Genomic DNA, 115,343 nt, shown 5'->3' on the forward strand with positions numbered 1-115,343 from the left:
GAGGACTTCAGCAGACGTTCCGCGGTGCGCGCGAGGTCTTCCTGCCGGATGGTCTGCCCGATCTGCTTGGAGGCCCACACGGCGAACGTGCACCAGTTCGCGGACCCGCCGGTGCGGGCGGCCACGGCCCGCGACAGCAGGTGGTAGCAGTGGGTGATCTGAAGGTTGCGGACGACGGGATCGGGGTGCGCCGCGATCCGGTCGACGTCGGCCACGACCGGGACGCCGTCGCTGAGCTCGTGCACGTCCGCGCCGGTCCGGCTCACGGGGCCGGCTTCTCTCTTGCAGTGTTCACACCCTCTTGATCGTCCGTGGAGGGGTGAACGTGACGCGGCGGATCGGAGGTGAGCCCGTGTTTGGTCGTCGCGCCAGTGGGTAGACCTGCCCCGTCAGCACCGGCGAACTCCGCCTGCCCCGACCAGCTGGTCTCGATCGTCTGAGGAGAGGTCATCGGCATGCGCATCAGCCGCAAGCCCACGGGCGCGAAGTTCTTCGAGCTGTTCGCCGAGATCGGCGCGAACATCGGCGCCGGCGTGGAGCTGCTGCGCGAGTTCGTCCAGGCGCCCGAGCAGGACCGCGCCGAGCTGGCGGCACGGATGCACACCCTCGAGAACGCCGCCGACGACGCGACCCACGCCATCATCGAGCACCTCGACCGGTCGTTCGTCACGCCGTTCGACCGGGAGGACATCTACCGCCTCGCGGCCAGGCTGGACGACGTCGTCGACCACATGGACGCCGCGGTCGACCTGGCGACCCTCTACCGCGTGGGCGAGCTGCCCGGCGGCGTCGCGGTGCAGGCCGACCTGCTGTGCCGGGCCGCTCAGCTCACCGCCGCGGCCATGCCCCGCCTCGCCGAACCGCAGGAGCTGACCGCGTTCTGGGTCGAGGTCAACCAGATCGAGAACGAGGCCGACCAGGTCTACCGCAGACTGCTGTCGGAGCTGTTCAACGGTGAGCGCGACGCCCTCGAGGTCATGAAGCTCAAGGACGTCGTGGACGAGCTGGAGGCCGCCGCCGACGCCTTCGAACACGTCGCGAACGCCGTGCACTCGATCGCCGTCAAGGAAGCGTGATGCTGACCGCCGGACTGGTGGTCGTGATCGTCCTCGCGCTCGCGTTCGACTTCACCAACGGCTTCCACGACGCGGCCAACGCCATCGCGACCGCCGTGTCGACCCGTGCGCTGACCCTGCGCGCCGCCCTGACGCTCGCGGCGGTGATGAACCTGATCGGCGCGCTGCTGGGCACCGCCGTCGCCGTGACGATCGCCAAGGGCATCATCGACACCCCCGTCGGCAACGACGCGCTGCACGTGGTGACCGCCGCGCTGGCCGGTGCCATCACGTGGAACCTCATCACCTGGTACTTCGGCCTGCCGTCGTCGTCCTCGCACGCCCTGGTCGGCGGCCTGGTCGGCGCGGCGCTCGCGTCCGCCACCACCGTGCACTGGGCCGGGGTGCTGGAGAAGGTCGTCATCCCGATGGTGGCCTCTCCCCTCATCGGCCTGCTGCTCGGCTACGCGGTGATGACCGTGATCATGTGGTCGTTCCGCAGGGCCAACGCGCACCGGGCGGGCCGCCTGATGCGCCGCGCCCAGGTGTTCTCCGCGGCGAGCCTCGCCCTCGGCCACGGCCTGCAGGACGCCCAGAAGAGCATGGGTGTGATCGTGCTCGGGCTGGTCGTGTCCGGTCACCAGACCGGCTACTCGGTGCCGTTCTGGGTGATCCTGGCGTGCGCGGTGGCCCTGTCGGCCGGCACCTACGCGGGCGGCCTGCGGATCATGCGCACCCTGGGCAGGCGCATCTTCCACCTCACCCCGCCGCACGGCTTCGCCGCCGAACTGTCCGCGTCCTCCGTGCTGTACCTGGCCGCGTTCGTGTTCCACGCCCCGATCTCGACCACGCACGTGATCACGTCAGCGGTGATGGGTGTCGGCGCGACCACACGCCGGTCGGCGGTGCGGTGGTCGGTGGCGGCGGACATCGCCAAGGGGTGGGTGCTGACGCTGCCCGCGTCCGCGCTCGTGGCCGCGGGTGCGTACGGGGTGATCACGTTGCTGTGAGCGCTCAGATCTCGGCGGCACGCCTGCGATCGGCCTGAGCGTCGGCACGGTGCCGAGCGGCCGCGGCGCGACGGGCCGCGGCCCCACTTCCACCGCGTGCCGCCGCCTGCTCGAGGACGTCCGCTGCTCGTTCGTGTGCGGCGGCGGAGTCGTCGAGGCTTTCGCGGAGGCTCTCCCGCGCCTGAGCCGCGTGGTGCAGTGCCTCGATCAGTGCGGCCACCGCCGTTTCGGCGTCCTCCGGCGTCGACGCTCTCCCCGAACGCGTGCTGAGCTGAGCGCGGCGCGACCGCAACTCGCGGATGCGTTCCGCGGTGCTGCACACCCTGGCCTCTGCCCGCTCACCGGACGCCACATGTCAGCGTCTCGCTCCGGGGATCGCGACACAAGTCCCCGGGGACCACTCACCGAACTAGGAGTTCACTTGGTTGCTCGTTGACAGCCCCGGTGCGAACTCGACACGCTGCAGATCCCTGTGATCGAAAGGTGTGCTGTCGTGAAACTCCGCTTCGTCTTACCGGTCGTCGCCCTGCTCCTCACCGCCGGTGTCGCTCCTGCCGCGGCACAGACCGGCCCCTCCGCAGCCGACGCCTGCTACACCTGGGGACGCACGCTCGCGGAAGGAACCTCGGGCGAGGACGTCCGTCAGCTGCAGATCCGCGTGGCCGGATATCCCGGCTACGGCGGCGTTCTCGGCCTCGACGGACAGTTCGGGCCCGCCACCAAGGCGGCCGTGACGCGGTTCCAGCAGGCCTACGGTCTCGGCGCCGACGGCATCGCGGGGTCGGCGACGTTCGCGAAGATCTACGAACTGCAGGACAACGACTGCACGCCGGTCAACTTCACCTACGACGAGCTGAACAACTGCAACTCCGACTGGTCCGGCGGCAACGTCTCCGCTGCCACCGCGCGCGCCAACGCCCTGGTGTCGATGTGGAAGCTGCAGGCCATGCGGCACGCCATGGGTGACAGGCCGATCGACGTCAACGGCGGCTTCCGCAGCGTCTCCTGCAACAACGCCGTCGGCGGTTCCCCCACGAGCCGTCACCTGTACGGCGACGCCGTCGACCTCGGCGCGGGCTCGCAGGGCTTCTGCGCGTTGGCGCGGCAGGCCCGCAACCACGGCTTCAACGAGATCCTCGGGCCCGGCTACACCGGTCACGACGACCACGTGCACGTCGCGCACCGCTCCACCCGCTTCTGGTCCGCGCCGAGCTGCGGCGTGTCCAGCTGACTCAGAGCGCCGACAGGATCGTGGTGTTCCACCACAGGTCGAGGCTGTCGAGCGTCTTGAGGTCACCCGGCCTCTTCACCACGCCGATGGTGAGCGTGCGGGTGTCGACCCACCACACCTGCGCGTTGCCGTCGGCGACGAAGCACGTCGTGAACTCGCCGGGCAACGGGCCGGAGGTGTCGCGGTAGTAGAGCGCGTAGTGAATCGGGTCGGACTCGGGACGGCATCCGCCGCGCTCGTCCATCCGCGGGATGCCCCGGCTCGTCACCAACGCCTGGAAGAACGCGTCCTGGCCGGCGCGGTCGCCGAACAGCCGGAACTCGGACTCGTCCGGCGCGGGGTACCGGGGCGACCACGCTCCCGGCTTGGTGCAGCGGACGACGGCCACGGCGCCGCCGTCCGGAGTGGACGGCACGCACTCGGCGGAGGTCTTGTAGACGTCGGGGAGAGCGGCCAGCAGCTTCTCCACCTCCGGTGACCGCGTCGTGGAGGTGGTCGTGGGCGTGCTGCTGGACGTGGTTGTCGTGGTGCTGGTGGAAGTGGTGCCGGAGCCGCGCGTTCTGTCGCCGTTGGAGAAGACCACCGCGGTCACGATCACCAGCACCGCGACCGCCAGGCCTCCGGCGATGAGGGCCGGAGTCGCGGTGCCGGGCTCGGCGTTGCGCTTCGGCGGGCGCACGATTTCGGTGGCGGCGGTGCGGGGTTGGGGCGGTGGTTGCGGGGCCTGGTGGGCGGCCAGTGGGGTCGTGGGAGTGGCGGGGCCGAACTGTCCCGCCGGTGGCGTCGCGGGTGCGGACGCCAGGGCCTGCGCGGCCGCCCGCGCGAGCTCACCCGCGGTGGCGTAGCGGTCGGCGGGGTTCTTGGCCATGCCTCGGGCGATGACGTCGTCCAGCGCCCGTGGCACGGCCGGGTTCACCAGGGACGCCCTCGGCGGCGGTTCCTTCAGGTGCGCCCAGATCTGGGCCGCGGTGCCGTCCGCGGTGAACGGACGCCGGCCCGTCACGCACGCGAACAGGACACCGGCCAGGGCGTACACGTCCGCGCGGCCGTCCACCGGGCCGCTCTCGAAGCGCTCGGGCGCCATGTAGTCCAGCGTGCCGACCACCGAGCCCGACGCCGTGAGGCCCGTCGCGGTCGGCGAGACGCTGCGGGCGATGCCGAAGTCCACCAGGTACACGAAGTCGCCGGAGGTCACGAGCACGTTCGACGGCTTCACGTCGCGGTGCACGAGGCCGTCGGCGTGCGCGGCGTCCAGGGCGCTCGCCACCTGCTCGACGATGCGCACGGCCCGCGACGGCTCGATCGCCCGCTCGCGGATCACGTCCGACAGGTCGGCCCCCTCCACGAGCCGCATGTCCAGGTAGAGCCGGTCGTCGATCTCGCCGTAGGCGTGGATGGGGATGACGTGCGGCTCCCGCAGCCGCGCCACGATCTGGGCCTCGCGGCGGAAGCGGGCGCGGTACTCCCGGTCGCCGTGGTGGGCGGGCGACAGTCTCTTGAGCGCCACGAACCGGTCGTGCACCGTGTCGTAGGCCCGGTGCACCTCGCCCATCCCACCCCGGCCGAGCAGCTGCTCGATCCGGTACGGCCCGAACGCCTCCTGCGTCATCGTCTCCGTGTCCCGAGAGCCTTGTCCGTTCGCCGCGAGCAGCTTACGGTCGCGCTCGCGCCGCGCGGGCGGACAACGGGAAACCACAGCCGAAGCAGCTCGCGGAGCTACCCTTCGCGGGTGGAGCTTGGTGATCGCGACGCCGGGATCGACCTGGCCGAACTGCTGGCGGCGTTCTCGCTCGCCACGGACCTCGGCCTGGGCCAGCCGATGGAGCACGTGCTCCGGTCGTGGCGGATCGCCGAGCGCCTCGCCGGGCACGTGGGCCTGCCGGAGGACCAGCGGCGGTCGCTGTTCTACGTCTCCATGCTCGGCTGGGTCGGCTGCATCGCGGACTCCCCCGAGGTGGCCGCGTCGTTCGGTGACGACATCGCCTTCCGCGCGGACAGCTACGACGTCGATCTCGCCGGGATGGCGGGGATCGGTTTCTTCCTGCGTCGGGCCGGCCGGGGTGGACCGGTGTGGCACCGGCTCCGGGTCGCGACGACGATGCTGACGACTGGCGGCCAGAACGTCGTGCAGGGCATGCAGTCGCACTGCCTGACGACGTCGACGCTGGCGGAACGGCTCGGGCTCGGCGAGGACGTCGTCACCGCGCTGCGGCAGTTCTTCACCCGCTGGGACGGCCGAGGGGTCCCGCACGGGGTGGGCGGCACGGACATCGCGCCGACAATCCGCCTGCTGCACCTCGCCGACGTCGTCGAGGTGCGGCACCGGACCGGCGGGATCGACGCCGCGCTCGAAGTCGCGAAAGCACGGCGCGGCAGCCAGTTCGCACCCGACGTGGTCGACGCGTTCCTCGCGCACGCGCCAGAAGTGTTGGCCGGCACCGAAATCGGCCCGCTCACCGCCGACCGCCCGCTGACCGAGAACGACCTGGACACGGCACTGGAAGCCTTGGCGGACTTCACCGATCTGCGCTGCGCCTCACGCGCCGGGCACTCCCGCGGCGTCGCAGAGCTCGCCGGTGCCGCGGCCCGGTCGATGGGGCTACCCGTCGGCGACGTCGTGGCCACCCGGCGCGCGGGTCTGTTGCACGACATCGGGTTGCACGGCGTCCCGGTGACGGTCTTGGACCAGCCAGGACCGCTGTCGGCCACCGACTGGGAACGCGTGCGGCTCAGCTCGTACTACACCGAACGCGTCCTGTCCCGCCCGGCCGCGCTGGCCAAGCTGGGCGCGATCGCGGCCACGGCCCACGAACGCGTGGACGGCAGCGGCTACCACCGCGGCCTGTCCGGTGCCGCGGTGCCGATGACCGGTCGCCTGCTCGCCGCGGCCTGCGCGTACCGGGCGATGCTCGAACCCAGGGCGCACCGGCCGGCGTTGACGGACAAGCAGGCCGTCAGCGCCGTGCGGGACGCGATCCGTACCGGCGGCCTCGACGGCGACGCGGCCGAGGCCGTTCTCGCCGCCGCGGGCAACGGCACCCGGCGGCGCGTGTCCGGACCCGCCGGCCTCACTCCGCGCGAGGTCGAGGTGCTGATCCTGATCTCCCGCGGCGCGCAGACCGGCGAGGTCGCCGAGCAGCTGGGGATCTCCCGCAAGACGGCAGGGACGCACATCGAGCGCATCTACACCAAGACCGGGGCGTCGTCCCGCTCGACCGCGACGTTGTTCGCAATGCGCAACGGCCTGCTCGATCCGCTCGATCTGTAGGGAGAACGCCCGACGACACGGGACCTCCCCGCTCCTACCGTCCTGTTCAGACGAAGGGAGCAGATCATGTCGAACAAAGCCGTCATCAGCCTCGCGACGGGACTCGAGGACTCCGAGAAGGTGACCGTCGCGTTCCTGGTCGCGATCGGCGCCGCGGAGACCGGACGCGAGACCATGATGTTCTTGTCCAAGGAGGCGGTGCGCCTCGCGCTGACCGGCACCGCCACGGGCGTCGCGTGCGACGGCTGTCCGCCGCTGGCAGACCTCTTCCAGCGCTACGAGGCGGCGGGCGGCCGGTACTACGTCTGCCCGCTCTGCTTCAACGCAAAGCAACTCGACGCCGGCAACCTCATTCCCGGCGCGGAGATCAACGGCACGATCCCGTTGTGGAAGTGGATCGGCGACGAGCCCGCGACCACGTTCAGCTACTGAAGGAAAGCTGCCGCTCGCACCCCACCGGATTCCTCGGAATCCCGTGGGGTCGCGCCAACGGCGAGCAGGGCCAGCGCAGCCTGCGACGCCGAGCCGGGTGCGGCGGTGGCGACCACGACGTCGGGCCCCGTCCCGTTGCCGAGGGTCTGCTGCGTGACGGTCAGCGGACCGACCAGGGGATGCCTCATCTCGTACTCGGCCGTGGCACAGGCTTTCACGCGGTGGCCCGCCCACAGCGAAGCGAACTCGGAGCTCTTCGCACTCAGCCGCCCCACCAGTTCGTGCAGCGCGGCGTCGTCCGGATGCCGCCCCGCGACCAGGCGCAGGTTCCCCACCACCGCCTCGGCCTTGCCCGGCCAGTCCGCGTAGAGCTCGCGGACGTGCGGGTCGAGGAACACCAGCTCCGCCATGTTCGGACGCCGCGCAACGTCGAGATGTCCCGCGAACAACGCGTGCCCCGGCCGGTTCCACGCCAGCACGTCGCTGCGACGGCCGAGCACGATCGCGGGAACGTCCACCAGCGCGGCGAGCAGCTGACTCGTCGCGTCCGAGACGTGCTCGGGTGGCGACCGGCGCGCCCGCCTCGCGGGCTTGGCGAGTGCGTGCAGGTGTTGTCGTTCGGCGTCGTCCAGTCGCAGGGCGGTCGCGAGCGCGTCCACCACCTCAGCCGAGGCGCCGGAGGAATGCCCCTGTTCGAGCCTCGTGTAGTAGGAGCTGCTCACCCCGGCGAGGCGCGCCAGTTCCTCCCGCCGCAGACCCGGTACTCGTCGCCGCTCGCCGTAGGTCGGCACGCCGACGTCATCAGGGCGAAGCTGCGAGCGCCGCGTCTTGAGGAAGTCCCCCAGCCCCGCAGTTCCGGTCATGACCCCGAGTATCTCGTGGATCCACAAGCGCTACCTGTCCCGGTCAGGGATACGCAGAGCAGGGAATGGCGTGCCCGCGGGACAACCGGTGGAGTCGGTCCTACCGGGACACGCCGAACAAGGGATTCCATTGACCACCAACGAACCTCACGACGGCATCGACCCGTCGGACTTCACCTTCACCCGTCGAGCGTGGGTCGGCGCCGCCCCCGCCGACGTCTACCGCCTCGTCAGCGACGTGTCGTTGATCAGCCTCTGGAGCCCGAACGCGAGCGACGTCGCCTTCGACAACGGCACCGGTCCCGAGGCCGGTGCGTGGTTCAGCGGGCGCAACCGCAGGGACGGCAAGGAGTGGACCACCCGCTCACAGGTGGTGAAAGCCGAACCAGGCGCAGCTTTCGCCTTCGTGGTCGGGGGTGTCGAGAACGGCGTGGTCGAGTGGAGCTGGACCTTCCACGCCCGCGGCCGTGGCACCCTGGCGGAGCAGTCGTGGCGGTTGCTCCGCCACGACCCGGTCCTCGGCACCACCCGAGCCGAGCTGAACGCGCTGCGCGACTACATGGCAACCAGCGCGGAGACCACCCTGGCCTCCCTCGCCGAGTGGGTCGCGACCGACCGCTGATCCTCGCTCGTACGTCGACACCGGTGGGTTCCGCCTCGCAAGGCGAACCCACCGGTGTCCTTCACCCGATCCCCCGCCGGCTCACTGCGCCTGGTCGGACTCGACAGTCGTCGCGGGCTCGCTGCCCGGCTTCCGGCGGTCCTCCAGCTTGATCTCGCACTTGCCCACCAGCGCGACACCGGCACCGATCGTCGTGGCCACCGGAGCGGCCAGCGCAGCGACCAACCCGAGAGCCACGGGCACCTCGAGCACCACGTCGTCCTTGCTGTCACGCACGACCACGTGACGGTTGATGCCCTCGCTGACCAGCCCGCGAACGGCGTCGACCACCGAGTCGACGGCGGTACGGGTGTACTCGGGCTTGGATTCGGTCATGACTCTCCTCGAACTGCGGATCTCCCCTTGACGATCTCCAGCATGCCCGCGCCGCGCCGCCCTGCCATCGGGGTTTCTCCCTGACCCGCACCTGATTTGCCCCCGAGGACGCCGGTACGCCTTATTTCGGTCTGCACTGAAGCTATAAAACAGACAGATCAAGGCGCGCGCCCGCGTGATCACCTGCATCATCTGCACCCATGCGCAGCTCACTGTTCAACCACGAAGAACGGTCCGTCGAGCCGGGAAGCTTCCAACTGCAGAACGAACGGATGCTCAAGGTGGACCTCACCGGCAGCGGCGGTTTCTTCTTCGCCAAGCAGGGGTCGATGGTCGCCTACCAGGGTGACGTCGACTTCGCCTACGAGGGCGCCGGCGGGCTCGGCAAGCTGTTCAAGAAGGCCTTCACCGGGGAAGGCATGTCGTTGATGAAGGTCTCGGGCAGCGGTGACGTGTTCCTCGCCCAGGACGCCGACGAGATCTTCGTGCTGTACCTGGAGGACGAAGCCGTCACCGTCAACGGCAAGAACGTGCTCGCGTTCGACAGCACGCTCAAGTGGGACATCAACCGGACCGAGGGCGCGTCGATGCTCAGCGGCGGCCTGTTCAACACCACGTTCACCGGCACCGGCGCGTTGGCCGTCACCGCCTACGGGACGCCGGTGGTGCTGAACGTGGACGTGCCGACGTACGTCGACATGCAGTCCGCTGTGCTGTGGTCGACCTCGTTGCAGTCCTCGATCCGCAAGACGGCCAAGCTCGGTGCCGTCATCGGGCGCGGCTCGGGTGAGGCGTACCAGCTCGCGTTGTCGGGCAAGGGCATCGTCGTCGTGCAGGCGTCGGAAGGTCACCCCGTCCCGGCCGCGCACGGGTAGCCGGCGATCACGGCCGGTCGGCCTCGTTCACCAGCGCGACGGCGGCCAGCTGGCTGCCGACCTGGAGCTTCATCAGCACCGAGCGGATTTGGGCACGCACGGTCGCCAGCGAGACACCGAACTCGCCGGCGATCGTGACGGCCTGCCTGCCCTCGGCCAGCCGTTCGAGGACCTCGCGTTCCCGCACGCTCAGCCGGTCCAGTTTCGTCGCGAGGTCCTTCTTCCTCGCCGCGTCGTGCCGGTGAAGCCGGACGAGCTCGGCGCGGGCGGCGGAGGACAGGACCTCGCGTCCTTCGGCGGCGGCGACCACGACGTGGAGCAGGTGCTCGAAGGACTCGGTCTTGTGCACCCAGCCGTGTGCGCCGTCGGCCACCGCGCGGGCGACGGCCGGGCCGCCGCGGCCCGCGGTGACGATCAGCACGGACCAGCCCGCGGCGCGCAGCGGGCGCACCAGCTGCTCGCCTCCCGCCACCTCGCGGCCCAGGTCGAGGTCCAGCAGGACCAGGCCCGGCGCGTGTTCGGCCGCCTCCCGCAGAACGTCCTCCTTGCTGGTGGCCGAGACGTGTTGCGCGTCGAAACCCTGTCCGCGCAACGCGAGCACGAGGATGGTGCGCACCAGCTCGTGGTCGTCGACCACGAGCACCGTCCGGCCCCGCATCAGACCTCCTCGGCTGCCCGGTCACGTACCTGCGTCGCCGCCGGCACCAGCACGAGTGCCGAGCAGCCGCGCTCGTGGTGCCGGTTGGTCCCGATGCGGAACGAGCCGCCGTGCTCGGTCAGCAGCCGCGTGGTCACCTCGAGACCTATCCCCCGCCGGGTGCCGTGCGGGAAGCCCGGACCGAGGTCGGACACCTCGATCCAGATGGTGTCGTCGTGCTGGTGCGCCCGCACTTTCACCGGCGAGCCGGGAGCGTGCCTCTCGCAGTTCACCAGCAGGTTGGTGATCACCTGTGCGAGCTCGGCCGCGGGCATCGTCGTGCGCAGGCCCGGATCGACGGTGAGGTCGATCTTCGTGCCTCTCGCGCGGCGCAACGCGACGAGCCTGGTGAGCAGCGGCGCCAGGACGACCTCGTCGTCGTGGGACGCGGCGTGACCCAGCAGGTAGCGCAGGCGGTCCAGCTCGGCCTGGACCGCGGACGTCAGCGGCTCGCGGTCGGCCAGCAGGTACGTGACCCCGGACAGGCCGGTCACCAGGTTGCGGATCTCGTGTTCGCGTTCCGCCGCGTCGGCCGCCAGCTCGTCGGCCGCGCGTTCGGCCGCCAGGGCCCGGTCGGTGAGCTCGCGGTCGCGCTGTCCCCGCTCGCGCAGGGCTCGCACAGCGGGACGCACGAGTGCGTCGAACACGACGAGCAGGCCGACCAGCCGGAGTGCGGCGAAGTCGACGTCGGGGCTCGCCAGGTCCGGCCGCAGGACGAGCTCGTCGAGGTGCGCGAGTGCCACCGCGGCCAGCCCGAAACCCACCCGCCTCGTGAGCTGCTGCCGCCGGCGCGCGCCTGCCACCACGAACGCCGACGCGACAACGAACCAGCCGAGCACGACGACCACCGTCGCCACCGTCGGCACCTGGGGATCCGACGTCCTCGCAACGAGTTGTGCGATCAACCCGGCCCCCACGCTCAGCGCCGCGCAGACCGCCACCGCCACCGGCCAGCGCACGTGCGTCCACGCCAGCAGCCGGGGCCGCAACGCCCAGACCAGCAGGACGAGGAAGGCCGTGCTCGCGACGAGTCCTCCGACGGCCAGCGCGGACTCGAACTCCCCCGGCAGGTGGTAGATCCCGACAGGTGTGATCACCAGGCAGTACAACGAGAGAGGCCCTGCCAGGCGGCGGACCGCGCGGCCGAGGGTGCCGGGAATGATCCGCGTGACGATCGCGGACGCCGTGGCGACGACGGCGGCGGCCAGGGTCAGCAGCACGAAGACGTCGCCCGCGGGCCTCGCCGGCCACAGGTGGTCCAGGCGATCTCCCTGCCACCACAGCAGTGCGAGCACGATCACGGCCACGGCGGACTCGGCGAACGCGTGGGTCACGTGTCGCTCTGCGTTACCGGTCCGGCCGAACACAGACAGTTGCATGTGGCAGCTCATACATCGCCGTAGTTCATCTGGCCCTGAAGTTATCGACAGGACGCCTCACCGCGTTACGCCGCAGGTTAGGGCCTATAGGCCCTATCAAGGTTGACGATGCGGCGGGCCCGTGCGATTCCGCAAGCTACGCCGTGAAGTTCACCGTGCGTTCACCTCCGATTGTCGGCGAGGGAGTTGCCATGGGCCGGTCGATCAGCGTGGTGATTCCGCTCTGCGACGAGTTCGACAGCGGGGTCGCCCTCCTGAGTCATCGCGATGTCGAGGTCGTCACGGCCGGCGACCGCAGTGTCGGAGCCGTGCTCGCGGCGATGCGGAAGGCGACCGGGCGGTGGATCGTCGTGATGGACGGGGTCGCGCAGCCCGGCGACCTGGCGGTGCGGCTCGCCCGGCTCGGCGAGTCCCGCGACGTCGATCTCGTGATCGCGTCGCGGACCGGCGAGACCAACGCCAAGAACGCGCTCGCCAAGGTCGTGTTCCCCCGCAGGCTCGGCCAGCCGGTCGATCCGACGAGCGGCTTCTTCGCCGTTCGCCGCGACGCGGTCGATCTGGACCGCATTCGTCCCGGCGGCTTCCGGGTGCTGATGGAGCTGCTGGTCCGGCACCCCAGGCTGCGCATGGCCGAGGTCGCATACCACAAGTCCGCGGACCAGCGCGGTGGCGTGCTGGGCGTCGTGCGCCGGGGGCTCGTGTTCGCCGGTCACCTGGTGCGGCTGCGGACCTCGCTGCTGGCCCAGCAGGCGACCCGGTCGGCGCGGGCGTCGGTGCGCGGGTGGCTGCTGCGCGCGTTCGCGTTCGGGCTCATCGGGTTGTCCGGGCTGGTCGTCAACACGGCGGTGTTGTGGTTGCTGCACCTGGAGGTTCTGCAGGTGCACTACCTCATCGCCGCGACGCTGGCGACCGAGGTCTCGACGGCCTGGCTGTTCGTGCTCACCGAGACCCTGCTGTACCGCAAGGGCAAGCCGGGCACGGTGCGGTCGCGTGGCGTGCGGTTCTTCCTGTTGAACCACTTCGCACTGGCGGTGCGCCTGCCGTTGCTCGCGTTGCTCGTGGACGGCGTGCACGTCGACGTGCTCGTCGCGAACGCGCTGACGCTCGCGTTGCTCTTCCTCGTGCGGTTCGTCGTGGCCGACTCGGCGATCTACGGCAAAGGCGAGCCCACCTGCGACGAGCCTCCGCGCGAACCGATCAGGGTGCTGGTCGACCTGGACCAGGAGATTCCCTCGCCGCGCAACGGAAGCCGTCCCACCGAGGCGGCCAGGTACCTCCCGTACCGGTACGCGGTGCCGGGGCTCGCGACGATCGGGTCCCAGGTCGAGCTGCCGGAGCTCGACTACTTCCGCTCGCAGTGGCTCGGCCACGACACCGAGATCCAGGTGCGCGTGGGCGTGGTCGGCGACCGCAGGCCGTTGCCGCGGGCGGTGTTCACGCAGTCCGCGCAGGGACTCGGCTACCACGAGCACCTCGGCAGGCTCGGCGCGAACTTCCGGGTGCGGCTCGGCGACCCGATCACCGTGGTCGTCTCCGCGGCGCTCGCCCGGTCACCGCACGTGGTGTACACGAACATCCTCGAAGCGTTGCTGCGCTTCGTCGCCGTCTCCCGCGGCGCGATGCTGCTGCACTCCGCGTGCGTCGAGCTGCACGGCGTGGGCGTGCTCATCTCGGCCCGCACCGACACCGGCAAGACGGGCACCGTGCTGCGTCTCGTCCGCGAGCACAAGGCCAAGTTCCTCTCCGACGACATGACGATCCTCTACCCGGACGGACGCGTCGGCTGCTTCCCGAAGCCGTTGACCATCAGCCACCACACGTTGCGCGCCGTGCGGTCGCACGAGCTCTCGCCGAAGGAGTGGCGGCGGCTGCGGCTGCAGAGCAGGCTGCACTCCAAGGAGGGCAGGGAGTTCGCGCTCCTGCTGAGCCAGCTCAACCTGCCGATCATGGGCGTGAACGCGTTCACGCAGCGCATCGTGCCGCCGCCGAAGTACGCGGTCGACCGGCTGCTGCCGTGCGAGATCGTGCCCGAGAGCAAGATCAGCGACCTGTTCGTCATCGCGCGCGGCGAGCTCGGCAGCGGTGAGCTGGCCGAGGACGAGGCCACCGCGACGCTGCTCGAGAACACCGAGGACGCCTACCAGTTCCCGCCGTTCCGCCAGCTCGCGCCGTCCATCGTGATCGGTGAGGACGACCACCTGGTGCTGCGCGACAAGGAGCGGGCCATCCTGGAGTCGGCGCTGAGCCGCATCCGGGCGCGTTGGCTGTCCACAGCGGACTTCTCGTGGGCCGATCGGATCCCGGATCTCGTCGGCGAAGACGCCACCGCCAAGGGCTGGGCATGACGGCGACGGCCGCCGTCGCGACCACCACGGACCAGAGTTCTCGAAAACGGCCCGCGCGCCGCTCGGTGCGCACGCTCGTCGTGATCCTCACCGCCGGTGCCCTGCTGCGGCTCTGGGCGCTCGGCGCGGTCGGGTTCAACAGCGACGAGGCCGTCTACGCGGGGCAGGCGGCGAGCATCGCGGGTGACGACGTGCTCACCCCGTTGTTCCCCGTCTTCCGCGCGCATCCGCTGCTGTTCCAGACCACGCTGTCGCTGATGTTCCTCGGCGGGGTGTCGGACGTCGCCGCCCGGCTGCTGCCCGTCGCGTTCGGGCTGGGCACGGTCGTGCTGACGTACCTGCTGGGCAAGCGGATGTACGGGCGGCAGGCCGGGCTCGTCGCCGCCGCGCTCCTCGCGGTCATGCCGTACCACGTCGTCGTGACGCGGCAGGTGCTGCTCGACGGGCCGTTGACGTTCTTCGCGGTGCTGACGGCCTACTGCGTGACGCGGTTCTGCCTCGACGGCGAGCGCCGCTGGCTGCACTTCGCCGGCGCCGCGCTCGGGCTCGCGGTGCTGACCAAGGAGATCGCCGTCATCCTCGGCGTCGCGATCCTGGTCTTCTTCCTGCTGCGGCGCGACATCCACGTGCCGTGGCGCACCGCGGCGGTCAGCGGGGCCGTCGCGGCGGCGATCATGATCATGTACCCGCTGTCCCTGCAGTTCGCCGGCCGCAGCGGGACCGGGCAGAACTACCTGTGGTGGCAGCTCTTCCGCAGGCCCAACCACGATCTGGCGTTCTACGTCGAGACGGTTCCGCTCGCGATCGGCCCCGCCGTGCTGCTGCTCGCGGCCGCGGGGCTGTGGTTGTTGCGCCGCAAGGGCACCTGGCGCGAGACGTTCCTGCTGTGCTGGATCCTGGTGCCGCTGTCGTTCTTCGAGCTGTGGCCGACCAAGGGCTACCAGTACCTCGTCGTGATCGCGCCCGCGCTGACCCTCCTCGCGGCGCGCACGGTGGTGCACTCCTTCCCGGTCTGGCCACCGGTGCGCGCGGCCGTGATCGTGACCTCGGTGCTGTCGCTGGCGGTGCCGAGCTGGCTCGCGATCACCGCGCCACCCAGCGCCGCGTTCCTCGCCGGATCCGGTGGCGTGCCGAAGGGACGCGAGGCCGGGGAGTGGATGCGCGCCAACCTGCCCGAGGGCGCGGCGGTGATGACGATCGGCCCGTCGATGGCCAACCTCGTGCGCTTCTACGGCAACCGCAAGTCGTTCGCGCTGTCGGTGAGCACGAACCCGTTGCGGCGCAACCCTTCGTACGTCCCGATCGACAACCCGGACCGGCAGCTGCGCCAGGGTGAACTCAACTACGTCGTGTGGGACGCGTACTCCGCGACCCGGACGACGTTCTACTCGCAGCAGCTGATGACCTACGTCCACCGGTACCGAGGCGTCCTGCTGCACACCGAGGAGCTCGACGTCGCCGGCCGCACCACGCCGGTGATCATGGTCTACGAGGTGCGACCATGACCAGGCTCCTGCTCGTGCTGGGACTGCTGCTGGGGCAGCCGGTCGTCTCGCCGGCGACGCCGATCGACCACTTCGTCGTGCTCATGCAGTCGAACCACTCGTTCGACAACTACTTCGGCACCTACCCCGGCGCCGACGGCATCCCGGCCGACGTGTGCATGCCGCACAACAGCGACGCCCCGAGCTCGGACCGGTGCGTGAAACCGTTCCGCCTGGGCGCCCAGTCCCCGTCCGACCTCGACCACCTCCCCTCGACCCAGCGCGCGCAGTACAACCAGGGCAAGATGGACGGCTTCGTCGAGGCCTACCGCAAACGCGGCCGCGACGGCACCAACGCCATGGGCTACTACGACCGCGCGGAACTGCCGTTCTACTGGAACTTCGCGGACCGCTTCACGCTGTTCGACCGCTTCTTCAGCTCCGCGCGCGGCGGCAACCTCTTCTACTGGGTCACCGGCCAGGGCCCGTCCGGCGACGTCCCGACCATCTTCGACCGCCTCCAGGACAAGGGCGTGTCGTGGCGGTTCTACGTCGAGAACTACGCCAAGGGCGAGAAGGCCCGCGTCCCGCTGCTGAGCTTCCCGCGTTTTTCCGAGAATCCTGAGCTGGCGAGCCACATCGTGGACCTCAGCGAGTACTACCGCGACCTGAGCACCGGCACGTTGCCCTCGGTCGCCTACGTCGTGTCGTCGGGGTCGAGCGAGAACCCGCCCAGCCGCATCCAGGCGGGCCAGGAGCTCGTGCGGTCCATGACGAGCTCGCTCGCCCGCAGCCGGTACTGGTCGAGCTCGGCGTTCATGGTCACCTGGGACGGCCCGGGCGGCTTCTACGACCACGTGTCACCGCCGCAGGTCGACCGCGACGGGTACGGGTTCCGCGTGCCCGCGCTGCTGATGAGCGCCTACGCCCGGCGGGGTCACGTGGATCACACCGAGGCCGATCACACGGCGGTGCTGAGGTTCATCGAGGACAACTGGGGGCTGGCTCCGCTGGGGCCGCGGGACGCGCGTTCTCCGAACCTTTTCAGCGCGTTCGACTTCAGCGCGCCGGCCCGGCCACCGGAGCTGGTGGGGACCCTGGAGTCGGCGGCGCCGGCCGCGTCCAAGTCGGGAGTCGTGTACGTGTCGTACGGGCTCGCGGTGGTGATCGCGGCCGGGTGTCTGGTGGCGCGGCGGGCGCGGAGGTTGAGGCCGGTGGTCGCCCACGGCATCGCCGGGCTGGTGGCGGCTGGACGTGGCGCGGCGCAACGGGTGTGGCGGGCCAAGCCGAACGTGGCTGGGATGGTCGCGGCCGGTCAGGGCCTGGGACTGCGGGTGCGGCGGGCCAAGCCGGCCGACCCGAGCGGCCCTGACGGCACCACCGTCCTGGGTGTCGCCAGTCGCCGCGCCACCCAGCAGATCCGACGAGCGAAGTCGGCCGCCTCCCACCACCTCGCCGCGCTGATCGCGTCCGCCAGGGACACCACCCAACGCATCCGGCGGCGGTGGAAGCCGTGAAAACCCTTGCCGTCCTCGCCGCCGCGGTCCTCGCCCTGGCACCACAACCCGCCACCGCCGCCCCCACCACCCGCACCCTGGAGATCACCACCGTCCCCGCCCTCCCCGACGCGCGCTTCGTCCTCGACGGCCAGCAGCTCGTGCCCGACGAGCGCGGCGTCATCCGGCTCACCCTGCCCCGCAACAACGACGCGCACCGGCTCGAGCTCACCACGCCGAAGCTCGAGCAGGCCGGTGGGTCGATCGACTTCGTGCGCTGGTTCGGGCACGGGGAGAGCGACCAGGGTTTCACGCCGGTGCTCACCGACCTCGCGATGCGGCACAGCCGGAAGTTGCAGGCGGCGTTCCAGTCGACGAAGAAGGTGCGTTACGACTTCGTCGACCAGGCGCGCAACCCGGTGCCCGCGCACAGGATCACCTCGCTCACCCTGCGCAGCGACTCCGGGCAGACGCACACCCTGCGCGGTCCGGCGGAGGTCACGCTCACCGCGCTGCGGCCGGTGCAGCACGGCGGCACGGTGGTCGGCAAGGAGGTCACCTACTACCTGCAGAGCGTGGTGATCGACGGGGCCAACGTCGTGAACGCCGGGGAGCAGCGGGTGGTGCCGAACCACACGTCCGCGGCGACGTTCGTGGTGCTGCTGCGTTCGGTCCGGTTCCAGGTGCGGGACCTGTTGTTCGGCAAGGCGATGCCTGCCGGGGTCGTGCTGACCTACCCGGACGGCCGCACCGAGAACCTGGACGCGGGCGCGGACGGGGATCTCGCCGTGGAGAACCTGGCGCGGGGGAACTACCGCGTCGCGGTATCGGCTGCCGGGTACTCGGCGCCGCAGGAGCTCGCGCTGTCGCGGGGGCAGTACGTCGACCTCCGGATCCTGTCCTATGTGGACATGCTGGTCATCGTCGTGGCGACGGCGCTGGTGTTCGCAGGTCTGTTCCTCTTCGGCAGGCGGAGGGTGGTGCGGCCGTGACGAAGGCGTTCCGAACATTCCTCACGGCGGTGCTGCTGCTGTTCGTGCTGCCGCCGCAGGCACAAGCGCAGGAACCGTACCCGCTCTTCGCGTACTACTACATCTGGTACGAGAAGAGCTCCTGGAACCGCGCCAAGTCCGACCACCCGGCGCTGGGCGACTACTCCAGTGACGACTCGCGGATCATGCGCGAGCACATCACCAAGGCGAAGAGCGCGGGCATCACCGGGTTCATCGTGAGCTGGAAGTCGACGCCCGCGCTCGACCGGCGGCTGGAGACGCTCGCGAACATCGCGCGGGCAGAGGACTTCCGGCTGGCGATCATCTACGAGGGACTGGACTTCTACCGCAACCCGTTGCCGCTGGAGAAGGTGGCGGCGGATTTCGCGTTGTTCCGGACCCGGCACGGCACCGACCCGGCGTTCACGCTGTTCGGCCAGCCGCTCGTGATCTGGTCCGGCAGCTGGAAGTTCTCCGCGGAGCAGATCTCGCAGGCGGCGCAACCGGTGCGTGACAAGGCGCTCGTGCTCGGGTCGGAGAAGAGCGCCGAGGACTACGAGCGCATCGCGAAGGTCGTGGACGGCAACGCCTACTACTGGTCGTCGCTCGACCCGCAACGGGATCCGAAGGCCGCGGACAAGCTCGCCGCGATGAGCGCGGCCGTGCACCGCCACAACGGGTTGTGGATCGCGCCGTTCACGCCGGGGTTCGACTCGCGGCTGCTCGGCGGCGAACGCGTGGTCGAACGCAACGACGGAGCCACGTTGCGGCGCCTCTACGACGTCGCGCTCAGCTCGTCCCCCGACGCGCTCGGCCTGATCAGCTGGAACGAGTTCAGCGAGAACTCGCACGTCGAGCCGAGCGTCAACCACGGTGACCGGTACCTGACCGTGTTGCGCGAGCTGCGGTCCAGCGCCGTGCCGGACCTCGGCCCGCTCGCCGAGGACTCCAGCGCCGCCGGCACGAGCGGCCACGACGGCATGCTCGTGCTCGGCGTCTGCGGCGGGGCGTTGCTCGCCCTGGCCGTGTTCCTCCTGGTGCGCAGGAGCACGCGGGTCGCGTTCGTCGGTCTCGCCGGCGTGGTGACCGCGTCGTGCATGTCCGGCACGCTCGCCTCCGACTCGGCCGGCGGGCAGGACAACCAGGAACGACAGCAGAACGTCCAGCAGACCCTGTACCACCTGGGGAACAAACCGGTGCGCTCGCCGGACGCGGTCACCATCGCGGCCGCGGGCGACATCGCGTGCCCACCGGACGCGGACGGGCTCAGCAAGGAGGAACGCGAGCAGCCCAGGCCGTGCCGCGAACACGTCACGGCCGACCTCGTCGCCTCGCTCGCACCGGACGCCGTGCTGGCGCTGGGCGACCTCCAGTACCCCAACGGCAGCCTCGAACGCTTCCGCAACGGGTACGACCACACCTGGGGCCGGTTCAAGGACATCACCTACCCGGTCCCCGGCAACCACGAGTACGGCACGTCCGGGGCCAAGGGGTACTTCGACTACTTCGGTGCCGCGGCGGGTGACCGCGACGCGGGCTACTACAGCTACGAGCTCGGTGAGTGGCACGTGGTCGCCCTGAACTCCGAGTGCGAACGGATCGGCGGCTGCGGCGGCGGGTCACCGCAGGAGATCTGGCTGCGCGCCGACCTCGCGGCGCACCCGGCGACCTGCACGCTCGCGTACCTGCACCGGCCGAGGTTCTCGTCCGGCACGCACGGCAGCAACTCCGACTACGACGCGTTCTGGCGCGCACTGCACGACGCCGGTGTCGACGTGGTGCTCGCCGGGCACGACCACGACTACGAGCGTTTCGCCCCGCTGTCCCCCGGCGGTACCGCCGACGAACGGGGCGTGCGCCAGTTCGTCGTCGGCACCGGCGGCGACAGCAACTACCGCATCCGCACTCCCGCGGCGAACGGCAGCGAGAGCCGCGTCCAGGGCGTGTACGGGGTGCTCAGCATGACACTGCGACCCGACGGCTACGACTGGCGGTTCGTCGCCGAGCCCGGTGCGCAGGCAGCGGATTCCGGCTCAGGGAGGTGTTCCGCGAGATGACAAGGACCAAGATCGCGGTCGCGGTGCTCACGATCCTGTGCTGCGCCGCCGTCGCCACGGCATCGCGGCCGGCAGGGCAGACCCCCGCGGCCGCGCAGACCATCACGGCCGGTGAGGATCCCGCGGTGCAGCGGTGGTTCCTGAACCGGGAGGCCATGCAGATCGAGCTCAACAACGCGCTCCAGGCCGCCCGCGGCATCACCGGGCCGTCCCGGCAGGCCACGGCGATCTGCACCCGGCTGACCGTCGTGTCCCGGAAGCTGCAGACCTACGAGCGCGTCCCGGTGGCGAGTCTCGACGGTCCGGTGAACGCGGGCATCGAGGAGTTCCAGCGGGCGGGGCGGGCGTGCCTCACCGGTGACCACGCCACCATGCGGCGCCTCATCGACGAGGGCACCACCGCACGCGCCGAGGCACAGCACCACATCGACGAGCTGTTGCACGGGGAGGAATGATGAAACGGCCACTTCCCCTGCTCGCCACGACGGCGCTGGGACTCGCCCTGCTCACGGCCCCTGTCCACGCGGCGACCCTGACGATCACCGCCTCCGCCGACGCGCACGTGCAGGCCGACCAGCCGGGCACCAACTACGGCACCGCGACCGGGTTGCGCGTCGACGGGTCACCGGTGTCCACCGCCTACCTCAGGTTCGACGTCACGAACCTGAGCGCGCCGCCGTTCAACGTGAAGCTGCGCGTGTTCGTGAACACCAGTGGCACCACCGGTGTCACGTTGTCCGCTGTGGACGGTGCGTGGACCGAGAACGGCGTCACCTACGCGAACGCACCCGCCGTCGGCGCCTCGCTGGGCTCGTCCGGTGCGCTCACCGCGGGCACGTGGGTGTCCTACGACGTGACGACACGGGTGAGTGCCAACGGTTCGTACTCGTTCGCGCTGACCACGACGGCCACCTCGTCCCGCACGTTCGACAGCCGCGAGGGCACCAACCCTCCGCAGCTCGTGGTGGAGGAGACCGCTCCCCCACCGGCACCGGGACCGGCGGACTCGTACGTGCAGTCCGACCAGCCCACGACGAACTTCGGCACCGCGGCCGGCCTGAAGGTCGACGGGTCACCGGCCACCAGCGCCTACCTGAGGTTCGACGTCACGGGCCTGAGCGAACCGCCGTTCAAGGCCACGCTGCGGGTGTTCAACCGCACCTCCGGCACCACCGGGCTCGACCTGTACTTCGTGCCCGACAACAACTGGTACGAGAACGCGATCACCTACGCGAACGCACCGCCGACGGGCAACTGGCTCGCGTCCTCCGGCTCGCTCGCGGCGAACGCCTGGGTGTCCTTCGACGTCACGACAGCGGTGCGCGGCAACGGAAAGTTCTCGTTCGCCGTCACGACGACGAGCACGTCCTCGCGGACGATCGACAGCCGGGAGGGCGAGAACCCTCCGGAGCTGGTGTTCGAGGACGCGCCCCCGCCCGTCCCGCCGGGCACGCCGGTCGTGATCGCCGCCGGTGACGCCGCCTGCGCTCCTGACGATCCCAACTACAACGGCGGCATCGGCACCTCGACCAAGTGCCGCATGAAGTTCGTGTCGGACCTGGCCGTCGCCGCGTCGCCCACGTCGGTGTTCATGCTCGGCGACGCCCAGTACAACGGCGGCCAGCTCGCCAACTTCCAGGCGAGCTACGACCCGACGTGGGGCAGGCTCAAGTCCATCACCCGGCCCGTCATCGGCAACCACGAGTACGGCACCAGCGGCGCGGGCGGGTACTTCACCTACTTCGGCAACGCCGCGACACCACGGCAACCGGGCTGCGTGAAGAACTGCGAAGGCTGGTACAGCTTCGACATCGGCACGTGGCACGTCGTCGTGCTGAACTCCGAGTGCGCGACCATCAGCGGTGGCACCGGATGTGCGGTCGGATCGCCCCAGCAGCAGTGGCTCGCCGCGGATCTCGCGGCGCACCCCGCCACCTGCACCGCGGCGCTCCTGCACCGGCCCCGGTGGAGCTCGAACAGCTTCGGTTACGCCGACACCGCACCGCTCGTCGACACGATGTACGCGGCAGGCGTGGATCTCATGCTCGCCGGGCACGCGCACAGCTACGAGCGGTTCGCGGGGCAGACCCCGTCCGGTGCGCTCGACACCGCCACCGGCATCCAGGAGTTCGTCGTGGGCACCGGTGGTTCGTTCTTCACCGGGTTCGCCTCCGCGGTGCCGAACAGCCTGGTGCGCAGGGCGAACGTCTTCGGCGCGCTGAAGCTGACGTTGCTCCCCACCGGCTACAACTGGGAGTTCCTCGCCGATCCGGCCACTCCGTTCACCGACTCCGGGAGCGCCTCCTGCCACTGACCGTCAGCGAGATCGGAGCTCCTGGCGCCACGCGTCGAAAAGCGCGGTCGCCGCGACGACCCAGGCCGCCCCGAGCACGTACCCCGCCAGGACGTCGGACACGTAGTGCACGGAAAGGGCCACGCGAGACAAACCGATGCCCAGCACCACCAACGCCGCAACGGTCACCGCGACCCGGCGCCACCCGGCGCGCATCGCAGACCAGAACAGCAGCAACAGCGTCGTGTACGTGACCACGGCGGCCTGGGCGTGTCCGCTGGGGAAGCTCAGGCCGGTCGCCGTGGCCACGGGGTCGGCGACGGTCGGCCGTGCGCGCTGAACGATCGCCTTGACGAACGCGTTGAGCACGGCGCTGCCCGTCACGGTCACCGCGGCGAACACCGCCGTCCTCGGGCGGTGCCGGTACAGCAGCCACACCACCACCAGCACGAACACCGGCAGGTACACGCGCACGGACCCGATCGTGCTCAACGTCTTCATCGCCGTGGCGAACGCCGGGTGTGTGACGGTGTAGCGGTGCAGGTCGTCGCGCGCACCGATGTCCATCGCCAGCAACGGCGTCCACCGGCTCAGCACCAGGAACGACAGCAGTCCGAACGGGACGGTCGCGATCGCCAGCGCCACCACCGTCAGCACGGACCTCAGTCCGAACCGGGCACCGGGCGACGCGGAGAACCTCACCCCACGACGGTGCGCCCGGCCGATTAGAGGATCGTGAAGATCAGGCCGGGTCGGCCGCCAGCGGGAGGCGGACGTGGAAGGACGCGCCCTCGGCCGAGTCGGCCAGCCACACCTCGCCACCGTGCCGCTCGGTCACCTCCCGCACGATCGCGAGGCCCAGGCCGACACCGCCCGCGTCGCGGTCGCGGGCCCGCTGGGAGCGGAAGAACCGTTCGAACACCTTGCTCCGGTCCGCGTCCGGGATGCCGGGCCCGTCGTCGGCGACGACCAGTTCCGCGCACCGCTCCTGGGCCGACAGCCCGACCGTGATGCGGTGCCGGGCGTGGTGCTCGGCGTTGTCCAGCAGGTTGCGCACCACCCGGCTCAGCTCACCCGCCCGGCCGCGCAGCCTGGCCGCGGAGAACGGGGACAGCTCGACGTCGACGGCACCGCGGGCGCGGACGACGTCGACCTCGGTCAGCACCACCTCGTCCAGGTCGACCCACTCCACCGGCTCGGTGGCCCCGTCCGCCAGTGCCAGCGCGATCAGCTCGTCGGTCAGGTCGCCCAGCCGGACCGTCTCGCGGTGCAGGTCGCTCGCGACGCGCACCCAGTCCGTGCGGGACGGGTGCGCCAGCCCGACCTCGAGCCGGGTGCGCAGGCTCGTCAGCGGGCTGCGCAGCTCGTGCGCGGCGTCGGCGGCGAACCGGCGCTGTCGTTCGTGCACCTCTTCGAGCCGGGACAGCATCTCGTTCATGGTGCGGGCGAGCCGGCCGACCTCGTCGTCGGACGGCGGTTCCGGCACCCGGCGGTCGAGCTGGCTCGCGGTGATCTCGGTGACCCGCTCCCGGATCGCCTCCACCGGGCGCAACGCGCGTCCCACCACCAGCCACGCCGTGCCGCCGACCGCGATCAGCAGGACGGGCACGATGATCGCCAGCGCCGTCGTGGCCGCCTCGACTCCCTCGTCGGCGTGTTCCAGCGACGCGGCCGCGTAGATCGCGACGGGCTGGCCGCGCAATGTCGCCGGCACGCCCGCGACGGCGTGGTGCTCCCCGTCCGGCAACCGCGAAGTTCCTGTGACAGCACCGTTTTCCGGCCACAGCGCGAGCAGCCGGGTGTGTGCCACGTCGGTGCCGGCGGCGAGCACGGTGCCGTCGCGGCCGACCACCTGGACCAGCGGGGGCAGCACCGCGGGGACGTCGTCGGCGATCAGCGAGGCGAACGTCCCGGCCTCGCGGCTCGCCTCCTCCTCGGCCCTGCCGGTGAGCTGGTCGCGGACCAGCGTCAACGCCGCCGCACCGCCCGCGACCAGGCCCAGTCCCACGACCAGCACCGCGAGCGCGGTCAGCCGGACGCGCACACCGGCGGAGCGCCTACCCGCCATCGGGCGCCAGCCGGTAGCCGGTCCCCCGCACGGTCTCGACGGCGTGCCTGCCGAACGGCAGGTCGATCTTGCGCCGCAGGTATGCGACGTAGACCTCCAGCACGTTCGAGTGGACCGGGATGGCCGAGTCCCACACCTCGTCCAGCACGAACCGCTTCGACACCACCTGACCCGGCCGCGACATGAGCAGCTCCAGCAACGCGAACTCGCGCGGCGTCAGCTCGATCACCGACTCGCCGCGACGGCACCGCCGGGCGACTCGATCGAGGGCGAGGTCCCCGGCGGTCAGCACGTCGGCCAGCTGCATGCCGGACCGCCTGAGCAGGGCGTGCAGCCGAGCCAGCAGAACGCGGTAGGAGAACGGTTTGGTGAGGAAGTCGTCCGCGCCGATGCGCAACGCGCGCAGCTGGTCCAGCTCGCCGTTGCGGGCGGTCAGCACGAGCACGGGCACCCTGATCCCCGCACGGCGCAGCTGCGCGCACAGGTCGAGACCGGGCAGGCTCGGCAGCATCAGGTCGAGCACGATCGCGTCGAACGGGCGGGTGAGCCCGGCGTCGAGGCCCAGCAGACCGTCGTTCGCGGTCTCCACCTCGAACCCGTCCTGGCGCAGGCCTTGGGCGAGCGCGTCGGCGAACGACGCCTCGTCCTCGATCACCAGCACCCGTCCGGTTCTGGTCACGTCATCACCTGGCTGGACACGAGTCTGCCTCGCTCCAGTATCAGCACTCCGGTGCAGATCCGCTCGACCTCGGGCGCCGCGTGCGTCGCCAGCAGCACCGTGAGACCACGCGCCTCAGCGATCGTGCGGACGAGGGTCAGCACATCGCGCTGGCCGGACGGATCCAGCCCGATCGTCGGTTCGTCGAGCAGCACCACGGCCGGGTCGTTCACCAGCGCGCGAGCGAGACCGAGCCGTTGCCGCATGCCGCGGCTGTACGTGGCGATGCGCGCGCCGCCGCAGTCGCCGAGCCCGACCTGGGCGAGCAGCCTGGCCGCGCGGTCCCGTGCCTCACCGCGGGAGAGGCCGAAGAGGCGTCCGTGGTAGGCCAGGAACTCCAGTCCTGTCTGGTGGCCGGGACAGCCCGCGTTCTCCGGCAGCACGCCGACGACCCTGCGGACATCGCCCTGCCGCGTACCGATGACGCCCGCGACGCGGAACTCGCCGCGGGTCGGAACGACCACAGTGGACAGCATGCGCAGGGTCGTGGTCTTGCCCGCGCCGTTCGGGCCGAGCAGGCCGAGCACCTCGCCCTTGCGCGCGGTGAAGCTGAGGCCGTTCACCGCCCAGGTGGTGCCGTAGCACTTCGAGAGGTCGCGCACGTCCACGACGACGTCTTCCGAGAACGGTTCGGTGCGCACGAACGACCAGATCTCGTGCGGCAGCTGGGTTCTCGACGGCGAACGGACCAGCGGCGCGTCGAGTGCCGGGTCGGCGCAGAGGATGGCGCGTTGCAGGTCGCTCAGTCTCGACTCGGGTTCGAGCGCCTGCTCGTCGGCGAGCCGGACACGGGCGGCACGGTAGGCGTCGAGCGCGTCGGTCACCCGGCCGCACCGGTACAGCGCGAGCATCAGCAGTGCCTGGAGGCGTTGCCGGTACGGGTGCTCCGCGACGAGGTCGGTCAGTTCGTCCACCACGGACCCGTGCCTGCCGAGCCGCAGTTCGGCGTCGAGGCACTCCTCCAGCGCGGCCAGCCGTGCCTCTTCCAGTCCGTGGCACAGCACGGCGGCGGCGTCGGGAGTCGTCACGTCCGCCAGCGGTGGACCGTGCCACATCGACAGCGCGTGGCGCAGCAGCGACGCCTTCACGGTGTCGTCGGTCTCCTCCCGCGCACCCCTGACCACGGCGCGGAACCGGTGCACGTCGATCGACAGCGGGTTGACCTTGAGCATGTACGCCGATCCGCGCGTGACGATGTCCGCGTCGCACCGACCGGCTCCCGCGTCCGCGATCGCCCGGCGCAGTCGTGACACGCTGACGTGGATGGCGTGGTGGGCGGTGCGCGGTGGGCGGGCCGGCCACGTCAGGTCGACGAGCCGGTCGACGGACACGAGCTGGTTCGCGTGCAGGGCGAGAACCGCGAACGTGAATCGTTGTTTACGCGGGCCGAGATCGAGTTGTGACTTTTGTTCCCAGGCCTCCACGGCGCCCAGCAGCTGAAACTCCACGGCGTCACCCCCTTCCTGGCACCCCGTATTCGTAAATCGGTCGAACCGCACAATCCGTTTCGCACCAATAGCGTGAATCACAGCGCGTGAACACCTCATCGCTGCTGGTTGAGGGCCGTTCGGCCCTAATTCCACGCCGCGCTCTCATCGATCTCTAATCTCCATCGGCTCTCCTTGTGCGTACTTGGTCGAATGAGGAGGGGATGCCATGCCGGGTGTGTCTCTCGAAGCCCGGGAGCTGTCGAAGTGGTTCGGTTCCCGCACGGCTGTCGACTCGGTGAGCTTCACCGCTCACGAGGGAGAGGTGATCGGTCTTCTCGGCCCCAACGGGGCGGGCAAGACCACGACGATCCGGATGCTCTCGACGGTCCTGCCGCCCACGGGTGGCGAGTTCTCCGTCGCGGGCGTGCCGTCGTCCCGGTCGGCGGACATCAGAGCGCGCATCGGCGTCCTGCCCGAGAGCGCCGGCTACCCGGTGCACCAGACGGGGCTCGAGTACCTGACCTACCACGGACGGCTCTTCGGGCTGTCCCGCGAGGAGGCGCGCCAGACCGCCGTGCGGTTGCTCGGCCAGGTGGGGCTGGCCGACCGCGCGCAGTCGCGGATCTCGACATACAGCCGCGGCATGCGGCAGCGCCTGGGGATCGCCAGGGCGTTGGTGAACAACCCGTCCGTCGTGTTCCTCGACGAACCGACGCTGGGACTGGATCCAGCGGGACAGCGGGAGATCCTCGCGCTGGTGCGGGCGATCGCGGAGGCGCGCGGCACGACCGTGGTGCTGTCCACGCACACGCTGCCCGAGGTCGAGCAGGTGTGTTCGTCGGTGCTGATCCTGGACAAGGGCAGGGTGCTGGTGTCCGGCAGCGTCGCGGAGGTGACGAGCACGGAGGCCGCGAGCCGCCAGTCCGGGCACCTGCGCGTCCCGCCGGACCAGGTCGCGCGGGCGTCGGAGGTGCTGCGGGGCGTGCCCGGCGTCTCGGTCGAGGTGGCGAAGGACGTGGTGACGGTGACGTCGTCGGACGGCCTGAACGAGGCGCTGTCGGCCGTGCTCGACGCGAGGATCACCGTGCTGTCGTTCGAGGTCGACGGCGTGCGGCTGAGCGACGCGTTCCTCGCGATGACGCGGGGAGGTGCGTCGTGAGCGCGCGGGTCATCGCCGGCCAGGAGTGCCGCGACCTGTGGCTGAGCGGCCGCGGCCCGGTCCTCACGTTCGCCTACGCGGTGCTGCTGAGCGCGGTCACGTACCTGGCCGCGACCAACCAGGTCCTGAACTTCCTGGAACAGCGGGAGTCCGTGAACCTGGTGCTGCAGATCGCCGTCGCGGTCGGCGTGCTGCTGACGATGGTCGTCGCCGCGGACGCGATCAGCGGTGAACGCGAGCGCGGCACGTTCGAGAGCCTGCTGCTGGCGCCGGTGTCCCGCGGCTCGATCGTGCTGGGCAAGCTGGTGGCCGCGATGTCGTTGTGGGGTGCGGCTTTCGTGGTCGCACTGCCGTACCTGTGGGTGCTCGGCAAGGGCGTCGCCGTGGTGGGCCAGGCCGTGCTGCTCGGGCTGGTCGTCGGGACCGTGCTGGCGCTGTCGATGGCGGCGATCGGACTGCTGATCAGCGCTCGGTCCACCACCAACAAGGTGAGCCTCGCGGCGTCGCTGTTCCTGGTGCTGGCCCTGTTCGCACCGACGCAGCTGCCCGCGATGCCCACGTCCTCCGTGGGTGACGTGCTCGTGCGGATCAACCCGGTCACAGCCGGGTCGCACTACATCCAGCTCGTGCTGCTCAAGGGTCACGCGTGGACGCAGGACCTGTCGTACCTGATCTCGCCGGTGGTGGCCGTGGTGGTCACCGTCGTGGCGCTGGCCGTGGCGGGGCCGCGCATCGTCCGGCTCACGGGAGGGGTTGGTTCCGGATGAGACTCTTGCTCGCCGCACTGGTGCTCGCGCTCTTCCCCGCCACCGCGTCGGCGTCCGTCGACGTGGCGGTGGACCGGTCGCGGATCGACAGCACTGTCGGTCAGTACCTGAACATCTCCTCGACGATCACCAACAGCGGTGCGGAACCGACCGGGAAGCTGATCGCGCACCTGAACGTCGCCTCGCTCAACGACGTGTACGTCGACCTGGAGGACTGGACGGCCGCGCCCACGCAGTCGCTGCCACCGCTGGGTCCCGGTGAGAGCGCCGAGGTGTCGTGGGACATCCAGGCGGTCAACGCCGGGACGTTCACCGTGTACGCCGTCGTGCTGCCGGGCGGTTCGGCGTCGTTGTCCGCCAGCCCGCCCATCCACGTCGAGGTGGCCGGGCGCCGCACCCTCAGCGCGGGTGGCGCCCTGCCGATCGCGCTGGTCGTGCCGCTGCTGCTGGGGGTGGCGGTCTTCGCGGTCCGCCGGCGGTTGCGCACCACGGCCTAACCCCTGGTTTGCACGATGGAGGGACCCTTCATCCACCTGACGTGGATGAAGGGTCCCTCCATCGCCTACGCAGTGGCCGGTTCGGGGGTTGGGTCCGGCTTGGGACGCCGTTCCTTGCGCCGCGCGAACCGCAGGTAGAGCGACGGTGTCACGAACAGGTTCAGCAGCGTCGACGTGAAAAGTCCGCCGATGATGACGATCGCCATCGGGTGCTCGATCTCGTGGCCCGGCAGATCGCCCGCGATCGCCAGCGGCACCAGGGCGAGGCCTGCGGCCAGTGACGTCATCAGGATCGGCGCCAGCCTCTCCTTCGCGCCGCGCAGCACCAGCTCCCTGCCGAACGACTCACCCTCCTCCCGTTCCAGGTGCTGGAAGTGGTTGATCATCAGGATTCCGTTGCGCGCCGCGATGCCGAGGACCGTGAAGAACCCGACCAGCGACCCGAGCGACAGGATCCCTCCGGTCAGCCAGGCCCCGTACACGCCGCCCGCCAACGCCATCGGCAGGGTCAGCAGCACGAGCACCGCGAGACGCCAGCTGTTGAACGCGGTCACGAGGATCAACAGGATCAGCAGGACCGCGATGCCCGCGAAGAGCAGCAGCCGGTTCTGGGCGGCCGTGGCCTCCTTGTACTCGCCGAGCAGCTCGGCGTGCATGCCGGGCGGCATCTGCACCTGCGCCAGCCGTCGCTCGACCTCCTGCGCCACCGCGACCAGTGCCGCGCCCTGCGCCACGTTCGCGCCCACGTCGATCCGGCGCGACCCGTCCTCGCGCAGGATCTGGTTCGGCGCGGACACGATCTTCACCGAGGCGAGCTCACCGATCGGCACCTTGCGGCCGTCCGGCGCGTCCATCAGCAGTCCCTTCACGCTCTCCACGCTGAACCGGGCCTGCGGCTGGCTCCACACGTGCACCTCGGTGTTCTTGCCGTTGCGCCAGATGTCCCCGGCCTCCTCGCTGGAGATGAACGCGGACGCGGTGCGGCGCACCTCACCGGGCGAGATGCCGTACCTGGACGCCTTCTGGAGGTCGACCTCCACGGCGACCTGCGGGATGTTCGTCTGCAGGGTGACGTGTTCGTCGATGATCCCGTCGATCCCGGCGACGAGCTCCTTGACCTCGTTGGCCTTCTCGCGGATGCCGTTCAGGTCGTCGCCGTAGATCCGGACCGTGATCGCGTCGCTGGACCCGGTCAGCACCTCCTTGGTGCGTTCCTTCAGGTACGTCTGCACGTCGCGCTGCAGACCGGGATAGCCGTCGACCACCTTCTGCACCGCGGCGAGGGTCTTGTCGTAGTCGACGTTCGGGTCGATGCTGATCCAGTTCTCGGTGAAGTTCATGCCGACGATCTCGTCGGCCAGCGTGCCCTGCCCGATGTGCGCGCCGAAGTTCCGCACACCCGGAATCGCGCGCAGTTCCTTGCTGGCCTGCTCGGTGATCCGGACCATCTCGGTGCGGGACGTGCCCGGCTGCGCGACCCAGTGCATCAGGAAGTCGCGTTCCTTGAAGGCGGGGAACAGGTTCTGCCCGAGGAACGGCACGATCGCCAGTCCCGCCACCATCACCAGCGCCACGACCGAGTACGCGATGCCCGGCCGCGGCACGATGCGTGCCAGCAACGCCGTGTACCCGCGTTGCAGCCACCGCACGAGGGGCGACTCGCGGCGCTCGATCGGTGCGTTGCGCAGCATGATCAGCGCCAGCGCCGGGATCACCGTCAACGCCACCAGCAGCGACGCGAGGATCGACAGCCCGTAGGAGAACGCGAGCGGACGGAAGAACGAGCCGGTCAGTCCACTGAGGAGGAACACCGGGATCGTCGACACCAGGATGATCATCGTGGCGTGCACGATCGGGCCGCGCACCTCCACCGAGGCCTCCAGGATGACCGACGCGGTCGATCGATCACTGCCTTCCTTGCGATGCTGACGTATTCGCCGCACGATGTTCTCGATGTCGATGATCGCGTCGTCCACCAGGACGCCCAGCGCGATGACCAGGCCGGCCAGGATCATCACGTTGATGGTGGCGCCCGTGGCGTTCAGCACGAGCCCGGCCGCCACCAGCGACAGCGGGATGGTGATCGCGCTGATCAACGCGACCCGCCACTCGAACAGGAAGAAGATCAGGATCAGCACGACCAGGCCGAAACCGATCAGCATCGCGCGGCCCAGGTTGTTCACCGACGTCTCGATGAACGTCGCCGGGCGGAAGATCTCCGTGTCGACCTGAAGCCCCTGCATGCCGGGCTGGAAGTCCCTGATGGCCTCCTCGACGCCCCGCGTGACCTCCAACGTGTTGGCCCACGGCAGCTTCTCGATGATGACCATGATGCCGGGACCGTCGTTGATCACCGCGTCACCGGTGAGCAGGGACGGCGGCATGATGTCGTCGCGGATCTCGGCGACGTCGCGCAGGTAGACCTTCGGCTTGTCCGGGTCGGTCGTGATCGGGATGCCGGCGAGCTCCTGACCGGACAACGCGGGCAGCTGGTGCTGCACCGGGAACCGGTGGTTGGCCGTGTCGATGAAGCCGCCGGTGCCGATCTCGAAGCCGCCCTTGAACTTCAGCTGCCCAACGTCCACCGCGTCACCCGCGGACTCGAGCACCTGCTGCAGGCTCACGTTGTGCTGCTTCATCTTCTCCGGGTCGACCAGTGCCTGCTTGACGTGCCAGCGGTCGCCCCAGATCGCCGCGTTGGCGACGCCCGGCACGCGCATCAGCCTCGGCCGCAGCGTCCAGTACGTCAGCAGCGCCATGTCGACGTGCGCCTGGTCGGACTTGTCGGCCTGGGAGATGCCGATCTTCATCGTCCGGCTCGTCGACGACAGCGGCTGGATCATGAACGGCGAGTTCGCCCAGCGAGGCAGGCGCTGGCTGATCGAGTTGAGCCGTTCCTGGATCAGCAGCCGCGACTTCATCAGGTCCGTGCCCTGCTCGAAGATCATCACGATCGACGACAGCTGCGACACGGACTTCGACCGCATCGCGGTCAGGCCCTCGATGCCGTTGAGACCCTGTTCCATCGGCACGGACACGAGTTCCTCGACGTCCTTCGCGGACAGTCCGATGCAGATGGTCTGGATTTCCACGCGGGGCGGGGCGAACTCGGGGAAGGCGTCGATGGCCATGTCCTTGACCTGGAGGATGCCGAAGAACATCAGCATCGACGCCCCGACGACGACGAGGAACTTGAGCTTCAGGCTCGTCCCGATGATCCAGCGCATCATGGCGGGCTACTTCCCGACGCCGAGTTCGGCTCCGTACAGCTCGATGACGCCCGTCTTCACGATCGTGGTGCCCTCCGCGGGGCCGGAGGACAGGAACGCCTCCGAGCCCGCGGTGCCGCCCACGTTCGCCACGGTGACCTGCTCGCGCACGTACTGGCGCGGACCGGTGACGGTGTAGACCCAGGTGTTGCCGTCCGGTGTGTAGACCACGCACTGGTAGGGCACCACGGTTCCGGTGCCGGACTTGGCGATCTTGGTGGTCTCCACGCCGACGCGCTTCTCCGCCATCTCGGTGAGCTTCACGCTCTTGACGCTCTTGCCCGCGATCGTCTCGATCACGGCAGGTCGTTCCTTCCCACCGCCGTCCGTGGCGGAGGTCGCCACCGAACACCCCGCGGCGCCCAGCACGAGCAGGACCGTTGCGATCAGTCGGCTACGCATCTGCCTTCTCCTTCGGCGCGAGACGCGGGTAGAGCGCGGGCAGGACCAGCAGGTTCACCACCGCGGTGGTGACCAGTCCACCCAGGACGATCAGGGCGAGCGGGGCGACGATCTCCAGGCCGGCGACCGCACCCCAGACGATCAGCGGGACGAGCGCGAGCGCGGTCGCGAGCATGGACGTCACGGCGGGCGTGAACCGTTCACGGCTGCCGCGTGCGACGTCACCGTCCACGAGCTCGTAGTGGTTGAGCTGGACCAGGGCTCCGCGCACGGCGACCGCCAGCACCGCCAGCAACCCGAGCAGTGCCACGACCGACAGGCCGGCGCGTTGCGTGGCCGCGGCGAGCAGGCCGCCGGACAGCGCCACCGGCAGCAGCAGGAACACGGTCGTCGCGAGCCGCCAGCTGCGCAGACCGGCCTGGAGCAGGAAGTACACCAGGATCACCGCGCCGGCGATGTACAGCCAGATCCGCAGATCGGTCGACGCCCGCGCCTGGCTCTCACCGAGCACCTCGAGGTGGTGCTCACGCGGGAAAGAGACACCCTTGACCCGGTCCGACACGTCCCGCGTGACGTCGGCCAGCGAGCGGCCGCTCACGTTCGCCACGACGTCGATGCTGCGCGACACGGAGTCGTGCGTGATCATCGCGGGCTTAGGCGTGACCCTGACCTCCGCCACGTCGCTCAGCTTCACCTGCGCGGGCCCGCCTTCCGGGCCGCCGACGGGTGCGTCGATCAGCAGGTCCCTGATGTTGGCGGGGTTCTGCCTCAGTTCCGGCCTGCCCCACACCACGACCTCGAAGACCTTCGAGTCCTCGAACAGGTTCCCTGCGACGGTCGCGGCGACCAGCGTCGCCGACTGCCGGCGGACGTCACCCGGCTTCAACCCGTACTTCGCGGCCTTCTCGACCGAGACCTCGATCTCCAGCGTCGGCTGCACCTCGGTGGAGTTGATCCGCGGGTCGCTGATCCCGTCGATTCCCCTGAGGATGCCGAGCACCTCGGCGGCCTTGTCGTTGAGGACGGAGTACTCGTGCCCGTAGATGCGGACCACGACGTCCGACGTCGAGCCGCGGCTGATCACGTCCCGCACCTGCCGGTCGGAGTAGGTGATCACGTTGCCGCGGATGCCCGGATAGCCGTCGACGACGTCGCGCACCGCGTTCAGCGTGCTGTCGTAGCCGGCGCGGTCGTCGAGGCTGAGCCAGACCTCGCTCGCGTTGATGTTGACGATCTGGTCGCCCGCCATCGCACGACCGGTGTGCGCACCGACGTTGCGGACGCCGGAGACACCGCGCAGCTCCTTGGTGAGCGCGGAGGTGATCCGGTTCATCTCCGGCCGGGACGTGCCCGGGACGGCCTCCCACGTGACCAGCACGTCGCGTTCCTGCAACGTCGGCGCGAGCGGGTGGCCACCGAGCAGCGGCGTGACGGCGAGGCCCGCGATCAGCAGCACGGCCGCGAACGCCCACGACACCAGCCGCACCCGCAGGAACAGCCCGAGTAGTGCGGCGTAGCCCTTCTCCAGCCACAGCGCGAACGGCGACGCGCGGTGCCCCTTGGTGAGGAGCACGGTCGCCAGCACCGGCGCGACGGTGAGCGCGACGAGCATCGAAACACCGATCGCGACGAGGAACCCGACGGCGACCGGGGTGAGGAACGCGCCCCGCACGCCGTCCAGGATCAGCAGCGGCGCCACCGACACGACCGTCACGCACGTCGCCACGAACAGCGGCCCGCGCATCTCGACCACGGCGTCCGCGATCGCCTCGGACGTCGGTTCGCCGTCGCGCAGCCGTTGCCGCACGTTGTCGACCGCGACCACGGCGTCGTCCACCACCACGGCGAGCGCCATCACCAGCCCGGCGATGGTCATCATGTTGAGCGGTGTGCCGAACCAGTTCAGCACCAGCGCCGTGACGGCGACCGACGCCGCGATGCTCAGCAGCACGGTCAGGGCGGCCCGCCAGTGGAACAGGAACGCGAACACGACCAGCAACAGCAGCAGCGCGCCGACCAGCAGTGTGGTGACGAGGTTCTGCTTCATCGTGTCGATGAACGACGCGGGCCGGTACACCGAGGTGTCCATCCGCACACCGGGCAGGGCCGGCCGCAGGTCGTTGAGCGCGGCCTCGACGTTCGCGGTGACCTCGGACAGGCTCGAACCCGGGAAGCGTTCCACGACCAGCATCAGGCTCGGCGAGTCGTTGACGACCGCGTCACCGATCATGATCTGGTGGTCCTCGGTGATGGTCGCGACGTCGGTCAGCTTGAGGCCGCGGTCCTCGGCGCCCTGCACGGTCACCTGGCCGAGCTGGGCGGCGCTCTTGATCGGCTGGTTGTGCTGGATCTCGATGCGCTGGTTGGCCGTGTCGACGAAGCCGCCGAGCCCCGGCGTGGACGCCTCGACGAACGTCAGCGGCGACACCCACAGCGCGTTCGCGGAGGTCCGCAGCACCTGGTCGAGCGTGACGGCGTTCTGGGCGAGCTTCGACGGGTCGACCTGCACCTGCAGCTGCCGGTCGCGGAAGCCCCAGATCGCGACGTTGGCGACGCCCTTCACGCTCAGCAGCCGCGGCACGACCGTCCACCTGCTCAGCAGCGACATGTCGATCAGCGACTTGTCGGTCGACGACAGCCCGATCATCATCAACCGGCCGGTGCTGCTCAACGGCTGGATCACCAGCGGCGGCCGGGAGCTCGCGGCGGGCAGCGCGGGCACCATGGTGAGGCGCTCCTGCACGACCTGACGGGCCCTGATCGGGTCCGTGCCGGGCTCGAACGTCATCTCCATCGAGCTCAGGCCCGGAATGGTCCGCGACTCCAGCTTCGCGAGCCACGGGATGCCGTTGAAGAACTCGTTCTCCATCGGGTTGGTGATGAGGTTCTCCACCTCTTCCGCGGAGAGCCCCAGCGCCTCGACCTGGACGTCCACCCGCACCGGCCCGAACTCCGGCAGTGCCTCGACGTTGCTGTCGCGCAGCTGCACGAAGCCGAGCGCGATGAGGGCGACCGCGACCGCCAGCACGAGACGGCGGTACCTCTGGCTCGACCCGACGATCCAACGCATCATGGCCGGCGACCCTTCACTCCGGTGACCTTGCGGGCAAAGATGAACTCGCCTGGTCACAGAGCGCTCATAGCCGCCTCACAGTCCTCTCAGACCGTGCTCATCGGGCCTGTTCCGCGATCAGCAGGTCTTGCGGACGTGCCCGCTGGTCCCGGCCGGCAGGACGTACAGGTCGCGCTGCACGATGCTGATCCGATCGCTCCACTCCTCGCAGGCCGCTTTGCGCCCGCTGTCGGTGTACTCGACGTCCAGCACCCGGTTGCCGAACGGCCCGGCGTAGTCGCCGCACTCCTCCCACTCACCGCACTCCTCGACGACGGCGAAGTCGAGCCCGTTGGCGACGCGGTTGGCGGCCAGCTCCGGGGTGTTCTTCTGGGCGATGGCCAGGTTCTTGGAGTGCGCGTAAGCCGACAGGAGCTTGACGTACTCCTGCGCGTGGGTGGTCGTGAGCAGGTTCTTCGACCGCGAGTAGCTGTCGAAGTTGTCCGGCTCGACCGCCTGGTACCCCTTGGCCGCACAGGTGTCGATCCACGCCTTCACCTTGGCCGCCGCACGCGTGCGCTTGTCGGCCGTGCGCAGGTCGAGCAACGTCTCCTTCCAGTCCGGGTCGACCACCTTGTTGCCGTTGGCGTCACGCAGCAGCAGATCGCTCTGCCAGTCGCCGTCGTGCCCCTCCTGGACCTGGAAGGCGTTGACGTAGCAGACGTTGTACTTGCCGGCGGCGGGTGCCGCTTCCCGGTCGCGGATGACGATCTCGACGTTGGACGCCGGCGGGTAGGCGCCGCCGATCTGGTAGTCCAGCCCGGCTCTCGACGGAGGCAGCGTCACGGCGGCTTTCGACGGCTCCGCGGTGATCAGCAGGGTGGTCGCTGCGAGGACGAGGGCGGTGAGCGGGACTGACAGACGCCTCATGAAGTCTCCGATGATGATGTTGGGTAATCGTTTACAGACTGGCAGAGGCGCGGTTGTGCGGTCGACGGGGGTCACGGCGGACAGCGCGAGCAGCGGCCACCACCACACCCCCAGCCGCTGCCACGCCCCACCCACCACGAGCAGCGGCCACCACCAACCACAGCCACGCCCCCGCTTCCAGCCACCACCCGAGCCGCGACCGTCAGCCCGCCAGCCGCGACCGCAACGACGCCATCAGCTCCGCCCGGCTCGACACCGCGAGCTTCTGCCGGATCCGCGCCACGTGCTGTTCCACCGTCTTCGGCGAGATGTACAGCCGCGCGCCGATCTCCTTCTGCGTCAGGCCGTCCAGCAGCAGCTCGCCGACCGACCGCTCCCGCTTCGACAGCCCGTCGGCCGCCTCCTCGGTCGCGAAGCGCGCCCGCAACGCCCGCCCGGTGCTCAGCAGCTGCCGCGCTTCCACCGGGTCGTTGAGCTTGGCCGCGGCGGCGCCACACAGGGCCATGGCCTCCCAGGCGTCGTCCAGACCGGCGGCCACGGCGGCGACCTCGCGGCCGTCGACGGTTCCGCGCACCACGGACGCCCACGCGTGTGCGGCCGCGGCACGTTCCGAAGCCTGCAACGCCGCCGCGGCCTGGGTCGCCGCCTCGGCGTCGCCGGAGCTGACGGCGCGGTGCAGCTTCCACCAGTGGTTCGACTCCAGCGCCCACTGCGGCACGCCGGCCTGAGCGATGGCGCAGGTCATGGCCTCCACCACGGTCTCGCCGTCGAACCGAGACACCGCGGCCGCGCCGACGGACAGCTCGCCCCAGGCGTCCAGCAGCAGGATCTCGACGTCGGCGCCGGCCACCACCGGTGCTACGCGGCGCCACGTGGCACGCAACGCCTCCGCGTCACCCGCGCGCCGGGCCAGGCCGATCGTCACGGCTGCTGCCAGGACGGCGTCGCGGCGCAGCACCTGAGTGTTGCCGGCGGCCACGATCGCGGCGCGGGCCTCGGCCAGGCGTCCTGCGCGCAGGTGGAGCCAGGCGGAGAGCAGGCGGCGGCGCGCGGTGGGCGGGCGGTCTTCGTGCGCGGTCAGGACTTCCTGGGCCGTCCGGTCGTCGCCGCCCGCGATCAGGACGGTCACGGCCAGGTCGTCCCACCGCTCGGCGGCCAGGCCGTCCTGCGGCACGGTCGCGGCCGCGAGGCCGGCGAGCCTGCGGGCCGCGCGGTCGAAACCGCCGCGCACCGCCTCGATCGCGGCGTCGACGCCGTCGAGGAAGACGGTCAGCCCACGCGGTGCGGCGCCCGACAGCTGGTCGCGGGCTCCGGCCAGGTCCCGGTCGGCGGCTTCGACGTCGCCGCCGAGGCACGCGGCCAGGGCTGCCCGTCCCTGCGCGGCGACGGAAGGCGCGCCGGTCAGCGCGGCCGCGATCACCCGCCACCTGGCCGCCGCGTCGAGCAGCGAACCGTCGGCCGCTGCTGCCGCGGCGGCGACTCCCGCGGCGAGGCAGTTCTGGTCCGCCCCCTCGGCGAGGATGCGGTCCGCCGCCTCGATCGCGGCGGCCGTGTTCCCGGCTCTCCACGCCTGTTCGACCTCGGGTGCCTTCATCACTTCTCTCCCCCTCCGAACCACGCGCGTGCGGCGGGCAGGAACGACACGACGACCGCGACGACGGGAATCCCGCTCGCCACCACGAGGTGCACCGGCCCCACGACCGCGGTCACCGCCACGACACCGGCGAGCACCACCGACGCCGCGAGCGCCCACCGCTTCCCCCGGTTCAGCGCGACCACGAGCCCGAGTTCCAGCGCCGCGATCAGCAGCCCGGCACCGAGCAGCAGTGCCAGCACGGCGACCACCACCCGTTCCTGCGCGACCGCGGACTCGGCCGGAAACCGTTGCGCCACTTCGGCAACCACGCCCTGACGCACGTCGATCAAAGCCAGCACGGAACTGGCCAGCTGCACCGCTGCGGCGACGATCCAGAGCCGCACAGCGATCCTGACCACCCGCGGCTTCACGACAGGCTGAAACGGTTGCAGCCGCGGTCTCGGAGGGACGGCAGGTCTTGTCACGGGGCACCGGCTTTCGTCGTGCCGCTCGTGGTGGTGGTCGTCGAGCTCGGCGGCGGCGGAGTGGACTTGGTCGTGGTGACAGTCGTCGAAGGACGCGTGGTCGTGGTGGTGGGCTTGGGTTTCGGCGGCTGAGTCGTCCGCGGCGCCGGAGCCGGAGCGGCTGGCCGGGTCGGCACGTACTCGACGACCGCGGGTTCGTCGACGGTCTGCGTCGTCGTGGGCGCCACGGTCGTGGTGGGAGTTCGGGACTCGGCACCGGCCTTGTTGGTCAGCACGTTGTTCGCGAGCACCCCACCCGCGACGGCCACCGCGAGCACTCCGGCCGTCACGAACGGTGTCAGCTTCGTCCGCTTGCGGCGCAACGACTTCGGCGCTTCCGGCAACGGCGGGCGGGTCCACGTCGCGGTGGCGGCCGCGACCGGTGCGGGTTCGAGACCGCGGGCCTCCAGCGCGGCACCGATGGCCGCGATGCCGGCGGGCGCGGGTGACACGGCCCGCCCGAGCTGCGCGGAAACCTCCTGCGTCACCAACGGAATCCGGGACGAACCGCCGACCAGCAGCACACCGGCGAGATCTGCGGGCCGTGTTCCGGCGGCCCGCAGCGCGCGGTCCAGCACGGCCACCGTCTCCTCGACCGCCGGCCGGATCATCGACTCGAACTCGGGCCGCCCCAGCCGCACCTCCCGCACCGCGATCCCGGGCAGCGCAACGGGAATCAGCACCTCGGTGTCGGCGGACAGCCTCTCCTTGGCCGCGGTGCACGCGCGCCGCAGCTCGGCGACCGCCGTCAGCACCGCGGGGTCCGCGGGGTCCAGCGCGTCCCAGCCCGGCAGCGCCTCGGTGACGTGCCCGAACACCACCTCGTCGAAGTCGAGGCCGCCGACCTCGAGCTCCTCCGGCGGCCCTGCCAGCACGAACCTGTCGGCGGCGAGCTTGCGCACCACCGCGGCGTCGAAAGTCTTGCCGCCCAGGTCGTACACGGCGACGACCGCACCGTCCTGCAGGCGCGCGAGGGCGTCGTGCGCGCGGACGGCGGCCTGGGGTTCGGGCACGAGCAGCACGTCGGCCAGACCGTTCGCGGACAGGGCGGCCCGCAACGACTCCAGCCGGTAGTGGCCCCACCCCGCAGGGTGCGTCATCGCCACCCGCGCGGGCCTTCCGTCAGGCAGGGAACCGAGCAACGTCAACAAGAATCGGGCCGTCACCGCCTCGGCGGTCAACGCGGCGTCACCGATCCGCAACGGAGTGGGGTCGCCGATTCGGTTCTTGAACTGCCGCGCGACGCGACCGGGATCGGCGAGCGCACGGCGTTCGGCGTCGGATCCCACGAGGAACGTCCCGTCAGGACTCTGGAAAACCACTGACGGCACAAGCACTTCAAGCCTCGCGGCCTGATCTGGTCTACAGGTCGACACCGTGGTGAAGGTCGATCCCAGATCCAGTCCAACCTGGTACGACATCGGACTCTCCTATGGCACTTCGCAGCGGACGTACCTACACGTGTGTCTCAGTTGGCCGGTTCACCGCAGTTGACGAAACAAGGAGCAATCCCTTAACGACCCCCTCGATCCCTGTGTTCGTAGCCGCGACGAACAGGGTTTGGTCCCGATGGCAGAGGCCTCACCGGAACCTAGCTTCGTTGTTGTCAGCCGGTCGGAACCGCCGCCGGCGACCAACACCAAGGAGCAGGACATGAGCACCCCCATCGACCTCAACGCGTTCCTCGCCGACCTGACCGCCGACCTGGACCTGGACCTGGACACCACCAACGCCGCCGAGCAGCAGCTGCAGACGGCTCAGGTCAACCCGCAGGCAGCGGAGCAGGACGCCGAGCAGGCCCAGGACACCACCACGGTCACGAACACCGAGGGTGGCGGCGGAGGCGACGGCGGGACGGCCGTCGGTGGCGACAGCGGCAGCGCCGACGGGGGCAACGGCCTCGGGGTGGGCGGCGCCGGCGGCGACATCGACCAGGACGGTCTCGTCAACGTCAACTTCGGCTCCACGTCGGGTGGCAGCGGCATCGGTTTCGGCGGCAACGGCGGCGTGACCGGTGACGGTGGCGACGCCGACGCGTCCGGCGGCAACGGCGGCGCGGCGCAGTCCAACGTCGACGTGGACGCCGACCAGGACCTGGACCAGGACGTCGACCAGGTCTCGGACCAGGACGCCGACCTGACCGCCGTGTCGGACCAGTCCAACGACTTCGACATCGACGTCGAGAACGAGATCGACAACATCGTCGAGGACCTGGACCTGCCCGCTTTCTGATCCCGAGCCGGCCCTGGGCCTCCAGGGCCGGCTCGTTCCACGTGAGGAGCCGGACGTGCTGTCCACCCTGATCGACTTCCTGATGAACCTGCTGAAGGACGACGAGGCGAAGAAGGCGTTCGACGAGAACCCCGACGCCGAGCTGAACAAGGCGGGTCTGAACGGCGTCACCGGACAGGACGTCCGGGACGCGCGGCTGATCATGGCCGACTCCGGCGGGGTGCGCGCCCGCGGTGCGGAGAGATCGTCCTCGCACGACGACGACCCGGTCCGGGAGATCCACCACACCACGCGCGAGTACGTGGTGGAGAAGCCGGTGACGAACATCGAGCAGAACATCAGCATCGACGACCGGGACGTCACGATCATCGACGACTCGTTCAACTCCGACGACGACACCGAGGTCAACTCCGTCGCGATCCAGGACAACGACACGAACGTCGTGCAGGTGAAGGACTCGTTCAACGAGCCGGAGCCGGTCCTGAACGAGGAGGACGACGTGCCGCTCGAGCCGGAGCCGCTGGACGAGGACCCGGAGATCGTGCTGGACGACCCGGTCGTGCTGGACGACCCGGTCGTGCTGGACGACCCGGTCGTGCTGGACGACCCGGTCGTGCTGCCCGAACCGGAGCCCCTTCCGGACGCACTTCCGGTGGATGTCGAGCCGGAGCCCCTGCCCGAACCCGACCCGGTGATCGCGTGACCTCATGACGACCACACCGATCGAGGCCGTCGACCGCGCGCTCGCCGCCATCGCGCGCTACGGACGGCCGGACCTCGAAGCGCGGCTGCGCCAGGCGAGGGCACGACTCGAGGACGACCGCGTGCGGCTGCTGGTCGTCGGTGAGTTCAAGCAGGGCAAGAGCATGCTGGTCAACGGTCTGCTCGGGGCGCCGGTGTGCCCGGTGTTCGACGACGTCGCGACCTCGGTCCCGACCGTCGTCCGGTACGCCGAGCGGCCCGTCGTCACCCTGGTGCGCGGTGACTCGCGCATCGAGGTGCCGGTGGAGGAGCTGGCGGCGTACGCGTCGGAGTCGGGCAACCCCGGCAACGCCGAACGGCTGGACCACGTCGAGGTCGGGATTCCGCGCCCGGTCCTCGCTCCGGGATCGGACTCAGCGGGGCTGGAGCTCGTCGACACCCCCGGTGTCGGCGGGCTCGGCTCGGTCCACGGCGCGGCGACGATGTCCGCGCTGCCGACCGCCGACGCGGTGCTGCTGGTGTCCGACGCGTCCCAGGAGTACACGGCGCCGGAGCTGGAGTTCCTGCGCAACGCCGTGGCCGTGTGCCCGAACGTGGCGTGCGTGGTCACGAAGACCGACCTCTACCCGGACTGGCGTTTCATCGCTTCCCAGAACAAGTCGCACCTGGAAGCCGTCGGGCTGACGCCGTCCTTCTTCACGGTGTCGTCGACGCTGCGCTGGCACGCTCTCCAGACGGGCGACCAGGACGTGAACCGCGAGTCCGGCTACCCGCCACTGGTCACCTACATCCGCAAGAAGGTGCTGGGCGAGGCCGAGTCGCTGGCCCGCCGCTCCACCGCCCACGACGTGCACGCCGTCCTCGACCAGATCATCTCGTCGCTGCGCGCGGAGGAGTCGGCGCAGTCGGATCCCGCGTCCGCCCAGGCGCTGATCGACGAGCTCTCCGCGGCCGAGCAACGCGCCGCCGGGTTGAAGGAACGCTCGGCGCGCTGGCAGCAGACCTTGTCCGACGGTGTCGCGGACCTGAACGCCGATGTCGACTACGACCTGCGCGACCGCATGCGCGAGATCGTCCGCGAGGCCGAGGAGTCCATCATGGACGGTGATCCGACGAAGATCTGGGACCAGTTCACGAAGTGGGTGCAGGACGCCGCCGCGTCGGCCGTCTCGGCGAACTCCGTCTGGGCGACCCAGCGCGCCCGCTGGCTGGCCCGGCGCGTGGCCGAGCACTTCGACTCGGAACGCGAACAGACCTTGCCGTCGCTGCAGACGTCGTCCGGCGACCCGCTGCGGTCGGTGCGTGCGCTCGAGGTCCGTTCCGACGAGAAGTACGGCGTGGGCGGCAGGCTGCTGAGCGGTCTGCGCGGCGGTTACTCGGGTCTGCTGATGTTCGGGCTGCTCGGCTCCGCGATCGGGCTGTCGCTGATCAACCCGATCTCCATCGGCGCCGCGGTGCTGCTGGGCGGCAAGACCATCGGCGACGAGCGGAAACGCATCGTCCAGCGCCGCCAGAACGACGCCAAGACCGCGCTGCGCCGCTACGTCGACGACGTGACGTTCCACGCCGGCAAGGAGTCCCGCGACGTGCTCCGCGCGATGCAACGCGACCTGCGCGACCACTTCACCGCGCTGGCCGAGCAGCTCAAGCGCTCGCTGCAGGAGTCGATCCAGTCGGCGCAGAAGTCCGTGAAGGCCTCCTCGGCGGACCGTTCGGCCCGGCTGAAGGAGATCGCCGCGGAACTGGCGGTGCTGGAGAAGGTCCGTGCGGAGGTGACCTCGTGATCACCGACGAGGTCCGCCGCGTGCTGTCCCTCGCGGTCGACGCCTACCGCGACCAGCCGCGCGCCGCCCACTTCCTGCGCGGCCAGCTGGACCGCCTGGACTCACCGCTGCGCGTCGCGATCGCCGGACGCGTCAAGGCGGGCAAGTCCACCCTGCTCAACGCGCTGGTCGGCGACTCGCTGGCGCCGACCGACGCCGGCGAGTGCACGCGCGTCGTCACCTGGTACCAGGACGGGCGTTCACCGCGCGTCGTGCTGCATCCCGTGGCCGGGAGCCCGGTCTCACTGCCGGTGGTCCGCCGCGACGGTGCCCTGTCGATGGACCTCGGCGGTGCGGCCGTCAACCGGCTGGTCGTCGACTGGCCGTCGCAGAGCCTGCGGCACACCACGTTGATCGACACGCCGGGCATCGCTTCCCTGACGGCCGAGAACTCGGCGCGGGCGGTGCGGTTCCTGACACCGGACGACGAGACGCCCACCGAGGCAGATGCCGTGGTGTACCTGATGAAGCACCTGCACTCGGCGGATGCGTCCTTTTTGGAGTCGTTCCGCGATCAGGGCGTCGCCCGCGCGGCCGCCGTCAACACCGTCGCGGTGATCTCCCGCGCCGACGAGATCGCCGGCGGCAGGGTCGACGCGATGATCTCGGCCCGTGCCATCGCGGCACGCTACCGCTCCGCACCCGAACTGCACGGCCTGGCCCAGAACGTGATCGCCGTCGCGGGCCTGGTCGCGATGGCCGGGCGGACGCTGACGCAGGCCGAGTTCGTGGCTCTGTCGGCACTGGCGGCCGAGCCCAGGGAGTCGCTGGAGTCGTCGCTGCTCTCGGCGGACCGGTTCACCTCCGGTTCGCAGGAGAGGACCGCGCTGCTGCGCCGGTTCGGCGTGTTCGGCATCCGGCTGGCGGTGACGCTGATCCGGCAGGGCGTCCGGTCGCAGGCGGCACTGGCCGACGAACTGGTGACGCGCAGCGGACTCCGGGACCTGCAACGGGTGTTGCAGACGCAGTTCAGCGAGCGCCGTGACCTGTTGAAGGCCCGGTCGGCGTTGCTGGCACTGGACCGGGTCGTGCGCACCTCGGGCGGCGGGCGCCTGGCCGGCGAAGTGGAACGGATCCTCGCCGGGACCCACGAGTTCACCGAACTCCGTTTGCTGTCGGCATTGCGGTCCGGCGTCGTGGCCCTGCCCCGGCCGATGGTCGCGGAGGCGGAACGTCTGCTGGGCGAGGAGGGCATCGCCCCGGCGACCCGGCTGGGCCTGGCGCCGGACGCCGTCGCCGCCGAGGTGCGGCAGACCGCGTTCGCCGCACTGCGCCGCTGGCAGGCACACGCGGAGAACCCGATGCTGGGCCGCAAGTCCGCGGACGCGTGCCGCGTGCTGGTGCGGACGTGCGAAGGCCTGCTGACCCGCGGGCGGTGAGCCACCTACGCCGGTTGGCCGTCGCCACGGCACCGGCCGAGGATCTAGGTTGCTGATGTGGCAGGACAGGGGGAGCCTCACCAACCGCGCTTGTTCACACCGGCCGTCGCCGTCGTCGTCGGCTACGTCCTGCTGATCGGCAACCCCTGGCTGAACCAGGAGCTCACCCTCGCCGTGTCCGACGTGGAGTCGGCCATCCGGCTCACGAACGTGCTGTTCTCCTATCCGAGATGGCACGTGGACGTCGACCGCGTCGGCCCTTTCCTGTTCTGGTTCGCGAACCTGCGGACGGTGCTGTTCGTCGCGCTGGCCGTCGCGGGGCTGCCCAGGGTGTCGCGCTGGGTCAGCGGCAGCGCGGGCGGCCTCGGCCGGTTCGTCACCACCGTGGGCGTGACGACCCTCAGCGCGGCGACCGCCGGGCTGGCCTCCGCGTTGGTGGCGGTGACCGTGCTGACCACGGACGACTCCCTCCCGTTCATCGACGGCGCCCGGCCGGAGGAGTTCTTCCTGGGCCAGCTCGGCTCGTCGGCCACGTTCGGGGTGGTGTTCGGTGTGGTGCTCGCCGCCCTCGCGGCCGGGCAGTCCAGGGCTCCCACCGAGGAGGAACGCCGTGCCACCCCGCCGAAGTCGTTCTGGTGAAGGGGATCCATGAGCCAGCCAACCGCCTTCTCCCCCGACGACACGACGCGGTACCTGTGCGTCGCGACCAGGACCGACGAGCGCTTCGCCGAGCGGATGACCAAGGCGCTGCTGAACGACGACCTGCACGCGGCGGCGCCGTCGATCGGGTTCGCGCTGCGCCCGGTTCTGCTGCACGCGCTGGACGCGGCCCGGCAACGCAGGGTGCGGGACTGGTGCCTCCTCGCGGCCGCCGTGGCGGCGCTCGTCCTGTCCCCACTGTGGACAATCCTCGCGCTGCTGGTGATCGTGCCGGTCGGCGGCAGTCTCGCCCGGCGCGCCGGGACGTCCCGCAGGCTGCGCGACGTCGTGTTCGCCCTGATCGTGCTCGCCGCGATGCTGCTGTTCTCCGTGGCGATCGTGTCGGCACTCGGCACCGCGCCGGAGCCGACGCGGCGAACCCCGCACCCGGAACCGCCGGTCGCCGAGTGGCTCGTCGGCCTGCCGTGGCTCGCGTTGCTGGTGGGCCTCGTGATGTACGCGCTGATGGTGTGGCACGAATGGGAGAACCGCCTGACGTTGCTGAACCTGCTCACCCGAGCCGAGTTCAGCCCGGATGCAGCGCCACCGCTGCCGTCCGGACAGGCGTGGTTGTCCGACCGGCTGGCGGCGATCGACGAAGCCGAAGGCGGCAACGTCACGATCTACGACGGTTTCACCCCGTTCATCGGCCACGGATCACTCGTGTCGACCTGGTCGTTCGCGCTGCCGTCGCTGCGCTGTGACTCCACTGCCGACGACGACAACGTGGTGCCGCTCGACATCGCCGAACTCGTGACCCACGTCCGGGACCGGTTGGCGGCCATCGGCGCGGAGCCCGACGAACTGCCGGGGCTCGTTCTCACCGAGCGGGCGTTCGTCAGCGGCAACGCGCTCACGATGCACCCGGCGCTGCTGCCCGAACGCGACGAGACTCCCCGGCAGCACCTGCCCGCCGACGACCTGGCCCGGCTCGCCGCCCGCCCGCACGGGTCGGCGAGGCACTACCTGTGCGCGCAGGTCCCGTCGTGGGGCGGTGAGGTGGTCGCCAGCACGTTCCTGCACTTCTCCACCGACGGCCGCCTGCTCTACCTGCAGTGCGACCGGACCGTGCTGGGCCCGTTGTGGCAGCAGTACCACGACGTGGACCGGATCAGCCCGTTGCTCACCGCGGGCGCGATCGGCCGGCTGCTGGCCAGAGCGGCGAGCGGGGTGGCGAGCGCGGTGCCGCGCGCACCCGTCCGCGTGGTGCGCGACCTCACCTTCCGGTGGCGCTGGCAACGACGTCGTGCCGTGGAGCGGGCGATCGCCCGGCAGGACCTCGGCTACAACTACGGCGCCCGGTTCAGCGTCCGGGAGGAGGCGACGGATGCCAACTACCACAACTACTTCCAGAAGACCGACGCCGCCAAGCACCTCAAGCTGGTCGAACGGCACGTGCTGGCCGCGTTGCTGGACTTCCTCGACGAGCACGGCGTGGACACGGCGGAGTTCCGCAACCGTCAGATGACGATCCTCAACCAGGGCATCATCCAGACCGGCGGGACCAGCAACGTCGGCAACCAGGCCGTAGGCAGCGAGGCCACCGCCACGGTGCAGGTCCCCGCGCCCGAGCCCGCCGCCGGGAAACCGGCGTGACAGAAGGGAAACCAGTGCCGGAAAGCTCACCGAACTACGGCATCCAGCAGTCCGGCGGGGTCAGCAACGTCGGCAACCAGGCCGTCGGCCCGCACGCCCGCGCGGTCAGCCACGGCCTGACCTTCACCGCCTCGCCGCAGAACAGCGAGCTGATCACCGAGCTGATGACGTTGCTGGAACGCCATCGTGCGGAGATCCCCGACGAGGCCGAGGCGGTCGCCGAGGAACTGCAGGACGAGCTGGACTCGCCAGAACCCGACCGCGGTGTGATCGCGCGGACCCTCGAGCGGCTCACCAACATGGTCAAACCCGTGGCCCCGCTGGTCGAGACGGTCGGCGAGCTGACCAAGGCGGTGGAGGGGTTCGGCGCCTGAGCACGGCGGCTGACTCCGCGTTCGGGCGCCTGACCACAGCGACCCGCACCACGCACGCCTGACCCGGCGGCGACGCCGATCGGGGCGCACACTGTCCTTGTGACCGAGAGTGGTCCAGTCCCGGCCCGTGAGCTGGGACGCACAGGCGTGAAGGTGCCGCCGCTGGGCGTCGGCGTCATGGTGTGGGGAGACATGACGCGAGCGCCCCGGATGAACCCTGCCCGCAACGCCTACGGCCCCACCAGCGGCCTCGGCGACCAGCGCGAGGCGTACCAGGTCAGTCTCGCGGCCGGTGTGAACCTCTTCGACACCGCGGCGATGTACGGCGACGGTGTGTCCGAGCAACGTCTGGGAGAGCTCACCGAAGGCGATGAGCACGTGCTCGTCGCGACCAAGTTCCCCGCCAAGTTCTTCGCCCGCGCCGACAGCCTGCCCGAAACGCTCGACGCGAGCCTCTCCCGGCTGCGGCGCCAGGTGATCGACCTGTACCAGGTCCACTTCCCGGTGCGCTGGATGCCGATCCCCCGGCTCATGGACCTGATGGCCGACGCGGTGGCGGCGGGCAAGGTGCGGGCCGTGGGCGTCAGCAACTTCTCCGCGGAGCAGATGCGGACCGCGCACGCCGCACTGGCCGAGCGTGGCATTCCGCTGGCCTCCAACCAGGTCCAGTACTCGCTGCTGCACCGCGAGCCGGAGACCGACGGCGTGCTGGCCGCGTGCCGGGAGCTCGGAGTCACGCTCATCGCCTACATGCCGCTCGCCTCCGGTGCGCTCACCGGCAAGTACGACGCCGAGCACCGGCCCGCGGGCTGGCGCCGGTACCGGGCGCCGTTCCGCGGCAAGGCGGCGCTGGCCGAGCTCGGCCGGGTCAACGCCGTGCTGCGGCGCCTGGCCGAGACCCACGGCAGAACGCCCGCGCAGATAGCGTTGCGGTGGCTCGTCCAGCAGCCCGGCGTGCTTCCGATTCCCGGTGCGAAGAACGGCAGGCAGGCGGCGGAGAACGCGGGAGCGTTGACGTTCGAGCTGAGCGACCAGGAGATCCGGGAGCTGTCGGGCTGATCGCGCGTTCGGAGCAAGTGCTTGCCCGGCAAAGCTTGTTGCCCGTGCCGCACAACCGCTGGACACTGGAACCTTCGTGGAACGGTTCACCACTGGGGGATTCCATGACACGTCGTATTTCTGAGCCCGGAAAAATATGTGCCGCAACTGTTCTGACCGTGCTTTCGGTGGTGTCCGCCCCTGCGGCGCAGGCCGACACACCTCGCCAGAACGCTGTCATCACCTGGAACGTCCACGCCGAGACCGCGATCTTCGACGTCGCCAGGCAGTCGCCGACCGCGACCGCGCGCAGCTTCGCGATCGTGCAGGGCGCGGTGTACGACGCGGTCAACGCGATCGCCGGCACCCCGTACGAGCCGTACCTCGTCGCCCCGCGCACCCGGCCCGGTGACTCGACTCCGGCAGCCGTCGCCACCGCGGCCTACCGCACGCTCGTCTGGCTCTTCCCCTCCCAGGCCGATTCCCTGCGGGCCCGGTACGACGAGTCGCTCGCCGCGATCCCCGACGGCCCCTCCGAACGCGGCGGGATCGCCGTCGGTGAGGCCGCCGCGACGGCCATGATCAACGCCCGGCGCGACGACGGCGCGTTCTCCGACGCGACCTGGCCCGTCGGCACCGCGCCCGGCCAGTGGCGGCCGACCCCGCCCGGATTCCTCCAGACCGGGGCCTGGTTCGCCACCCTGAAGCCGTTCGTGGTGGACCCGAAGCCGTACCGCGTCCCCGGCCCGCCGGCCCTGAGCAGTTCGGCGTGGGCCCGCGACTTCAGCGAGGTCAAGTCGCTCGGCTCGGCCACCAGCACGACCCGCGCGCCGGACCAGACCGAAGCGGCGATCTGGTGGGACGACCCGCGTCTGGTGGAATGGGCGATCAAACGTCAGCTCGCCACGACCCACCGGCTCGGCACGCTGCAGACGGCCCGCATGTTCGCGATGGTGGACGTGGCCGCCGCCGACACGCTCATCGCCTGCTACCAGGAGAAGAAGCGCTGGCACTTCTGGCGCCCGGTGACCGCGGTCCCGCTCGCCGGCACCGACGGCAACCCCGCCACCGAGCCCGATCCGGCCTGGGCCCCGTTGCGGACCACCGCGCCGTCGCCGGAGTACCCGTCGGGGCACGCCTGCTTCACCGCCGCCACGACGACGGCGCTGCGCACGTTCTTCGGCCGCGACGACCTGTCGTTCAGCGCCCACAGCACCGACTCCGGCACCACCCGCCACTACCGCAGCCTCTCCTCGGCCACGGCCGAACTGGACCAGGCGAGGGTCTGGGCCGGGGTGCACTACCGCTTCGCCACCAGGGACGGGCACCGGCTCGGCAGCAGCGTGTCGCACGCAGTTCTCGGGCACGCGTTCGGTCCCCGTGGCAACTGAATCTCCGGTGGGCTGGAAACCGCCGGCGGCCGCGTTGTGCTCGGGGCTGTTGTACTTCTTCGGCACCGGGTTCACGCCGATCCCCGCGCTGACCTGGCTCGCTCCCCTGCCGGTGCTGCTGCTGGCGCCCGGAGTGTCCGCACGATCGGCCGCGGCCGCCGCGTTCCTGGCGGGAGTGCTGGGGTCCGCGAACAACTGGGCGCATTCCCTGCACTCCACCGACGTTCCGCTGCCGATGGCGCTGGGGATCAGCGCGGGCACGGCGGTGACGCTGACGGCCGCGGTGCTGCTGTTCCGCGCCCTGCTCCTGCGGGGTCAGCCGCTGCTCGCCGCGGTGGCCGCGCCCGCCGTGTGGACCGGAGCCCTGTACCTGGTGGCGTTGACGAACCCGACCGGGGTGATGGGCACTCCGGCCAACAGCATGGGCGACCTGCCGGTGGTGCTGCAGATCGCGTCGGTCACCGGGTTCTGGGGTGTCGAGTTCGTTCTGCTGCTGGTGCCCGCAGGCATCGCGGCGGTGGCCGGCTCGACGGTGCACCGGTGGCGGACCGGCGCGGCGGTGGCCGTGGTCGTCATCGGCGTGCTGGGCTTCGGGATCGTCCGGCTGGCGGGCGAGACCGGGCCGTCGCAACGGGTCGCGCTCATCGCACCCAACCAGGGCCACTGGGCCGTGGAGGTCGGGACGGCGGAGGGTGACCGGCTGATCCAGGCCTACGCAGAGCGGATCTCGGCGTTGCCGCAGGGCGTGCGACTCGTCGTGCTGCCAGAGGGCGAGTTCGGGGTCGACGACGCGAGCCTGCCGTCGTTGGTCAGCCCGCTCACCACCGCGGCACGCGACCGGGGCGCCGACGTCGTGGTCGGGTACGTGCGGCGGTCCGGGAGCGCGAGGCTCAACACCGCGCTGGCCATCCCAGCGAACGGTGGTTCGCCCGTCGCGTACGTCCGGGACCAGGCGCGTGAACTCGTCTACGCGGCGGGCGCGGGGGTGCAGATCTGCGGGGAGGTCAACCTCGCCCGCCCGAGTCGTGACTACGCGGCCGCCGGTGCCCGCACGCTGGCGATCCCGGCCGCGGACGAGAAGGTGAACGGGTGGCAGCACGCGCGGGTCGCGTCCCTGCGCGGCGTGGAGAACGGGCTGGGCGTGGCCTGGTCCGGCCGGTCCGGTGCGCTCATGGTGTCCGACGGGACAGGCCGGATCGTGGCCGAGGCCCACACCGGTGGAGAAGGCACCTTCACCACGGTCGTCGCCGACCTGCCTGCGGGTCCCGGGGCCACGCCGTACACGCGGCTGGGCGACTGGTTCGCCTGGCTGTGCCTGGTGATCACCGTGGCGGGCGTGTGCGTCAGCGTGTTGTCCAGCCGATGGAAGGGTGGCCGGGACGACTCCGCCGGGGTGGAATGAACGACGGAGGTGGGGCATGCGACCACGGTTCGTGATCTCGTTGCTGGCGCTGGTGCTTCTCGCGGGTGGTGCGCCCGCGCTCGCCGCGCCCGGTGTTCCCGGTGACCAGCCGTTGCCCGGCTACACCGTCAGCAACCCGCCGCTGAAACCGGAGATCGTCGACGGGCAGCCGACGAAGGTGCTGCAGGGCATCCACCAGCACTCCGCGTACATCGTCGAGGTGCCCGCGAAGTGGAACGGCCGGCTGGCCATGTGGGCACACGGCTACCGCGGCACCGGCACCGTGCTCACCGTGGACCCGCCCGCGTACGGCCTGCGCACCCGGATGCTCGGCCAGGGATACGCCTGGGCCGCGTCCTCCTACTACGGCAACGGTTACGACGTCCGCGCCGGCGTCCAGGCGACGCACGACCTCGCGAAGCACTTCGGCACGCTGGTCGCGAAGCCGAAGCAGGTCCTCATCGCGGGCGTGTCGATGGGCGGTCACGTCATCGGCCGTTCGCTGGAGCAGTACCCCGGCTTCTACGACGGCGCGCTGCCGATGTGCGGCGTGATGGGCGATCACGAGCTGTTCGACTTCTTCCTCGACTACCAGCTGACGGCGCAGGCGCTCGCCGGGGAACGCGCCTACCCGGTGCCTGCCGACTACCTCACCACCGTCGTGCCGCGCATCCAGGAGAAACTGGGCCTGACCAAGCTCGTCCCCGGCGGCCAGGACACCGTGACGGACCGCGGCGCCCAGTTCCGCTCGGTGGTCGTCGAACGCAGCGGCGGACCACGCCCCGGCGCGACGCCCGCCTTCGCGTTCTGGAAGGACTTCCTCTTCAGCCTCGCCGCACCACCCGACGACAACGCCCCGCTCTCGCGTGATCCCGGCCGGTTGGCGACCAACCTCGGCACCCGCTACCAGCCGAACTCGCCGGTCGACCTCAACCGCGAGGTGCAGCGGGTGGCACCGCGCGACTGGCGGTCCCGCCTCTCCCCCGCACTGACCGAGGTGCCGAGGATCGCGGGCAGGCCGAGGGTCCCGGTGCTGTCGCTGCACGGTCTGGGCGACCTCTTCGTGCCGTTCTCGATGGAACAGGAGTACCGGTCCGACGTCGCCCGAAACGGTCAGTCGAAGTGGCTGGTGCAGCGCGCGATCCGCACGGTGGACCACTGCGAGTTCTCGCCTGCCGAGGTCGGTGCGGCGTGGAACGACCTCGTGACGTGGGTGGACCGCAGGACGAAACCCGCTGGTGACGCGATCGGTGACCGTGCCGCGGTGGCCGCGCCGGCGTTCGGGTGCCGGTTCTCGGACCGTGCCGCGTACACCGGGCCCGGCACCCGGAAGTTGTTCCCGCCCTGTCCCTGACGAGGCCGTGGCCGAGAATGATCGCGTGCCCACCGCGAACACCCGCCTGCTGGTGTCCGGAAGCACCGGCTCCGCCGTCTCGGAGCTGGTGACCCCGGCCCTGCTGCTGCGCTCACCCAGCGCCACGTGGTCGGAGCTCGTCCACGTCTACGTGCCGAACGGTCCCACCGTCGCCTTCAGCGGCCGCGACCTCCGCTCACCGGGGATCGCCGCCGCCACCGAGGTGGCGCGCGCGGCGGGGTTCGAGCCGGTGGTCCGGTCGCCGGGCGGGCGGATGGTCGCCTACGACAGCGGTGCCGTCGTGATCGACCATCTCGACCGCACCACCGGCATCCGGCACGCGGGGAGCGCGACCTTCGCCGCGAACGCCGAGAGCCACGTTCGGGTGCTGCGCGCGTTCGGTGGCGTCGACGCCCGTGTCGGTGAGGTCGACGGCGAGTACTGCCCCGGCGAGTTCAGCATCAACGTCGGCGGCACCGCGAAGGTCGTGGGGTCGGCTCAACGGGTCACCGCCACCGGGTCCCTGTTCAGCACGGTCGTGCAGGTCACCGTCTCGGACCGGGTGCGCGCGGTGATCGTGGACGTGTCCGAGGCGCTCGGCTACGACCTGCGGCACAGTTCCATCGCGGGCCTGGCCGACTACGTGCCGGGGCTGACCGCCGGAGAGGTCGCCGAGGCGTTCTCGGCGGACTACCGCGACCGACTCGGGCTGATCGACGGACCGCTGCCCGCCGAGGTGGTCGTGCACGCGGCGAGCGCGTCCGGCACGTCCCCGTTCCACGTCGACGACTGGACGCGGGCGAACCCCCTTCAGCCGGTGTAGCAGATCATCCAAAAGTCGCGGGCAACCTTCCGGTGCTCTGCGAGCATCAGGTCATCGTGAGAGTGGACGAGCAGGCCGCGTACGTCGAGTACGTGCGGTCACGGATGCCGTGGCTGCGCAAGCTCGCGTACCTGCTGTGCCAGGACTGGCACCGGGCCGACGACGTCGTGCAGACAGCGATCACGCAGTTGTTCGTGCACTGGAACAGGGCGCGCGCCGCCGACAACATCGACGGCTACGCGCGGACGGTGCTGACGCGCGTGTTCCTCAAGGAGCGGCGTTCGGCGTGGTCGCGCAACGTGCGCCTGGACGACGCGGCGGCCGACCGGGCGATCGAGGCGGAGGACTCCGTCACCACTCTCGCGGTGCGGCACGCCCTGCTCGCCGTACCGCCGAAACAACGGGCCGCGCTGGTGCTGCGCTACTACTGCGATCTGTCCGTTGAGGACACTGCGACGGCGTTGCGCTGCACCAAGGGCACGGTGAAGAGCCAGACGAGCAAGGGGCTTCAGGCCCTGCGCAAGGCGTTGGGAGGGAAAGCCGATGAACTACTTGCGAACGTTGCTGGATGACGCCGCGTCGGCACCGGCGCCTCCCGCTCGGGTCGATGTCGAGCTGGCCGTGCGGTCCGGCACGCGGATCGTGCGGCGCCGGCGGACGGCGTGGGCGGTGGGCGCGGCGTCGGCCGTGGTCGCCTGTCTCGTCGCGTCGGCGCTGGTCTTCACGCCCGCCGCGCAGAAGGAACCCGCGGTCCCGCTGCCGGCACCTGGGTTCAGCAAGGTGTTCGAGCCCGACAAGAAGTACGCCTCGTTCGGCTGGCTGCCCGGCGAGGTCACCCAGAGCATCCTCGAGACCACGCCTGAGTGGCACCGGCAGTGGGTCACCAACGGGTCGTGGAAGGTCGAGCTGCGGATGGTGACCGCCGGCCGCGACATGGAACTCTCCGGCAGCGACAGGGACTTCGCGGTCGACGCCGCCCAGGTGGATCACCGGTGGCTCTACCGCACCGATCCGCCCGACGGCCGGGACGTGGAGTGGAACGCGGTGCGCATCACCGCACGGGACTTCGCGCTGCGGTGGCAGTACGCGCCGGGGGCGTTGATCGAGGTCGCGGTGCAGAACGCGGACAACCCCAAGGATCTCCTCCTCGACGTCGTGAACGGTGTCCGCGTCGGCGAGGAGGACGTCCGTGTTCCGTTCCACCTGACCAGCCCGCCGGGCCGGACCACGAGGCTCTACATCGAGGAGATGGGATTCCACTGGAGGGCGGGCCTGGAATATCAGGGTGATGCGAGCGTGACCATCGCGAGCGCCGACGGCGCCCCCGACAGCACGTTCACCACCGAGGTCGACGGCAAGAAAGCGCGTCTGGAAAACAAGTACCTGGCGGTCGTCGAGCCCTCCGGTGTCCGTTCGCAGGTCCATCTGCCCGACGGAGACCCGGTCGAGCTGTACCGGAGGTTGCGGATCGACCGCTGACCTGTTGTCGCTCAACAAACCTGGGGAGATTTGGTGTGAGAAGACGAATCTGGCTGTCGGCTGCCCTCGTCACGGTGGCCGCGTTGAGCGTTGTGACCGTTCCGGCGGTTGCGGCACCGGCACCACCGGGTGCGGGGATCACCCTGCTGACCGGTGATCACGTGTCGGTCGAGGGCGACCGCGCTCGCGTCCGTCCTGGGGGCGGACGCGAGCGGGTCTCCTTCCGGCAGTACCTCGACGAACTGGGTGACCTGCACGTCGTGCCGTCGGACGTGGAACGGCGGCTGTCGTCGCGAGAGCTCGACCCGCGCCTGTTCAACATCACCGAACTCGTGCGGTCCGGTTACGACGACGCGTCCAGCCCGGCGATTCCGCTGATCGTGCAGGGCGTCTCGGCCACGCTGAGCGGCCGGGCGTTGCCGAGCATCGGCGCTGTGGCGGTGAAGGCGGACAAGTCGGCGTCGTTCCTCTCCGGACTGCGGACCGCGGGCGGCGAGCGGATCTGGCTGGACGGCAGGGTGAAGGCCTCGCTCGACAAGAGCGTTCCGCAGATCGGCGCACCGCAGGCGTGGCAGGCCGGGCACACCGGCAACGGCATCACCGTCGCCGTGCTGGACACCGGGATCGACGCCACGCACCCGGACCTCGCGGGGGCCGTGGTCGAGGCGAAGGACTTCACCGGCAGCGATTCCGGCACCGACGACCGCAACGGCCACGGCACGCACGTCGCCGCGACCGTCACCGGCGAGGGCCGGTACCGCGGCGTCGCACCGGACGCGAAGCTGTTGGTGGGCAAGGTTCTTGACGCCAACGGTTACGGGTCCGAGTCCGACGCCATCGCGGCCATGGAATGGGCGGCGGCCGCGAAGGCCGACGTGGTGAACCTCAGCCTCGGTGGCGATCCCACGGATGGCACCGACCCGATGTCGCAGGCGCTCAACCGCATCAGCGCCGACACCGGCACGCTGTTCGTCGTGGCGGCGGGCAACTCCGGCGCCGAGTCGATCGGCACCCCCGGTTCCGCGGACCTCGCGCTCACCGTGGGAGCGGTGGACCGGCAGGACCAGCTCGCCGACTTCTCCTCCCAAGGACCGCGCACGGGCGACAGCGCGGTCAAGCCGGACATCACCGCACCGGGCGTCGACATCGTCGCCGCGCGGGCGGCAGGCGGCTGGATCGGCAGTCCGGTGGGAGACAGGCACATCGCCCTGTCCGGCACGTCGATGGCCACCCCGCACGTCGCGGGCGCGGCGGCGATCCTCGCCGGGCAGCACCCGGACTGGACCGCCGCGCAGCTGAAGTCCGCCCTGATGAACAGTGCTCGCCCGAACGACGCCCTGACGGTGTACCAGCAGGGCGCGGGACGGGTCGACGTCGCCCGCGCGGTCACCCAGCCGGTGACGGCTGCACCCGCGTCGCTGAGCCTCGGCACGGCGACCTGGCCGCACACCGACGACCCGGCGATCGTGAAGACCGTGACCTACCGGAACGACGGACCTGCCGCACGGACGCTCACGCTGACGGCCGCGTTGACCGACCCGTCCGGCAAACCCGCCGTCGCGGGCATGGCCGCCGTGTCGCCGAACACGATCGTGGTGCCCGCGGGCGGTGAGACGACGGCGACCCTCACCGTGACGACGTCGCTGGACTCACCGGACGGCCTCTACAGCGGAACCCTCCTCGCTTCCGACGGCACGGTGTCCGTGCGCACGCCGATCGGCTTCACCAAGGAGATCGAGACCGTCGAGATCGACCTGAGCTTCCTCGGCCGCAACGGCGCACCGACCGACCAGTACCACTACAGGTTCGTCTCCCACGACCGGCCGAAGGCGTACTACAGCTGGGATCCCTCGGGCAGGATCGTGCAGCGGCTGCCCAAGGGCACCTACTACTACGAAGCGACCATCCAGGACGGTCCGTACCCGAAGCTGACGCAGATCGTCGAACCGGCCTTCACGGTCACCGGCAACGGTGTGCTGGTGAACGACGCGAGAGACGGCGCGGAGCCCGGGTTCAAGCTCGACAAACCCAACGCGAAGCCGGGCGTGGCGCAGTTGCAGTTCCTGCTGAACACCAAGTGGGGCGTCACCGGCGTGATCAGGGACCTGCGCGACTTCGACGGGCTCCTGGTGCGACCCGCGAAGACGTCCGCGCCGGGCAAGTTCAACTACACGTCGGTCGCGGTGCTGGCCGAGCCGGACGGCAACGGCACGTTCCTCGGCACCCCGTACCTGTACCACCTGACGCACACGACTCCCGGCACCGTGCCCTCCGACCTGCGCCCGGTGATCTCGGACCGGTCGCTCGCGGTGGTGCACTCGCAGGCGTCCTCCCACGGCAGTCCGACGGCCACGGCCGAACGCGACTGGGTGGCCAGGGGCAAGCAGCCGATGCGGCTGACCGAGTACTACACGCCGAACACGCCGTGGTCGGGCTCGTTCACCGAGTTCGACGGCGCGAACCCGATCCCGCCCGCGACCAGGCAGGACTCGGCGACGCCCCGGTCGTTCACACCGGGCCACCACACGGAGAAGTGGAACGCCGCGGTGTTCGGCCCGGCGTTCCCGGAGATCCCGTCCCACCCCTACCAGTTCGCGGCCCGACGACGCGACTACATGTTCCTCAACGTGCCGATGTTCACCGACCAGAGCTCGACGCACTACGGCACATCGAGCACCACCACTGCCCGCAGTGTGTTGTCCCGCAACGGAACTGTGCTGTCCGACACGCAGTACACGGGAGCCTTCAACGGCACCGTGCCCTCCGGTCCGGCCACGTACGAGTTCCACGCGGAGGCGACCAGGACCGGCCTGTCCGAGCTGTCGACCTCCGTCAGCGCGGACTGGACGTTCAAGTCCGACACGGTGCCGGGCTGGGACAACGCGCCTCTGCCGCTGCTGGCCGTGCGGTTCGCCCCGTCGCTGGACGACCACAACCGCACTGAGGCGGGGCGGCCGTTCACGTTCCCCGTCTACGTGCAGCGCAACGGTTCCACTGATCTCTCGCAACTCCGCAAGCCCGCGGTGCAGGTGTCGTACGACGACGGTGCCACGTGGCAGCCGGTGCACCTGGTCCGTTCTCGGGACCAGTGGCTGGCGGTGGTCGCGCACCCGAAGGACGCGAAGTTCGTGTCGCTCAAGGCACAGGCCCAGGACGCTTCGGGCAACACCGTCGATCAAACGATCATCCGCGCCTACGGGCTGAACCAACGGTGATCGTCCGGCCGCCGTTCGGGTGAGTGAGGTAACCCGGCACGGCCGGACCGCGATGTGATCGGGAGCAGGTACCAGTCGGTACCGCGAACCTCCTGGGGACAGGTCACATGCGGGTTTACGTGTCGTCGACGTTTCTCGATCTGCAGGAGTGCCGGGAGGTCGTGCACCGGACCCTCCGGCGCCTGCAGATCGACGACGTCACGATGGAGTACTACGTCGCCGAGCCCGACCGGCCCGTCGACGTGTGCCTGCGGGACGTTCGTTCGTGCGACGTCTACCTCGGCATCTTCGCCTGGCGCTACGGCCACGTGCCGGAGGGCCACGGTGGTTTGTCGATCACGGAGCTGGAGTACCGGGCCGCGATCGACGCGGACAAGCCGTGCCTGATCTTCATGCTGGACGAGAACGCGTCCTGGCCACGTCCTTTCATGGACCGCGATCCTGAGGCGATCGAGACGCTGCGGGCCGAGCTCGCAGAACGCCACACCCCGAGCCACTTCCGCGTCGCCGCGGACCTCGGCATCGAGGTCGCGACCGCCTTGCACCGCCACATGACCTCCGCGGACGACCCGGCACGGCGCCTCGACCAGCTCGACCCGGCCGTCGTGACGGCGTACTACCGGCGGCTGCAGAAGGAGTACGGCCGCCTCGACCTGGACGCTCTCACCCCGCCGGAACGCGAGGAGTACCTGCAGATCCTGCTGGAGCAGGTGTTCGTCGAGCAGCACGTCCGCGAGGACCCGCCACCGGTGAAGCTGCCACCCGAGCTGCTCCAACGGCTCCAGGCGGAAGGCGAGATCGACGAGGCCGCACTGCCGGAGGGCGTCGACCTGGCGGACCTGCGAGCGGCACAGGAGTCGTACCGCGCCAAGCCACAACGTCCCGTGCTGGACGTGGTCATGGGAGCCGACCGCCACGTCGTGGTGCTGGGCGATCCAGGAGCGGGCAAGTCGACCCTGGCGAGGTTCGCGGTGCTCGACCTCGCCGGCGTGAGCCGCCGCCTCACCCCGCTGGCCGGAACCCTCCCCTTGCTGGTGGAGCTGCGGCAGTACGCGGCGGCACGAGAAGCGGGATCGTGCCGCACGATCCTGGAGTTCCTCGACGAGCTCGCGACCACCCAAACCCTCGGCATCGCCCGCCGGCACCTGGAGCCGTACCTGGAGGCGGGCGGCGCGGCACTCGTCGTCTTCGACGGCCTGGACGAGATCTTCGACCCGGGCCGCAGGGAGGAGGCCACGAAGGAGATCGCGAGCTTCGCCGACCGCTACCCCGGCGTCCGGGTGCTCGTGACGTCCCGCGTGGACGGCTACCACTCCCGCCGCCTCACCGACGCGGGCTTCGTCCACCACACGTTGCAGGACCTCGACGCCGACCAGATCGCCGACTTCCTGGGCAGCTGGTACACGCTCGCCTTGCACGACCGCCCGGGCGAGGCGGCCCAACGACGCGACCGCCTGCTGGAAGCCGTGCGCGAGTCCCGGCCGATCGGGGACCTCGCGGGCAACCCGCTGCTGCTGACCATCCTCGCGATCATCGGCAAGCACCAGACCCTCCCCAGAGAACGGTGGAAGGTCTACGACCACGCCGCCAGAGTCCTTGTGCAGCACTGGGACATCAAACGGCAGCTCCGGGAACGACGCGTCGCGGCCGACTACATCGACGAGGACGACAAGCGCGAGCTGCTGCGCCGGCTGGCCTGGCGAATGCAGACCGGGGCGGACGGCTCGACGGGCAACTACGTGCACCGCGAGGACCTGCAACGGCTCTTCGAGGACTACCTGGTCGAGACCTACGCCCGCAATCCGGCCGACGCGAAGATCGTGGCGACGGTCATCATCGACCAGTTCCAGCACCGGAACTTCATCCTCAGCCGGTTCGGGCCGAACCTGTACAGCTTCGTGCACCGGGCGTTCCTGGAGTTCTTCTGCGCTGATGCGGTGGTGCGGCGGTTCCAGCGCGAGCAGTCGATCACGTTGGACGACGTCGTCGCGCTGTTCGTGGAGCGGTGTGGGGATACGAGCTGGCGTGAGGTGTTGCGGTTGCTCGCCTCCGTGTTGGCTGAGCACCACGTGGGTGAGATCGCCCGGCGGCTGCTGGAGGTGGACCGGCCGTGGCCTGTCAACGAGTTCGCCGCACCGCCGCACGGCCTCATCGTCGCCGTGCAGTGCCTGGGCGAACTGCGTTCTATGAGGGCGGTCGAGGAAGTTGCCAAGGCAGCACTCGTCGAGGTCGTTCTGCTGCTTGAACATTGTGTCGGCATCGAGGACACGTTCACTCATCAGCTCATCGACAGCGACGTTCTGCCGGCACTCCGGGCGATCGGGCCCGCCTGGCCGGGCCGAGACCTGTTCGCCGACTGGTACGTCAGCCGAGGCCGCTGGCTGATCTGGTCACCCGTGACCAGACTGTCGGCAAGCCTGCTGACCATCCTTTTCATCGACCGCCCTGACGTGCTCGTCCGGGTGGTCCATCTCGACGAGGTCAACGACTCCCGGGCGGCCGAGGCCTTGTCCGGCGCCGCCGCAGAACTCGAGCGGTCCCCGGCAACTGAGGGCTCGCAAGGAGCTGGGCCGATGGCGCCTGACACTGCCGTTCTGAGCACTCTGACGACAGCAGTGAGCACCGGCACGGCTTCTGCGGTGCACTGGGCCCTGCAGATGTTGGATCGTCTCGGCTCTGCGGATGTCGTGGACGAGTTGTTGTGGGACCGGTTCCTGCACGACGACGACAAGGACGTCTTCCGTGCAGCTGCAACGGGTCTGTTGCGGCGCCACCCCGGTCACCAACGCGTGCTCGACACCGTCGCCAACCGGATCGAGCACGCCGGCTCATCCCCACTGGCAGGCGTGTGTGCGGATGTTCTCGCAGAACACGACCCCACTCGTCCTCGGCTCGCGTTGCTCACGACCCTCAAGCGGGTTCAGGAGCCACTGTCACCGTTCGACGAGGAAGAAGACCCTGTCGAAACTCAACAGATCAGCACAGCTCGTGACCAAGACATTCTCTGGGCCAGGTTGGGTGAGGTGGCCAAGCAGGCGACCGCCTTTTACCAGGCACGGTACAACGCGCTGGTTGTCCTGGATCGAGTCGCACCCGCGGACTTCGTGGAGGAGTTGCTGTGGGACCGCCTCCTCCACGACGACGACGATGACGTCTTCCGCGTAGCTGTCACGAGTCTGTTGCGGCGCCACCCCGGCGACCAACACGTGCTCAACGCCGTCGCGAACCGCGTCGAACAGGACACTGATACGCCGTTGGCACGCGTGTGTGCGGAGGTTCTGATCGAGCACGGCGCGACTCATCCGCACCTCCCCCTGCTCACGACTCTTGCGCGGATCCTGTACTCGGATTCCTTGTTGTCCGAAGAGGAGGAAGTCTCCGCCGAGGTTCGACGGATCCGCGACGCTCACGGCCGCGACGACATGGTCTTGGCCAGGTTGCGCAATGCGGCTGCGGCAATCACCACCTCCTACCAAGCTCGGCACAACGCGCTGGTTGTCCTGGATCGAGTCGCACCCGCGGACTTCGTGGAGGAGTTGATGTGGGACCGCCTCCTCCGCGACGACGACGATGACGTCTTCCGCGTAGCTGTCACGAGTCTGTTGCGGCGCCACCCCGGCGACCAACACGTGCTCAACGCCGTCGCCGACCGCGTCGAACAGAGGCCGGAGACGGCGTTGGCACGCGTGGGCTTGGAGGTGCTGCCAGAGCACGACCCTGCTCGTCCTCGACTCACGTTGCTCACGACACTGGCGGAGATCCTGGGCTCAGACCCGTTGTTCTTCGACGAGAAGAAAGTCGCTGCCGCAGCTGAACGGGTCCTCGGCGCACACGATGACCACGACGCGGTCGCGGCAGTGCTGGGCGATTTGACCAAGAACAGCCAGGCCTTCTACGACATCCGGTGCAACGCACTGATTGTGCTGGATCGAATCGCACCTGCGGACCTCGTGGAGGAGTTGATGTGGGATCGGCTCCTCCACGACGACGATGATGATGTGATCGCGGTTGCCGTCACGAGCCTGTTGCGGCGCCACCCCGGCGACCAACACGTTCTCGACACGGTCGTCAATCGCCTCGAAGAGAACCCTGATGCGCCGTTGGCACACGCGAGCGTGGAACTTCTCATCGAGCACGACCCCGCGCGTCTCCGACCCTTGCTCGTGGAATCCGACAGGTTCCAGCTCCACTTGGGAACACGATTGGTCATCGCGGGCGATCGTCTCTCCGTTGGTGACCTGCCTGAGCTGGCCGACTTCGGCCCTTCCACGATCCGGCTGCGCTCGGACGAGCCGGCCCCGGACGACAACTGACACCATGACAAGTGGACTCGTGCACGCATGCCCGAGTCCACGGTGGACAAGAGCTACTCCAGCGCCCGCAAGATGTGCGGCTCCGCCTCCGCCTCCGCCCCGAGCAGGTGCCCAGCCAGGGCCCACCCCTCCAGGTCGGTCATCTGGTGCGGAATCAGCAGCTCGAGGTCAGCAACCTCAGGTACTTCGGGTTCCATCGCAAACGTTCCTCCAAGAGTCAGGCCGCCATCGCCTTCTCGCGCAGCTCGCCGCGGATGGCGCGGGCGAAGATCCGGTAGGTCGTCTCGGTCGGTTCCACGTCCAGCTCGTGCTGGAGGCGGCGCAGGCAGATGTCGTACCAGGTCTGCACCTGGCCGAGCTCGCCTTGCCTGCCGTGCACGACCATGAGGGTCTGGTAGAGCTCCTCCTGGTACGGGTCGACGGCCAGGAGGCGCTGGCACATTCGCACGGCGCCGAGGCGGTCTCCCCTGCGCAACGCGTCGGCGCGCAGGTAGTGCAGGGCCTGCAGCACGAGAGCCTTGCTGCACGCTCGTTGCTCGTCGATCCAGTCGCCGGACTCGGTGGCCAGGAAGTCGCCTGGACACAGGTCCACCGCGCGGGTGTAGTGGCGCAGGGCCTTGGGGTGGTCGCCTGCCAGTTCGGCGGCGCGGGCCGTGTCGATGGCCGACGAGAACTCGTCGAGGTCCAGCCAGACGTCGTCCGCCTTGAGGAGGTAACCGTGGTCCCGGTTGACGATTTCCACGGCGGGCTCGTCCGAATCGACCGCGTGCAGCACCTGGCGCACGCCGTGCATGGCGACCTTCAGGGAACTGCCCGTCGGTGACCATTCCTGGTCGGGCCAGAGGACCTGGTACAGCTTGTCCCTCGTCACCACGCGGCCTCGGTTCACCAGGAGGTACTGGAAGAGGCTGCGGGCCTTGCCCGCCCGCCAACGCTCGACCGGGCGACCGCACACGTGCACCGAGAAATCGCCGAAGAATCGCGCCGTGACAGCGGCGTCTGTCGTTTCTCGCAGCATTTGCGTCGCCTTTCCTCCCGATCGGATCACGTGAAATCGACCTTATGACGCCCGTCACCACGCCTCAAGTGGGCTACCACTGGAACGAACACAATGTGCGGATGGTCGTAGTCCGGCTACGACTCTGGTCGTAGTGGTATTTGGCGCATTCTTGACGCGCCGGAGGAGTCACAGCTCGATAGGCTCGGCCACATGTACCTGACAAAACGGTCGAAAGTTGAACAGGCAACGGTCACAAACCTGCGCCTGTGCTGGAAGGAAGCGCGGCCGGTCGTGCAGGGAATCTTCGCACTGCGATTCTGCTGCGCCGCGCTGCTCGCCGACCATCACACAAATGGAGCAGTTTGGCCGCGGGTTGCCGGGGTGCTGGGGTGCTGGGTCGCCGCCACTTGGGCCATCTATCTGCTCAACGGCGTCGCGGACGTCGTGGAGGACCGGGAGAACGGCTCCGTTCGACCTGTCGCACGTGGAATTCTTCCGGTGGACTTCGCGAAATCCGTGGTAGTGGGGCTGTCCGCGGCGGCGATCGGGTTTGCCGCGCTCATCTCGCCGGTCGTGTGCCTGCTGGTCGCGCTGCACCTCGCGGCGGGCATCGCGTACTCGACTGGGCCACGTCCGCTCAAGGGAAACGTGCCCGGGTTTTTCGGCGCCGTGGTGGCGCTGGGAGGGCTGACTTATCTGTGCGGCTGGTACGCGAGCGGTGCGACCGAAATCGGCGCGCCGCTGCTGTTGTTCGGTGGCGCGATGTCGCTCTGGATGGGATTCGGCGGTGCCACCAAGGACCTTTCCGACGTCGCCGGAGATCGCCTCGCCGGGCGGCGCACACTGCCTGTCGTGCTCGGCGATCGCGCGGCTCGCATCGCGATGGCGATTGGCGCGAGCGCGGTCGGGTGGGGATTTCTGCTCACCGCTGTGCGATGGGCGCCGTCGGTCGCGCCGGTCAGCTTCGTGGTGTGCGCGGGTTCGGTCGCACTGGCCGTCGTCGTGTCGAGCAACGTGAGCCGGGGAGAGCGCTTCCGGCGTCGTCGCCCCTACCGAACCTTCATGATTACCCAGTACACCGCGCATCTAACACTTCTTGTCTCACTGATCTTCCAGTAACAGAATGCGGTGTTAGTGTTGCTGAGGTCACACGGGGCGGGCACAACTCAATGTCACGCACGGTAAGAGAGTGGACACGTACCGCTTTTTCGGGGGAGGGACGGCGGTGACCGACGGTCGATTAGCGGGGTTCCGCGACGAAGTGCGCCGAGAAGTCGTGGACGCATTTAGCGCCCGGCTTCGTGAAGATCGCAGTCCACTCATAGATTTTCCTGATGTCCGCGAGCAGCTGGCCCGGCAGGTGGACACCGTGCTCACCGACGTCGAAGCCGCTGTCACGAGCTGCCCAGAGGCAGAACTGCCCCCATTGGCGACCGAAATCGGTGTGAACCGCGCCGTGCACGCCATCCACCCCGTCGAGTCGGTCAAGGCCGCGACCGCGTTGTTCGACGTGGCCCTGCCGGTGGTGGCCGACGAGCTGCGCCGGCACGGTGGCACGGACGCCGACCTGGTCAAGGCGAGCAAGGCGCTGCACCGGTCGATCATGTCCCGGATCGCGCAGGGGTCCATCGCCTACGCGAGCTACCTGCTGAAGAAGGTCACCAGCTCGCACGAGGACGAACGCCACCGCATCGCCCGCGAGCTGCACGACCGCGTCGCGCACTCCGTCGGCAACGCGTTGCAGCACCTCCAGCTGCATGACGCCTACCTCGCCAACGACCCGGCCCGCGCCCAGGCGAAGCTCAAGTTGGGCCAGGACGTGCTGCACGACGCGTTCGACGTCATCCGCCACCTCGCGACCGAACTGCGCGCGTCCGCGGTGATGGCGGGAGGCCTCCAGGTCGCGCTGTCCGACTACCTCGACGCCCACGCACCGTTCGGCGTGGTGCACAACGTGGTGGTGGAGGGCGACGTGCTGAGCCTGCCGGGCGAGGTCGTCGAGGAGCTGTACCTCGTGCTGCGCGAGGCCGCCCGCAACGCGCTGCTGCACGCCGCACCGCAGTCCGTGGACATCCAGATCACCGTCGGCGAGAACCTGGTGCGGGCGCGGGTGCGCGACGACGGCCGCGGGTTCGACCTCGACCAGGCCGCGAGCTCCGGCATGGGGCTCGACTCCATGCGGGAACGGGTAGAGCTGCTCGGCGGCACGTTCGCCGCGGCCAGCAGCATCGGCGTGGGCACGACCGTGATGGTCACACTGCCGTGGCTGGACGCGGCATGACGGTGCGCATCGTCCTGGCCGACGACCACACGTTGTTCCGCGAGGGCCTGCGCGAACTGCTGTCCACCGACCCGGACTTCCAGGTGGTGGGCGAGGGTTCGAGCGGCGACGAGGCGATCGCGCTGGCCGAGGAGCACCGGCCGGACGTGCTGCTGCTCGACGTCGAGATGCCGGGCCCCGGCGCGAAGGCGGTGATCGTCGCCCTGCGCGCCGCGATGCCCGAACTGAACGTGATCATCCTGACCATGCACGACAGCGCCGGCGTCGTCCGCGACCTGCTGCAGAGCGGTGCCGCCGCCTACCTGGTCAAGAACATCGCACGGGACCAGCTGGTGGCCGCCGTGCGCTCGGTGAGCCGCAACAGCGAGAACGTCGTGCTGTCGATCCCCCGCGAGACCATGGACGCGCTGGAACCGCCCGCCGAACAGGCGAGTCCGTTGTCCGCACGCGAGCTCGACGTGCTGCGGCTTGTGGCCAAGGCGATGAGCAACGCGCAGATCGCCGCCGCGTTGTTCATCAGCGAGGGCACGGTGAAGCGCCACCTGACCAACATCTACGGCAAGCTCGACGCCGTCTCGCGCGTCGACGCCATCAAGAAGGCCGCCGCCGCCAACCTGATCACCGGACTCGAGCAGGCGTAGCGGCACGCATCGTCCGCCCCGCCGCGGCACAGGCGTGCCCGAGCCGTTCCATCAACGCGGGCAGCTCCTCCACCGGCAGCGCCTGCGCACCGTCGCACAGCGCGGTGGCCGGATCGTGGTGGCTCTCCAGGATGATCCCGTCGGCACCGGCGGCCGCGGCGGCCAGGGCCAGCGGCACGACGCGTCCCTTCGCACCGGCGGCGTGGCTCGGGTCCACGATCACCGGCAGGTGCGTGCGCTCCTTCAGCACCGGCACGGCCGCGACGTCGAGCGTGAAGCGGTAGCTCGTCTCGAACGTGCGGATTCCGCGTTCGCACAACACGACCTGCTCGTTCCCGCCGTCCAGCAGGTACTCGCACGCGAGCAGCAGCTCGTCCAGCGTCGCGGCCAGCCCCCGCTTGAGCAGCACCGGCACCCGCGTGCGGCCCGCTTCCCGCAACAGCGTGTAGTTCTGCATGTTGCGGGCACCGATCTGGATCATGTCGACGGACGACGCCATCACCTCGATGTCACGCACGTCCACGCACTCGCTGACCACCGGCAGGCCGGTCACCTCCCGCGCCTCGGCGAGCAGCCGCAGCCCCGGCACTCCCAGGCCGTGGAACGAGTACGGCGACGTGCGCGGCTTGAAGGCGCCCGCCCGCAACGCGTCGGCACCGGCGGCGCGCACCGCTTCGGCGGTGGTGAGGAGCTGGCTGCGGTTCTCCACCGAACACGGACCGGCGATCACTGTGAAGGCCGAGCCGCCGATCGAGGTCTCCCCCAACGTCACGGGAGTGCAGTCGGGGCGGCCGCGCAGACGTGCCGAACGGGGATACGCGGCGGGCAGCTTCGCGACGTCGAGCACGCACGGTTCGTCTGACAGCAGCGCACGAATCGCGTCGCGGTCGCCGGACAGCGACAGCAGCTCCGGTGTGTGCACGCGCAGCCCGGTGCCCGCGAACTGCACGAGGTCGATGATGCGACGCCGATCCGCGGGCGTGCACGCCTCGCTCAGCATGATGACGATCATGTGGTCAGACCCTTCAGTAGGCGGGCGTAGTCCCGCAGCACCCCGTGGGGCGCGCCCTTCGGGTGGTGTGCCTCGATCACGTAGCCGCCGCCGTCCGGTTTGACGTTCACCACCAACGAGAACTTCGACGTGCGGTACTCGGGCTCGACCGCGGCCGGGCCGCTCGAGTCGAACACGAACATCACGTCGACCAGCGGCGCCGCGGCCAGGTACTCGGCGGGGAACAACCGTTCCACGAGGTGCTCGAACGGCACGGTGGCGTGCGCGAACGCCTCGACCGCCGTCGTTCTGGCGCGCCGCACGACGTCCGGGATCTCCCCCGCGGTGTTCACGCGCAGCACGAGCCGGTTCACGAAGTAGCCGATGGTGCGTTCGACGTCGGGGCCGCGGCCGGACATCGACGTGCCGATCGCGACGTCCTCGCTGCCGGTGCGCTCGCCGTGCAGCTTCGCGAACAACGCGAACATCGTCATGAACGGCGTGGCCTTCGCCTGCAGCCCCAGCAGGCGCACCTTCTCCGCCACGTCGGCACCGATCCGCACGCGCTCCACTGTGGACTCGCAGGACCTGCCGTTGCGGGGTTCCAGCCCGGCGAGCCTGCGCCGCCAGTAGGCGACCTCCTGTTCGGCGCGGCGCGACGCGAGCCATCCGCGTTGGCGGGCGGCGTGCTCGTGGTGCGGCAGGGACGGTTCAGGCAGCTCCTCGCCGCGGTACGCGCGGGTGAGCTCGTCGACGAAGACGCGCATCGACCAGCCGTCGTTGGCGATGTTGTGGATGTTCACCAGCAGCAGGCCGCCCGGCAGCAGGCTCATCCGCAGCGGTGGTTCTGAGCCGAGGTGGAACGGCCGGAGGTTCTCCTCCCGCAGTGCCGTCTGTACGTCCGTGTCGACGACTTCGAGTCGCGGACGGGAAACCGGGACCTGCCACAGCGTTCCGTCGTCCCAGTCGTAGGCGGACGTGAGGATCTCGTGCCGGTCTAGCACGACGTCCAGCGCGCGCCGCAGCCGGGATTCGTCCACCGGCTCCGGCAGGCGCAGCGCCCACGGCCAGCTGTACGCCGGATCGGCGGGATCGGCCTGGTTGAGCCGCCAGAAGCGCAACTGGCCCGGCGTGGTCGCCTTCCTGGCGGCCAGCAGGGCGAGCAGCTCGCGGCGTTCGTCGGACAGAGTCACACCCACGACGATGGCGTGCGGTGGTTCGGCACCGGTTACGTAACCGCGACGGGATACACCCGCACGATGAACCTGTTGACACCGCAGGAGAACCCGGACGCGCCGGTGCGCGTGGTGTGCTTCCCCAACGCCGGTTCCGGTGCCGCGGGCTACCGCGCGTTCGCACCGCTGCTCGCACCGGCCGCCGAGCTCACCGTCGTGCGGCTGCCCGGCCGGGAGGCCCGAATCGCCGAAGAACCGCACCGCAAGCTGACCGAGCTGGTGCCACGGCTCGCCGAGGAACTCGTGGAGTGCCTGGACGTCGGCACGCGCCGGCTCGCGTTCTTCGGGCACAGCATGGGCGCGCTGGTCGCGTTCGAGCTGGCCCGGCACCTGCGCCGGTCAGGACTCCGGCTGCCGGACCGGATCATCGCGTCGGGCAGGCCCGCGCCGCACGTGCCGTACCCGCCGGGCTACGAGTTCGTGCACAGCCTGCCGGAGGACCGGCTCGTGCAGCGGTTGCGCGGCTACAGCGGCACGCCGGACGAACTGCTCGAGGATCCGGCACTGCTGAGCATGTTCCTGCCCACGCTGCGCGCGGACTTCGAGGTCGTCGAGACCTACGAGTACCAACCGGAACCTCCACTGCCGTGCGCCATCTCCGCGTACGGCGGGATGTCCGACGAGGAGGTGCCGCCCACGACCGTGGCGAGCTGGGCGGAGCACACCACGGGCGCGTTCCGGCTGCGGCTGTTCGACGGCGGCCACTTCTACCTCGACGAGTCGCGGCCCCGCGTGGCGCGTGCGGTTCTCGACGATCTGCGAAGCTTGGGGGCGTGAAGTCGATCTCCTGGAAGCAGGTGGCCGCGTGGCGTGCCCGGCGGCACGGCCTGCACACGTTGCGCCCGGCCGGCGACGCGCTGGCCGTCGTGAGCGAACTGTGCGGGGTGCACGCGCAGCTGATGTCCTCGGCCGGGCTGACGCTGCACGCGCGGCTGGACGGGTTCGCCGCCGAGGACGTCGACCGGTTGTTGTGGCAGGAAAGGACGCTGGTCAAGACGTGGTGCATGCGCGGCACCCTGCACCTGCTGCCCGCCGCCGAGTACTCGCTGTGGCAGGCGGGCCTCGACACGTACGCGCACTACCGCAAACCGGTGTGGCTGCGGAACTTCCACATCACGTTGGAGGAGCAGGACCAGCTGCTCGACGCCGTGCACGCGGCGCTGGACGGCCAGGTCCTCACCCGTGAGCAACTCGCCGACGAGGTCACTCGGGTCAGCGGAGACGCCTCGATCGGTGACAGGCTCAGGGAGAGCTGGGGCGCGCACCTCAAACCCGCGTCGTTCCAGGGAAAGCTCCTCTTCGGCCCCAACGACGGTCAGAAGATCAGCTTTGCCAGGCCGGACCAGTGGCTGCCCGTTTCCCCGAGGCCGCAGGAACCGTTGCCGGAGATCGCCACGAGGTTCCTGAACGTGCACGGCCCCGCGACGCGCGACGACTTCGCTCGGTGGTGGGGAGTCACGCCCGCGGAGGGCGCGAAGATCCTGGCCCGGACTTCGGCGTCGCAGGCAGAGCTCGACGGCCAGACGTGGTGGGTCGCGGACCTGGACGCGGTGCTGGACGCCGAACCCGTGCGCGGTGTGCGGTTGTTGCCCGCGTTCGACCAGTACGTGGTCGCGGCCACCCGACATGCTCAGCACTTCCTGCGCGGAGGGTCGACCGAGCTGATCTACCGGCCGCAGGGCTGGTTGTCCGCAGTGGTCGTCGTGGACGCGGTGTTCGCCGGGATCTGGCGGCACCAGCGCAAGGGCAAGCGGCTCGTGGTGGAGGTCGAGCCGTCAAGGCCCTGACCGCCAAGGCGCGCAAGGGGGTCGAGGCCGAGGTCGAACGGCTCGCGGGCCACCTGGGCGGCACGCCGGAAATCGTGTGGAGCTAGGGCCTCAGGAAGTAGACGTTGAAGTCACGGCCGCCGTCAGTCAGCCGGCTCGCGTACGCGCGAACCTTCCTGTCGCTGGAGTCGGGGTCGGTCATGGTCCAGTGAACCAAGTCCCTGCGGCCGATGGGAATGTCGTTGATCTTCGCGTTCCGCAGCTCGATCCGATCGAACCTCGTCATGGGCTCGTTCTTCGGTCCCTCGACGATCACCTCTGCCGACCTGCCTCGTCCGGTGGTCGCCAGCTCGCCCGAATCGAACTCCGCCGAGTCGTAGTCCATGATGAAGTAGTCGAACTTCCCCGTCCCCATGGTGATCCGGGCGTGGATCGTGTCGCCGGGAGCGACGTCGAACAAGTACACGGGCTTGGCCGGATAGGCCTCGGCGAACGTCCTGTACCTCGGCAAGCCGTCGTCGCACTCGGTGACCGTTCCGGTCTGGTCGACCGTGTTCTCGCCCGACGTCTGGCTGCCCATGCCCACCCACACCGCAACCGCGGAATCCTCGTCGGCATCACAGGTCGCACCGGGAACGGTCCATGTGGCGCTCACGTATTTGAAGCCGTTGGTTCTCAGCGCCATGTACCCGGCCCAGAAGGGCGCGTCACGGCTGTCGTCAGCCCAGGCGGGCGGCGTGATCGCCACCGTGGACACCACGACGGCGAGAAGTGCTGCGATGCGGTGCATGGTCCGTCCCTCTCGTTCGGTCCCGTTTGGACCCGAGTGTCGGGTACATCAGGGCCGGCACCACCGAAAGGCACCCGAAAGAGCAACAGTCACGCTCAGTACTGGATGTACCGCTTGACCTCCGCCGCACGCTCCGGGCTCGCCAGCCGCGACACCAGGTGCAACGCCATGTCGATCCCGGCGGACACGCCGGCCGCGGTGATCACGTCACCGTCGTCCACGAACCGGTCGTCCTCGCGGACCTCGATCGTGGGATCGAGGAACTCCAGGAACTCCACGGTCTCCCAGTGCGAGGTGGCCGGGCGGCCTTCCAGCAGGCCGGCCGCCGCGTACACCAGGGATCCCGTGCACACGCTCGTCATCAGGCCGGTCGTGGCCCGCTGGCCGCGCACCCAGTCGAGGTGCTCCTCGTCCTTCACGAGCACCTCGGTGCCCTCGCCGCCGGGGTGGACCAGCACGTCCCACGCGGGTGCGTCGGCGAACGAGTGCTGCGGGGTCAGCACCATGTCCTTCGCGCACGTCACGGGCTTGCCGTCACGGGAGAAGGTGGCCACCTGGTAGCCGTCTTCGGGATGGCCCCGGGTCCACGCGGCGAGCACCTCCCACGGGCCGACCACGTCCAGTTCCTCCACGCCTTCGAACAGCAGAATGCCGATGTTCATGCGGCCAGCGTGCGCGGTGCCGGTTACGTAACCGGCCGTTCCTAGCCTCGACGCCATGAGCAGCCCGAAGATCGTCGCCATCCACGGTTCCGAGCGCAACCACGGAAACACCGCAGACGTGCTCGAGTACGTCGGCAAGGTGCTCGCGGCACGCGGGGTCGAGCTGGAGGTCGTCCGGCTCGGCGATCTGCGCATGTCGCCGTGCGGTCCCTGTGGGGACTGCAACTCGCGCACCGTGCCCTGTGCGCTGGAGGACGACATCCCCGGTGTCGTGGAACAGATGGCGCGCGCCGACGGGATCCTCTACACCGCTCCGGTGCACGGGTTCGGCACGGGTGCGTTGATGCAGGCATTCATCGAGCGCTCCGGCGTCGGCTTCATGCGGTTCGAGCGGCCGCTCACCAACAAGGTCGGCGGCGTCATCGTCATCGGCCGGCGCTACAGCCACACCGAGGTCTACCACCACCTCACCGCCAACGTGCTGCTCAACCGCATGATCATGATCGGCAGCGGTTTCCCGGCGATCGTCTACGGCAACCAGCCCGGCGACGTGCTGCACGACGACGAGGGCCTGCAGATGGTCGAGCGCATGGTGAACCGGATGGTCGACCTCGTTCACGTGCTGCGCGAGCACCGTGAGCTCACCGGACGCGACGGGCTCGACACCGAGCTGGCCAACGAGCGCGACGACAAGTGGTTCGCCGCGCGCCACTCCCCGATCGGATGAGCCATGGACTACCACGAGCTGTGCCAACGGTACTACGCGGGCGAACTGTCCGAAGAGGACATGCGGGCGTGGCGGCTGGAACGGCTGGACGTCGTGCTGCGGCACGTGCGCGAGAAGTCGGACTTCTACCGCAGGCACCTGCCCGACGACGTGCCGTTCACCGGACTTCCCTTCACCACCAAGGCGGATCTGCGCCGGGAGATGCACGCCGTGCTGAGCGGTGACGTCTCCGAGGCCGCGATCTACTACGAGACCACCGGTACCACCGGCGCGCCGACCCCGTGCCCGCGCAGCGCCAGGGACGTCGAGTGGAGCAACCTGCACGTCGAACGGTCGTGGCGGCACATGTTCGCGCGGCACTTCGGCGACCGCATGCCCGTCGTCGGGTTGATGGGGCCGTCCGAGCTGTACGCGTTCGGTGACACGTTCGGCGAGGTCACGCAGAGCATGGGCGCCTGTCACGCCAAGATCTGGCCGGAGTCGAGCCGGGTCGGGTTCGCCAAGGCGTTGCGGCTCATGAAGGAGCTGAACGTCGAGGTGATCGCGTGCGCGCCGACGTTGTGCCTGAACCTCGCGAAAGCCGCACTGTACCACGGTTATGAGCTCAGCGACTTCAACGTGAAGATGTTCCTGGTGCTCGGGGAGATCTGCACCCCCGAGTTCGCCGCGAACGTCAAGTCGATCTGGGGCGCGGACGTGCTGCCCGGCCTGTACGGCTCGCAGGAGGCGCTGGCGATCGCGACCGGGTGCGTCGAGAACCACCTGCACCTGTCCGACCCCAACTACCTGGCCGAGGTGATCGACCCGGACACCCTCGAACCGTCCGGCGACACGGGCGAGCTGTGCCTGACGATGCTGATCGACGGCATCAAGCCGCTGATCCGCTACCGCACCGGCGATCTCGTGCGGGTCGGCGGCACCTGCGCGTGCGGGTTGCCGGGCACACCGATCGAGGTGATCGGGCGGGTGGACGACCGGATCGCGCTGGGCGGCGGGCAGTTCCAGCCCGCCGAGATCGAGTCCGCGGTCCTGCACGGCGTCACCGGGTGCCTGGGCTACCAGGTCGAGATCGATCCCGGCGACCGCGTCACCGTGCGGCTCGACCTGCTCGACGGTGACGAGAGCGTGGTGCGCCACGGCATCGTCGAGCGGCTGCGGGACAGGTTCGCTGTGGGTGCGGACATCGCGGTCGACGCCGAGCTGGACCCGATCACCAACACCGGTGCGTTAGTGAGCTGGAAAGCCGCGCGCATCAAGGACAACCGCACCGGACCCGACCGCGTCGTCGAGGCCGCCCGCACCGCGGCGGCCCGGCACTCGTACACCACCTGACCAGGAGGCCGCGATGGTGTCGACCGAGCGCCGGGCACTCCCGGCGGCCGACCCGCTGACCACCTACCTCGCCCTCGCCGAACGGTTCGGCACGGACGAGGTCTACCTGCTCGAGTCGCCATCCGGTCCGGAAACCGACTGCCGCCACGCGGTGGTCGGTTTCGGCGTGCTGCTGACGTTGTCCGTGTTCGGGGACGAGGTGCGGCTCACCGGCGTCCCGGCCGTGGTCGAGGCGGTGCGGTCGAGGATCTCGCTGCCCTTCGACGACCTGTGGGAGCTGTTGCGCCAGGCGCAGAGCGCGTTTCCGCCGTTGCCCGACTTCGGCTTCCTGTCGTTCTTCGGCTACGACACCGCGCACTACGTGGAAGAGCTGCCGCGGACCATCGCGCGCAACCACGACGAACCGGACGTGTGCGTGGTGCTGCACCAGGGCCGGATCCGGTTCGACCTCACCACCGGCGAGGCGGAGCTGCTCGTGCACCACAGCTCGCTGTGGCCCGACCTCGAACCGGACGCGGTGCTCGACGCGCTGAGGGGCGCCCCTGAGATTCCCACTCCCCGGCTTCCCCCGGCGGAGTGCGTGGACGAGACGGACGAGCCCTCCTTCCACCGCAACGTGCTGCGGGCGTTGGACCACATCGCGATCGGCGACATCTACCAGGTGCAGATCGGGCACGAGCTGCGCATCACCAGCCAGCTCGCGCCGATCGACGTCTACCGGCGGCTGCGGGAGCGCAACCCGTCGCCGTACATGTACCTCGCGAACTTCGGCGGGCACACCGTGATCGGCGCGAGCCCCGAGCTGTTCGTGCGCTACGACGGCGTCGTCGCGACCATGCGCCCGATCGCGGGCACGATCCCGTTGGACGCGGGCCCGGAGGCGGCGGCACAACTGCGCGCCGACCCCAAGGAGATCGCCGAGCACGTCATGCTGGTCGACCTGTGCCGCAACGACATCGGCCGGGTCTGCGACCGCGACACGCTGGACGTGCCGGACATGCTCGTCGTCGACCGCTACTCGCACGTGGCGCACCTGGTGTCCACGGTGACGGGCCAGGTGTCCGACGCCGACGCCTACGACGTCATACGGGCGCTGTTCCCGTCCGGAACGATGACGGGTGCGCCGAAGATCCGCGCGATGGAGATCATCGAGTCCATCGAGTCGAGCCGCCGCGGCATCTACGCGGGCGCGCTCGGCCTCATCGACTTCGACGGGACGCTGAACCTGGCGCTGTGCATCCGCAGCCTCACCCACACCGGCACCACGTACCGCACCAGGGCCTCGGCCGGTGTGGTCGCGGACTCCGATCCCGGCAAGGAGTGGCGGGAGACGCTGGCCAAGATGAGCGCCGCCTACTGGGCGGTCACCGGAAAGGAGCTCGCCTCGTGAGGACGCTCGTCGTCGACGCCTACGACAGCTTCGTGCACATCATCCGGCAGTACCTCGACTCCGTGGACGCGGGCCCGGTCGTGGTCCGCTCGAACGAGCTGACTCCGGCCGGCGTGGCGGAGATGCGGCCGGACCTCATCGTCCTGGGCCCAGGTCCCGGCCACCCGTCTGCCTCCGGGCACGTCGAGCTGGTGCACCGGTTCGCCGACTCGACGCCGATGCTCGGCGTGTGCCTGGGCCACCAGGCCATCGGGCTCGCGCACGGCGCCGACGTCCGGCCCGCGAACCACCTGGTGCACGGCAAGACCAGCCCGGTCCGGCACGACGGCCGCGGAGTGTTCCGCGGCCTGCCCAGCCCGTTCGACGCGACCCGGTACCACTCGTTGATCGTCGTCGAGGACACCGTGCCGGACGTGCTGGAGGTGACGGCCTGGTCGGAGGACGACGGCTACGTCATGGGGCTGCGGCACCGGACGTTGCCTGTCGAGTCGGTGCAGTTCCACCCGGAGAGCATCACGACCGGGCACGGGCTGCGGCTCTTCGCCAACTTCGTCAGAACGTGGGCCACGGCGAAGTCCGCGTGAAAGAAGGGCGGCTCCCGCGGGAGCCGCCCTTCGTCGTCCGGTCTCACACCACCCGCACCGGCATGTGCTTGGTGCCCAGCATGAAGTTCGACCGCAGCCGCTCGACCGGCCCGTCCAGCGCGAACCGGATCCCGCGGTCGCGCAGCAGCTCGAACAGGATCGTGATCTCCTGCCGAGCCACGGTCTGCCCGATGCAGCGGTGGTTGCCGACACCGAACGCGATGTGGTGGTTGGGCGTGCGCGTGACGTCGAACCGGTCCGCCGCCTCGAACACGTCCTCGTCGCGGTTCGCCGACGCGTTCCACAGGGTCAGCTTGTCGCCCTTGGTGATCGCGACGTCCCGGATGGACGTGTCACGGGTGGCGGTGCGCTGCACGTACGCGTTGGTCGAGGTCCAGCGCAGGATCTCGTCCAGAGCGGTCGGCAGGACCTCCGGATCGGCGTAGAAGCGGTCCGCCTGGTCCGGGAACTCGTCGAAGGCCGCCACGCCGGCGCACGCGGTGTACGGGGTGGTCTCGTTGCCACCCACCACGACGTTGAGGGAGTTGTAGAGGATCTCCGCGTCGGACATCGGGCGGCCGTTGACGCACGAGCTCAGCAGCATGCTGACCAGGTCGTCGCCCGGTGCGTCGCGGCGTTCGTCGGCCAGGTCGCCGAGGAAGTCGAAGAGCTCGACCTGCGCGCTGACCAGGGCCAGCTCGCCGTCCCGGTACTCGCCGTCCTCGGAGCCGATCATGTTGCGGGTCAGCGCCAGCAGGTGGCGCGCGTCCTCTGTGGACAGTCCGAACATGGCCGCGAGCACGCCCGCCGGCAGTTCGGGTGCTACCTCGACCGCGAAGTCGCCGCCGCCAGTCGCCACGATCCGGTCCAGAGCGCGGCCTGCGTACTCCCGCACGCTCGTGCCGATGACCTCGAGCATCTTGGCGGCGAAGCCCTGTTTGACCTGCTGGCGCAGCAGGCGGTGTTCCGGCGGGTCGGCGCAGATCAGCATCTGGCCGGTGGCGCTGTCCTGGGCGCTGCCGAACGAGCCGCCCATCACAGTGCCCTGCTCGGAGCTGAACGTCGACGGGTCCAGGTACACGTCGTGGATGTCGTTGTACTTCGTCAACGACCAGAAGCCGCCGTCCGCAGACGGGTTCCAGTGCACCGGCTCGTGGTGCCGCAGGTACGCCCACACCTCGTGCGGATCACCGTGCACGAACAGGTCGGTGTCGGTGAGATCGATGGTCCTGGCGGTGGTCACGACACCATCACCCCTTCCCTGGTCCGGTCCACGAGTTCCGCCAGCTCGCCGAGCACGCTCGACTCGAAGACCGCGCGCGGCCGCAGCGTCACGCCGAGCTCCTTGCGCACCAGCGAACGCACCCGGACGGCCAGCAGCGAGTGGCCGCCCAGCACGAAGAAGTCGTCGTCGACGCCGACGTGCTCGACGATCAGCAGCTTCTCCCACAGCTCCGCCAGGTACTTCTCCGTCTCGGTGCGCGGGGCGACGTGGTCCGGCCGTTGCCGCAGCCGGCTCGCGGCGGTGTGGCCGAGGTCCTCCCAGTCGCGCTTGCCGTGCGCGTCGGTCGGCATCGCGGGCAGCACGATGAACTCGCTGGGCACCATGAAGTCCGCGACGCGCCCGTCGAGGTCCGCGCGCAGTTCCTTGAGCGACAACGACTCCACCGCGGGAACGAGGAACGCGACGAGTCGCTTGTCCCCCTGTTCACCGGTCGCGATGACGGCCGCCTCGCGCACGTCCGGGTTGGCGCACAACGCTCGTTCGACCTCACCGGGCTCGACCCGGTAGCCGCGGATCTTGACCTGCGTGTCGAACCTGCCCAGGTACTCGAGCACATCGCCGTTCCAGCGGACGCGGTCGCCGGTGCGGTACATCGCGCCGCCGTCGGCCCCGAACGGGTCGGGCACGAACCGTTCCGCGGTCAGGTCCGGCCGGTTCAGGTAGCCGCGGCTCACGCCGACGCCACCCACCCAGAGCTCGCCGGGTTCACCACGCGGCACCGGACGGAAGTCGGCGTCGAGCACGTAGAGCTCGTAGCCCTCCAGCGCGCTGCCGATCGGCACGCTCTCGGCTTCCTCCGGCACGTCGGTGACCTCGAACGCGGTGCACGCGGTGGTCGTCTCGGCCGGGCCGTACAGGTTGAAGAGCCTTCCCTCGAACTTGCCGGCGAGCAGGTCGCGGCACGTCGAGGGCAGCAGCACGTCGCCACCGGAGTGCAGGATCCGCAGCGGTGCGAACGAGTCGCGGTCCACCTTCACCGCGTGGTTGATCGCGATGGCGGGCGCCAGCATCACGGTGATCCGGCGGCGCTTGAGCTCGCGCTGCAGGTCACCGTCGAGCAGCTCCGGGATCGACGGCAGCACCACGAGCTCGGCGCCCGCGGCGAGCGTGTTCCAGAGCTCGAAGTTGGCGGGGTCGAAGGAGATGCTCGCGACCTGCGCGATGCGGTCCTGCGGGGTCATCTCGGGCAACGCCGGGTTGAGCGCGAACGCGACCATCTGCCGGTGCTCCAGCACGATGGCCTTCGGCTGCCCCGTCGATCCCGAGGTGTAGAGGACGCACGCGGCGTCATCGGGCTCGGGGCCGGGCAACGGTCCGGGTGACTCCACCGGCTCGCTGCGCCAGTGCAGGACCTCGACGTCCGGCAGCCCGGCCGCGAGGTCCGGTTCGGTGATCACCAGCCGCACCTCGCCCGCGGTGATCATGTAGTCCCGCCTGCCTCCCTCGTACCGCGTGTCGATCGGCAGGTACGCGGCGCCGGCCTTGAGCACGCCGAGCACGGCCACGACGACGTCCACGCCGCGGTGCAGGTGCACGGCGACGCGGTCCTCCTTCCCGACCCCGATCTCGGCGAGCCGGTGCGCCAGCGCGTCCGAGCGGGCGTCCAGCTCGGCGTAGCTGAGCTGCTGTTCGTCGTCGGCGACCGCGGCCTTCCCGGAGTGGTCCCGCACACTGCGCGCGAACAGTTCCACGAGCGTCTTGCTGGTCACGATTTCCGCCTCATTCCTTGAAGTCCCGTGCGATGACGTCGCGAAGCTCCGCGGGCGCGCTGAGGAAGTCGAAGAAGTCGCCCTTCAGCACGTGCTGCGTCACATCGCCGTACTCGGCCCACTCGCCCATGTCCCCCGGCGGCACGATCGTGTCGTCCGCCCAGCCGATCGTCGTGATCGGACACTTGAGCGGCCGGACCGGCGGCGCGTGGTCGACGCACATCTCGATGTCGTTGCGCAGCACCATGACCGACAGCTCCAGCAACTCCGGCGCCGGTACCGGCCCGCCGAGGCGTTTCGTGATCGCCAGCAGCTCCTCGGCGAGGTGCTCGTCGGACATGTCGGGGTGGAACGGTTTCGACACCCCGAGGTACGGCACGTACGACGACGACACGAACAGCCGCTGCGGCTTGTGGTCGAGCCGGTCGGCGACCGCGTGCGCGAGCAAGGCGCCCATGCAGTGCCCGAAGAACGCGAACGGCCGGTCCAGGAACGGCGCGAGCTCCCGCGCGGCGTCCTCGGCGAAGGAGTCGAAGTCGCCGTACGCGGGGTCCCGCATCCGGTTCTCCCTGCCGGGCAACTGGACCGCGCACACCTCGACGTCGCCGATGCGGCCGGGCCAGTCGCGGAACGCCGAAGCGCCGGCTCCGGCGAACGGGAAGCAGAACAGCCGTTTTGCGGCGTTCGCATCGGGCTCAAGCAGCAACCAGCGTCCCATCGATCACTCCGTTCCGCTCTCGTCACCGGGTCGCATGTCGCGCCACAGCTCGGTCACCTGGTTCAGGCACGCCTGCCGGCTGCCGGAGAAGCCGGTCGGCCGCCATCCCCGGGGCACGGCGAGATCAGTGGGCCAGATGCTGTAGCGGCCCTCTGCGTTCACCACGACCCGGAAGAACAAGCCGCAGTCGGCCCGTGTCATGTAGACCTCCCGAACCTGCCTGGCGGCCGAAGTTAGGCGCCGGAGGTTAGGAAGGGGTTATGAGGTGTGGCGGCACACGGAGTGCGCAGGGGGCGCGGCACGCGGAGTGCGCAGGAGGCACGGCACGCGGGGTGCGCAGGGGCCGTGGCACGCGGGGTCCGCAGGAGGCACGGCACGCGGGGAGCGCAGGGGCCGTGGCACGCGGGACGTGCGGAAGGCGCGGCACGCGGGACGTGCAGGGGGCGCCGCACGCGGAGAGCGCTGGCTGCGGCGTACCGAGTGCGGGAATGGGCAGCGGGCGCGCGGCGACGTAACCGCCACCGAACCCGGCACTCGTAGCGTCCAACGGGAAAGCTCGCGTTAGTGCTCGCGATGCTCCAAGACAGAACGCACTGACGCTGACAGGGCGCTGGTGTCGAAGACCCCCGTCGACACCAGTGCCCGCTCCAACGCGACGAGCCAGTACTCGTAGTACCGGTAGGGAGCCCGAGGGTCCCGTTCGCCGATGGACTTCACCAGCTCGGCGCGGAAGTCGTCCCACACCAGCGTCCCGGACTCGGCCAGCGCGACGGCGAGGCCGAAAGCCCTGCTCTCCCAGGGGAACTCGAACAGCAGCTCGCCGTTGCTGCGCGGCACGTCGGCGGGGAGCTCGGTCACAGCACCGCCACCCCCACCATCGACTCGCGCGTCACGACGCCCGCGAGTCGTTCCTCGTCCCAGTCCTCGGTGCCGGCGGGCCGTTGGGGCAGCGTGAAGTAGCGGACCTCGGCGCTGGAGTCCTGCACCCGGATCTCGACGTCCTCGCCGAGCGGCAACCCGAAGTCCTCAGCCAAGACAACACGCGGCTCGGCAACCATGCGGGCCCGGTACTCGGGGCTCTTGTACCAGTTGGGCGGAATACCCAGCACGGGCCAGGGATAGCACGAGCACAACGTGCACACGACGACGTTGTGCACCGACTCGGTGTTCTCGACGGCGACGAGCTTCTCTCCTTGCAGGCCACCGATGTCCAGCTCGGAGCACGCGGCGGTGGCGTCTTCCAGCAGGCGTTGCTTGAAGTCCGGGTCCACCCAGGCCCGTGCGACGACCTTCGCCCCCAGCAGCGGCCCGATCTCGGACTCGTAGACGTCGACGATCTGGTCCACCGTGTCCGCGCCGATCAGACCGCGTTCGACGAGCAGGGCCTCCAGCGCCTTGACGCGAGCGCGCAGTTCGGCGTCGTCCGACACGATCCCTCCCCAGGTTCAGGCCGGTTCGAGGTAGCTCTCCCAGACGTCGACCAGGACCTCGTGGTCCCCTTTACCCCACAGGTCGTGTGCGCTAAACCCCACGTTGTAGGTGTTTTCCGGGTTCTCGCCCTCGTGGTGCGCGTTGGTGTCCGGCAGCACGAACGAGCCGTCGACGCGGTGCACGACACCGACGTGGCCGCGGACGTACGCGGGCAGCCGCGTGTGGCCGGGCTTGGCGTCCCGCACGGCGCGAACGCGGTCGCCGACGGAATACCGCGGCGGTCCGGCCGGGCGGTCCAGCGAGGCACCGAACTCCAGCGTGTCGCGGAACAGCTCGAACAGTTCCGGCTGGTCCTTGCCGCGCACCTCGAGGTCCGGTTCCTCCAGGAACTCGGCGACGCGCTCGCGCAACGCCGAGGCGTCCAGCACACCGAGCTCGGTCAGGTTGGTCTCCATCGCCACCAGCCACTGCTCGAAGTAGCTGGTGGTGCGGTATTCGTCGACCGGCATGCGTTCGCGGGCGTGGCGGTTCTCGTCGCGGTTGTACAGGCCGACCGTCGACGTGGCCATCGTCAGGCCGAAAACCTTGCGCTCCCAGTCGTGCAAGAACAGCGGCTCGTCCGGGTCGAACCGCACGGGCCCGAAGCCCTGCGCCCCGCCCAGGTCGTGTGGACCGTCCATGGACCCATCGTGGCAGCCGGCGGTTACGCGGACAGGCCGATCCGGTCCGCCTCGGCCAGCCACACGTCCGGCGGCCAGGTGAAGCCCTCGGTGAACGCGTCGAGCAGCGCCTCCAGCAACGGGTGCTGCTTGCCCTTGGGCCACACCAGCGACCACGGGTAGACCGGCGTCGGACCGGTCAGGTACACCACGGCCGCACGGGACGTCGGCGGCAACTGCATCCGGCCGCCGACCAGCGTCGCGACCTCCGGGCGGGCGGCTATGTCGTCGACCAGGTGGTCCAGACTCAGCGACGGGCCTGAGAAGTCGACGTTCAGGCCCCACGCGTCCGCGAACTGCTCCAGGTAAGCGGCCCATTCCGCCACGGCACCACCGATCGGCGCCCAGAGCGGAACGTCGCGCAGGGACGCGAGACCCACGGAGTCGGCGGCGGCGAGCGGGTGATCGCGGCTCACCAGCAGCGCCAGCGGTTCCAGCAGCACCAGGCGGTGCGCCAGTTCGGCGATTTCTCGTGGCGCCAGCGAGTGCACGCGGCCGAACGCCGCGTCGGCCTCGCCGGTGCGCAGCGCGGGCAGCGCGTTCGGCAGGCCGTGGCGCATGCTCACCTCGATCGGCAGGTCCTCCAGCCTGCGCGTGGCGTGCCGGACGAGCTGCATGGGCGCCAAGCGTTCGTCGAGCACGTCGACGCGGACGGTCTGCCTGGTCCCCTTGATGGCGGCGACGGCGGCGTCCGCGGCGGCCAGCGCGTCGATCGCGAACGGGAGGAAGCGTTCACCGGCCTGAGTGAGTTCGACCTTCTGGGTGGACCTGTCGAAAAGTCGCACCGACAGCGAATCCTCCAGCTTGCCCACTCGCTTGGAAAGGGCTTGCTGGCTCACGTGCAGGCGTTCCGCAGCCCGCCCGAAGTGCAGTTCTTCGGCTGCGGTGACGAACGCCCGCACCTGCCCCATGTCCAGTTCCACTGCTCCATCTTGGGTAACAACCGTTGGTTGTCAAGCTGGGCTTGGTTGTTGTTGGACCGGGGAACCCTGGTGGGAGTTTCCTGGGATAGACCCGTTTTCGACTGTCTCACGGGAGTTCACATGTCCACTGTGGAGAAACGTAGCCGCGAGAGGGTGACAGCCCCCGAGGCGAACCCTCGCCGGTGGCAAGCGTTGGCCGTGCTGGCGCTGGTGCAGTTCATGATCGTCATCGACAACACGATCGTGAACATCGCCCTGCCGTCCATCCGGAACGACCTGGGGACCTCGCAGGCGGGTCTCGCCTGGGTGGTCAACGGTTATCTGCTCACCGCGGGTGGTCTGCTGCTGCTCGGTGGGCGGTTCGCCGACCTGCTGGGCCGCAAGAGGATTTTCGTCATCGGTACGTCGATCTTCGCGCTCGCGTCGCTGACCAGCGGTGCCGCGTGGACCTCAGGCGTGCTGATCGCGAGCCGGTTCCTGCAGGGCGTCGGTGAGGCGCTCGCGTCGCCGGCGGCTCTGGCGCTGATCGTGCTGATGTTCACCACGCCCAAGGAGCGCGCGAAGGCGCTCGGCATCTGGGGTGGTCTGGCCGGTATCGGTGCCACCGTCGGTGTCCTGCTGTCCGGTGTGCTCGTCGACCTGGCGAGCTGGCGCTGGGTGTTCTTCATCAACATCCCGATCGCGATCGTCGCGCTCGTGCTGTGCGCCAAGCTGGTGCAGGACGCGCCCGCGAAGGGCGTTCGCCGCAAGCTCGACGTTCCCGGCGGCCTGCTGGTCACCGGTGGTCTGGTCCTGGTCGTGAACGGCCTGCTGCGTGCGGCCGAGCACCCCTGGGGCAGCTTCGGCGTGTGGGGTTCGTTCGTCGCCGGTGTGGTGCTGCTCGGCCTGTTCGTCCTGGTCGAGGCGCGGTCGGATGACCCGATGATGCCGTTGCGGTTCTTCGCGAACCGGACGCGCGTGTCGGCCAACGCCGTGACGATCCTGCTGACCAGTGCGATGGCCGCGATGTTCTTCCTCGTCACGCTGTACGTCCAGCAGGTGCTGGGTTATTCGCCGTTGCAGTCCGGTCTGGCCTACATCCCGTTCTGCATCGCGTTCATCCCCGGCATGGTGCTGTCCACCCAGTTGGTGACGCGTTTCGGCCCGAAGACGGCCATCATCGTCGGCTTCGTGGTGTCGGCGGCAGGCATGTTGCTGCTCGCCCGGATCGACGCGCACGGCTCGTTCTGGGGCCAGCTGGTGCCGGCGACCGCGGTGCTCGCGTTCGGTCTCGCCATCGGCCTGCCCGCGCTGCAGAACGCGGCGCTGCATGAACTGTCCGATGAGGACGCCGGACTGGGTTCGGGTGTGCAGACGTCGGTGCAGCAGCTGGGTAGCGCACTCGGTCTCGCGGTGCTGACGACGATCGCGCTGAACCACGCCTCTGCCTCTGTGGCCACCGGTGTCGCGCAGAACGAGGCGACCGTGTCCGGTTACCGCCTCGCATTCGTCGTGGCGGCGATCGTGCTCGCCGTCGGAGCCGCACTGGTGGCGGTCCTCATGCAGAAGGTGAAGGCGCCGGAGAACGCCGTTCCGGCCTGATGGAACCGAAAGAAGAAGGCCCGGCAGCAGCCGGGCCTTCTTGCTATGCCGCGCGATACATCTCGGCTATGTCGTCGACCGTCGCGTCGAACCGCCAGTTGGCTCGGACCGGTCCGTACTGGAGTGCGTCGGCGGCGAGCTGATCGGCGTTGCCGGCCGGGAACTCCCGCTCCACCCCGAGACGGTCGAGCAACGCGGTGAGCCCGTCGGCGAACGCGTCGGCGCCGAAGCACGACGCCAGGTCCGCGTCCCGCTGTTCCTGCACGTGCCGGCTGGCGCGCAACACCGCTGGGGCCACGACCACGTTGGCGATCCCGTGCGGGATGCCGTACCGCTGCGTCAGCGGGTAGCCGAGCGCGTGCACCAGCCCGGCATTGGCCTGCGCCATGGCGAGGTTCGCCTGGAGACACCCCGCGCTCAACTCGGCGGAGTCGTTCGAGAGCAACGAGGAGACGATCCGCTGCACTCCAGGCAGCGCCAGCGCGTCGCTGAACGGCGTCGCGGCACGGGCGAGGTAGGCCTCGGCACCGTGCATCAACGCGTCCAGCGCACACGCGAGCATGGCCGGGTACGGCAGTGTGGTCGTCAGGTCCGGATCGATGACGACCGCGCGGGGAACCAGCGACGGACCGCTGACCGCGTGTCTGCGCTCCCCGTCGGTCACCACGGCGTGTGACGACACCTCGCCACCGCTGCCTGGTGTGGTCGGTACGGCGACGAGAGGCAGGGCCGGGCCCTGCGACCGTTCCAGGCCGTACAGGGACTCCAGCGGCCCCTCAGAGCCGTGCAGGGCCACCACGGCTTTGGCGACGTCGAGGACGCTGCCGCCGCCGACGGCGATCACCCCGTCGTGGCCGGGCAAGACGTCCCGGCACGCGACGACCTCGTTGACGCAGGCCGATCCGGCGGAAGACGGGACCTGGCGCCCGACCACCTCGGCAGGCCCGCAGACGTACACGGAACGCGGTATGTCCAGCGCGTCCAGCACCCGGTCCACCACGCGAGCGGCGAGCACGCCGTGGTCGGTGACCACGAGTGCCCGCCGCATTCCGCACTCCCGCACGACGTCGGGAAGCTGCGTGGTGGATCCGGCGCCGAACCGCACGCTGGGCGGCAGGCGCAGTCTCATCGCACCCTGCCTCCCAGCGCGGCGAGCCCCGACGTGGCCACCGCCGGCCGCTCGAACCCGCTGACCGCCCAGTCCAGCGCGGTCAGGATGTCGAAGATCGGCACGGGCGAGTTCGCCCGCACGTCGTCCAGCACGGCCGGCAGCATGGTGCACTCGCACACGATCGCGCCGAGCGAGGGTTCGCGCGCCAGCATGTCCTCGACGACCGAGAGCAGGTCCTGGCGCATCTGCCCGCGCAGGGCCGGCGTGATCTCCTTGGTCTCCAGGAACTCGAGCCACGACGGGTGCTTCCCGACCCCGCCGACCACGACCGGCACGTCGTCCGAGCTCCAGCCGCTGGCGCGGAAGTTGCGCTCCCCCACCGCCTCGGTGAAGAACGTGAGCACACCGATCGGCCGGTTGCCGACGAGGGTCGAGATGGCGGGAACCAGCGCGAGGCTCGACGTCACGACGGGCACGGACACCGAGGCGCTCAACTGGTCCTGCAGCAACGCGATGAGCCCGCAGTTCGCGGTGATCACGGTGGCGCCCTGGGCCTCCAGCTCGCGTGCCGCCTCGACGTACAGCGGCAGCATGGCCTCGGCCTCTGCCTGGCTGCGCGGGGTGGTGGAGCCGCGCACGACGTGCCGGATCACCGGGTAGCCGAACGTCTCGGCCGACGCCATGCAGCCCGGCACGTCGGCCATCTTGCCCTCCAGCATGAGGATTCCTAGGACACCCATGCCCGCACCTGCCTCTCGACACCCTCGGCGTCCAGCTCGAACCGGCGCAGCTGTTCGGCGTAGTCGCCGATCTCCTTGACGAACGCGTCCGGCAGCCCGATCCGGCGCAACGGCACCGGCGCGTGCTCGGCGAGCACCTCCGCCACCGCGCTGCCCAGGCCACCGATCGTCGAGTGCTCCTCGACGGTCACGACCCGGCCGGTCCTGGACGCGCTGCGCACCAGCAGTTCGCGGTCGATCGGCTTGATCGTCGGCATGTCGATCACCTCGACGTCACCGAGGCGTTCGGCGGCCTTCAGGACCTCGGGCACGATCGTCACGCCGCACGTCACGATCGTCAGCCGAGAACCTTCACGCAGCACACGTCCGCGCCCGATCTCAAACGATTCGTGCGCGTCGTAGACCTGCGGGCCCGGCTCCACACCGAGCCGCAGGTACACCGGCGCGTTGTGGGCGAACGCCGCGCGCGTCGCGTCGTAGGCCTGCACCGCGTCCGCGGGCGCGATCACCGTGAGGTTCGGCAACGCCCGTGCCACCGAGACGTCCTCGATGGCGTGGTGCGTCGGGCCGGAGAACCCGGCCGCGATGCCGGTGAACATGCCCGCGATCACCACCGGCGCGCGGTGGTAGCAGATGTCGAGCCGCACCTGTTCGGCCGCGCGCATCAACGCGAACGTGCCGAACGTGTTGAGGAACGGCCGTTTCCCGCCCATCGCCAGACCCGCGGCCGCGCCGACCGCGCTCGCCTCGGCGATGCCGAAGTCGAGGAACCGGTCCGGCATCCGCTCGCGGAACTCGAGTCCCCAGCAGTCGCCGAGGTCGGCCTCGACGGACACCACGCGCGGATCCTCCCGCGCGAGGTCGAGCTGGGCCAGGCGGCACGCCTCGAACGCCGTCGTCGTCGCCGGGTCGAACCGCACCCCTTCGCGGAGGTCGGCGAGCGCGGTCATGACGCACCCCCGAGTTCCTGGAGCGCCTGCTGCTTCAGGTCCGCGGAAAGGTGGCCGTAGTGCCAGGCGTTGGTGTTCTCGGAGAACGACAACCCCTTGCCCTTCACCGTCTTCGCGATGATCGCGGTCGGCCGGCTCCAGGTGAGCGGCACCTCGTGCAGGACGTTGGACAGTTCGCCGACGTCGTGACCGTCGACCTCGACGGTCGCCCAGCCGAACGCGCGCCACTTGTCCGCGAACGGCTCCAGCGCCATGATCTCCTCGGTCGGGCCGTCCTCCTGGATGCCGTTGCGGTCGACGATCACCACGAGGTTGTCGAGCTGGTAGTGCGCGGCGGCCATCGCGGCCTCCCACACCGAGCCCTCCTGGCACTCGCCGTCGCCGACGATCACGAACACCCTGCTGGGCAGCCCTTGCGCCTGCGCGGCCATCGCGAGGCCGACACCGACGGGAAGACCGTGGCCGAGCGAGCCGGTGGCCAGCTCGACGCCGGGAACCCCGGTGTGCGGGTGGCCGGCGAGCCTGCTGCCCGTCTTCTTGTAGGTGTCCAGTTCGGACACCGGGAAGAAGCCGGCCTCGGCGAGCGCGGCGTAGTAGGCGGCGCTGGAGTGGCCCTTGCTGAAGATGAGCCGGTCGCGGCCTGGCCTGGCCGGATCCGCCGGATCGACGCGCAGCACGCCGTCGAAGTAGAGCGTGGTCAGTATCTCGACGACCGACATCGAGCCGCCGACGTGCGCGCCGGGCGAGTCGGCCGCCAGGTGCACCACGTGCTTGCGCAACGTGCGTGCTCTCTCAGCGAGGTCGTTCACCATCGGGTCCTCCCGTGTGCACCGGCCGCCCGGAGCAGGGACCGGTTGATCTTCGAAGTGGGGGTCATCGGCAGCCGGTCGACCACGTGGACGTGGTTCGGCACCTTGAACGACGCCAGCCGCGTGCGGCACCAGGTCCGCACGTCCGCGGCGTCCAGTCGCGCGCCGGGCAGCGGCACGACGAACGCGGCGACGTCCTCGTCGGACATCTCTCCCGGCACGCCCACCACGGCGCCCAGCAGCACGGCCGGGTGCTCGGCGAGCGCCTCCTCGACCTCGGCCGGGTCGACGTGCTCGCCGCGCCGGCGGATCACGTCGGTGCGGCGCGCGGCGAAGTACACGTGCGCGTCGTCGTCCATCCAGCCGAGATCGCCGGTGCGCAGCCAGGACTCCGTGAAGACGGTGCGGGTCCTGGCCGGATCGCGGTGGTAGCCCTTCATCAGGCCGGGGCCGCGCACCTGGATCTCGCCGATCTCACCGGCGGGAGCGTCCACGCGCACCTCGGCGGGTGGCAGCGGCGTGCCCATCGAACCGGGCCGCGGGTCGTACGGATCGCCGCACAGCACCGTGTTCGTCTCGCTCATCCCGTAGCCCTCGACGACGGCCGTGCCGAACCGTTCGGTGAACTCACGGGCCACGTCGGGCCGCGCGCCGCCGCCGTAGACCAGGCGCAGGTTGTGCTCCGCCGGTTCGACGGGACTGCGCAGGACGAGGGTGAGCATCTCGCCGAGGTGGCGGAACACGGTCGCGTCGAACCGCGCGACCTGGTCCCAGAAGCCCGACGCGCTGAACTTGGGCACCACACCGATCGACGCGCCCGCTTGCAGGGCGCTGACCGCGAACGACTGGCCGGCCATGTGGAACAGCGGCAGGCACGCCAGCAGACGGTCCTCGGGTACCAGGCCGAGCCTGAGCACGAACGCGGGAGCCGGTGCCGTGTACGAGGTGTGGCTGAGCACGCAACCCTTGGGCGCCCCGGTCGTGCCGGACGTGTAGAGCAGGGTGACCGGATCGCCGGGGTCGACCTGCACGGCCGGTGCGGTCGGTGCCGTCACGTCCAGTTGCCCGGGCTTCGTGGAACGCCAGGGCAACGGGCGATCCGTGACGACCAGCACCGCCTCCGAGTGCGCGAGCAGCGGTTCCAGTTCGGCGTCGCGCAACGCGGGGTTGAGCGGCACGAACACGGCTCCGAGCTTCGCGACCGCGAGCCACAGCGTGAGCAGGAGCGGCGAGTTCGGCAGCACCGCCGCGACCGCGTCTCCCCGGCCCATGCCCAGATCACGCAACGCCTGCGCGCATCCGTTGACGCGGGCTGCGTAGTCCACATAGGACATATCGGGGCCGAGCAGCACCGGCCGGTCGCCGAACCTGGCCACCGCCTCGTCGAACAACTCCCCCAGCGTCATAGCGCGCCCCTGCGCAGCACGTAGGTCGGCGGCGCCCCGCGCTCGTGGACCCGCAGGCCGACGGCGCGGTAGCCGCGGCCGAGGTAGCCGCCGAGCAGGTCGCGGCTCGTGTGCCGCCAGGAGATCGCGAGCTCCTTGTCGCGGGAGCTGATGGCGTAGACGTCCCACGGCACCTTGAGCAGCACGGTGTGGTCGTCGCACTCGGTCGTGGACCACGCGGGCACCGGGAGGTCGTTGCGGGAGAAGCGGATGTCGTTGACCGGCGTGCCGCCGCCGAGGTCGCGTTGCCGGGGCACGTGCGGCACGTGCCAGGCGACGAGCAGCCGGTCGGTCTCGAGGCCCGCGTTCAGGCCCTGCCCGACGCCGTACGCGTTGACCACGTACTCGACCCCGACCGCGCCGAGCTTGTTGAGGTTGAACACCACGTTGCGCCCCGACAGCGGGTCGAACGTCCAGGTGATCAGCCGGAACCCGTGCTGGGCGGCGAGGTGGGCCTGGTACTGCTTGAGCCGGAAGCCGAGACCGAGGTTCTGGTACTCGGGCGCGACCGCGGCGAGCACCGAGCACTGCTTGACCTCGTCGTGCTCGGTGACGCCGGGGAACGAGAACACGAACCCGGCGAGATCGCCGTCGGAGGTGAACGCGCCGAGCACGAAACCGCCGTTCTCCTGCGCGGTCACCATGTCCAGCAACGGCACCCGCGCGATGTCCTCCTCGCCCCAGATGCGGCGCTGGAGGTCCTCGCACGCGGTGTACTCGTCGTGGCCCTGGACGCGGCGCAGCACGATCGCCTCGCCGCCGAGGGTGATCTTCTCCACCTCGGTGGTGCCCGGTGTGATCGTCATGTCAGCTCCGCGAGTTCGAGGCCCGACAACGACTTCACGACCCGGCCGAGCCGGTCGAGGCCGTCGGTGAGCAGTTCGGCCGGCCGGGCGCAGGAGATCCGGACGTGACCAGGTGCGCCGAAGACGTCACCCGGCATGAGCAGCAACCGTTCGCGGTCGAGGAGTTCGTTGCATAGCTGCAACGACGTGGTCTCCGGCAGGTCGACGCGGCAGAAGACGTACGGCGTGCCCTGCGGTTCGAGCGGCTGGAGCTGGGGGTGTCCCGTGGCCCACTCCCGGAACACCCGCCAGCCGTCGGTGAGCCGCTGCCGGTACTCGGCGAGGTAGGTCTCGCGGCGGCGCAGCACCGCGAGGCCGAGGTCCTCCAGCAGCGGCGAGTTGCTGATCGTGGTGTAGCGGCGGTAGTTCACGCACTTCTCGACCACGTCGGACGGGCCGACGAGCCAGCCCAGCCGCAGTCCGGGGAAGCCGTACACCTTGGACAGCGAGCTGACCGAGCACGAGCCGGGCACGTGCTGCACGACGCTGCGGTCGAAGTCGGTGAGGTACTCCTCGTCGTTGACCACCAACGTCTTCGTTGCGCTCAGCGGTTCCCACTGCGCGTCGTCGAACGTCAGTCCGGTCGGGTTGTGCGGGCTGTTGAGCACCACCATGCGCGTGTTCTCGCCGACGGCAGCGGCTGTTCGCGCGCCGCCGTCCGCGTCACCGTTGGTCAGGTCGTAGTCGACGGTCTTCGTGGTCGCGCCGAACCGGGCGGGCAGGTCCAGCGTCTGCTGCCAGCCGGGCCCGCGGGCGACGACCTCGTCACCGGGTTCGAGCAGCGACGCGTACAGCAGGTAGAGCGCTTCCTGCGCGCCGTGCGTGATCAGCACGTTCTCCGGCCGCACGCGGTAGAGCCCGGCGATCGTCTCGCGGAGCTGCCCTGCGCCGCGGTCGACGTCGTAGCCGGCCTTCGTGGTCATCTCCGCGAGCAGCGGCTCGACGCTGTGCGCCTCCATGCCGCTGACCGCGAGGTCGACGTCGTACCGGCCGGCCGCCACGTCGAACAGCCACTCCTGCGAGCGGTAAGCGGGGACGGACATCTGGGGACCTCCTTCAGGCACGGGACCGCAGTCGCTGCAAGGCGGCGGCGACCTCGTCGTCGGACATGCTCTGCACGGTCTCGGCGAGATCGGGCTCTTCGGGTGTTTCGCCGGGTCCTTCCTCGATCACTTCCGCGAGTGACGCGACCGTGCTGGCCTGGAAGAGCTCCAGGACGGTGAGACGCGAACCCAGCTGGGCGTTGATGTCGGCCACCAGCTCGGTGGCGAGGAACGAGTGCCCGCCCAGCGCGAAGAAGTCGTCGTCACGGCCGATCCGCTCGACGTCGAGCTTGGCGGCCCACAGCCTCGTGAGCTGTTCCTCCAGCGGTGACACGTCCTGAGGACTCCTCTGCTCGGGGATGTCCTCCTCGGGCTCCCAGTCGGGAAGGCGCGGGGCGGGCAGTTCGTCGAGCTTCTGCTCGGGCTCGCGCACCGCCGCGGCGAGGATCTCCTGGTAGGCCTCGCAGATCAGCTCGGCACTCGCGCGTTCGATCCAGTCGGCGTTGTACTCGAACCGGGCGCTCAGCCCCTCCAGCTTCTCGTCGAGCACGAGCTCGAAGTCGAACCGGACGGTGTCGTTCGACATGCCGTCGCACCGCATCCGCACGTCCGGGCCGAACGGCGTGACGCTGCGCATCATCGGCGTGCCGGCGTAGCTGAAGATGGTCTGCGCGATGGGGTTCGACTGCCCGTTGCGCGCAGGCCTCGTGTCCTCGACGAGCTTGCCGAACGGCAGGTCCGCGTGCTTGAGCGCGTCGAACGTGACGTCGCGGACCCGGTCGACGAGCTCGCCGAACGACGGGTTGGCGTCCAGCGAGGTGCGCAGGACCACGGTGTTGGTGAGCGAACCGGCGACCCGTTCGAACTCGGCCCGGTCACGCCCGGCGAGCGGGGTCGCGACCGCGATGTCGTCCCGGCCGCTCAGCCGCATCAGCAGCACCTGGTAGGCGGCGAGCAGCACCATGAACGGCGACGAGGCCCGCTTCTTGGCCAGCTCGTCGACGAGGGCCGCGGTGGTCGGCTCGACCTGGAACGCGACGGTGCGCCCGTCGAGCCCCGGCCGCTTGGGGTGGTCGTAGGACAGCCCGAGCCCGGCGTACCCGCGCACCTGCTCGCGCCAGTAGCCGAGGAGTTCGTCGGTTCGGTCGCTGTCGAGTGCGTTTCGTTGCCAGGCAGCGAAGTCGCCGAACTGGACGGGGTCCTCGTCGAGCTGTGGCGATGTGCCCGTGATCCGTGCCGTGTAGCACTTGGCGAGCTCCTCCACGACGACGCCGATCGATCCGCCGTCGGCGATGGTGTGCGAGGCGACCCAGATGAGCACATGCCTCTCGCTTGACAGCTTCTGCAGCTCGACGGTGCACAGTGGACCTTCTTCGAGGTCGAACACCGTGCGCGCCAGCTCGAACGCCCTGGCATCAGCCAACGCGTCCGGCTCCTCGTACCCGCTGAGGTCCCGCACCGGGAGTTCGCGCTTCTGGTGCTCGCGCACGATCTGGCGCAGGCCTTCCGGGGACTGTTGGAGGGTCGTCCGCAGCACGTCGTGCCGCTCGATCACGTCGTTGAGGGCACCGGTGAGCGCGTCGACGTCGAGAGGTCCGTCCAGGGCGAAGCGGAACGGCACGTTGTAGTTCGGCACGCCAGGCGCCAGCCGGCTCAGGAACCACAGCTGCTCCTGCGCGAACGACGCGGGAATCGGCCCGCTCGGGTCCACCCGCGGCACCCGCCTCTGGAGTGCGGGTGCGCCCTGTCGAGCCCGGGCGACCAGTCGCGCTCGCTGCTCGGGTGTGAGCCGGGCGAGCCTGGCGACGGAATCGTTCACGGTTCCTCCTCGGCCGGTGTATCGCTCAGTTGCCGCGAAACTAGCTCCGGGGAGTTAGCAACCGGTTATGGCACAAGGGATCTGTTCACTGACGATGAACGGCGCATTCGTCCACCTGAGGTGGGCAAATGCGCCGTTCATCCAGACTTCGTGCTCAGGGGCGTGCACTCGTCGCCACACTTGGCAACTCACTCATGCTCTCCAGCCGGTGCAGCATCTCGGCCAGCCAGGCGGCGCGCCGCGGAATGTCCGCCAGCACCACGTGCTCGTCGACCGCGTGCGCCCCGCCACCATCGGCGCCGAGTCCGTCGATCGTCGGCACGCCGGCGGCAGCCGTGACGTTGCCGTCGCTCACCCCGCCCACCGCCATCTCGGTCAGCTCCCAGTCGGCGCACGACGCCGCCAGCTCCACCAGGGCCTCGACCGCCGGCGTCCGTTCCATCGGCGCCTTGTGCACGCCACCGGTCACCCGCACCGAGGCACGCGGATCAACCGGCAACAACCCGTGCGCGGCCGAGTCGATGCGCGCGCCCTCCTCGGCGGTCCAGAAACGGCTCTCGAACAAAGCCGAAGCCCGCGCCGGCACCACGTTGCGGCCCGTGCCACCGTCGACGCGACCGACGTTCACCGTGGTCTCGCCTGAGGTCATGGAAGCCAGTGCCGACACCTGGTGCGCCAGCTCGACCACGGCGTTCACCCCGCCCGCGAAGTCGAGGCCGGGGTGCGCGGCACGGCCGGTCACCTCCAGGGTGTACATGCCGATGCCCTTGCGACGCGTCTTCAAAGCACCACCCGGACCGCACGGCTCCAGCACGAACGCGCACCGGCTGCGGGCGGCCTCGGCCGTGATCAGGTCCTGCGAGCCGGGACTGCCGAGCTCCTCGTCGGCGTTCAGCAGCACGGTCACGTCCGGCGAGTCCAAAGAGGACAAGGCCGACACGATCTGCACGAGCCCGGCCTTCATGTCGTACACACCGGGCCCAGATGCCACGCCATCCGAGACCGTGTACGGACGCTCCTCCAACGTGCCGCAAGGCCACACGGTGTCCACGTGGCCCAGCAACAACACCGGCGACCGTTGGGCGCCGAACCGAGCGACCATCACCGGCGTGCCATCAGAACCAGCAGACCGTTCGACACGGCCGCCGGAAGCAGAAAGCAGCTCGCCCAGGACGTCCTGCACCTCAATGCAAGCAGCGTGGTCGGAAGACGGCGACTCGATCTCCACGAGCTGCTGCAACAAGCTCATCGCAGCCTCCTCATCACGGCCTCGTACACGTCGTGGACGCCGAGGCCGTACAGGTCGAGGATCTCCTCGTACTCGTCGCTGCGCGTGCAGAACACGTCCGGCACGCCGAACCGCAGCACGGGCACCGGCTCGTTCTCCAGGACCACGGCCGCCACCGCGCTGCCCAGACCGCCCAGCAAGTTGTGGTCCTCGTAGGTCACGATCAAGCCGGTCTCGCGCGCGGCCGCGACGATCGCGGGAACGTCCAGCGGCTTCAGCGTGTGCATGTTCAGCACCCGGCACGAGATTCCGCGCGACGCCAGCCGGGAGGCCACCTCCACGGCTCGCGGCACGACCAGGCACCCGGTGGCGATGATCGTGACGTCGGAACCCTCGCACAACGTCACGGCCTTGCCGATCTCGAACGGGTACTCGGAGGAGTACACCATCGGCGTGTCACCGCGAGACGCCCGCAGGTACACCGGGCCCTCGACGGACGCCGCCGCTTGCGTGGCGAGATAGGCTTCGTAGGCGTCGGCGGGCGAGAGCACGGTGAAGCCCGGCAGGGCCGTGGTCACCGCGATGTCCTCGGTGCAGTGGTGCGTCGGACCGGCGAAGCCACCGGAAAGCCCGGTGTAGTACCCGACGACCTTCACGTTCGCCTTCGGGTACGACAGGTCCACGCGCATCTGCTCACACGCGCGCATCGAGGCGAAGACGGCGAACGTGTTGACGTACGGGATGCGACCGGACTGCGCGAGGCCGGAGGCGACGCCGAGCAGGTTCGCCTCGGCGATGCCGATCTGCCGGTACCGGTCGGGGAACTCCTTCCCGAACGGCACGGACGGCAGCGCCAGGTCGTTCTCCAGCGAGTACACGCGGTCGTCGGAGCGAGCCAGATCGAGCTGCGCCACGCGGCACGTGGTGCGGCTCGACGTACCGTGCTCGGAAACCCAGGTGTCGAGTGACATCACGACCTCGCAAGCGCGGCGCGGAGAATGCGCCGCGTGTCGTCGACGGTGACGGGAACGGGGTTGAGCCCCAGGTGGAAGCCGTCGGCCTGCACCTTGTCCACGAGAGCGGGCAGGTCCTCTTCCCCCACACCGATCTCGGTCAAAGACGGAATCGGCAGCGAGGCGACCAGGGAGCGCACGACCTCGATGCCCGCCCGGCCCAGCGCGGCCGAGTCACCGGCGGACCGGACGCCCAGAGCACGCGCGATGTCCGCGAACCGGTCCGGCATGTGCGGCAGGTTGTGCTCCATCGCGTCGGCGAGGAACAACGCCACACCAACGCCGTGGTGCACGTCGAAGAGCGCGTTCACGGCGTGCGCGAACGCGTGGTCCGCGGCTCCACCGCCCTTCATCGAGATGCCGGCGGTCAGCGCGCCGGTCATCATCTGGTCGCGGGCGCGCAGGTCGTCGCCGCGTTCAACCGCATCAGGCAGCCAGCGGCTGATCGTGGTGATCGCCTGCAACGCCATCGCGTCGGCCAGCGGCTGCGACTCGACGGACGTGTACGCGCCGATCGCGTGCGCCAGCGCGTCGACACCGGACGCGGCGGTGGGGCCGGCGGGCAGCGTCAGGGTCAACCGCGGATCGCACAACGCGACCTGCGCGGGCGTCGCGACGACGTGCATCTTGAACGCCCGGCTGCTGTCGGTGATGATCGCACCCGCCACGACCTCGCTGCCGGTGCCCGCGGTGGTGGGCACCTGGACGAGCGGCGGTGGCGTTCCGGTCACCTCACGCGCACCGTCCTCGTAGGCCGTGATGCAGCCACCGTCGGCGATGATCACGGCCGCGGACTTGGCCACGTCCAGCGAACTGCCGCCGCCGACGCCGAGAATGCCGTCGCAGCCCAGCGTCTTGTACATGTACGCGGCACCGGCGACGTGTTGCTCGGTCGGGTTGGTCCGCAGGTCGGAGAACACGGTGTACGACACGCCCGCGTCCTTCACGGACTTCAGCACCGGGTCGATCACGCCCGCGTCCAGCACGCCCTGGTCAGTCACCACGAGCACGTGGCGGACTCCCAGCGAGCGCAACGCCTCACCGGCCGCACCGGCAGCGCCCGGTCCGTAGTGGATCTGCGGCACGAGGTGGAAGAAGTTCACCACAACCTGCTTTCCCGCTGCCACGGCTCGACGTAGTCGATCGTCGACGCGTACGCGCGCAGCTCGTCGATGTTGGAGAGGACCTTGGTGAACGCGTCGCGGTAGCGCTCGACCGAGTCCGGGTCGCGCAACGACGCCATGCACAGCCGTTTGCCGACCACGAGGGACGACCGGATGACCTCCAGCGTCGCCGGGTAGTCCTCCTGCCGGTAGCACTGGTCGCGCGAGGTCTTGCCGCACGTCCACGGGCAGCCCTGGCCGTAGCCCGCCTTCTGCTGGAACAACGTCTGCCCCGGCAGCGGCCGGTTCTGGTACGACATCACGCCGATGCCCTCGGCCAGCAACGCGTCCTGCACGGCCTGGCGGAACACACCGTTCGGCAGGCCCGCGACCGAACCGTCGAACAGCACGCGGAAGTGGTGGTACACGTGCGTTCGGTCGTCCGGGACGTGCGGCGGCGTCACACCGGGCACGTCGGCCAGCGCCTTCGCGAGCGTGCGCGCGCCCTCCTGCACCTGGGCGGTGTAGCTGTCCAGTCGGTCGATCTGGGTGCTGGTGAACGCGGCGACGATCCCGCTGAGCCGGTAGTTCCAGCCCATCGTGTGCGCGTTGTAGTCGCGCTCGCCGTTCGTGCCGATCGTCTCGCCGAACATCTTCACGGCGTCCGCGCGGTTGCGCAGCTCCGGCGAGGACGTGGTGAGCAGGCCGCCTTCTCCTGCCGTGGCGAGGTTCTTGCCCGCCATCACGCTGAACGCGGCCAGGTCACCCAACGAACCGGTGCGGCGGCCGCGGTACGTCGCGGCGTGCGCCTGCGCGGCGTCCTCGATGACGACCAGGTCGTGCTTGCGTGCAAAAGAAATGATCGCGTCCATGTCGGCGGGCAGGCCGTGCAGGTGAACGGCGATGATCGCCTTCGTGCGATCGGTGAGCTTCTCCTCCAGCCGGGAAGGATCGATGGTGAACGTGTCCGGCTCGACATCGACGAACACCGGAACGCCCTGGTGGTGCAGCACGCACGTGGCCGACGCGAGAAAGCTCAGCGCCGGCACCAGCACCTCGTCACCGGGGCCGACCCCGGCCGCGGCCACGGCGGCGTGCAGTGCCGCAGTGCCGCTGTTGACGGCGATGCAGTGCTCGGCGCCGACGTAGGCGGCCCACTTGCGTTCCAGCTCGGGCACCCTGGTGTCGTTGAGCCAGCTCAGGTTCCCGCTCAGCAACGTGTCGGTGACGGCCTGGACGTCGCGGTCCTCCACGATCGGCCAGCGGCTCTCGTCGACGCCGTCCGGCACGGCCGGGGTGCCACCGAGCACGGCGAGCGCGCTCACGACAGCACCTGCAGCTCACGCGGCACCCGCTTGTCGGTCAGCACCTCGCAACCGGACTCCGTGACGACGACGGTCTCGCTGAACCCGACGTGCCCGTTGAGCTCCGGCACGATCAGCGACGGCACGAGATGGAACACCATGTTGGGGCGCAACACCGTCTCGTCGCCTGGGTGCAGGTTCATGATGTGGCTCTCGTTCCAGCCGGGCGGGTAGCACACGCCGATCGAGTAGCCGGTCTCGTGCGTGTGGTCGCCGAACCCGTGCGCGAGGATCGCCTTGCGCGCGGCCGCGTCCACCTCGCCGGACGTGGCGCCGGGCCGGATCGTCGCGATCGCGGTCTCCAGCGCGTCGATCACGGCCTTCGCGCGTCCGGTGACGGACGGCGGCGGTGTGCCGATGAACCCGGTGCGCATGTTCGCCGCGCTGTACCGCTTGACGCAGCCGGAGAACTCGAGGAACACGATGTCGCCGTCGCGCAGCTCGCGGCCCTCCCACGTGCCGTGCGGCAGGCCGGACCGTTCGCCGCTGATGACGTACGGCGGGCTGCCGGGGTACTCGCTGCCGTGCCGCAAAGTCGCGGCGTACACGGCGGCGGCCACGTCGTTCTCGGTCTTGCCCGGCCGTGCCTCGGCGAGCGCGTCGACCATGCCGGCCATGGCGGCGTCCGCGGCCTGCCGGATGAACCCGAGCTCGGTGTCGGACTTCACCAGCCGGGCGGTCTCGACGAGGCCGGTGCCGTCGACCCACCGCACGTCACCGAGCGAGTCCATCAGCTTGCGGTAGGTGCGGATCGGGAAGAAGTAGCCACCCTCCTCAATGGACAACGTCTTGCCCGCGACCCCCAGGCCGCGCACGGTGTCCACGGTGACCTGCACCGGGTCGTCGGTGACGGTGTAGTCGACGTGGCGGTCGAGCCACGACAGGCGTTCGACGTTGATGCGCTCCTCGCGGTAGGTCAGCAGGAGCGGCTCGTCGTCCACCGGCACCATCAGCACCTGGTACATGTAGTAGCCCAGGGTCGTGTAGCCGGTGAGGTAGTAGATGTTCTCCGGGACGCTGACCAGGGCGATGTCGACACCCCGCTCGGCCATCCCCTTCCGCACGGTGTCCAGTCGTCCCCTGTACTCGTCCAGGGAGAACGCCAGGTTGTCGTTGTCGCGCATGTGTTAGCTCCTGCTGAACTCGAGAAAGTTGTGTCGTGGGCCGTCGCGCCGCACGAACTGCTCGTCCTGCCACTCCCACACCCAGCCCGACCGCCTGCGCCCTCCGTACGACGCGAGCGGCTTCTTGCGCCGCTGGGACAACCACGTCTCTTCGACGAAGACCTGCCCGTGGCTGCGTGCCAGCCGTTCGGCCACGCCCGCCACCCGCCCGAACGCGGTCGCGGACAACCCGTACGGCGAGTCCTCCGCGAGCTCCAGCGCCTCGGGGATCGACCCGACCCGCTGGATCGCGATGACCGGCCCGAACGTCTCCTCGCACATGACCTTCATCCGGTGGTCCGCTCCCGCCACCACGATCGGCGGCACGAGCACCCGTTCCTCGCCGTTGATGTTCATCGATCTGCGCAACCCGGTGCTGAGCACCACGGCGCCCTTGGCGACGGCGTCCTTCAGCTGGTCGTCGATCCGTTGCGCCACAGCGGGCGCGAGCGGACCGACCTGCGTCTCGGGGTCCTTGGGGTCACCGGACCTCAGCTCCCTCACCAGGTCGGTCACGCGTTCCACGAAGTCGTCGTACGCGGCGGACACCACGTAGAACCGTTCCGGCGAGGTGCAGGCCTGGCCGGCGTTGAACGTGCTCGCCTCGACCGCGGCCCGCGCCGCCTCGTCCACCAGCGCCGGGCACAGCACCAGAAACGGGTCCTTGCCCGGTCCCTCGAAGATGAACTTCGTGCCAGTGAGCCGGGCCTGCCTCTCGTAGCCGGCGGCCCAGGCGTCGTCGCCGAACGCCATGAGCGCGTCGATCTCGGGCTGGCGCAGGGCGTGCGAGAGGAACCCGGCGCCGTCGTAGTCGACGAACTCCGCCGCCTCGCCCACGAGACCGGTGAGCACCTCGGTCCAGGCCTGGCGCCGGCGCGGCAACCGCACCAGCGTCTTGTTGCCCGCGAGGTGCGACGCGGCGATCGTGGCGAGCGGGTTGCTCAGGATCGCGTTGCCGGGCAACGCCAGCGCCACCCGTCCGAGCGGACTCCGGCCCGCCAGTCGCGGGGTGACTCCCGCGAACGCCTCCAGCCTGCTCACCGCGAGCGCCAGGTCGGCGCGGACCACCTGGCGCGGGAAGGGCAGCAGATCGACGGCGGCGTCCTCCAGCTCGGCGGCGGACTCCAGCAACCGTTGGCAGATCGCGGAGATGACGTCCAAGCGGGAAGCCGTGTCAGGTGCCGGACTCACGACCACCACCCCTTTCCTCGACATGTCGGCGGACCGTAGGCGCGCGGAGTTAGCCCCCAGTTACGGCCTTTGCCGCGTAACCCCGCCCTAACTGCGCGGACATACGTTGCGGCGCACTGAATCCGTGTGCGAAAGGTGGAACGTCGTGCGGGAACGACAGCTGTACTTCCACGAGCTCGTTGAGCAGGCGGCCCGCCGCGACCCCCGCGCGACCGCCGTGGAGCAGGACGACAAGCAACTCGACTTCGCCCACCTGGACGGGTTCGCGAACCGGCTCGCGCAGCACCTGCGCGGGCTCGGCGTCACCGCGGGCTCGCGGGTCGGGCTGTGCCTGGAACGCGGCAAGCCCAGCCTGGTGGCCCAGCTCGCGATCTTCAAGCTGGGGGCGGCGGCCGTGCTGCTCGACCCCGAGTACCCCGAGGCGCGGCTGGCGTTCATGCTGGACAACGCCGAGGCGGTCGCGCTGGTCACGCGGTCGGAGCTCGCCGACCGGATCATCCTCGACCGGGACTTCCCCGTCGTGCTGACCGACGGCGACGAGTGGCGCAACGCCCCGGAGGAGAATCCCGGCGCCGAGGTCGACGACGACACGGTGTGCCACGTGGCCTACACGTCCGGCTCGACCGGCGTGCCCAAGGCGGTCCTGCTGCGACACGGTCCACTCAGGACACTCATCACGACTCTCCAGGACCAGTGCGGCATCACCGGAGGCACGCGCGGCACGTGGCTGTCCTCCCCCGGTGCCGGCCTGGTCGAGGTCGACTGCTTCCCGGTGCTCGCCGCGGGCGGCGCGGTCTGCATCCCGCCTTCCGACATCGCCGCGAAGGCGGACGCGCTCAAGGACTGGCTGGTGGAGAAGGAGATCACGCACGCCCTGTTGCTCACCGCGACGGCCGAGCGGACGTGGCACCTCGACTGGCCCGCGCACACCAGGCTGCGCAACGTGCGCATCGCCGGTGAACGGCTGCGCAGCTGGCCACCCGACCACCTCCCGTTCGAGGTCGTCAACGTCTACGGCTCGTCCGAGGCGACGGTCGTGACCACGTGCAACCTGTCCGCCATCGGCCGGACCCTCACCGACGACGAACGCGCCCACCGCGCGCCGCCCGTCGGACTTCCGGTGCCCGGTGTGCGCGTCCACGTGCTGGACGACGAGTTCCAGCCCGTGCCCGCGGGCACTCCGGGCGAACTGTTCGTGTCCGGCGCGAGCCTGTCGCAGGGCTATCTGAACCGCCCCGAGGCCAACGACGAGAAGTTCCTCGAAAACCCTTTGGACGACGACCCGAACCCGGTGCTCTACCGCACCGGTGACGTCGCGCGGCGCTGGCCGGACGGCATCGTCGAGGTCGTCGGCCGCACCGACAACGAGGTCAAGATCCGCGGTTACCGGGTGCACCTCGGCGAGGTCGAGTCCGTGCTCGCCCAGCAGCCCGGCGTGCGGCAGTCCGCCGTCACCGCGTACGAGCAGGTCGAGGGCGAACGCAAGCTCGTCGGCTACATCGAGCCCGACCGCGCCGCACCACCGCTGCTGTCCGCGGTGCGCAAGGCGTTGCGGCAGCAGCTGCCGCACTTCATGGTGCCCGCCGTGCTGGTCGTCGTGGAGGACATGCCGATCTCCGCGAACGGCAAGATCGACCGGGACGCGCTGCCGCCACCCCCGCGCACGCGCCCGGACCTCGACGTCGAGCTGGTCGAGCCGCGCGACGAGGTGGAACGCGCGCTCGCCGCCATCTGGTCCGACGTGCTCGCGATCGACGAGATCGGCGTGCTGGACAACTTCTTCGACCTCGGCGGCGACTCGCTGAGCGCGATCCGGCTGCTCACCGCGGTCGGCGACGAGATGAAGGTCGAGCTCGCGCTGACCGACCTCGTCCGGGGGCCGAGCGTCGCGCAGGTCGCGCGCAAGGTCGAGACGCTGCGCGCCCAGGGCGCGGGAGTACAGGAGTTCCCGGTCGTCGTCGCGGACGAACTCGCCCGCTACGAGCCGTTCCCGCTCACCGAGACCCAGCAGGCGCTGTGGATCGGCCGCGGTGACGCGGTGGACTTCGGCAACGTCGGCTGCCACGGCTACTTCGAGTGGGAACGCGACGGGCTCGACGTCGACCGGTTCAAGACGGCCTGGCGGAAGCTCGTGCAGCGGCACGACATGCTGCGCGCGATCGTGCTGCCGGACGGCACGCAGAAGGTGCTTCCGTCGACCGACGGCGACGACATTCGCGTCGCGGACCTGCGCGAACTGCCCGCCGAGGAAGCCGAGGCGCACGCTCTCGCCACCCGTGAGGAGATGTCGCACCAGGTCATCGACTCCGACCGGTGGCCGCTCTACGACATCCGGCTCACGTTGCTGGGCGGAGGCAAGGTCCGCCTGCACGTCGGCATCGACCTGCTGATCATGGACGCGTGGAGTGCCTTCCAGGTCCTGTTCCCCGACCTGATCGAGCTCTACGAGAACCCGGACGACGACCTGCCGCCGCTGGACATCACGTTCCGCGACTACGTGCTCCAGTCGAAGGCGGCGCTGGAGGACTCCGAGGCCTACCGCCGCTCGCGCGAGTACTGGGTGTCGCGCGTGCCGAACCTGCCGGCGGCGCCCGATCTGCCGCTGGTCAGCAACCCGCGTGGCGAGGTCAAGTTCGACCGCCGCGCCCACGACGTGCGGCCCGACGACTGGAACCTGTTGAAGGAACGGGCGAAGAAGGCCGGCGTGACACCGTCCGGCCTCCTCGTCGCGGCGTTCTCCGAGGTGCTGCGGACGTGGTGCAAGAACGACCGCTTCACCATCAACTTCCCGATCTTCGACCGGCTGCCGATGCACGGCGAGATCGACCGGCTGCTCGGTGACTTCACCAACACCCTGCTGGTGGCCGTCGAGAAGACCGACGGCACGTTCGCCGAACGGGCGCGCGACATCCAGGAGCAGATGTGGAGCGACCTCGAGCACCGGCACTTCAACGGCGTGCAGGTGCTGCGCGAGCTGTTGCGGCAGCAGCAGTTCGCCGGGCTCAGGCCGGCCATGCCGATCGTCGTGACCAGCCTGCTCGGCCACCCGCCGCGCCGCCAGGTGTCCGCGCTGGGCCGGGAGACGTACGGCATCTCGCAGACCCCGCAGGTGCTGCTGGACTTCCAGATCCGCGAGATCGACGGGATCCTGCACTTCAAGTGGGACTTCCTGGACGCCGTGTTCCCGCCGGGCCTGATCGACGCGATGTTCGCCGCCTACGTGAGGCTGATCGAGCAGCTGATCCACGACGAGGCGCAGTGGCACGTCGAACAGCCACGACTGGTGCCGGCCGAGCAGATCGCGGTGCGCACGGAGGTCAACCAGACCGCCACCGACGTGCCGGACGTGCTGCTGCACGAGCTGCTGTCCGAATCGGACTCTCCCGCCGTGATCGCACCCGATCGCACGCTGTCGTTCACTGAACTTCGCCGGTACTCAACGCGCATCGGACGCGGTCTGCGTTCGGCGGGTGCACAACCGAACGAGCTCGTCGCCGTCGTGCTGCCGAAGGGCTGGCAGCAGTACGCCGCCGTGTACGGAGTGCTCGCGTCCGGCGCCGCGTACCTGCCGATCGACCCGTCCGTGCCCGACGACCGGCTGCGGTTCCTGCTCCGCGACGGCGAGGTCCGGTTCGTGCTGACCGCGGAAGGCCTGCGTGAGTTCCCCGACGACGTCCGCACGTTAACCGTTTCCGACTTCGACGGCGAGTCCGAGGACGAGCTGGAGAGCGTCCAGGCGGCCACCGATCTCGCCTACGTCATCTACACCTCCGGCTCGACCGGCACGCCGAAGGGCGTCATGGTCGACCACCGCGGTGTGGTGAACATGTTCTCCGACATGAACTCCCGGCTCGGCGTCGGACCGGACGACCGCGCGTTCGCGATCTCCGGCCTGCACTTCGACCTGTCCGTGTACGACCTGTTCGGCGTGCTCGCCGCGGGCGGGTGCGCGGTCGTGCCGGAGCCGTCCGAGCAGCCGGATCCCGCGCACTGGCTGGACCTGGTGCGAGAGCACGGCGTCACGTTCTGGAACTCGGTACCCGCACTGGCGGAACTGCTGGCGGACAACGCCTCGCCCGGTGATCTCGACTCGCTGCGCACCGTCGTGATGGCGGGCGACTGGATCCCGCTGGCCCTGCCGGACCGCCTGCGCGCCCTGGCACCGTCCGTCCGCGTGATCGGCTCCGGCGGGCCGACCGAGACGATCTGCTGGTCGGTCGTCTACCCGATCGGCGAGGTGTCGCCCGACTGGACGTCGATCCCGTACGGCAAGCCCATGTCCAACCACCGCTACCACGTGCTGGACCACCGCTGGCAGGACCGCCCGACGTGGGTGCCCGGCCAGATCGTGGTCGGCAGCGACATCGGCCTCGCCCACGGTTACTGGCACGACGACGAGCGGACGAGGGAACGGTTCTTCCGCCTGCCGTCCACCGGCGAACGCGTCTACGCGACCGGTGACCTCGGCCGCTACCTGCCGGACGGCACGATCGAGATCCTCGGCCGCGACGACTTCCAGGTGCAGGTGAACGGTCACCGCGTCGAGCTCGGCGAGATCGAGTCGACCGCGGAACGCCACCCGGACGTGCAGTCGTGCGTGGTGGTCGCGGCGGACTCGGCGAGCGGCGGCAAACGGCTGGTGTGCTTCGTCGTGGGCACCGCCGACATCACGGACTTCCTGCGGTCGCAGCTGCCCGCGTACATGGTGCCGGCGGACATCCGCGAGCTGGAGTCGTTCCCGTTGACCGGCAACGGCAAGGTGGACCGCCGGGCGCTCACCGCCCAGGCCGAGCTGGTGGCGTCCTCCTCGTCCGACGAGGCGTGCGGGCCGGTCGAGGCGTTGGTGGCCGGTGTGTGCGCCGAAGTGCTCGAACTGCCCGAGGTGGGCGTGCACGACAGCTTCTTCCAGCTGGGCGGCGACTCGCTCACCGGCACTCGGTACGCGAACAAGCTCAACGAGACGTTCGACGTGACGCTGTCCGTGCGGGACGTCTTCACCTCGCCGACGTGCGCGCAGCTGGCCGCGGAACTGGCCCGCGACCAGCGCATCGTCGACTTCGCGCAGGCCATCGCCGACCTGGCGACCGCTGAAGAGCTCGAACCGGTGGCCGGAAACTAGCACCGCGTCAGAACCTCGCTCAGATCGCCTGGGAGAACTCGAAGAACCGGTCCGGGTCGTACCGGCGCTTCACCTCGGCGAGCCGGGCGAGGTTCTGGCCGTGGTAGGCCTGCCGCCAGTCCGGCAGGTCCGGATCCGTGAAGTTCAGGTACGAGGCGTTGTCCGTGTGTTCCCCGATGTCCTCGTGCAACGCCGTCAACCACTCCAGGTTGTCCCGCACGACCTGCGGACTGTCCGACGACATCCACGACGTGTCCAGCGACACCAGGAACAACGCGTCGCGGTGCGGGAACGCCGTCTCGGTCGCGCCGATCGCGTTCATGGCGCCGCCCCACCCGAACAATGCCGCACCTCCTCCGTCCGGATTGCTGCTGCCAGGCCACTTGTCCACGGCCGTGACGAGCGTGCGCACTCCTTCTTCGGGCAGTGGAACGGACGTCGTGCGCGTCCGGCCCGCGAACGCGCCACCGGCCGTCTCGTGGTGGACGTACTCCACTGCTTCCCAGTACGTCCGGTCCGCGATGTCGCACCGGAACGGGCGGGTGCGACTCAACGGGGCCAGCAAGGTACGCAGCTCATCGGCCGAACCGAGGTGCCAGCCGATCACGGACACCATTCGGTCGCTGGTCAGGCCGATGCGCAACGACAACGCGTCCGGCGCGGTGCGCTGGACCTCCTGCGCCACCAGCAGGACGTCGACCGCGTGCTCCCACTCCCACAGCAGCAGGCAGGTCGCGCTGTCCACCACCGGCCGCGCCAGGAACGTGAAGGACGTGTTGACGCCGAAGTTGCCGCCGCCACCGCCCCGGCAAGCCCAGAACAGGTCGAGATTCTCGGACGCCGAACACGACACGACGCTGCCGTCGGCGAGAACGACGTCGGTGCTGACGAGCGAGTCGCAGGTCAGGCCGAACGCCCTCGACACCGCCGCCACTCCCCCGCCGAGGGTCAGTCCGCCGATCGCGACCTCGTCGGAGTTGCCCAGTGGGAACGCGATGTCGTGCGGCCGCAACGCCTCGTACAGCGCGCGCATCCGTGTACCGCCGCCGACGGTGACCAGCCCCGAGGACGGATCGACCTGGACGTCGCAGAGTCCGCGCAGGTCCAGCACCAGCCCGGTGTTCACGGACGTGCCGGCGTAGCTGTGGCCGCCGCCGCGCGCCACGAGCGGCACGTCGTTCTCGCGGGCCCACGTCATCGCCGTGACGACGTCCTCCGCACAAGCAGCAGACAGCACCGCCATGGGCACCACAGAGGCGTAGCGTTCGTTGAACGGCTTGCTGCTCGCCGTGAAGCCGTCGTCGCCGGGCAGCAGCACCCGTCCGCGGACCTGCGCCGCGAGATCGTCGAACGTCACTGAACGACCCCCGCCAGCTGGGCCTCGCGCAGAATCTCCTCGCGTTCGCGCCAATGCGACCAGAACGCGCCCTTGTAACCGAGGCTGGTCAGGCCGATCAGGAACGGGTTGTCGGCGTAGTTGTTCTCCGACTCGCTCATGCCCGCGAGCGTCGGCAGCATCACGCGGTGGTGGTCCGACGGGTCGACGAGCGACCACAGGTACTCCACCGTCCGCGACCAACGGCCGTTCGGGTCGGTGTTCGTGCCCGCGTCCTCCAGCAGGTCCGGCGAGAAGTAGCAGACGAGCCGGAACTCACCGCGTTCGTCCCACATGAACTGCCTCTCGTACTCGACCAGACTCGCGCACATCGACAACGGCTTGAGCACGATCGGGCCGGTCGCGGTGTTCGACTGCAGGCCGGGCATCGCGCGGACGCCGGCGCACTGCTCGGCCAGCGAGATGCCGAGCGGGTGGTGCGGGAACAGCCGCAGCCCCAAGGAGAACGCCGTGACCGTCGCGTCAAGCGCCATGAACGCGTGCACGCAGTCGCGCATGGTCTCCCAGGTCTCGCCCGGCATGGCGAACAGGGCCTCGACCATGGTCTTGATGCCGCGCTCGCGACAGAGCCGCACAAGCCGTTCGGTGTCCTCGAACGTGTAGTACGTGGTGCCCTTGCCGGTCACCTTCCACCCGGAGAGCACGTCCTCGCGGATGTGGTCGCTGCCGACGTTCACCCCCTGGCAGCCCGCCGCGGCCAGCAGATCCGCGAACTCCTCGTCGAACGGCGAGGGCTGGCAGTACACCCACAGCCGCAGCGAGTTCAACGGGTTCGCGGCGCTGGAGTGCTTGCGCCGCACGATCTCGCGCAACACGTTCTTGGCGTGCGAGATCGACAGGTTGAACTCGCTGTCCGTCGTGTGCTGGTCGAGGATTCCCTGCGCGGCCAGGGACTGCATCTCGTCGACGACGGCAGCGACGTCCCGGCGTGCGACGGCACCGCCCTTGGCGTCCGGTTCGACGCAGTGCGCGCACCGGTACACGCAGCCGGACTTGGTCAGGATGCCCGCGAGACCACCACGCTTGTAGTACTCGCCGTTGTCCACCTTGTACTTGTCGCCGGATCTTCGGACGTACGTCCCGGCGCCGTCGACCTGCCACGTCTTGACCACGGTGGGGCCGACCTGCAACAGAGGCTGGAGAACACCGGAAGTCCGCACGATCCCGCCGGGCGTGTTGCGGATCAGCCCGTCCACAGTGGACACGTCACGTCCGGTGGCGAGGGCGTCGGCCAGGTCGACGACGATCATCTCGCCCGGCCCCTTCACCCCGTAGTCGACGCCGAAGTAGTCGACGAGCGCGAACGGCATGGTGGAGAAGCCGATGCCGCCCGCCACCAGCGGCGCGTCCGTCAGCCGGGTGATCTCGGTGATGATCTCCTTGTGCTCACCGACGAAAGGGCGTTGCTCGAAGGCGTACACGGTGTCGGTGTTGCGGACCGTGATGCCGACCAGCATCGGTTCCCGCGTGGTGAAGTACTCCGTCAGAAACGTCTTCCAGTCGTCGCGGTGGAACGTCAGGTCCACCACCTCGACCTCGAAGCCCGCGTTCTCCAGCGACGTGGTGAGCACGTCGAGCGCGTACGGCGCGATGGGCGGGTGCACCTTGTTCGGGTTGACGAGTGTTACCAGGCCTCTGCTCATCGGATCTTCCCCCGCTGGTCTGCTACACGATGCCGAGGGCGATGCCGAACTCGGGCTTGGCGTTCAGGAGGTAGGCGCCGGCGGACTGGAGGATCCGGTCCTGCGCGGCCAGGTGCTGGCAGATCGTGGCGGTGTCGCGCATCCACCGCTGCATCGGTGAGGACCGGTGGATCGACCACGTCTGCAGCAGGTCGAACAGGCGGTTCACGATCGAGCGCGACATGCGGAACGCGTGCACCCACGACAGGGGGCAGGCGGCGCGTTCGATCGGGTCGAGGTCGTCGAGCGTGCCACCGGCCGAAAGCACTTCCCACTGGCGCTCCAGCGCGCCGTACACACCCGCGCGGGTGGCGTTGAAGTCCGCCTCACAGGACGCCAGGGTCACCTGGACGCGCCAGATGTCCGCCCAGTCCGTGCCGGTCATCCGGTCGACGCGCTGCATCACGGACTCCCGCGCGTAGTCCAGTGCGGCACGCGCGACGCCGAGCGAGACACCGCACATCGTGCGCGTGAAGGCGTCCGGTTGGGCGAGCGGACCGCGGCGCCCGCGGACGTTGTCGAAGCTGAACGAGTGCTCCTCCGGCACGAACACGTCCTTGACCGTGTAGTCGCAACTGCCGCTGCCGCGCAGACCTGTGGTGTCCCAGTTGTCGATGACCTCGACCTCGTGGCGCGGCAGCAGGAACTGGCGCGACTCGTGCGGGTTGCTGCCGTCCGGGCTCGCGTACCTCTGGCCGTCCTGGTAGACGAAGCCGCCGGAGATCACCCAGTCGGCGTGGTCGATGCCGCTGCCGAACGGCCACCGCCCGCTCAGCCGGTAGCCGCCGGGCACCTTCTCCGCACGGCCGGACGGTTGCAGGAGTCCCGCGACGATCTGGTCGGGGTTCGGGAACATCTCCTTGGCCACGACCGGATCGAGGAACTCGGCGTAGATGCCGGTGTTCGACCCGATCATCGAGCACCAGCCCACCGAAGCGTCCCCGTAGGACAGTGCCTCGACGACCTCCAGCTGCTGCATCGAGGTCAGTTCCAGGCCACCCCAGTGCTTTCCGAAGCACATGCGGAACACGCCGTTGTCCCGCAACGTGTCCACGACGTCCTGCGGCAGCCGGCGCAGCCGCTCGATCTCCTCGGAGCGTTCCCGCAGCACCGGTGCGAGAGCCTTGGCGCGCTCGATGAGCTCCGCCGCGGTCTGCGCCACCTTCATCTGGGCATCGAGCGCCCTCGTCATGGTCATGACTTCCCCCTACTTGACGATGCCGAGGCAGATGCGGAACTTGGGCCTGCGACCCAGCAGGTACGCGCCGGCGGACTCGAGGATCGCGTCCTGCGCGGAGAGGTTCTGGCACATGGTCGCGGTGTCGCGCAGCCAGCGGTCCATCGGCGAGGACCGGTGGATCGACCACGTCTGCAGCAGGTCGAACAGGCGGTTCACGATCGAGCGGGACGTGCGGAACGCGTGCAGCCACGCGATCGGCGACGCGGCCCGTTCGTTCATCGTGAGGTCGTCGAGCGTGCCGCCGGCCGACAGGACCTCCCACTGCCGCGTCATCGCGGAGTAGACGCCGTTGCGGGTGGCGTTGAAGTCGGCCTCGCACTCGGCGAGCGTCACCTGCACGCGCCAGATGTCCGCCCAGTCCGTGCCGGTCATCCGGTCGACTCGCTGCAACACGCACTCGCGGGCGTAGTCCAGGGCGGCACGCGCGACACCCAACGGGACACCGCACAGGCTGCGCATGAACGACTCCGGCTGTGCCAGCGGGTGCGGCGAACAGCGCGGGTTGTCGAACGTCAGGGTGTGCTCCTCGGGCACGAACACGTCCGTGATCGTGTAGTCGGAGCTGCCGCTGCCGCGCAGGCCGGTGGTGTCCCAGTCGTCCAGGATCTCGACCTGGCTCTGCGGCACCAGGAACTGGCGCGACTCGTGCGGGTTGCTGCCGTCCGGGCTGGCGTACGGCTCACCGTTCTCGAAGACGAACGCGCCGGACATCACCCAGTCCGCGTGGTGGATCGTGCTGCCGAACGACCACCGCCCGCTGAGCCGGAACCCGCCGGGTACCTTGTCAGCGCGCCCGGCAGGGGCCAGCACGCCGGCGGTGACCATGTCGAGGCGCGGGTAGACGTCGCGGACGACATCGGGTTCGAGGAAGTTGGCCAGCAGTCCGGTGTTCGCGCCGATGATGCCGCACCACGCGGCGGACGCGTCGCCGTACGCGAGCGCTTCGGCGACCTGCGTCTGCTCCATCGACGTGAGCTCTGGGCCGCCCCACTCGCGGCGGAAGCACATGCGGTGCACGCCGGTGGCGCGCAACAGCTCGACGACGTCCGGCGGGAGCTGTCCGGCCTCCTCGATCTCGGCGGACCGTTCGCGCAGCACCGGCGCGAGGGCCTTGGCGCGGGCGATGATCTCGGTCGCCGTGCGGGGCTCGTCGGCCACCGTGGTCATGTTGATGCTCCTCACTCGTCCACGTCCAGAAGCCCTGCGGGCATTGCGAAAGGCGCGTCGGGATCCGCCGGCCCGGCCGGTTCGGTCTCCAGCTCCACCAGGGCGGCGGCCTTCTCCAGGCGGTCGAGGCACGTCTGCGTGTCGTCGGCCTCGCACACGACGAACGAGTGCCGCGCGAGATAACCGCCGGGAGGCAGGCGCAACGTCGTGCCGGGCTCGCACATCGGTGACGTCGCGACCAGGCCGGGCGCCTCGTCCGGCACCTTGATCGACTTCAGCAGGCAGTCCTGCTCGGGGTAGCCGAAGCGGATGCCCGCGACGCGGCGGTGCGTCGGCGTGACGTCCGGGCGCTGGCCGGTCGTGACGTCGAACAGCACCTCGCCGGGTTCGATGCCGGTGGCGGTGCGGCCGAGGAACGGGATGAGGTCGCCGCCGAGCCTGCCGTTGATCTCGATGATCAGCGGGCCGCGGTCGGTCAGCCGCACCTCGCTGTGCGTGATGCCGTTCTCGATGCCCAACGCCTTGTGCGCCTTCGCCAGGTGCCGCATGAGGTCCTGGTCGTCGAGGAGCGGGTCGTTCGCGTCGACGACGTGCCCGACCTCCTCGAAGTACGGGTGGTCGCTGCTGTGCTTGCGCGCCACGAACATCGGCAGGTACTCGCCCTTGTGCACGGCACCGTCGACACTGATCTCGGGGCCGGGCGCGTAGCGTTCGACGATCGCGCTCGCCCGGTACGGCCCCGGATCGACCTCGCTCGCCGCCAGTGCGACGTGGAACGCCTCGTCGAGCTCGGAGGAGTCGGTGGCGAAGACGACGCCGATGCTCGCGCCCATCGCCCGTGGCTTGATCACGACCGGGTAGCCGATGCGCTCGGCCGCCGCGCGGGCCTGCTCGACGGTCGTGGTGAGCTCGAAACCCGGCTGGTGCAGGCCGGCCGCGGTGAGCACGGCACGGGTGCGTTCCTTGTCACGGCAGCCGCGCACGCCCGCCGCGGACAGTCCCGGCACGCCGAACTCGGCGGCGAGCAGGCCCGCGTCGAGCACCAGCGGTTCGTCCCAGCACATCAGGCCGACGACGGTGCGGCGTGCGACGACCTCGCGGGCGGCGGTGCCCATGACGTCCGAGTCGAAGACGTTCGCGACGATGATCTCGTCGAAGTACTGGCGCTGCCAGGTGGGTTTGAGGTTGTTGATCAGGACCAGGTCGATGCCCGCGGCCTGCGCGCGGCGGGCGATCGGCGCGACGAGGTACTCGCGGTAGACCTTGAGTCCGCTGCCGATGACGAGGATCGCGGGGTTCATGCCTTTACTCCCGTTTCCCTAAAAGAAGACTGGCGCCGCGCGAGGAGGTCGGTGAGGATGTCCTGCGAGCGGTGGGCGATGACGCTGATCAGCGAGTCGGCGATGCCGTGCGTCTCCTCGTTCACGCCCTGCAGGTACATGGCGCCCCAGGCGGAGTCGCCGAGGTCGACGCGGTACTGACGGCTGACGGTGATCTCGTCGATGCCGGCGCGACCGGCCAGGTCGCGGACGAGCCACGGCATGCGCGGGTCGTAACCGATGCCCAGCAGCACGAGGTCGCAGTGCAGCGGCTCGACCTTGCCGCTCATGCGGTCGCGCAGGTCGAGGACCACCTCGTCGTTCTCCACGCGGGCGGCGACGACCTCGGTCATCGGCCGCACCCACGAACGCTGCGGCCCGAGCGTCTTCTGCTGGTAGAGCATCGTGTAGAGGTTGTCGAGGAACTCCGGCGCTAGGCCCGCGTAGTTCGTCAGCCGCATTTCCCCGAGGATCTGTTTGCGCACCTCGGGCGGGGCGTCGTAGAACTCGTCGACGAACGACGGGTAGAACAGCTCGTTCACGAACGTGCTGTGCTGGTAGTTCTGCAGCCCGATCGACCGGACGACCATCGTCACCTGGCTCTCGGGGAGGTTCTGGTGCAGCGCGTAGAACATCTCCGCCGCGCTCTGCGCACCTCCCACGACCACCGCGCGCAACGGTTCGTCCTTGGGGATCCGCGCGATTCTGGTGCGGTACTGGGCGCTGTGCACGATGCGTTCGGTCGGCAGCTCGCCGAACACCTCGGGGATGCGCGGGTCACGCCCGCCACCGACCACGAGGTCGCGGCAGCGGATCCGGTCACCGTCCACGAGGGACACTTCCCAGCCGGTGATCGAGCCGTCCGGGGAACGCGTCGGCTCGATGCTCTGCGCGCGGGAGTCGTAGCGGATCTGCACGCGCTCCAACGACTTCGCGGCCCACTGGAGGTAGTCCGAGAGCTCCCAGCGGAACGGGCTGAAGGTGCCGAGGTTGACGAACTCGTCGAGCCTGCCCTGGTCGTGCAGGAAGTTGAGGAACGAGAAGCGGCTGCGCGGGTTGCGCAACGTCACCAGGTCCTTGAGGAACGAGACCTGGCTGCGCGCCCACGGCATGAGCAGGTTGCGCTGCCACTTGACGTCCGGGCTCTGTTCGAGCAGGAGGGTGTTCTCGGCCAGGTCCGATTCGGACTCCTCGATCGCGACGGCGAGCGCCAGGTTCGCCGGCCCCGCACCGATCGCCAGAACGCCGACTTCTCGGTCAGTCACAGTGCCCCCTCGATGGTTTCGCAGCCGAAAATGACGCTAGACAAGGAAGTTCCCCGAAAAGAAGAGGAACGGTTCCCGACCGATCGGGAATTAACGGATTTCGATGCGCACGGCTTCTGCCGCATTTTCCGCGCGGCGCAGGGCATCAGCGGACGTGTCGCCGGTGGCCATGACGATGCCCGCGCGGTCCCAGGAACTGCGGAGGCCGTCGAACTTCTCCCCCGGCGAGACCGTCACCTGCAGGAGGTGCACGCCGTCGAGCTGCCGTGCTTCTGCCACACCCTCGACGCTCTCGACGACACCGGGTTCGATCGTCAGGAACCGGACGGCCGCGCCCGATTTCGCCCTGGCCGGCATCTCGCTCGGCAGGTCCTCGCCCTTGAGCACCGCGTAGTAGCAGCGCAGCAGCTCCACCGGGTAGGCGAGCTGGATGACGTCGAGAATGCCGTCGCCGGCGAGTCTGCCCGCGCACTCGACGAGGTGCGGGACGTCGTCCGCGACGATCCACTCGCAGTGCACGATGCCGTCGCGGAACCCGGTCGCGTCGATCACCCGCGCGGTCTGTTGTTTCAGCAGGTCGTCGAGCTCGGACGGGATGTCCGCGGGCACGATGTGGGCGAGCTCCACCGGGCGAGTGCCCTCGACCAGCTGCTTGCCCGTGACGTTGGCGAACAGCGGTTTCCCGTTGCGCACCAGCATTTCGACGCTGAACTCGTCACCGGAGACGAACTCCTCGGCCAGCATCGAGAGCGCCATCGGACGGTCCGGGACGAAGATGCCCTCGTCCTGCTGGGTGCAGTGCGCCCACGCCGCTTCGATGTCGTACGGGTCGTGGATCACCTGCGTGCCCACGGAGGCTTGGCGGTTGGACGGCTTGAGCACGATCGACCGGCACGGCGTGCACGCCTCGCGGTCCGACGGCGGGAGCAGCGTCGACCGGCCTTCCATGAACTCCAGGACGTCCGCCGGGCGCGTGACCCGGACGCTGGCCGGGTTGCGGATGCCTGCGGCGGCCGTGACCTGACGCAGCAACGCCTTGTCCCGCATGATCTCCGCCGCGCCGAGCGTCGCGCCCGGCAGGCCGTAGCGTTCGGCGAGCCGGGCGGCGAACGGGGTCGCGTACTCGATCGCCGGAACGACCGCCGCGGGGTCGAGGTCGCGGTGGGTGTGGAAGAACTCGTCCGCCTTGCCCGGGATGAGGTACTCCCACTCGATCAGGCCGCGGACGAAACCGACGCCCTCGATCTGCTCGCGCACGTGCCGCTTGCGGATCACGTCCGGTTCCTCGACGTAGATCACCGAGTCGTCCGGCTGGAACTCCGCGAGCAGCCCGATCGTGACGCCGACGAACCCGACGACGATGACGGGCTTCATGCCGCACCTGCCTCGACGGACTCCTTCACCACGCGCACTCCGTACACCGCGAGGAGCCCTGCGACCCCGTTGACCAGGGCGATGACGACCCAGAACGCGCCGCCGAGGGAGTTGAAGGTGAACACGCCGAACAGCGGGCCGATCGCGGACGCGAGCCCGACGACCGCCTGCATCGTGCCGATGTAGCGGGACTTGTACTCCGCCGGGAACTTGGCCGGGTGCGCGAACATGGTCGGCCCGGCGATCATCAGGCCGCTCACCGCGAACACCGCGCCGAGGACCACGAACGTCCCGGAGTGCACGGCCAGCGCGTAGAGGGCGAAGCCGAGCGAGTTCACCAGGTGCCCGGCGAGCACTGCGACGTGCGCCGGGATCTTGACGATGTACGAGGTGATCTTCAGCTCGCACGTGATGAGCACGATCGACGAGATGGTGAGCACAGCGCTGTAGAGGCTCGTCGGGTACTTGTCCGCGACGATCTCCAGCGGCAACGCCGTGACGGACTG

General features: G+C 69.8%; 98 protein-coding genes (2 of these 98 only partly in view). 44 read left to right on the forward strand and 54 right to left on the reverse strand.

All coding sequences use genetic code 11. From position 1 onward, the window contains the following. On the reverse strand, nucleotides 1-266 hold the beginning of the coding sequence (locus AOM45_RS07110) for a hypothetical protein (RefSeq protein WP_030466938.1). It extends 931 nt beyond the left edge of the window; the window shows 266 of its 1,197 coding nt (coding positions 1-266); it begins with the start codon at nucleotides 264-266; the stop codon falls past the left edge of the window. A 189-nt stretch (nucleotides 267-455) separates the two neighbouring features. Between AOM45_RS07110 and AOM45_RS07115 the strand changes: the two genes are divergently transcribed. Both AOM45_RS07115 and AOM45_RS07120 read left to right on the forward strand, forming a co-directional pair. Then, nucleotides 456-1,076 (forward strand): DUF47 domain-containing protein, encoded by a 621-nt coding sequence (locus AOM45_RS07115; protein ID WP_030466939.1) that lies wholly within the window; start codon nucleotides 456-458, stop codon nucleotides 1,074-1,076. Beyond that, nucleotides 1,076-2,065 (forward strand): inorganic phosphate transporter, encoded by a 990-nt coding sequence (locus tag AOM45_RS07120; protein ID WP_030466940.1) that lies wholly within the window; start codon nucleotides 1,076-1,078, stop codon nucleotides 2,063-2,065. The genes AOM45_RS07115 and AOM45_RS07120 overlap by 1 nt, the downstream gene beginning before the upstream one ends. A 4-nt stretch (nucleotides 2,066-2,069) precedes the next feature. Here AOM45_RS07120 and AOM45_RS07125 read toward each other — a convergent pair whose 3' ends face one another. Further along, on the reverse strand, nucleotides 2,070-2,387 hold the full coding sequence (locus AOM45_RS07125) for a hypothetical protein (RefSeq protein ID WP_059362265.1): 318 nt from the start codon (nucleotides 2,385-2,387) through the stop codon (nucleotides 2,070-2,072). 171 nt (nucleotides 2,388-2,558) lie between these two features. Here AOM45_RS07125 and AOM45_RS07130 point away from each other — a divergent pair, with 171 nt between their 5' ends. Next, nucleotides 2,559-3,296 (forward strand): D-Ala-D-Ala carboxypeptidase family metallohydrolase, encoded by a 738-nt coding sequence (locus tag AOM45_RS07130; RefSeq protein ID WP_030466942.1) that lies wholly within the window; start codon nucleotides 2,559-2,561, stop codon nucleotides 3,294-3,296. A gap of 1 nt (nucleotide 3,297) precedes the next feature. Here the strand turns inward: AOM45_RS07130 and AOM45_RS07135 are convergent, their stop codons facing one another. Then, nucleotides 3,298-4,905, reverse strand: coding sequence for a serine/threonine-protein kinase (locus AOM45_RS07135; RefSeq protein WP_030466943.1), 1,608 nt, complete (start codon nucleotides 4,903-4,905; stop codon nucleotides 3,298-3,300). A gap of 120 nt (nucleotides 4,906-5,025) precedes the next feature. Between AOM45_RS07135 and AOM45_RS07140 the strand changes: the two genes are divergently transcribed. Then, nucleotides 5,026-6,564, forward strand: coding sequence for an HD domain-containing phosphohydrolase (locus AOM45_RS07140; RefSeq protein WP_030466944.1), 1,539 nt, complete (start codon nucleotides 5,026-5,028; stop codon nucleotides 6,562-6,564). Nucleotides 6,565-6,630: 66 nt separating this feature from the next. After that, nucleotides 6,631-6,996, forward strand: a complete 366-nt coding sequence (locus AOM45_RS07145) for a DsrE family protein (RefSeq protein ID WP_030466945.1) — start codon at nucleotides 6,631-6,633, stop codon at nucleotides 6,994-6,996. Here the strand turns inward: AOM45_RS07145 and AOM45_RS07150 are convergent. After that, complete coding sequence (locus AOM45_RS07150; protein WP_051783062.1) at nucleotides 6,990-7,859, reverse strand: helix-turn-helix domain-containing protein; 870 nt, start codon at nucleotides 7,857-7,859, stop codon at nucleotides 6,990-6,992. The two genes, AOM45_RS07145 and AOM45_RS07150, sit on opposite strands and share 7 nt — an antisense overlap. A gap of 130 nt (nucleotides 7,860-7,989) precedes the next feature. Here AOM45_RS07150 and AOM45_RS07155 point away from each other — a divergent pair, with 130 nt between their 5' ends. After that, nucleotides 7,990-8,481 (forward strand): SRPBCC family protein, encoded by a 492-nt coding sequence (locus AOM45_RS07155; RefSeq protein WP_236703193.1) that lies wholly within the window; start codon nucleotides 7,990-7,992, stop codon nucleotides 8,479-8,481. A gap of 81 nt (nucleotides 8,482-8,562) precedes the next feature. Here the strand turns inward: AOM45_RS07155 and AOM45_RS50640 are convergent, their stop codons facing one another. Then, complete coding sequence (locus AOM45_RS50640) at nucleotides 8,563-8,856, reverse strand: DUF4342 domain-containing protein (protein WP_051783063.1); 294 nt, start codon at nucleotides 8,854-8,856, stop codon at nucleotides 8,563-8,565. 200 nt (nucleotides 8,857-9,056) lie between these two features. On the opposite strand from AOM45_RS50640, the gene AOM45_RS07165 reads away from it, so the two are divergent. Further along, a complete protein-coding gene (locus AOM45_RS07165) occupies nucleotides 9,057-9,731 on the forward strand; it encodes an AIM24 family protein (RefSeq protein WP_030466949.1) in 675 nt (224 codons plus the stop codon). Nucleotides 9,732-9,738: 7 nt separating this feature from the next. On the opposite strand, the gene AOM45_RS07170 is transcribed toward AOM45_RS07165, so the two are convergent. After that, the gene (locus tag AOM45_RS07170) at nucleotides 9,739-10,389 is read right to left on the reverse strand and encodes a response regulator (protein ID WP_030466950.1); all 651 of its coding nucleotides are present in this window, start codon (nucleotides 10,387-10,389) and stop codon (nucleotides 9,739-9,741) included. Continuing rightward, nucleotides 10,389-11,762, reverse strand: coding sequence for a sensor histidine kinase (locus AOM45_RS07175; RefSeq protein WP_162185638.1), 1,374 nt, complete (start codon nucleotides 11,760-11,762; stop codon nucleotides 10,389-10,391). The genes AOM45_RS07170 and AOM45_RS07175 overlap by 1 nt, the downstream gene beginning before the upstream one ends. A 236-nt stretch (nucleotides 11,763-11,998) precedes the next feature. Between AOM45_RS07175 and AOM45_RS07180 the strand changes: the two genes are divergently transcribed. The 7 genes from AOM45_RS07180 to AOM45_RS07210 are packed head-to-tail and all read left to right on the forward strand — an operon-like array spanning nucleotide 11,999 to nucleotide 22,495. Beyond that, complete coding sequence (locus tag AOM45_RS07180; RefSeq protein WP_156093754.1) at nucleotides 11,999-14,152, forward strand: GtrA family protein; 2,154 nt, start codon at nucleotides 11,999-12,001, stop codon at nucleotides 14,150-14,152. Continuing rightward, nucleotides 14,149-15,657, forward strand: coding sequence for an ArnT family glycosyltransferase (locus AOM45_RS07185; RefSeq protein WP_035909795.1), 1,509 nt, complete (start codon nucleotides 14,149-14,151; stop codon nucleotides 15,655-15,657). Before AOM45_RS07180 ends, AOM45_RS07185 begins: the two co-directional genes overlap by 4 nt. After that, on the forward strand, nucleotides 15,654-17,153 hold the full coding sequence (locus AOM45_RS07190; RefSeq protein WP_030466953.1) for an alkaline phosphatase family protein: 1,500 nt from the start codon (nucleotides 15,654-15,656) through the stop codon (nucleotides 17,151-17,153). Before AOM45_RS07185 ends, AOM45_RS07190 begins: the two co-directional genes overlap by 4 nt. Next, the gene (locus AOM45_RS07195) at nucleotides 17,150-18,124 is read left to right on the forward strand and encodes a hypothetical protein (RefSeq protein WP_030466954.1); all 975 of its coding nucleotides are present in this window, start codon (nucleotides 17,150-17,152) and stop codon (nucleotides 18,122-18,124) included. The genes AOM45_RS07190 and AOM45_RS07195 overlap by 4 nt, the downstream gene beginning before the upstream one ends. After that, nucleotides 18,121-20,181 (forward strand): metallophosphoesterase, encoded by a 2,061-nt coding sequence (locus AOM45_RS07200; protein WP_051783065.1) that lies wholly within the window; start codon nucleotides 18,121-18,123, stop codon nucleotides 20,179-20,181. Before AOM45_RS07195 ends, AOM45_RS07200 begins: the two co-directional genes overlap by 4 nt. Continuing rightward, nucleotides 20,178-20,636 (forward strand): hypothetical protein, encoded by a 459-nt coding sequence (locus AOM45_RS07205; protein WP_156093755.1) that lies wholly within the window; start codon nucleotides 20,178-20,180, stop codon nucleotides 20,634-20,636. The genes AOM45_RS07200 and AOM45_RS07205 overlap by 4 nt, the downstream gene beginning before the upstream one ends. Beyond that, entirely contained in the window at nucleotides 20,636-22,495 is a 1,860-nt protein-coding gene (locus tag AOM45_RS07210) for a CBM96 family carbohydrate-binding protein (protein ID WP_051783066.1), read from the forward strand. The genes AOM45_RS07205 and AOM45_RS07210 overlap by 1 nt, the downstream gene beginning before the upstream one ends. Before the next feature lie 3 nt (nucleotides 22,496-22,498). On the opposite strand, the gene AOM45_RS07215 is transcribed toward AOM45_RS07210, so the two are convergent. From AOM45_RS07215 to AOM45_RS07230, 4 genes are read right to left on the reverse strand one after another with little or no spacing between them, the layout of a single operon-like run. Continuing rightward, complete coding sequence (locus AOM45_RS07215) at nucleotides 22,499-23,176, reverse strand: phosphatase PAP2 family protein (protein WP_051783067.1); 678 nt, start codon at nucleotides 23,174-23,176, stop codon at nucleotides 22,499-22,501. Between the two features lie 40 nt (nucleotides 23,177-23,216). Further along, on the reverse strand, nucleotides 23,217-24,542 hold the full coding sequence (locus AOM45_RS07220) for a sensor histidine kinase (RefSeq protein ID WP_030466959.1): 1,326 nt from the start codon (nucleotides 24,540-24,542) through the stop codon (nucleotides 23,217-23,219). Continuing rightward, entirely contained in the window at nucleotides 24,532-25,221 is a 690-nt protein-coding gene (locus AOM45_RS07225) for a response regulator transcription factor (RefSeq protein ID WP_030466960.1), read from the reverse strand. The genes AOM45_RS07220 and AOM45_RS07225 overlap by 11 nt, the downstream gene beginning before the upstream one ends. After that, nucleotides 25,218-26,708 carry a BTAD domain-containing putative transcriptional regulator gene (locus tag AOM45_RS07230; RefSeq protein WP_051783068.1) on the reverse strand — a complete coding sequence of 497 codons (1,491 nt, stop codon included), beginning with the start codon at nucleotides 26,706-26,708 and terminating at the stop codon, nucleotides 25,218-25,220. The genes AOM45_RS07225 and AOM45_RS07230 overlap by 4 nt, the downstream gene beginning before the upstream one ends. Before the next feature lie 208 nt (nucleotides 26,709-26,916). Between AOM45_RS07230 and AOM45_RS07235 the strand changes: the two genes are divergently transcribed. From AOM45_RS07235 to AOM45_RS07245, 3 genes are read left to right on the forward strand one after another with little or no spacing between them, the layout of a single operon-like run. Next, a complete protein-coding gene (locus tag AOM45_RS07235) occupies nucleotides 26,917-27,849 on the forward strand; it encodes an ABC transporter ATP-binding protein (RefSeq protein ID WP_030466962.1) in 933 nt (310 codons plus the stop codon). After that, nucleotides 27,846-28,616, forward strand: coding sequence for an ABC transporter permease (locus AOM45_RS07240; protein WP_035909798.1), 771 nt, complete (start codon nucleotides 27,846-27,848; stop codon nucleotides 28,614-28,616). Before AOM45_RS07235 ends, AOM45_RS07240 begins: the two co-directional genes overlap by 4 nt. Continuing rightward, on the forward strand, nucleotides 28,613-29,113 hold the full coding sequence (locus AOM45_RS07245) for a COG1361 family protein (protein ID WP_030466964.1): 501 nt from the start codon (nucleotides 28,613-28,615) through the stop codon (nucleotides 29,111-29,113). Before AOM45_RS07240 ends, AOM45_RS07245 begins: the two co-directional genes overlap by 4 nt. 65 nt (nucleotides 29,114-29,178) lie before the next feature. Here AOM45_RS07245 and AOM45_RS07250 read toward each other — a convergent pair whose 3' ends face one another. The 7 genes from AOM45_RS07250 to AOM45_RS07280 form a co-directional block, all read right to left on the reverse strand. Next, entirely contained in the window at nucleotides 29,179-32,343 is a 3,165-nt protein-coding gene (locus AOM45_RS07250) for an efflux RND transporter permease subunit (protein ID WP_030466965.1), read from the reverse strand. 6 nt (nucleotides 32,344-32,349) lie between these two features. After that, a complete protein-coding gene (locus AOM45_RS07255) occupies nucleotides 32,350-32,784 on the reverse strand; it encodes a hypothetical protein (protein ID WP_030466966.1) in 435 nt (144 codons plus the stop codon). Beyond that, nucleotides 32,777-35,857: an efflux RND transporter permease subunit gene (locus tag AOM45_RS07260; protein ID WP_030466967.1), complete on the reverse strand. Its 3,081-nt coding sequence runs from the start codon at nucleotides 35,855-35,857 to the stop codon at nucleotides 32,777-32,779. The genes AOM45_RS07255 and AOM45_RS07260 overlap by 8 nt, the downstream gene beginning before the upstream one ends. Before the next feature lie 117 nt (nucleotides 35,858-35,974). Further along, nucleotides 35,975-36,766: an endo alpha-1,4 polygalactosaminidase gene (locus AOM45_RS07265; protein ID WP_030466968.1), complete on the reverse strand. Its 792-nt coding sequence runs from the start codon at nucleotides 36,764-36,766 to the stop codon at nucleotides 35,975-35,977. A 202-nt stretch (nucleotides 36,767-36,968) separates the two neighbouring features. Then, nucleotides 36,969-38,360: a helix-turn-helix domain-containing protein gene (locus tag AOM45_RS53435; protein ID WP_030466969.1), complete on the reverse strand. Its 1,392-nt coding sequence runs from the start codon at nucleotides 38,358-38,360 to the stop codon at nucleotides 36,969-36,971. Next, entirely contained in the window at nucleotides 38,360-38,761 is a 402-nt protein-coding gene (locus AOM45_RS07275; RefSeq protein ID WP_030466970.1) for a hypothetical protein, read from the reverse strand. The genes AOM45_RS53435 and AOM45_RS07275 overlap by 1 nt, the downstream gene beginning before the upstream one ends. A gap of 62 nt (nucleotides 38,762-38,823) precedes the next feature. Next, on the reverse strand, nucleotides 38,824-40,155 hold the full coding sequence (locus AOM45_RS07280) for an Hsp70 family protein (RefSeq protein WP_059362274.1): 1,332 nt from the start codon (nucleotides 40,153-40,155) through the stop codon (nucleotides 38,824-38,826). A 364-nt stretch (nucleotides 40,156-40,519) separates the two neighbouring features. On the opposite strand from AOM45_RS07280, the gene AOM45_RS07285 reads away from it, so the two are divergent. The 16 genes from AOM45_RS07285 to AOM45_RS07360 all read left to right on the forward strand — a co-directional run bounded on the left by AOM45_RS07285 (nucleotide 40,520) and on the right by AOM45_RS07360 (nucleotide 62,686). Next, nucleotides 40,520-41,098 carry a hypothetical protein gene (locus AOM45_RS07285; protein ID WP_059362276.1) on the forward strand — a complete coding sequence of 193 codons (579 nt, stop codon included), beginning with the start codon at nucleotides 40,520-40,522 and terminating at the stop codon, nucleotides 41,096-41,098. Between the two features lie 55 nt (nucleotides 41,099-41,153). Next, the gene (locus AOM45_RS07290) at nucleotides 41,154-41,801 is read left to right on the forward strand and encodes an IniB N-terminal domain-containing protein (RefSeq protein WP_030466973.1); all 648 of its coding nucleotides are present in this window, start codon (nucleotides 41,154-41,156) and stop codon (nucleotides 41,799-41,801) included. Between the two features lie 4 nt (nucleotides 41,802-41,805). Further along, nucleotides 41,806-43,584 (forward strand): dynamin family protein, encoded by a 1,779-nt coding sequence (locus AOM45_RS07295; protein WP_030466974.1) that lies wholly within the window; start codon nucleotides 41,806-41,808, stop codon nucleotides 43,582-43,584. Continuing rightward, nucleotides 43,581-45,002, forward strand: coding sequence for a dynamin family protein (locus AOM45_RS07300; protein WP_051783072.1), 1,422 nt, complete (start codon nucleotides 43,581-43,583; stop codon nucleotides 45,000-45,002). Before AOM45_RS07295 ends, AOM45_RS07300 begins: the two co-directional genes overlap by 4 nt. Before the next feature lie 90 nt (nucleotides 45,003-45,092). Further along, a complete protein-coding gene (locus tag AOM45_RS07305; protein WP_030466976.1) occupies nucleotides 45,093-45,641 on the forward strand; it encodes a hypothetical protein in 549 nt (182 codons plus the stop codon). A gap of 9 nt (nucleotides 45,642-45,650) precedes the next feature. After that, nucleotides 45,651-47,297 (forward strand): AbeC-like domain-containing protein, encoded by a 1,647-nt coding sequence (locus tag AOM45_RS07310; RefSeq protein ID WP_051783073.1) that lies wholly within the window; start codon nucleotides 45,651-45,653, stop codon nucleotides 47,295-47,297. A 14-nt stretch (nucleotides 47,298-47,311) separates the two neighbouring features. Then, nucleotides 47,312-47,671 (forward strand): hypothetical protein, encoded by a 360-nt coding sequence (locus AOM45_RS07315; RefSeq protein ID WP_030466978.1) that lies wholly within the window; start codon nucleotides 47,312-47,314, stop codon nucleotides 47,669-47,671. Between the two features lie 99 nt (nucleotides 47,672-47,770). Next, nucleotides 47,771-48,730 carry an aldo/keto reductase gene (locus AOM45_RS07320; RefSeq protein WP_030466979.1) on the forward strand — a complete coding sequence of 320 codons (960 nt, stop codon included), beginning with the start codon at nucleotides 47,771-47,773 and terminating at the stop codon, nucleotides 48,728-48,730. A 167-nt stretch (nucleotides 48,731-48,897) separates the two neighbouring features. Then, the gene (locus AOM45_RS07325; protein ID WP_201779912.1) at nucleotides 48,898-50,100 is read left to right on the forward strand and encodes a vanadium-dependent haloperoxidase; all 1,203 of its coding nucleotides are present in this window, start codon (nucleotides 48,898-48,900) and stop codon (nucleotides 50,098-50,100) included. A gap of 7 nt (nucleotides 50,101-50,107) precedes the next feature. Continuing rightward, a complete protein-coding gene (locus tag AOM45_RS07330) occupies nucleotides 50,108-51,502 on the forward strand; it encodes a hypothetical protein (protein WP_051783074.1) in 1,395 nt (464 codons plus the stop codon). A gap of 16 nt (nucleotides 51,503-51,518) precedes the next feature. Next, the gene (locus tag AOM45_RS07335) at nucleotides 51,519-52,856 is read left to right on the forward strand and encodes an alpha/beta hydrolase family protein (RefSeq protein WP_030466982.1); all 1,338 of its coding nucleotides are present in this window, start codon (nucleotides 51,519-51,521) and stop codon (nucleotides 52,854-52,856) included. A gap of 25 nt (nucleotides 52,857-52,881) precedes the next feature. Further along, complete coding sequence (locus AOM45_RS07340) at nucleotides 52,882-53,679, forward strand: lipoyl protein ligase domain-containing protein (protein WP_051783075.1); 798 nt, start codon at nucleotides 52,882-52,884, stop codon at nucleotides 53,677-53,679. A 56-nt stretch (nucleotides 53,680-53,735) separates the two neighbouring features. Further along, nucleotides 53,736-54,251, forward strand: coding sequence for a SigE family RNA polymerase sigma factor (locus AOM45_RS07345; RefSeq protein WP_236703198.1), 516 nt, complete (start codon nucleotides 53,736-53,738; stop codon nucleotides 54,249-54,251). Next, the gene (locus tag AOM45_RS07350) at nucleotides 54,223-55,158 is read left to right on the forward strand and encodes a hypothetical protein (protein WP_156093757.1); all 936 of its coding nucleotides are present in this window, start codon (nucleotides 54,223-54,225) and stop codon (nucleotides 55,156-55,158) included. Before AOM45_RS07345 ends, AOM45_RS07350 begins: the two co-directional genes overlap by 29 nt. A 35-nt stretch (nucleotides 55,159-55,193) precedes the next feature. After that, entirely contained in the window at nucleotides 55,194-58,373 is a 3,180-nt protein-coding gene (locus AOM45_RS07355; RefSeq protein ID WP_162185639.1) for a S8 family serine peptidase, read from the forward strand. 107 nt (nucleotides 58,374-58,480) lie between these two features. Further along, the gene (locus tag AOM45_RS07360) at nucleotides 58,481-62,686 is read left to right on the forward strand and encodes a DUF4062 domain-containing protein (protein ID WP_030466987.1); all 4,206 of its coding nucleotides are present in this window, start codon (nucleotides 58,481-58,483) and stop codon (nucleotides 62,684-62,686) included. Between the two features lie 53 nt (nucleotides 62,687-62,739). Here the strand turns inward: AOM45_RS07360 and AOM45_RS50645 are convergent, their stop codons facing one another. Beyond that, on the reverse strand, nucleotides 62,740-62,883 hold the full coding sequence (locus AOM45_RS50645; RefSeq protein ID WP_156093758.1) for a hypothetical protein: 144 nt from the start codon (nucleotides 62,881-62,883) through the stop codon (nucleotides 62,740-62,742). Nucleotides 62,884-62,903: 20 nt separating this feature from the next. After that, nucleotides 62,904-63,704, reverse strand: a complete 801-nt coding sequence (locus AOM45_RS07365; RefSeq protein ID WP_051783077.1) for an AfsR/SARP family transcriptional regulator — start codon at nucleotides 63,702-63,704, stop codon at nucleotides 62,904-62,906. A gap of 192 nt (nucleotides 63,705-63,896) precedes the next feature. On the opposite strand from AOM45_RS07365, the gene AOM45_RS07370 reads away from it, so the two are divergent. The 3 genes from AOM45_RS07370 (at nucleotide 63,897) to AOM45_RS07385 (ending at nucleotide 66,608) form a co-directional block, all read left to right on the forward strand. Continuing rightward, nucleotides 63,897-64,805, forward strand: a complete 909-nt coding sequence (locus AOM45_RS07370) for a UbiA family prenyltransferase (RefSeq protein WP_051783078.1) — start codon at nucleotides 63,897-63,899, stop codon at nucleotides 64,803-64,805. Nucleotides 64,806-65,055: 250 nt separating this feature from the next. Then, entirely contained in the window at nucleotides 65,056-65,967 is a 912-nt protein-coding gene (locus AOM45_RS07380; protein ID WP_156093759.1) for a sensor histidine kinase, read from the forward strand. Next, nucleotides 65,964-66,608 (forward strand): response regulator, encoded by a 645-nt coding sequence (locus AOM45_RS07385; protein WP_030466991.1) that lies wholly within the window; start codon nucleotides 65,964-65,966, stop codon nucleotides 66,606-66,608. The genes AOM45_RS07380 and AOM45_RS07385 overlap by 4 nt, the downstream gene beginning before the upstream one ends. Here the strand turns inward: AOM45_RS07385 and aroF are convergent. Then, nucleotides 66,586-67,620 (reverse strand): 3-deoxy-7-phosphoheptulonate synthase, encoded by a 1,035-nt coding sequence (gene aroF, locus AOM45_RS07390; protein WP_030466992.1) that lies wholly within the window; start codon nucleotides 67,618-67,620, stop codon nucleotides 66,586-66,588. The genes AOM45_RS07385 and aroF overlap by 23 nt on opposite strands. Continuing rightward, on the reverse strand, nucleotides 67,617-68,792 hold the full coding sequence (locus AOM45_RS07395; RefSeq protein ID WP_059362279.1) for a condensation domain-containing protein: 1,176 nt from the start codon (nucleotides 68,790-68,792) through the stop codon (nucleotides 67,617-67,619). The genes aroF and AOM45_RS07395 overlap by 4 nt, the downstream gene beginning before the upstream one ends. Before the next feature lie 66 nt (nucleotides 68,793-68,858). Between AOM45_RS07395 and AOM45_RS07400 the strand changes: the two genes are divergently transcribed. Both AOM45_RS07400 and AOM45_RS07405 read left to right on the forward strand, forming a co-directional pair. Continuing rightward, the gene (locus tag AOM45_RS07400) at nucleotides 68,859-69,611 is read left to right on the forward strand and encodes a thioesterase II family protein (RefSeq protein WP_030466994.1); all 753 of its coding nucleotides are present in this window, start codon (nucleotides 68,859-68,861) and stop codon (nucleotides 69,609-69,611) included. After that, nucleotides 69,608-70,621 (forward strand): winged helix DNA-binding domain-containing protein, encoded by a 1,014-nt coding sequence (locus AOM45_RS07405; protein WP_030466995.1) that lies wholly within the window; start codon nucleotides 69,608-69,610, stop codon nucleotides 70,619-70,621. The genes AOM45_RS07400 and AOM45_RS07405 overlap by 4 nt, the downstream gene beginning before the upstream one ends. Nucleotides 70,622-70,703: 82 nt before the next feature. Here AOM45_RS07405 and AOM45_RS07410 read toward each other — a convergent pair whose 3' ends face one another. Further along, on the reverse strand, nucleotides 70,704-71,390 hold the full coding sequence (locus AOM45_RS07410) for a G1 family glutamic endopeptidase (protein ID WP_051783084.1): 687 nt from the start codon (nucleotides 71,388-71,390) through the stop codon (nucleotides 70,704-70,706). Nucleotides 71,391-71,485: 95 nt separating this feature from the next. Next, on the reverse strand, nucleotides 71,486-72,052 hold the full coding sequence (locus tag AOM45_RS07415) for a DJ-1/PfpI family protein (RefSeq protein WP_030466997.1): 567 nt from the start codon (nucleotides 72,050-72,052) through the stop codon (nucleotides 71,486-71,488). Between the two features lie 55 nt (nucleotides 72,053-72,107). Here AOM45_RS07415 and AOM45_RS07420 point away from each other — a divergent pair, with 55 nt between their 5' ends. From AOM45_RS07420 to AOM45_RS07435, 4 genes are read left to right on the forward strand one after another with little or no spacing between them, the layout of a single operon-like run. Then, on the forward strand, nucleotides 72,108-72,779 hold the full coding sequence (locus AOM45_RS07420; protein WP_030466998.1) for a flavodoxin family protein: 672 nt from the start codon (nucleotides 72,108-72,110) through the stop codon (nucleotides 72,777-72,779). A gap of 3 nt (nucleotides 72,780-72,782) precedes the next feature. Beyond that, nucleotides 72,783-74,111 carry a phenylacetate--CoA ligase family protein gene (locus AOM45_RS07425; RefSeq protein ID WP_051783086.1) on the forward strand — a complete coding sequence of 443 codons (1,329 nt, stop codon included), beginning with the start codon at nucleotides 72,783-72,785 and terminating at the stop codon, nucleotides 74,109-74,111. A 13-nt stretch (nucleotides 74,112-74,124) separates the two neighbouring features. Continuing rightward, entirely contained in the window at nucleotides 74,125-75,501 is a 1,377-nt protein-coding gene (locus tag AOM45_RS07430) for an anthranilate synthase component I family protein (RefSeq protein WP_030467000.1), read from the forward strand. Further along, complete coding sequence (locus AOM45_RS07435; protein WP_030467001.1) at nucleotides 75,498-76,085, forward strand: anthranilate synthase component II; 588 nt, start codon at nucleotides 75,498-75,500, stop codon at nucleotides 76,083-76,085. The genes AOM45_RS07430 and AOM45_RS07435 overlap by 4 nt, the downstream gene beginning before the upstream one ends. Nucleotides 76,086-76,128: 43 nt before the next feature. On the opposite strand, the gene AOM45_RS07440 is transcribed toward AOM45_RS07435, so the two are convergent. The 8 genes from AOM45_RS07440 to AOM45_RS07475 form a co-directional block, all read right to left on the reverse strand. Continuing rightward, nucleotides 76,129-77,328, reverse strand: a complete 1,200-nt coding sequence (locus tag AOM45_RS07440; RefSeq protein WP_030467002.1) for a cytochrome P450 — start codon at nucleotides 77,326-77,328, stop codon at nucleotides 76,129-76,131. Next, entirely contained in the window at nucleotides 77,325-79,079 is a 1,755-nt protein-coding gene (locus AOM45_RS07445) for a non-ribosomal peptide synthetase (protein ID WP_035909808.1), read from the reverse strand. Before AOM45_RS07445 ends, AOM45_RS07440 begins: the two co-directional genes overlap by 4 nt. 10 nt (nucleotides 79,080-79,089) lie before the next feature. Further along, nucleotides 79,090-79,797, reverse strand: a complete 708-nt coding sequence (locus AOM45_RS07450) for a thioesterase II family protein (RefSeq protein WP_030467004.1) — start codon at nucleotides 79,795-79,797, stop codon at nucleotides 79,090-79,092. Between the two features lie 3 nt (nucleotides 79,798-79,800). Beyond that, nucleotides 79,801-79,998 (reverse strand): MbtH family protein, encoded by a 198-nt coding sequence (locus AOM45_RS07455; RefSeq protein ID WP_030467005.1) that lies wholly within the window; start codon nucleotides 79,996-79,998, stop codon nucleotides 79,801-79,803. Between the two features lie 360 nt (nucleotides 79,999-80,358). After that, complete coding sequence (locus AOM45_RS07460; protein ID WP_030467006.1) at nucleotides 80,359-80,655, reverse strand: nitrile hydratase accessory protein; 297 nt, start codon at nucleotides 80,653-80,655, stop codon at nucleotides 80,359-80,361. Continuing rightward, nucleotides 80,652-81,230: a nitrile hydratase subunit alpha gene (nthA, locus tag AOM45_RS07465; RefSeq protein WP_030467007.1), complete on the reverse strand. Its 579-nt coding sequence runs from the start codon at nucleotides 81,228-81,230 to the stop codon at nucleotides 80,652-80,654. The genes AOM45_RS07460 and nthA overlap by 4 nt, the downstream gene beginning before the upstream one ends. 12 nt (nucleotides 81,231-81,242) lie before the next feature. After that, nucleotides 81,243-81,908, reverse strand: a complete 666-nt coding sequence (gene nthB, locus AOM45_RS07470; protein WP_030467008.1) for a nitrile hydratase subunit beta — start codon at nucleotides 81,906-81,908, stop codon at nucleotides 81,243-81,245. A 23-nt stretch (nucleotides 81,909-81,931) separates the two neighbouring features. After that, nucleotides 81,932-82,870 carry a LysR family transcriptional regulator gene (locus AOM45_RS07475; protein ID WP_035909810.1) on the reverse strand — a complete coding sequence of 313 codons (939 nt, stop codon included), beginning with the start codon at nucleotides 82,868-82,870 and terminating at the stop codon, nucleotides 81,932-81,934. Between the two features lie 153 nt (nucleotides 82,871-83,023). On the opposite strand from AOM45_RS07475, the gene AOM45_RS07480 reads away from it, so the two are divergent. After that, nucleotides 83,024-84,451: an MFS transporter gene (locus tag AOM45_RS07480; protein WP_035909812.1), complete on the forward strand. Its 1,428-nt coding sequence runs from the start codon at nucleotides 83,024-83,026 to the stop codon at nucleotides 84,449-84,451. Nucleotides 84,452-84,494: 43 nt separating this feature from the next. Here the strand turns inward: AOM45_RS07480 and AOM45_RS07485 are convergent, their stop codons facing one another. From AOM45_RS07485 to AOM45_RS07550, 14 genes are all read right to left on the reverse strand, one after another. Then, nucleotides 84,495-85,580: an iron-containing alcohol dehydrogenase family protein gene (locus AOM45_RS07485; protein ID WP_081902019.1), complete on the reverse strand. Its 1,086-nt coding sequence runs from the start codon at nucleotides 85,578-85,580 to the stop codon at nucleotides 84,495-84,497. Further along, the gene (locus AOM45_RS07490) at nucleotides 85,577-86,302 is read right to left on the reverse strand and encodes an aspartate/glutamate racemase family protein (RefSeq protein WP_156093761.1); all 726 of its coding nucleotides are present in this window, start codon (nucleotides 86,300-86,302) and stop codon (nucleotides 85,577-85,579) included. Before AOM45_RS07490 ends, AOM45_RS07485 begins: the two co-directional genes overlap by 4 nt. Beyond that, nucleotides 86,290-87,252 carry a transketolase family protein gene (locus tag AOM45_RS07495; protein WP_081902020.1) on the reverse strand — a complete coding sequence of 321 codons (963 nt, stop codon included), beginning with the start codon at nucleotides 87,250-87,252 and terminating at the stop codon, nucleotides 86,290-86,292. Before AOM45_RS07495 ends, AOM45_RS07490 begins: the two co-directional genes overlap by 13 nt. Then, nucleotides 87,249-88,064 carry a transketolase gene (locus tag AOM45_RS07500; RefSeq protein ID WP_035909814.1) on the reverse strand — a complete coding sequence of 272 codons (816 nt, stop codon included), beginning with the start codon at nucleotides 88,062-88,064 and terminating at the stop codon, nucleotides 87,249-87,251. Before AOM45_RS07500 ends, AOM45_RS07495 begins: the two co-directional genes overlap by 4 nt. Next, nucleotides 88,058-89,467, reverse strand: a complete 1,410-nt coding sequence (locus AOM45_RS07505; RefSeq protein WP_051783088.1) for a class I adenylate-forming enzyme family protein — start codon at nucleotides 89,465-89,467, stop codon at nucleotides 88,058-88,060. Before AOM45_RS07505 ends, AOM45_RS07500 begins: the two co-directional genes overlap by 7 nt. After that, a complete protein-coding gene (locus AOM45_RS07510; protein ID WP_051783089.1) occupies nucleotides 89,464-90,312 on the reverse strand; it encodes a GNAT family N-acetyltransferase in 849 nt (282 codons plus the stop codon). Before AOM45_RS07510 ends, AOM45_RS07505 begins: the two co-directional genes overlap by 4 nt. Continuing rightward, nucleotides 90,309-91,394 (reverse strand): pyridoxal phosphate-dependent aminotransferase, encoded by a 1,086-nt coding sequence (locus tag AOM45_RS07515; protein ID WP_051783091.1) that lies wholly within the window; start codon nucleotides 91,392-91,394, stop codon nucleotides 90,309-90,311. Before AOM45_RS07515 ends, AOM45_RS07510 begins: the two co-directional genes overlap by 4 nt. A 13-nt stretch (nucleotides 91,395-91,407) precedes the next feature. Next, on the reverse strand, nucleotides 91,408-93,213 hold the full coding sequence (locus AOM45_RS07520; protein ID WP_081902021.1) for a condensation domain-containing protein: 1,806 nt from the start codon (nucleotides 93,211-93,213) through the stop codon (nucleotides 91,408-91,410). A 154-nt stretch (nucleotides 93,214-93,367) separates the two neighbouring features. Further along, nucleotides 93,368-94,462 (reverse strand): M20 family metallopeptidase, encoded by a 1,095-nt coding sequence (locus AOM45_RS07525; protein WP_030467019.1) that lies wholly within the window; start codon nucleotides 94,460-94,462, stop codon nucleotides 93,368-93,370. Beyond that, on the reverse strand, nucleotides 94,459-95,412 hold the full coding sequence (locus AOM45_RS07530) for a transketolase family protein (RefSeq protein WP_035909818.1): 954 nt from the start codon (nucleotides 95,410-95,412) through the stop codon (nucleotides 94,459-94,461). Before AOM45_RS07530 ends, AOM45_RS07525 begins: the two co-directional genes overlap by 4 nt. Further along, entirely contained in the window at nucleotides 95,412-96,557 is a 1,146-nt protein-coding gene (locus AOM45_RS07535) for an iron-containing alcohol dehydrogenase family protein (protein WP_162185640.1), read from the reverse strand. The genes AOM45_RS07530 and AOM45_RS07535 overlap by 1 nt, the downstream gene beginning before the upstream one ends. Further along, nucleotides 96,554-97,882 carry a DegT/DnrJ/EryC1/StrS family aminotransferase gene (locus AOM45_RS07540; protein WP_030467022.1) on the reverse strand — a complete coding sequence of 443 codons (1,329 nt, stop codon included), beginning with the start codon at nucleotides 97,880-97,882 and terminating at the stop codon, nucleotides 96,554-96,556. Before AOM45_RS07540 ends, AOM45_RS07535 begins: the two co-directional genes overlap by 4 nt. Then, nucleotides 97,879-99,045, reverse strand: a complete 1,167-nt coding sequence (locus AOM45_RS07545; protein ID WP_030467023.1) for a M24 family metallopeptidase — start codon at nucleotides 99,043-99,045, stop codon at nucleotides 97,879-97,881. Before AOM45_RS07545 ends, AOM45_RS07540 begins: the two co-directional genes overlap by 4 nt. 3 nt (nucleotides 99,046-99,048) lie before the next feature. Further along, nucleotides 99,049-100,275 (reverse strand): aldehyde dehydrogenase family protein, encoded by a 1,227-nt coding sequence (locus AOM45_RS07550; RefSeq protein WP_162185641.1) that lies wholly within the window; start codon nucleotides 100,273-100,275, stop codon nucleotides 99,049-99,051. Nucleotides 100,276-100,420: 145 nt separating this feature from the next. On the opposite strand from AOM45_RS07550, the gene AOM45_RS07555 reads away from it, so the two are divergent. Beyond that, on the forward strand, nucleotides 100,421-105,394 hold the full coding sequence (locus tag AOM45_RS07555; protein ID WP_051783093.1) for a non-ribosomal peptide synthetase: 4,974 nt from the start codon (nucleotides 100,421-100,423) through the stop codon (nucleotides 105,392-105,394). A gap of 19 nt (nucleotides 105,395-105,413) precedes the next feature. Here the strand turns inward: AOM45_RS07555 and AOM45_RS07560 are convergent, their stop codons facing one another. From AOM45_RS07560 to AOM45_RS07595, 8 genes are all read right to left on the reverse strand, one after another. Next, the gene (locus AOM45_RS07560) at nucleotides 105,414-106,751 is read right to left on the reverse strand and encodes an FAD-binding oxidoreductase (RefSeq protein ID WP_030467026.1); all 1,338 of its coding nucleotides are present in this window, start codon (nucleotides 106,749-106,751) and stop codon (nucleotides 105,414-105,416) included. Further along, nucleotides 106,748-108,433 (reverse strand): tryptophan 2-C-methyltransferase, encoded by a 1,686-nt coding sequence (gene tsrT / locus AOM45_RS07565; protein WP_030467027.1) that lies wholly within the window; start codon nucleotides 108,431-108,433, stop codon nucleotides 106,748-106,750. The genes AOM45_RS07560 and tsrT overlap by 4 nt, the downstream gene beginning before the upstream one ends. 22 nt (nucleotides 108,434-108,455) lie before the next feature. After that, nucleotides 108,456-109,670 carry an acyl-CoA dehydrogenase family protein gene (locus AOM45_RS07570; protein ID WP_030467028.1) on the reverse strand — a complete coding sequence of 405 codons (1,215 nt, stop codon included), beginning with the start codon at nucleotides 109,668-109,670 and terminating at the stop codon, nucleotides 108,456-108,458. Nucleotides 109,671-109,679: 9 nt separating this feature from the next. Continuing rightward, nucleotides 109,680-110,879 (reverse strand): acyl-CoA dehydrogenase family protein, encoded by a 1,200-nt coding sequence (locus AOM45_RS07575; RefSeq protein ID WP_030467029.1) that lies wholly within the window; start codon nucleotides 110,877-110,879, stop codon nucleotides 109,680-109,682. A gap of 11 nt (nucleotides 110,880-110,890) precedes the next feature. After that, on the reverse strand, nucleotides 110,891-112,180 hold the full coding sequence (locus tag AOM45_RS07580) for an ATP-grasp domain-containing protein (RefSeq protein ID WP_030467030.1): 1,290 nt from the start codon (nucleotides 112,178-112,180) through the stop codon (nucleotides 110,891-110,893). Continuing rightward, complete coding sequence (locus AOM45_RS07585) at nucleotides 112,177-113,463, reverse strand: lysine N(6)-hydroxylase/L-ornithine N(5)-oxygenase family protein (protein ID WP_030467031.1); 1,287 nt, start codon at nucleotides 113,461-113,463, stop codon at nucleotides 112,177-112,179. The genes AOM45_RS07580 and AOM45_RS07585 overlap by 4 nt, the downstream gene beginning before the upstream one ends. Before the next feature lie 90 nt (nucleotides 113,464-113,553). Continuing rightward, nucleotides 113,554-114,837 carry an ATP-grasp domain-containing protein gene (locus AOM45_RS07590; RefSeq protein WP_030467032.1) on the reverse strand — a complete coding sequence of 428 codons (1,284 nt, stop codon included), beginning with the start codon at nucleotides 114,835-114,837 and terminating at the stop codon, nucleotides 113,554-113,556. Further along, nucleotides 114,834-115,343 carry the end of an MFS transporter gene (locus tag AOM45_RS07595; protein WP_030467033.1) on the reverse strand. It continues 705 nt past the right edge of the window, so only the last 510 of its 1,215 coding nucleotides appear in the window; its start codon lies beyond the right edge, outside the window; the stop codon is at nucleotides 114,834-114,836. Before AOM45_RS07595 ends, AOM45_RS07590 begins: the two co-directional genes overlap by 4 nt.

It is taken from the genome of Lentzea aerocolonigenes (assembly GCF_000974445.1).
Classification (GTDB): Bacteria; Actinomycetota; Actinomycetes; order Mycobacteriales; family Pseudonocardiaceae; genus Lentzea; species Lentzea aerocolonigenes.

Bases quoted from the DNA above. Each gene is read 5' to 3' on its own strand.
- AOM45_RS07115 (WP_030466939.1), top strand. From the start codon at position 456: ATGCGCATCAGCCGCAAGCCCACGGGCGCGAAGTTCTTCGAGCTGTTC.
- AOM45_RS07120 (WP_030466940.1), top strand. From the start codon at position 1,076: ATGCTGACCGCCGGACTGGTGGTCGTGATCGTCCTCGCGCTCGCGTTC.
- AOM45_RS07135 (WP_030466943.1), bottom strand. From the start codon at position 4,905: ATGACGCAGGAGGCGTTCGGGCCGTACCGGATCGAGCAGCTGCTCGGC.
- AOM45_RS07145 (WP_030466945.1), top strand. From the start codon at position 6,631: ATGTCGAACAAAGCCGTCATCAGCCTCGCGACGGGACTCGAGGACTCC.
- AOM45_RS07150 (WP_051783062.1), bottom strand. From the start codon at position 7,859: ATGACCGGAACTGCGGGGCTGGGGGACTTCCTCAAGACGCGGCGCTCG.
- AOM45_RS50640 (WP_051783063.1), bottom strand. From the start codon at position 8,856: ATGACCGAATCCAAGCCCGAGTACACCCGTACCGCCGTCGACTCGGTG.
- AOM45_RS07165 (WP_030466949.1), top strand. From the start codon at position 9,057: ATGCGCAGCTCACTGTTCAACCACGAAGAACGGTCCGTCGAGCCGGGA.
- AOM45_RS07170 (WP_030466950.1), bottom strand. From the start codon at position 10,389: ATGCGGGGCCGGACGGTGCTCGTGGTCGACGACCACGAGCTGGTGCGC.
- AOM45_RS07180 (WP_156093754.1), top strand. From the start codon at position 11,999: ATGGGCCGGTCGATCAGCGTGGTGATTCCGCTCTGCGACGAGTTCGAC.
- AOM45_RS07185 (WP_035909795.1), top strand. From the start codon at position 14,149: ATGACGGCGACGGCCGCCGTCGCGACCACCACGGACCAGAGTTCTCGA.
- AOM45_RS07190 (WP_030466953.1), top strand. From the start codon at position 15,654: ATGACCAGGCTCCTGCTCGTGCTGGGACTGCTGCTGGGGCAGCCGGTC.
- AOM45_RS07205 (WP_156093755.1), top strand. From the start codon at position 20,178: ATGACAAGGACCAAGATCGCGGTCGCGGTGCTCACGATCCTGTGCTGC.
- AOM45_RS07210 (WP_051783066.1), top strand. From the start codon at position 20,636: ATGAAACGGCCACTTCCCCTGCTCGCCACGACGGCGCTGGGACTCGCC.
- AOM45_RS07220 (WP_030466959.1), bottom strand. From the start codon at position 24,542: ATGGCGGGTAGGCGCTCCGCCGGTGTGCGCGTCCGGCTGACCGCGCTC.
- AOM45_RS07235 (WP_030466962.1), top strand. From the start codon at position 26,917: ATGCCGGGTGTGTCTCTCGAAGCCCGGGAGCTGTCGAAGTGGTTCGGT.
- AOM45_RS07245 (WP_030466964.1), top strand. From the start codon at position 28,613: ATGAGACTCTTGCTCGCCGCACTGGTGCTCGCGCTCTTCCCCGCCACC.
- AOM45_RS07250 (WP_030466965.1), bottom strand. From the start codon at position 32,343: ATGATGCGCTGGATCATCGGGACGAGCCTGAAGCTCAAGTTCCTCGTC.
- AOM45_RS07255 (WP_030466966.1), bottom strand. From the start codon at position 32,784: ATGCGTAGCCGACTGATCGCAACGGTCCTGCTCGTGCTGGGCGCCGCG.
- AOM45_RS07260 (WP_030466967.1), bottom strand. From the start codon at position 35,857: ATGATGCGTTGGATCGTCGGGTCGAGCCAGAGGTACCGCCGTCTCGTG.
- AOM45_RS07265 (WP_030466968.1), bottom strand. From the start codon at position 36,766: ATGAGGCGTCTGTCAGTCCCGCTCACCGCCCTCGTCCTCGCAGCGACC.
- AOM45_RS53435 (WP_030466969.1), bottom strand. From the start codon at position 38,360: ATGAAGGCACCCGAGGTCGAACAGGCGTGGAGAGCCGGGAACACGGCC.
- AOM45_RS07285 (WP_059362276.1), top strand. From the start codon at position 40,520: ATGAGCACCCCCATCGACCTCAACGCGTTCCTCGCCGACCTGACCGCC.
- AOM45_RS07295 (WP_030466974.1), top strand. From the start codon at position 41,806: ATGACGACCACACCGATCGAGGCCGTCGACCGCGCGCTCGCCGCCATC.
- AOM45_RS07310 (WP_051783073.1), top strand. From the start codon at position 45,651: ATGAGCCAGCCAACCGCCTTCTCCCCCGACGACACGACGCGGTACCTG.
- AOM45_RS07335 (WP_030466982.1), top strand. From the start codon at position 51,519: ATGCGACCACGGTTCGTGATCTCGTTGCTGGCGCTGGTGCTTCTCGCG.
- AOM45_RS07350 (WP_156093757.1), top strand. From the start codon at position 54,223: ATGAACTACTTGCGAACGTTGCTGGATGACGCCGCGTCGGCACCGGCG.
- AOM45_RS07360 (WP_030466987.1), top strand. From the start codon at position 58,481: ATGCGGGTTTACGTGTCGTCGACGTTTCTCGATCTGCAGGAGTGCCGG.
- AOM45_RS50645 (WP_156093758.1), bottom strand. From the start codon at position 62,883: ATGGAACCCGAAGTACCTGAGGTTGCTGACCTCGAGCTGCTGATTCCG.
- AOM45_RS07365 (WP_051783077.1), bottom strand. From the start codon at position 63,704: ATGCTGCGAGAAACGACAGACGCCGCTGTCACGGCGCGATTCTTCGGC.
- AOM45_RS07370 (WP_051783078.1), top strand. From the start codon at position 63,897: ATGTACCTGACAAAACGGTCGAAAGTTGAACAGGCAACGGTCACAAAC.
- AOM45_RS07385 (WP_030466991.1), top strand. From the start codon at position 65,964: ATGACGGTGCGCATCGTCCTGGCCGACGACCACACGTTGTTCCGCGAG.
- aroF (WP_030466992.1), bottom strand. From the start codon at position 67,620: ATGATCGTCATCATGCTGAGCGAGGCGTGCACGCCCGCGGATCGGCGT.
- AOM45_RS07400 (WP_030466994.1), top strand. From the start codon at position 68,859: ATGAACCTGTTGACACCGCAGGAGAACCCGGACGCGCCGGTGCGCGTG.
- AOM45_RS07410 (WP_051783084.1), bottom strand. From the start codon at position 71,390: ATGCACCGCATCGCAGCACTTCTCGCCGTCGTGGTGTCCACGGTGGCG.
- AOM45_RS07415 (WP_030466997.1), bottom strand. From the start codon at position 72,052: ATGAACATCGGCATTCTGCTGTTCGAAGGCGTGGAGGAACTGGACGTG.
- AOM45_RS07420 (WP_030466998.1), top strand. From the start codon at position 72,108: ATGAGCAGCCCGAAGATCGTCGCCATCCACGGTTCCGAGCGCAACCAC.
- AOM45_RS07425 (WP_051783086.1), top strand. From the start codon at position 72,783: ATGGACTACCACGAGCTGTGCCAACGGTACTACGCGGGCGAACTGTCC.
- AOM45_RS07430 (WP_030467000.1), top strand. From the start codon at position 74,125: ATGGTGTCGACCGAGCGCCGGGCACTCCCGGCGGCCGACCCGCTGACC.
- AOM45_RS07450 (WP_030467004.1), bottom strand. From the start codon at position 79,797: ATGGGACGCTGGTTGCTGCTTGAGCCCGATGCGAACGCCGCAAAACGG.
- AOM45_RS07455 (WP_030467005.1), bottom strand. From the start codon at position 79,998: ATGACACGGGCCGACTGCGGCTTGTTCTTCCGGGTCGTGGTGAACGCA.
- nthB (WP_030467008.1), bottom strand. From the start codon at position 81,908: ATGGACGGTCCACACGACCTGGGCGGGGCGCAGGGCTTCGGGCCCGTG.
- AOM45_RS07485 (WP_081902019.1), bottom strand. From the start codon at position 85,580: ATGAGACTGCGCCTGCCGCCCAGCGTGCGGTTCGGCGCCGGATCCACC.
- AOM45_RS07490 (WP_156093761.1), bottom strand. From the start codon at position 86,302: ATGGGTGTCCTAGGAATCCTCATGCTGGAGGGCAAGATGGCCGACGTG.
- AOM45_RS07495 (WP_081902020.1), bottom strand. From the start codon at position 87,252: ATGACCGCGCTCGCCGACCTCCGCGAAGGGGTGCGGTTCGACCCGGCG.
- AOM45_RS07500 (WP_035909814.1), bottom strand. From the start codon at position 88,064: ATGGTGAACGACCTCGCTGAGAGAGCACGCACGTTGCGCAAGCACGTG.
- AOM45_RS07505 (WP_051783088.1), bottom strand. From the start codon at position 89,467: ATGACGCTGGGGGAGTTGTTCGACGAGGCGGTGGCCAGGTTCGGCGAC.
- AOM45_RS07510 (WP_051783089.1), bottom strand. From the start codon at position 90,312: ATGACGATCACACCGGGCACCACCGAGGTGGAGAAGATCACCCTCGGC.
- AOM45_RS07515 (WP_051783091.1), bottom strand. From the start codon at position 91,394: ATGTCCGTCCCCGCTTACCGCTCGCAGGAGTGGCTGTTCGACGTGGCG.
- AOM45_RS07525 (WP_030467019.1), bottom strand. From the start codon at position 94,462: ATGAGCTTGTTGCAGCAGCTCGTGGAGATCGAGTCGCCGTCTTCCGAC.
- AOM45_RS07530 (WP_035909818.1), bottom strand. From the start codon at position 95,412: ATGTCACTCGACACCTGGGTTTCCGAGCACGGTACGTCGAGCCGCACC.
- AOM45_RS07545 (WP_030467023.1), bottom strand. From the start codon at position 99,045: ATGCGCGACAACGACAACCTGGCGTTCTCCCTGGACGAGTACAGGGGA.
- tsrT (WP_030467027.1), bottom strand. From the start codon at position 108,433: ATGAGCAGAGGCCTGGTAACACTCGTCAACCCGAACAAGGTGCACCCG.
- AOM45_RS07570 (WP_030467028.1), bottom strand. From the start codon at position 109,670: ATGACCATGACGAGGGCGCTCGATGCCCAGATGAAGGTGGCGCAGACC.
- AOM45_RS07575 (WP_030467029.1), bottom strand. From the start codon at position 110,879: ATGACCACGGTGGCCGACGAGCCCCGCACGGCGACCGAGATCATCGCC.
- AOM45_RS07580 (WP_030467030.1), bottom strand. From the start codon at position 112,180: ATGAACCCCGCGATCCTCGTCATCGGCAGCGGACTCAAGGTCTACCGC.
- AOM45_RS07590 (WP_030467032.1), bottom strand. From the start codon at position 114,837: ATGAAGCCCGTCATCGTCGTCGGGTTCGTCGGCGTCACGATCGGGCTG.